The sequence below is a fragment of the Bradyrhizobium sp. HKCCYLRH1034 genome (genome assembly GCF_051168375.1).
Classification (GTDB): Bacteria; Pseudomonadota; Alphaproteobacteria; order Rhizobiales; family Xanthobacteraceae; genus Bradyrhizobium.
Genome location: NZ_JBNPUW010000009.1, coordinates 224,719 through 323,482, shown reverse-complemented (window position 1 = coordinate 323,482; position 98,764 = coordinate 224,719). Strand labels below are relative to the sequence as shown.

Below are 98,764 nucleotides of genomic sequence, written 5' to 3'. Positions count from 1 at the left end.
CGGCGTCTAGCGCCAAGGACCCAACGGCTTCCCGCCCACCATCATCATGGCAGACTTTCCAGACACAGGGACCCATAACCCCAGGGCGCAGGCGGGCATCCAGTAGGCCGCGGCGTCTCGGCGGATCATGGCCGCCGATGGCATACTGGTTCGCCCGCCTGCGCGGGCGATGACGGCGGTGATGGTCTGTCCCCGGGGGGGCGACGCTCGCACGGACGCGAGGTGCCGCAGCCCGCTGCAATATGTCGGCTGGCCCGTAGAAATTCGGAGTTGGATCGAAAGATCAATACTTATCAACGGCTTGTGACTGTCATCCGACTGTCATCGAACCTTTATAAAAGCCACACTGAGGCCCCGTAAAGCGGCCGGGGAAGCGCAATCGGGCGCAGATGGCGCTTCGCTTCCCAAGCATGGAGACCAGCTATGAATTTCGTCAAAGCTATCGTCGCTGCCGGCTTGGTCGCCGCATCGACGTCGGCCTTCGCTGCCGACATTACCGGTGCGGGCGCGACGTTCCCGTTCCCGATCTATTCCAAGTGGGCGGACGCCTACAAGAAGGAGACCGGCAACGGTCTGAACTACCAGTCGATCGGTTCCGGCGGCGGCATCAAGCAGATCCAGGCCAAGACCGTGACCTTCGGCGCCACCGACGCGCCGCTCAAGGCCGAGCAGCTCGAGAAGGACGGCCTGGTGCAGTGGCCGATGGTGATGGGCGGCATCGTGCCGGTCGTCAACCTCGAGGGCGTGAAGCCGGGCGAGATGGTGCTGGACGGCGAGACGCTTGCCAACATCTATCTCGGCAAGATCACCAAGTGGGATGACGCCGCGATCAAGAAGCTCAATCCCAGCGTCAAGCTGCCGTCCGATGCGATCGCCGTGGTCCGCCGCTCCGACGGCTCGGGCACGACCTTCAACTTCACCTACTACCTCTCCGAGGTGAGCGCCGACTGGAAGAGCAAGATCGGCTTCAACACCGCCGTCGAGTGGCCGGTCGGTGTCGGCGCCAAGGGCAACGAGGGTGTGTCCGGCAACATCGGCCAGACCAAGAACTCGATCGGCTATGTCGAGTACGCCTATGCCAAGCAGAACAAGCTCACCTACACCGGCATGATGAACAAAGCCGGCAAGACCGTGCAGCCGACCGTCGAGGCCTTCCAGGCCGCGGCCGCGAATGCCGACTGGGCCAAGGCCCCCGGCTACTACGTGATCCTCGCCAACCAGCCCGGCGACAAGTCCTGGCCGATGACGGCGGCGACCTTCATCCTGATGCACAAGGAGCCGGCCGACAAGGCGGCGTCCGGCGAAGCCATCAAGTTCTTCAAGTGGTCGTTCGAGAAGGGCGGCAAGATGGCTGAGGAGCTCGACTACATCCCGATGCCCGACAGCGTCGTGAAGCTGATCGAGAAGACCTGGTCGGCCGACATCAAGAGCTGAGCTGGACGTATCGAAAATCCCCTCTCCCGGCCTCCGGGGGAGGGGCACTACCGGGGTTGAGGCGTGTCCAAGGAACAGGGGGCAGAATTGGCAGAGATGGCGGTTCAGACCGAAGTCAGCGATATCGCGGCCGCTGCCGGACCCTATGACCGGGCACGCGCGCTCAACGCCTTCAAGCTCGGCGACGTGACCTTCTATTGGATCACGCGGCTGTCCGCGATCTCCGTCCTGTTGATCCTGGGCGGCATCATCCTGTCGCTCATCGTCGGCGCATGGCCGGCCATGAGAGAATATGGCTTCGAATTCCTGTGGACGCGGCGCTGGGCGCCGTCGGCCGATCCGCCGGTGCTCGGCGCGCTCGGCCCGATCTACGGCACCTTGGTCACGTCCTTCATCGCGATGCTGATCGCCATTCCGGTCGGTCTGGGCATTGCGATCTTCCTCACCGAGCTGTGCCCGCAATGGCTGCGCCGTCCGATCGGACTTGCCATCGAGCTGCTCGCCGGCATTCCTTCGATCATCTACGGCATGTGGGGCTTCTTCGTGCTGGGGCCGTTCCTGGCCTATACGTTCCAGCCGTTCATGATCAATCTCTGCGCCGGCATCCCCGTGCTGCAGGACATCTTCGCCGGTCCGCCGTCCTATCTCAGCCTGTTCAACGCCTCGCTGATCCTGGCGATCATGGTGCTGCCGTTCATCACCTCGATCTCGGTCGACGTGTTCAAGACGGTCCCGCCGGTGCTGAAGGAAGCCGCCTACGGGGTCGGCTGCACCACCTGGGAGGTCGTGCGCAGCGTCGTCATTCCCTACACCCGTGTCGGCGTGATCGGCGGCGTCATGCTGGCGCTGGGGCGTGCGCTCGGCGAAACGATGGCGGTGACCTTCATCATCGGCAACTCGTTCCGTATCTCATCCTCGATCTTCGCACCGGGCACCACGATCTCGGCCGCCATCGCCTCCGAATTCCAGGAGAGCGACGGGCTGCACCAGTCGAGCCTGATCCTGCTCGGCCTGCTGCTGTTCGTGCTCACGTTTTTCGTGCTGGCGAGCGCGCGGCTGATGCTCATGCGGCTCGAAGCCAAGGCGGGAAAATAAGCCATGTCCAGCGCTGACACGCTTACACTCGATGCGCCGGTCAATCCGATCTATGCGCGCCGGCGCCGCAGAGACATCGTGATCCGCGGCCTCTGCGTTGCCGCCGCGATGTTCGGCGTCACCTGGCTGGCGCTGATCCTGTTCACGCTGTTCTATAACGGACTCGCCGGCCTCAGCCTGCAGGTTTTTGCCGCCGACACGCCACCGCCCGGCTCCAGCGAAGGCGGCCTGCGCAACGCCATCGTCGGCTCCTTGATCATGACGATCATCGGCGTCGGCATCGGCGCGCCGCTCGGCCTGTTCGCCGGCACCTATCTCGCCGAATACGGCCGCAACGACCGCCTGACCTCGGTGATCCGCTTCATCAACGACATCCTGCTGTCGGCGCCCTCGATCATCATCGGCCTGTTCATCTATGGTGCGGTCGTGGTGCCGATGGGCGGCTTCTCGGCACTCGCGGGTTCCCTTGCATTGGCGGTCATCGTGATCCCGGTGGTGCTGCGCACCACCGAGGACATGCTGCTGCTCGTGCCCAACCCGCTGCGCGAGGCGGCGTCTGCGCTCGGCCTGCCGCGCTCGCTGGTGATCCGCCGCATCGCCTATCGGGCGGCGCGCTCGGGCCTCATCACCGGCGTGCTGCTGGCGACCGCCCGCGTCGCCGGCGAGACCGCGCCTCTGCTGTTCACCGCGCTGTCGAACCAGTTCTGGAGCCTCAACCTTTCCAAGACGATGGCGAACCTGCCCGTCACCATCAACAATTTCGTCCAGAGCCCTTATGCCTACTGGAAACAACTGGCCTGGAGCGGAGCCCTTCTCATCACTCTGGCCGTGCTCGCCCTGAACATCGGTGCACGCATTCTCGGCGCCGAGAGGAACACCAAATGACCGAACTGTCCGTCTCCGTCAGTCAGCCCAATCACGCTCTTCACGGCAAGGCGCTTCCGGATGCGCCGGCCAAGGTGACCGCGCGCAACCTCAACTTCTACTACGGCGACCATCATGCGCTGAAGAACATCAACCTGTCGCTGGGCACCAACCGCGTCACCGCGTTCATCGGCCCGTCCGGCTGCGGCAAGTCCACGCTGCTGCGCATCTTCAACCGGATGTACGATCTCTATCCGGGGCAGCGGGCGACCGGGCAGCTGATGCTCGACAACACCAACATCCTCGATCCCAAGCTCGATCTGAACCTGCTGCGTGCCCGGGTCGGCATGGTGTTCCAGAAGCCGACGCCGTTCCCGATGACAATCTACGAGAACATCGCCTTCGGCATCCGGCTCTATGAGAAGATCTCCAAGTCGGAGATGGACGACCGGGTCGAGAAGGCGCTGCGCGGCGGCGCGCTGTGGAACGAGGTCAAGGACAAGCTCAACGCTTCGGGCCTGTCGCTGTCAGGCGGCCAGCAGCAGCGGCTGTGCATCGCGCGTACCGTGGCGGTCCGGCCGGAGGTGATCCTGTTCGACGAGCCGTGCTCGGCGCTCGATCCGATCTCGACCGCCAAGGTCGAGGAGCTGATCCAGGAACTCGCCGAAAACTATACGATCGCCATCGTGACGCATAACATGCAGCAGGCGGCGCGCGTCTCCGACAAGACCGCCTTCATGTATCTCGGCGAGCTGATCGAGTTCGACGACACCAGCAAGATCTTCACCTCGCCGAGTGATCGGCGGACCCAGGATTACATCACCGGCCGGTTCGGCTGACGCCGACGACATTGTCTTCAGGAGATCATCATGGCCAGTGAACATACCGCCAAGGCGTTCGACAGCGATCTGCAGGACCTCACCCGTCTGGTATCGGAGATGGGCGGCCTCGCCGAGCGGCTGATCGTCGATTCCGTCGATGCGCTGGTGCGGCGCGACATCGCGCTCGGCCAGAAGGTGGTCGCCACCGACGCCGAGGTCGACAAGCTGCAACGCATCATCGAGGAGCGCGCCGTTCTTACCATCGCCCGGCGACAGCCGATGGCGGTCGACCTGCGTGAGATCGTCGGCGCGATGCGCGTGGCGACCGATCTGGAGCGCATCGGCGACCTCGCCAAGAACATCGGCAAGCGCGTCGCGGCGCTGGAGAGCGACTTCCATCCGCTGAAGCTGATCCGCGGGCTCGAGCACATGACCGATCTCGTGCAGTCGCAGGTCAAGACGGTGCTGGACGCCTATGCCGCGCACGATTTGCCGGCGGCGATGACGGTGTGGAAGGGCGATGAGGAAGTCGATGCCATCTGCACCTCGCTGTTCCGCGAGCTCCTGACCTACATGATGGAGGATCCGCGCAACATTTCGTTCTGCATCCACCTGATGTTCTGCGCCAAGAACATCGAGCGCATCGGCGATCATGCGACCAACATCGCCGAGACGGTGTTCTATATGATCGAAGGCCAGCAGATCATGGACAAGCGCCCGAAGGGCGACATGACGAGCTTCGCATCGACGATCCCCGGCAACTGAGAGAGACGGTTCAGACATGGGCGCCCGAATTCTGGTGGTGGAGGACGAGGAGGCGCTGACGACGCTGCTGCGCTACAACCTCGAGGCCGAAGGCTACGAGGTCGAGACCGTGGCGCGCGGCGACGAAGCCGACACGCGCTTGAAGGAGCGTGTTCCCGATCTCGTCGTGCTCGACTGGATGCTGCCGGGCCTGTCCGGCATCGAGCTGTGCCGCCGCCTGCGGGCGCGGACCGAGACCCGGCAGTTGCCGATCATCATGCTCACCGCACGCGGCGAGGAGAGCGAGCGCGTGCGCGGCCTCGCGACCGGCGCCGACGACTACATCGTCAAGCCGTTCTCGGTGCCGGAGCTTCTGGCGCGGGTGAAAGGCCTGCTGCGGCGGGCGAGTCCGGAGCGGCTGGCGACCGTGCTGTCCTATGGCGACATCGAGCTCGACCGCGAGAAGCGCCGCGTGGCGCGCTCTGGTAGGCCGATCGATCTCGGCCCGACCGAATACCGCCTGCTCGAGTTCTTCCTGGAGCATCCCGGCCGCGTGTTCAGCCGCGAGCAGCTGCTCGACAGTGTCTGGGGCCGCGACATCTACATCGACGAGCGCACCGTCGACGTCCATATCGGCCGCCTGCGCAAGCTGCTCAATCCCGGCCGCGAGCAGGACCCGATCCGCACCGTGCGCGGCGCCGGTTATGCGCTCGATGATCGCTTCGCCAAGAGCGAGCAGGTGTAAGGGGCGATCGGGCGTGAGGACGCAGCAGGTGTGAGACGCGAGGCGGCCCGATTGAGGAGATCGCGGTCCGCTTTCCGCCACGCCGCCGCCGTCTTGATCGTGTCTGCTTCGTGGCCCGTCACGATGTTTCGGTCCCAGCGGACGCCCTTGATCAAGACCATCATCATATCTCTTGCCGTGCTGCTCGGCGGCGCGGCGGGCGCCACGGCCGCCGAGCTCGAAGACGCGGTCGCGGCGGCAGGCAACGGGCAGCATGCGGCGGCGATGCGACGGCTGCTGCCGCTGGCCGCCAAGGGCGATGCGCGGGCGCAGTTCGACGTCGGCTTCATGCACGCCTTCGGCTGGGGCCAACCGCGCAACCCCGCCGAGGCGCTGGCGTGGTACCGCAAGGCCGCCGATCAGGGGCTCGCCGTCGCGCAGCACTATCTCGGCATCGCCTACGTCAATGGCGAAGGTGTTGCGAGCAATTACGGCGAAGCCGGCCGCTGGTTCAGCCGCGCCGCGGCGCAGGGCTTCGCCCAGTCCCAATACATGCTCGGCCTGATGCTGCTCGACGGCCGCGGTGTGAAACAGGACGTCGTGCAGGGCTATGCCTGGCTGGTGATGGCGGGCCGTAGCGGCGTGCGATCGGCCGGCCGCGACGTGCAGCGGGTCAAGTTGACCGAGCCGCAGCGCGTCCAGGCTCAGAGTGCCATTGCGGCCTGGCGGCCGAAGCCGGAATCGGCGGAGGCCGGCATCGCCGCTCCGCGTCCGGAGCAACTGCTCGGGCTCGACCGCCACATCGGCGAGGTCGTCGATCCCACCTCGTGGCCGGCGTCGTCGATCGGCGTCGTCACCGTCGCGCAATACTCGACCGGCGGCTGGTGCACCGGCACGCTGGTCGCGCCGCGCGTCGTGCTCACCGCGGCGCATTGCGTGTTCAACGGCGTGGCGCAGGTCAGCCCCGGCAACGTCCGCTTCCTGGCCGGCATGAACAGGGGCACGCCGGCGGCATCGTCGGTCGCCGACAAGCTGATCGTGGCGCCTGATTTCGTCCCGACCCGGCACGACAGGTGGTCGCTCGACCGCTCGCCCGCCGATTGGGCGCTGATCGTGCTGAAGGACGCGCTGCCGTCGAAGCCGGTTGAGGTCAGGGCGCTGACGCGCGAGGAATTGCAGGCTGCGACCACGGCCGGAACCATCTCCGAGATCGGCTATGGCCAGGAGCGGCGCTATTCGCCGACCGGCCAGCGCAATTGCAGCGCCGGCATGACCAAGGACGGGATGCTGCTGACGGTGCATTGCCTCGCCAATTTCGGCTATTCGGGCTCCCCCATCATGGCCGAAGTCGGCGGACAGCCGGCCGTGGTCGGCATCTTCTCGGCGTTCCACGAGGAGACCCGGCTGATGTTCGCCGCCCCCGCGAGCCAGTTCGAGGCGGTCGTGCGGCGCGAGATCGCGGCACAGAGTGCCTCGGCGCGGTGAGCGAAGGAGGGGCGAGAGAAGAAGATGTCCCGCCGCTGGTCATGATCTGTGCGTGACTGGATAGCGGGTTGCCAAGCGAGAGGGCAATCCGGGAAGGGCCGCCCACGTTTTCCTGCAGCTTTTGCCTGCAGCGGGGGGCTTTACCGAACTGGCCTGGCTCTTGCTATAGTCCGAGTATGACGATTGTTCAAATTGATCATCCTCGTGCCCCTCGGCTGCTGTGGTGGCGATCGCAGCCCGGCCGCAACGTTGCGCTCGTCGGCGGGCTGGTCGCCGCCAACGCGCTCGCCTGGGCCTGGGCGTTCGCGCTCTACGCCGACCGGCCCGCCATCGTCGGCACCGCGATGCTGGCCTGGCTGCTCGGACTGCGCCATGCGGTCGATGCGGATCACATCGCGGCGATCGACAACGTCGTGCGGAAGCTGGTGCAGGACGGTAGCGCCCCGCGCGCCGCCGGCCTGTATTTTGCGCTCGGCCATTCCAGCGTCGTCGTCATCGCCACCATCGTCGTGAGCCTCATCGCCGGCGCCGACCTCCTGGATGAAGAGAGCGCGATCAGGGCGATCGGCGGCGTCATCGGCACGTCGGTGTCGGCCGGCTTCCTGCTGCTGATCGCGTTGGCGAACCTCATTCTGTTCGTGAACCTCTGGCGCCGCGCCGCACAGCCGCAGTCCGAGATGGAAACCGCCGGAAGCCCCGGACGGGGCATCCTCATCCGCCTGCTGCGCCCCGTGCTCCGCCTGGTGGGACGCGCCTGGCACATGTATCCGCTCGGTTTCCTGTTCGGTCTCGGCTTCGACACTGCGAGCGAGATCGGGCTTCTCAGCCTGTCGGCGACCGAGGCCGCGCGCGGCGCGAGTCTTGCGCACGTGCTGGTGTTTCCGGCGCTGTTCGCGGCGGCGATGGCCACCGTCGACACCGCCGACAGCATGCTGATGGTCGGCGCCTATCGCTGGGCGCTGACCGATCCCGCACGCAAGCTGCGCTATAACCTCGTGATCACCGGCGCCTCTGTCGCGATCGCGCTGGTGATCGGCGGCTTCGAGGCGATCACGCTGTTGGCGCCGCGGCTTGGCCTGACCGGGGGATGGACGAGGGTCGCCACCGCGCTGGGCGACGATGTCGCCAATCTCGGGATCGTCGCGATTGGCCTGTTCGGACTGATCTGGGCGATCGCCATGCTGCTCGGTCGCAGCCAGCGCGGTTCCGAGGCTATGCCCGGGGAAGCGCTTGCCAGTGTTCATGCGGGGGCGCTAAACCCGCCGGTGATACGAAGCGGAACGCTTAAGACGGGCTAGGAGCGGGGCCTTATGATGGTCGGCTCTGAGGGAACGATCAGGATGCTATGGCTGCAGGGTGCGAGCTGCGGCGGCTGCACCATGTCGATCCTGGAAAGCGGCGCGTCCGGCTGGTTCGACGAATTGCGCCAATCCGGCATCGATCTGGTGTGGCATCCCTCCGTCAGCGAGCAGACAGGGGACGAGGTCCTGGAGCTGTTGGAGGCGATCCGCGACGGTCGCGAGCGGCTCGATCTGCTGGTGCTCGAAGGCTCGGTGGCGCGCGGACCTGGCCTGACCGGCCGCTTCAACATGCTCGCCGGCACCAACCGCTCGATCTATCACTGGCTGCTCGATCTGGCGCCGCTGGCCGACTACGTCGTTGCCGTCGGCAGTTGCGCCGCCTATGGCGGCATTCCTGCTGCCGGCATCAACCCGACCGATGCGGTCGGATTGCAGTTCGAGGGCAGCGACATCGGCGGCGCGCTCGGCGCGGGCTTCCGCTCGAAACGCGGGCTGCCGGTGATCAACGTCGCAGGCTGTGCGCCGCATCCGGGTTGGATGATGGAAAGCCTGCTGGCGCTCACCTCGGGCGATCTGTCGGCAGACGGCCTCGACGCAGTCGGCCGTCCGACCTTCATCGCCAATCACCTGGCGCATCACGGCTGCTCGCGCAACGAGTTCTACGAGTTCAAGGCGAGCGCGGAGACGATGTCGGAGCGCGGCTGCCTGATGGAGCATCTCGGCTGCCGCGCGACGCAAGCGGTCGGCGACTGCAATCAGCGCTCGTGGAACGGCGGCGGCTCCTGCACCAAGGGCGGCTACGCCTGCATCGCCTGCACCTCGCCGGGCTTCGAGAGCGCGCAGAACTATCTGCAGACGGCCAAGCTCGCCGGCATTCCCGTGGGGCTTCCGACCGACATGCCCAAGGCCTGGTTCGTCGCGCTCGCAGCGCTGTCGAAATCGGCCACGCCGCGTCGCGTCCGAGTCAATGCGACGGCGGATCATGTCGTGGTGCCGCCGGGCCGTGCCGGCGACAAGCGCCGTCCATGACGCGGATCACGGTCGGACCGTTCAATCGTGTCGAAGGCGATCTCGAGGTCAGGCTCGATATCGAGAGCGGTCGCGTCACGAGGGCGGAGGTGACGGCGCCGCTCTATCGCGGCTTCGAGCAGATCCTGGAGGGGCGGCCGTCGCTGGACGCCCTGGTGATCGCACCGCGAATCTGCGGCATCTGCTCGGTGTCGCAATCGATCGCCGCCGCCGCGGCGTTGCGCCAGGCCATGGGTATTGCGGCAGCGCCAAACGGCGTCCTCGCGGCCAACATCGCGCACGCGGCCGAGAACGCAGCCGACCATCTGACGCATTTCTACATCTTCTTCATGCCGGACTTCGCCCGCGACGTCTACGCCTCGCATGCCTGGCATTCGGCTACGGCCGAGCGCTTCGCGGCCACGAAGGGCAGCGCGGCCCGCGATGCGTTGCCTGCCCGCGCGCGGCTGCTCGAGATCATGGGCCTGATCGCCGGCAAATGGCCGCACAGTCTCGCCTTCCAGCCAGGCGGGACGACGCGCGCGATCGAGCTCGGCGAGCGCGTGCGGCTCAACGCGATCGCGGCGTCGTTTCGCGGTTTCCTTGAACGCGTCGTGTTTGCCGACAAGCTGGAGAACGTGCTCGCCTTGTCGACATCGGACGAGCTCGACCGTTGGCGGGAGGGCCGCGCCGGCGACTTCGCGCATTTCCTTCGGCTGGCCGATGCGCTCGCGCTGGCCGACCTCGGCAGCGGACCCGGTCTCTTGATGAGCTTCGGCGCGTATCACGATTTCAATGGGGCTCGTTTTCGCGCTGGTGTCCGCACGAGCAGCGGCGAGGTCCACGCTTTGCCGTCGGACGGCATCACCGAGGACGTCTCGCACGCCTGGATGCACGATACGTCGCTCGATCCGGCCGAGAGCCGCACCGTGCCCGATGCCGACAAAGCCGACGCCTATAGCTGGTGCAAGGCGCCGCGTCTTGCGGGAGAACCGGTCGAGGTCGGCGCTCTCGCAAGGCAGGCCATCGACGGTCAGCCGTTGATCACCGCGCTGCTCGCGAGCGGTCGCAGCAATGTCCGCAATCGTGTCATCGCCCGGCTGATCGAAACTGCGCGGCTCGCGCTGTCGATCGAGCACTGGATCAAGGGGCTGCGTCTCAACGAGCCGTTCTGCGACAGCAGCGCCAGCGCGGCCGACGGCAATTTCGTCGGGCTCGTGGAAGCTGCGCGCGGCAGCCTCGGCCACTGGCTCGCGGTGCGCTCCGGCCGGATCGAGCGTTATCAGATCATCGCGCCGACGAGCTGGAATTTCTCTCCGCGCGACGCGGATGGGGTAGCGGGCCCGCTCGAACAGGCGCTGGTCGGCACCGAGGTCGGCACTGCCGGCGCGCGTGCGGTCGGCATTCAGCACGTCGTGCGGTCGTTCGATCCCTGCATGGTCTGCACGGCCCATTGAGCGCGCTGCACACAGGCAGGCAGCAAGCGGAAACAAGCTTGTCGGTGCAAAGCGCGTGATTTCCGATTATCGCGCGCGATCCGCCTTCCAAGGATCCACGATCGCGGCCTCGCTGCTGCAAGCATCTGGAATCATTATGATTCAAATCCAGCAATGATGCTGGCCCGCATCTTGCTGTCCTTCTCGCCAGAACGCGATCAGATGATCGCCAACGCGATGTCAGGGGAGGACTCATGGGCGCGGCAACGGAAACTTTTTACAGCGTCATCAGGCGTCAGGGCATCACGCGGCGCAGCTTTCACAAGTTCTGCAGTCTCACCGCAACGAGCCTCGGCCTCGGGCCGCTCGCGGCCAGCCGCATCGCCAACGCGCTCGAAACCAAGCCGCGCACGCCGGTGATCTGGATGCACGGGCTCGAATGCACGTGTTGCTCGGAGAGCTTCATCCGCTCGGCGCATCCGCTGGTGAAGGATGCCGTGCTGTCGATGATCTCGCTCGACTATGACGACACCATCATGGCGGCGGCCGGCCACCAGGCGGAGGCCATCCTCGAAGAGACGCGTGCGAAGTACAAGGGACAGTACATTCTTGCAGTCGAGGGCAATCCGCCGCTGAACGAGGGCGGCATGTTCTGCATCGACGGCGGCAAGCCGTTCGTCGAGAAGCTCAAGATGATGGCCGAGGACGCCATGGCGATCATCGCCTGGGGCGCCTGCGCGTCCTGGGGCTGCGTGCAGGCGGCGAAGCCGAATCCGACGCAGGCGACGCCGATCGACAAGGTCATCACCAACAAGCCGATCATCAAGGTGCCGGGCTGCCCGCCGATCGCCGAGGTCATGACCGGCGTCGTCACCTTCATCACCACGTTCGGCAAGCTGCCCGAGCTCGACCGCCAGGGTCGGCCGAAGATGTTCTACTCACAGCGTATCCACGACAAGTGCTATCGCCGACCGCATTTCGACGCCGGCCAGTTCGTCGAGGAGTGGGACGACGAGGCCGCGCGCAAGGGCTACTGCCTCTACAAGATGGGCTGCAAGGGCCCGACCACCTACAACGCCTGCTCCACGGTGCGCTGGAACGGCGGCGTGTCGTTCCCGATCCAGTCCGGTCACGGCTGCATCGGCTGCTCGGAGGACGGCTTCTGGGACAAGGGCTCGTTCTACGACCGCCTCACCAACATCAAGCAGTTCGGCATCGAGCACAACGCCGACCAGGTCGGCATGGTGGCCGCGGGCACGGTGGGCGCAGCGGTTGCGGCGCACGCGGCGGTGACGGCCGTGAAGCGGCTCGCCGGCAAGCGCGACGACGCCAAGCAAGATCATTAATCGAATTCAGGGCAGGCAACGATGGGCATCCAGACTCCCAACGGCTTCAATCTCGACAATTCCGGCAAGCGTGTCGTCGTCGATCCGCTGACGCGCATCGAGGGCCATCTGCGCGTCGAGGTGAATGTCGATTCCAATAACGTGATCCGCAACGCGGTCTCGACCGGCACCATGTGGCGCGGCATCGAGACCATCCTGCGGAACCGCGATCCGCGCGACGCCTGGGCCTTCACCGAGCGGATCTGCGGCGTCTGCACCGGCACGCACGCGCTGACCTCGGTCCGCGCGGTCGAGAACGCGCTGGGGATCATGATCCCCGATAATGCCAACTCGATCCGCAACATCATGCAGCTCTGCCTGCAGGTGCACGATCACCTCGTGCACTTCTATCATCTGCATGCGCTCGACTGGGTCGACGTGGTCTCGGCGCTCAAGGCCGATCCAAAGGCGACCTCGGCGCTGGCGCAGTCGGTCTCGGACTGGCCGCTGTCCTCGCCGGGCTATTTCAAGGACCTGCAGATCCGGCTGACCAAGTTCGTCGAGTCCGGTCAGCTCGGTCCGTTCAAGAACGCCTATTGGGGTCATGCGGCCTACAAGCTGCCGCCGGAGGCGAACCTGATGGCGGTGGCGCACTATCTGGAAGCGCTCGACTTCCAGAAGGAGATCGTCAAGATCCACACCATCTACGGCGGCAAGAATCCGCATCCGAACTGGCTGGTCGGCGGCGTGCCGTGTGCGATCAATGTCGACGGCACCGGCGCGGTCGGTGCGATCAACATGGAGCGGCTGAACCTCGTCTCCTCGATCATCGATCGCTCGATCGAGTTCGTGCAGAAGGTCTATCTGCCCGACGTGGCGGCGATCGGCTCCTTCTACAAGGACTGGCTCTATGGCGGCGGTCTCTCCGGCAAGAACGTGATGTCCTACGGCGACATTCCGGAGAATGCGAACGATTATTCAGGGAAGAATCTCAAGCTGCCGCGTGGCGTGATCCTCAACGGGAATCTGAACGAGATCCTGCCGATCGATCACGGCGACCCCGAGCAGATCCAGGAGTTCGTCACCCACTCCTGGTACAAATATCCCGACGAGAGCAAGGGGCTGCATCCCTGGGACGGCGTCACTGAGCCGAACTACCAGCTCGGCCCCAACGCCAAGGGCACCAAGACGGACATCAAGGAGCTCGACGAGGGCGGAAAATATTCCTGGATCAAGGCGCCGCGCTGGCGCGGCAACGCGGTCGAGGTCGGACCGCTGGCGCGCTACATCATTGGTTATGCGCAAGGGCGGCCGGAGTTCAAGGAGCCGACCGACCGGCTTCTGAAGACGCTGAACCTGCCGGTCACAGCGCTGTTCTCCACGCTTGGCCGCACCGCGGCACGGGCGCTGGAATGCGAATGGGCGGCGAACCAGATGCGCTACTTCCAGGACAAGTTGGTGGCACGCATCAAGGCCGGCGATTCTTCGACCGCGAACATCGAGAAGTGGAAGCCGGAGAGCTGGCCGAAGGAGGCTAAGGGCTACGGCTTCACCGAGGCGCCGCGCGGTGCGCTGGCGCACTGGATCAAGATCAAGGACACCAAGATCGACAACTATCAGTGTGTCGTGCCGACGACCTGGAACGGCTCGCCGCGCGATCCCAAGGGCAATATCGGCGCCTTCGAGGCCTCCCTGATGGATACGCCGATGGCGGATCCGGAGAAGCCGCTGGAGATCCTGCGCACGATCCATTCGTTCGATCCGTGCCTCGCGTGCTCGACCCACGTGATGAGCCCGGACGGCCAGCAAATGGCGACGGTCACGGTCAGGTAGTGGGAGACGCACCATGATGGATGCCATTGCACGTCCCGCCGAGGCAGAGCCCAACCTTGCGGCGATCGCGGCCGACGCCGCCGGTGAACACGCGGTCGGCCGGCCCACGGTCTATGTGTACGAAGCACCGGTGCGCATCTGCCATTGGGTGAATGCGTTCGCGATCGTCGTGCTGATGATCACCGGCTATCTGATCGGGACTCCGCTGCCCAGCGTCGAAGGCGAGGCGTCGGCGAATTTCGTGATGGGCTACATCCGCTTTGCACATTTCGCGGCCGGACAGGTGCTGGCGGTGTTCTTCCTTGCCCGCATCTTCTGGGCCTTCGTCGGCAACCACCATTCCCGGCAGATCTTCTACATTCCGGTGCACCGCAAGCAGTTCTGGAAGGAGGTGCTGCACGAGATTCGCTGGTACGCTTTCCTCGAGCGTGAGCCGAAGATGTATGTCGGCCATAATCCCCTGGCGCAGACAGCCATGTTTACCGGCTTCACGCTGTTCGTGACCTTCATGATCATCACCGGCTTTGCGCTCTATTCGGAAGGCACCGGCATCGACAGCTGGCAGCACAAATTGTTCGGTTGGGTGTTCGCGATCTGGCCGAACAGCCAGGACGTCCACACCTGGCATCATCTCGGGATGTGGGCGCTGGTCACCTTCGTGATGGTGCACGTCTATGCCGCCATTCGCGAAGACATCATGTCACGTCAGAGCATCATCTCCTCGATGATCTCGGGCGAGCGGCAGTTCCGCGAGTAGCAGGGGGGGCCGGCATGGTCGATGAGCGCGGGCGCGATCGCATTCTGGTGCTCGGGATCGGCAACATTCTCTGGGCGGACGAAGGCTTTGGCGTGCGGGTGGTGGAGGAATTCCACCGCCGCTTCACCGTGCCCGACAACGTCACGATCCTCGATGGCGGCACGCAGGGGCTTTACCTCGTCAACTATGTCGAGGAAGCTGACGGCCTGATCGTGTTCGACGCCATCGACTATGGCCTGGTGCCGGGCGAGCTCAAGCTCGTCCGCGACGACGAGGTGCCGCGCTTCACCGGCGCCAAGAAGATGAGCCTGCACCAGACGGGCTTTCAGGAAGTACTGAGCGCGGCTGACCTGCTCGGCCGCTATCCGCAGCGGCTTGCGCTGATCGGCTGCCAGCCGCTCGACCTCGAGGATTGGGGCGGTCCGCTGACGGCGCCGGTTCGTGCGCAGATCGCGCCGGCGATCGAGCTGGCCTGCACCCTCCTGGCGGAATGGGGCTCGCCGGCCGTGTCGCGGCGTGAACCGCTCGCCGGCGACGAACGCCTGCTCGCGAACGACATCGACCATCATAGCTACGAGCTGCGGGCGCGCCCGGCCGATTGACCGCGCCGCGAGGGAATCCGCCATGTGTCTTGGCCTGCCGATGACAATCCTTGAGACCGATGGCGTCTCGGCGCTGTGCAGCTTCGACGGCGAGGAGCGCCGCGTCTCGGTGTTGCTGCTGTCGAACCCGCCGGTGGGGGCCAAGGTGCTCGTCTATATCGACAACGCCGTTCGCTTGCTCGATGACGAAGAGGCGCGGCTGATCGGCGAGGCGCTGCGCGGCCTGCAGGCGGCCGTGAACGGCGAGAATTGCGACGACTTCTTCGCGGATCTGATCGGGCGCGAGCCGGAGCTTCCGGAGCATTTGCGGTAGCGGCGTCATGCCCTCAGGCGTCGCCAAATTGCTGATAATGAGATTTCCATCTACGAAGTAAGTTTGCAGGCTTTCCCTGGAAAGCATCTTTCCGATTTCTTACGCATCTCTTAGTTGCAATAAAAATTGAATGTATTTCAATGTCTTGAGCATTCCTGGCCCGGCGTGGGTGTCTGGCACGTCGATTGCTGATCATGGGGAATATGGCAACGATAACTGGTCAGGGAGAAACACCGATGGAAATGCAGCAGCGTGACCCCGCGCGCGCGCGAGGCGGGTTGCCGGAGGTCGATACCGGCACCGTCGATGCCTTTCTCTCCGAGGCTGATTGCGCCGGGCTTGTCGCCGTGCTGCTGTCGGCCGGGGATCCCGCGCGGTTTCCAGAGGCACTGGACGTGGCCATCGTGCTGCCGGAACTGATCACGGCGTTTCAGGGCCGGTTGCGCGGCGCGATCATCGCGCGCGACGCCGAGGCCGAACTCGGGGCGCGATTCGGCGTGCGTGTGCAGCCGAGCCTGATCCTGTGCCGCGGGGCGGAGACGCTCGGCCTGATCGCCAAGATCCAGGACTGGTCTGTTTATGTCGATCGCATCTCGCGGCTGATCGACCGGCCGCGGGGCGCGACGGCGGCGGTCGTCGCCAGCATCGTCCCCGTCCATCAGCCTGCGGGAGTCGAGCGATGAAGCCGGGATTCTGGATCGCGCCTGAAGGAGCCGAGGAGCCGGTCAACATCTTTCCGATCGGCGAAGAGGCGCTCGATACCTCCCACAAGGGGCTGACCGCTTCCGGAGCGCTGGCCAAGCTGGCCTCGCTCGACTCGGAGGCGCTGGCGCGCAGCTGTCCGCGCGCGGTCGAATTGCTGTCGACGATTGCATCCGCCATCGCGGCGCAGACGGCCGGCGCACAGACGCAATTATTCCGTCTCGAAGGCCTCAACGATCTCGAGCGGCGGCTGATCGACGACGTGCTGGGCGAAGGCGAGGTCGCGGGCGTCGTGGCTCTTCCCGACGGGACGCTGGCCCAGATCCAGGAATCGGTGCTCGCCGGCATCTGGCGGGTGCGGCTGGAAGCGGACGAGCGCCACGACTACATCGAGGTCGGCGCCGTGCCGGAGATCGTGTCGCGCGCGGCCGCCGACCTGACCGCAAATGACATCGCGATCGGACCGGTGCCCGAGGGCACGATGAACGCGCTGCCGGTGCTCGCCGAGATCCGCGAGCGCGCGTTGTCCTGGCGACCGGGCCAGCGTTCGCAGACCATCAACTTCACGCTGCTGCCGATGAGCCCGGCCGACATGAGCTTCCTGCAGCAGACGCTCGGCAACGGCCCGATCCAGTTGATGTCGCGCGGCTACGGCACCTGCCGCGTGCTCGCGACCGGCATCCGCCATGTCTGGTCGGTGCAGTTCTTCAACGCCATGGATACGATCATTCTCGACACCCTCGAAGTCGGCGGCGTGCCGGTGGTCGCGCTCGCTGCAGCCGAGGATTTCGAGGATTCGGCCGAGCGCCTGACCCAAATCATCGAGGCCTATTTCACATGAGCGGTGGCTTCGAGAATTACGGTGTCCGCAGCGATCTCGCTGATGACGCGCTGTTGGAGTGCGGCATCTGCTGGACGCGCTACGACCCGGCCGAAGGTGACGGCGTCGCGCAGATTCCGCCGGGCACGCCGTTCGCGGCGCTGCCGGACGACTGGCATTGCCCGAACTGCGACGCGCCGAAGACCAAGTTCATGGTGGTCGAGCAATGAGCGCGGACGCGCAGGGCACGTCTGACGTCACGCCGGTCGCGTGGGGCGAGCGTCTCGCCGGCGTCTATCGTGGGATCGGCGCGCGTGCGATGCGCGAGCTGCCGATCTATCACGACGCGCTCGACGTCGAGGCGATCGGATTTTCGGTGGTTGAGGGCCGCATCCTCGGCATCGTCGTCACGCCCTGGTTCATGAACGTGGTCACTCCGGCCGCCCAGGACTCCGCGGGATCCGTCGTCAAGATCGTGCTTCCGGCCGGCTCGTTCGAGTTCACGATCGGCGATATCGCCGGGATCGGGCGGATCGCGAGCTGCTCGCTGTTCTCGCCGATGTTCGAGTTCGCGGACATGGCCGCGGCGCGTGCGGCGGCGGAGGCCGCGCTCGCCGCGCTGACGGCGGCACCTGAGGACGAGGCGTTGTCCGAGCGCGCCGCGAAGGCGTCGAGCACGATCGATCGCCGCGCGTTCCTGCGCGGCACGCTCTCCGAGGGCCGCGCATGACCCTCGGCTTTCGCAACCGCATCGACGTGACGCTGTCGGTCACCGATCGGCGGATCACAGGCGTCGACATTCAGCCGCGCACGCGACCGCCGCTGGGACGGCTGTTCGCCGGCAAGCCGGCCGAAATGCTGCTTGCGGCCCTGCCGCGGCTGTTCTCGCTGTGCGCCGGTGCGCATCAGGTCGCGCTGCTCTCGGCGCTGGAAGCGGCGCGCGGCGAGCAGGCGAAGCCGTCGACGCGTCATCGTCGGATCGAGGCCGTGCTGACGGAACGCTTCGCCGAACTCATGCGCGGTCTGCTGATCGCTTCAATGGCGGACAATCGTAGTGCTGCGCAGCCGGTTCAACGGCTCTTGCAGGCGATCGCGGCGCTACAGACGCATTCCGGCGTCTCGCAGCAATCTCGCGCTGCAACCTTGTCTCAGATCAAGACGGGCATGGTGGCTCTGGGCATAGGCTTGCCAGGGGAACCGGTTCTGCCGGGAACTCCGCTTGCATCGATGATGGACGCGGCCCGGAAGGCCGCCGATGATGGAGGATGGAGGCACATGCCGGCCGAGCACGACATCCTGTCGGCCGCCGATGATGGCGCCATCGTCACGCAATTGATCGACGTGGGATCTGCCTTTGCTGAGGCTCCCGAGCTCGACGGCCGCGTTCCGGAGACCGGAGTCTGGGCCCGCTATGCGGAGCGCCATCAATTGGCATCGGCTGGTCCCGTCGAACGCCTCTCAGCCAAGATCGCTGAGATTGCTGAGCTGTTCCGCTGGATCGAGACCGGCGAGGCGGAGGACCAGGCGGCCGACCCGCATGCCGTCGCAAGCTACGCGCTCGGGTCGCGGCGCGGCGCCGCCGCAGTCGAATGCGCGCGCGGCCGGCTGCATCACGCGATCGAGCTGGATGCGCACGGCGCGGTCTCGCGTTTCGAGTATCTGGCGCCGACGGAATGGAATTTTCACCCGCGCGGTCCTGTCGTGAGGAGCCTCACGGGGGTTGCGCTGCGCGGCACCGTCGATCGCCAGGCCATCCATACGATGGTCGGATCGTTCGATCCCTGCGTCGGCTATCACCTGGCGTTCCGGGGGATGGCCGATGCATGAGATGGCGTTGTGCGAAGGCATCGTCGAGATCGTCGAGCAGGAGGCACGTAAGGGCGCCTTCTCCACGGTGAAGACCGTGTGGTTGGAGATCGGTGCGCTCAGCCATGTCGCGCCGGAGGCGCTGCGATTCTGTTTCGAGGCGGTGACAGCGAAGACCCTGTTGCAGGGGGCAGCGCTCGAGATCATCGAACAGCCGGGCACGGCATGGTGCCTGGGCTGCTCGCGCGGCGTCGAGATCAGTCAACGCTATCAGTCTTGTCCGGCCTGCGGCAGTCATCAGCTGCAGGTCACGGGCGGTGAGGACATGCGGGTCAAGGAGCTGGAGGTCGAGTAATGTGCACGGTGTGTGGCTGCAGCGACGGCAAGCCCTCTGTCGAATCCGGTGATCATCATCACGATCACGGTAAGCATCATCAGGCTCATGGACACGATCACAGCCATGATCAGTCCGGACATCATCACCATCACGGCCATTATCATGATCACGAGCACGAGCATGGTCACCATCACGATGATGACCCGCATGATCACGGTCGCGCGCACGATCATCAACATGATCATGCTGCCGACCACGTCGACTGTTCGGTCAATCCGGCCGGGCAGGAGGTTGCCGGCCTCTCCAGCGGGCGCATCATCCAGATCGAACGCGACATTCTCGGCAAGAACAACCGGCTCGCGGCAGAAAACCGCGCGCGCTTCGCCGCGCATGACGTGCTGGCATTCAACTTCGTTTCCAGCCCGGGCGCCGGCAAGACCTCGCTGCTGGTCCGCGCCGTCTCCGATCTCAAGCAGAGTCGGCCCGTCGCGGTGATCGAGGGCGACCAGCAGACCTCCAACGATGCCGAGCGCATCCGCGCCACCGGCGTGCCGGCGATCCAGATCAACACCGGCAAGGGCTGTCATCTCGACGCGGCCATGGTCGGCGAAGCCTTTGGCCGGCTGCCGTCACTGCGCGGCGGGCTGCTGTTCATCGAGAATGTCGGCAACCTCGTATGTCCGGCCGCCTTCGATCTCGGCGAGGCCTGCAAGATCGTCGTGTTCTCGACCACCGAGGGCGAGGACAAACCGCTCAAATATCCCGACATGTTTGCAGCGTCATCGCTGATGCTCATCAACAAGATCGATCTGGCGCCGGTGCTCGATTTCGATCTTGCGCAGACGATCGAATATGCCCGCCGAGTCAATCCGAAGATCGAGGTACTGACGATCTCCGCGAAGACAGGCGAGGGCCTTTCGGCGTTCTACGCCTGGATCAGGAAGCAGTCTGAGCGGATGCGGGCCGGCGCAGCGAACGCGGTGCGGGGATGAGCACGCCCGGCCGGACATCGGCGGCGAACCATACGTGCCTCCGGCTCCGCGTCCGCGGGGCCGTGCAGGGCGTCGGCTTTCGTCCCTATGTCCATGGTCTGGCAACCCGCCATCGGCTCGGCGGCTTCGTCGCCAACGATGCTGATGGCGTGCTGATCGAGGTCGAGGGCGACGAGGTCGCCGAATTCGTCGAGGCTCTGCCGCGGCAGACACCGCCGCTGGCGCGCATCGACGACATCGCCGTCGAGCCGATCGCGGCCGGTATCGGCACGGGCTTCCGGATCGCCGGGAGCGTGGGCGGGCGCGTCACGACGCGGATCGTGCCGGACGCCGCCACCTGTGCCGCATGCCTGGCCGAGCTGTTCGATCCCGGCAGCCGCTTCCATCTCTATCCTTTTGTCAACTGCACCCATTGCGGCCCCCGTTTCACCATCGCCGAGCGCCTGCCTTACGATCGCGTGTCCACGGCGATGAAGCACTTTCCGATGTGTGAGGCGTGCCGGTCCGACTACGAAGATCCTGCAGGGCGCCGCTTTCATGCCGAGGCGATCTCGTGTCCGCGCTGCGGTCCGCGGCTCAGCCATGGCATCGATGATATCGCAGCCGCGCTCGCGAGTGGCAGGATCGTCGCCGTCAAGGGTCTCGGCGGCTATCAGCTGCTCTGTGACGCACAGGATGAGCAGGCGGTCCGGCGGCTGCGCGCGCGTAAGCAGCGCGACGGCAAGCCGTTTGCCGTGATGTTGGCCACGGCCGACGCCGCAACTGAGATTGCCGAGATCGATGCGCCTGAGCGCGCGCTGCTGGAGCGGGTGGCGCGGCCGATCGTGCTGTTGCGCTCACGCCAGCGTGTTGCGTCCTCGGTCGCACCAGGCCTCGCAAAGATCGGGGTGATGCTGCCGGTTGCTCCGCTGCATCATCTGATCTTCCATGTGCTGGAGGCGGGCCGCCGCGCGGCTGCCGACAGACTATGGGCGCTGGTCTGCACCAGCGCCAATCCGAGCGGGGAGCCGCTGCTGACCGGCAATGCCGAGGCGCTCGCGGATCTTGCCGGCATTGCGGACCTGATCGTCACCCACGACCGGGACATCGTCATCCGCGCCGACGATTCCGTGCTTGCCGTCGTGGCCGGCGTTCCCCGCTTCGTCAGGCGTGCGCGCGGCTATGTTCCGGAGCCGATCCGGCTCGCGCGCACCATGCCGCCGGTGCTCGCGGTCGGCACTCACCTGAAGGCGACGGTCACGGTGACGCGCGGCAACGAGGCGTTCGTGTCGCAGCATCTCGGTGATCTCGACACGGTGGCCGCGATCCGCTTCTTCGAGGAGACGATTGCGCATCTCACCGCCATCCTCGATGTCCAGCCGGTCGCGATCGCGCATGACCTGCATCCGGACATGGCGTCGACGCGGTTCGCGCAGGCACGAGGTCTGCCGACGCTGCCGGTGCAGCATCACCAGGCGCATGCGGCCTCCGTCATGGCCGAGCATGGCGTGACCAGTCCCGCTCTCGCGCTGGTGCTGGATGGCTACGGCTATGGCAGCGACGGCGGAGCCTGGGGCGGTGAGTTGCTGTCGTGCGACGGCGCGGGCTTCCGGCGCCTCGGCCATCTCGCTCCGTTGAAGATGCCGGGCGGGGACCGGGCCGCACGGGAGCCGTGGCGGATGGCGGCTTCCGTGCTGCACGACATCGGTCGCGGTGACGAGATCGGGCATCGTTTCTCGGCCCAGCCACAGTCGCGCAACATCTCCATGCTGCTGGATCGTGCCGATGCTCCAGTCACCACCAGCGCCGGCCGGCTGTTCGATGCCGTGGCCGGACTGCTCGGTGTCAGCGCGGTGCAGAGCTACGAAGGCGAGGCGGCCATGAAGCTGGAAGCGCTGGTGCGCGAACCCGCGGCGCTGGAGCGCGGCTGGACCATTGCCGATGGCGTGCTGTCGCTGCGGCCGCTGCTCGCGCATCTGATCGCGCGTGATCTCGACGCCGTCGAAGCGGCGGGGCTGTTTCACGGCACGTTGGCCGCGGCCTGCGTCGACTGGATCGTGAGAGCTTCGCGCGCGACCGGCATCGGTACGATCGCGCTGAGCGGCGGCTGTTTTCTCAATGCGCATCTGGCCGAACAGATCGTGCGCGGCTGCCATTCCGCGGGCCTCGATCCGCTGCTGCCGCGCCGGCTGCCGCCCAATGACGGCGGCCTCAGCCTCGGACAGGCCTGGGTGGCCGGTCTGCATCTCACAAACAACATGATGTCTGGAGGGACCGTCTGATGTGCCTGGCCATTCCCGCCGAGGTGATCAAGCTTCTACCTGACGACATGGCGATCGTCTCGATCGACGGCGTCAGCAAGGAGGTCTCGGTCGCGCTGATCGAGGAGATCGCCGTCGGCGACTACGTCATCCTTCATGTCGGCCACGCGCTGGCCAAGATCGATCCGGAGGAGGCGCGCGAGACGCTCGACCTGCTCCGGCAGATGGGTGAGGCTGTGGCGGAGGTCAGACCATGAAATATGCCGACGAGTTTCGCGACAAGGAGCTGGCGACGGGTCTTGCGCGCGCCATCCGCGCCAAGGCGGATCCGGCGCGCGCCTATCGCTTCATGGAATTCTGCGGCGGCCATACCCATGCGATCGCGCGCTATGGCCTCGAGGACATGCTGCCCGACAATGTGCGCATGATCCATGGCCCCGGCTGTCCGGTCTGCGTGCTGCCGGCCGGGCGCATTGATATGGCGATCGCGCTGGCCGAACGGCCCGAGGTCATCCTCTGCGTTTATGGCGACCTGATGCGCGTGCCGGGCTCGCGCGGGTCCTCGCTGCTCAAGGCGAAAGCGCGCGGCGCCGACATCCGCATGGTGTATTCGACGCTGGATGCGATCGCGCTGGCCGAGCAGAATCCTGGTCGCGAGGTGGTGTTCTTCGCCATCGGCTTCGAGACCACGACGCCCCCGACCGCCGTGATGATCCGGGCCGCCGAGAAGAAGCAGCTGTCGAACTTCACCGTGTTCTGCAACCACGTGCTGACACCGCCGGCGATGCGCGCGATCCTCGACAGCGACGACACGGTCGAGATCGACGGCTTCGTCGGGCCGGCGCATGTCTCGACCGTGATCGGCACCGAGCCCTACGCGCCGTTCGCGCGCGATGACGGCAAGCCCGTCGTGATCGCAGGCTTCGAGCCGCTCGACATGATGCAGGCGATCCTGATGCTGATCGAGCAGGTCAATGACGGCCGCCACGAGGTGGAGAACCAGTACCGTCGCGCCGTCACCGCCAGCGGCAACCAGCGCGCCATCCGCGAGGTCGCCGAGATCTTCGAACTGCGCGACCAGTTCGAATGGCGCGGCCTCGGCAGCATTCCGGCGAGCGCATTGAAACTGCGGCCCGCCTTCGCGCATCTCGACGCCGAGCTGCGCTTTGCCATGTCCGAGCTGGTGGTGGCCGACAATCCGGCCTGCGAATGTCCGGCCATTCTGCGCGGCCTGAAGAAGCCGGTGGACTGCCGGCTGTTCGGCACCGCCTGCACGCCGGAGACGCCGATCGGCTCCTGCATGGTGTCGTCGGAAGGCGCCTGCGCGGCGCATTGGACCTATGGCCGCTTCCGCGACCATCAGCGGAGGCTTGCATCATGAGCATGCATCAGCGCCGGCTCGACATGAAGAACGGCTGCGTCGATCTCTCGCATGGCGCCGGCGGTCGCGCGATGGCGCAACTGATTGCCGGCCTGTTCCACGAGGCGTTCGGCAACGAATGGCTGGCGCGCGGCAACGACCAGTCGGCGTTCGACGTCGCCGCCGGCCGCATGGTGATGACGACCGACGGCTATGTGGTCTCGCCGCTGTTCTTCCCCGGCGGCAATATCGGCTCGCTGGCGGTGCACGGCACGGTCAACGACATCGCCATGGCCGGCGCCAGGCCGCTGTATCTGTCGGCGAGCTTCATCATCGAGGAGGGGTTTGCGTTTTCCGACCTGAAACGGATCGCCGATGCGATGGGCGAGGCGGCGCGCGAGGCGGGCATTGCGATCATCACCGGCGACACCAAGGTGGTCGAGCGCGGCAAGGCGGATGGCGTGTTCATTTCCACCGCCGGCGTCGGCGTGCTGCCGGACGGCCTCGATCTCTCGGCCGACAAGGCCAGGCCCGGCGACCGCGTGCTGTTGTCCGGCAGCCTCGGTGATCACGGCGTGGCGATCATGTCGCGGCGGCAGAACCTCACCTTCGACACCGAGATCATCTCCGACTCGGCCTCGCTGCACGGGCTCGTCGCCGACATGGTTGCAGCCGGCGGCGCCGGCATCCGGCTGATGCGCGATCCCACGCGCGGCGGGGTTGCGGCCACGATGAACGAGATCGCGCAGCAGTCCAATCTCGGCTTCCGTCTGCAGGAGGAAGCGATTCCGGTGAAGCCTGCGGTCGCTGCCGCCTGCGAGCTGCTCGGGCTCGATCCGCTCCACGTCGCCAATGAGGGCAAGCTCGTCGCGATCGTCGCGCCGGAGCTGGCCGGCGCCGTGCTCGCCGCCATGAGGGCGCATCCGCTCGGCCGCGATGCGGCTGACGTCGGCGAAGCGGTGGCCGATGATCACCGCTTCGTCCAGATGGCGACGAGCTTCGGCGGCGGCCGTATCGTCGACTGGCTGTCCGGCGAGCAGTTGCCGCGGATCTGCTGAGACGCGCGATGGGGATCCAGGGAACGATACTGGTCGTGGATGACGAGGTCCGGTCGCAGGAGGCGCTGCGCCGCGTCCTCAACCAGGACTTCGAGGTCTTGTGTGCCGGCAACACGAACGACGCGGAGAAGCTGCTCGAAGGCGAGATCGTGCACGCCGTGATCTGCGACCAGCGCATGCCGCAGGAATCCGGCGTCAGCTTCCTGAAGCGCGTGCGCGAGATGTGGCCCGACCCTGTCAGGATGATCATCTCCGGCTATTCGGACTCCGAGGACGTCATCGCCGGCCTCAACGAGGCCGGCATCTATCAGTACATCACAAAGCCCTGGCAGCCGGATCGCCTGATCGAGATCGTCCGCGAGGCCGTGCAGTTGTACCGGCTGCAGAAGGAGACGGAGACCGCCGGCGTCGACGTGAAGGCCACGCCGGCCCACATCAAGAAGGTGGTGTCGGTCAAGCGCGGCGCCGCCAAGCAGCTCTATGATTTCGACCGCATCGTGCATTCGGCGGCGAGCCCGATGCGCAACGTGATCGAGCTCGGCCGGCGCGCCGCCGACTACGACATCTCGGTCTTGATCACCGGCGAATCCGGCACCGGCAAGGAGCTCCTGGCGCGTGCGATTCACTATGGCTCTGCGCGCGCCACCAAGGCCTTCGTGGTCGAGAATTGCGGCGCGCTACCCGATGAGCTGCTCGAGAGCGAGCTGTTCGGCTGCAAGAAGGGCGCGTTCACCGGCGCCTATCAGGACCGCATCGGCCTGTTCGAGGTCGCCGACGGCGGCACCATCTTTCTCGACGAGATCGGCGAGACATCCCCCGCCTTTCAGGTCAAGTTGCTGCGTGTGCTGCAGGAGAGCGAGATCCGGCCGCTCGGCGCGCAGCGCGTGCGCCAGGTCGACGTGCGCGTGGTCGCTGCCACCAACCGGGATCTCGAGGCCGAAGTCGAAGCCGGCCGCTTCCGCCGCGATCTGTACTACCGGCTCGCCGCGTTTCCGGTGCACATGCCGTCCTTGCGCGAGCGTCCGATGGACATTCCGCTGATCGCCGAGGGCGTGCTGTCGGCGGTGAAGACATCGTTCAACCGGCCGCATCTGCGGTTCGCACCGGCGGCGCTGGAGGAATTCTCCCGCTATCACTGGCCCGGCAATGTTCGCGAGTTGCAGAACGAGATCCAGCGCATGGCCGTGCTGGCCGATGCCGACGAACTGCGCTGTCCGCCGTTCGCCGGCCGGCGCAACGGCCGCCGCGCCGCGCCCGCGATCGCCAATGGCAAGCTCAACGGTTCCGGGAGCCTGAAGGACAGGGTCGAGGATCTTGAAAAGACCATCATCGTTCACTGTCTGGAGAAATATGATGGTAACATCAGTCGCGTCGCCAGCGAGCTCGGCCTGTCAAGGGTGGGGCTCCGGAACAAATTGTCGAGATATGATCTGAAGAAACATGGCAAAGGCCACTCACTCTCCTGAGTCCGGGGCTGACACGCTGCTCAAGCTTATCGCGAGCAGCAGCACGCTCGAACTCGACAGCGAGCGCGAAGGCGTGTGGATCGAAGTGATCCGCAAGATGGACGAGGTCTATTCCGACCTGCTGCGCTACGAGGTCGATCTCGAGCACAAGAACGCCGAGCTCGAGGAAGCCCAGGCCTTCGTCACCAACGTCATCGAGTCCGTCTCCGACATCCTGGTCGTCTGCGACGCCAGGGGCACGGTACAGCAGGCCAACTCCGCATTCCTGCAGACATCGGGACGGGCCTTGGCCGACATCGCCGGTCGCGATATCGCCGAGATGATCGATCCCGATCATCGGCCCAAGCTCGCCTCGCTGCTGAAGCCGCGCAGCAGCGCCGATGTGGTCGACGGTGAATTGCGCTTTGCCGCGGCAGCCGGCGTCAGCTCCGATCTGTTCGCGATCAACAGCTCGCCGCGGCATGACCATCGCGGCCGCTTCATCGGCGTCGTGCTGACGGGCCGTCCGATCGGCGAGCTGCGCCGCGCCTATGAGGCCCTGCACAAGGCGCATCAGGAGTTGCAGCGGGCGCAGCGGCAATTGGTCGAGCAGGAGAAGATGGCGAGCCTCGGCCGGCTCGTCGCCGGCGTGGCCCACGAGCTGAACAATCCGATCAGCTTCGTCTATGGCAACATCCACACCCTGATGCGCTACCGCACCTCGCTGGTCGGCTATCTCGATGCCATCCATGAGCAGCCGGTCAGCGAGGACATCGCCGCGCTTCGCTCGGATCTGAGGATCGACGCCATCCTCGAGGATTTCGGGCCGCTGATCGACGGCACGCTGGAAGGCGCGGTGCGCATCAGCGAGATCGTCAAGAACCTGCGCCGCCTGTCGTTCTCGAAGCTCGGCGAGGTCGAGCGCGTCAACATCGAGCGACTGATCAATACCGCCGTGCTGTGGGCAGGGCGCACCAAGCAGCATCGTGTCGACATCCAGATCGAGGTCGAGCCGGATCTGTGGATCTTGGGCAACGAAGGCCAGCTGCATCAGGTGATCGTCAACCTCGTGGAGAACGCGATCGACGCGATGCGATCGACCGACCTGCCGCGCCTTCTGGTCGCGGTGGCGCGCCAGGGCAGCGAGATCGCCTTTCGCATCACCGATAACGGCCCGGGCATCGACAAGGATCATCTGACCCACATCTTCGAGCCGTTCTTCACGACCAAGCGCGTCGGGGAGGGGACGGGGCTCGGGCTGTGGATCAGCTACGGCATCGTCCGCGAGCACGGCGGCGAGCTGTTGGCCAGCAACGAGCCGCAGGGCGGCGCCACGTTCTCTTTCAGCTTGCCGGCGGCTTGACCATAGCGGCGGCGCTGCTGCCGACGCTGAAGTGGGATGCTGGGTATCCCTTCGAAACGATGCTGGGGTTCCTGACGGCGGTGCCGTCGGATGTTGCGGGCAGAAGCCAAGCCCGAGGTGATCAGGACGCCGTTGCGACCGGCACGCGCTCGCGCTGATTGGTCAACCGCGCCAGCAGCACGGTTGCGGTTCGCGTGATGTGCTGCCTGGCAAGATCCTCGGCTGTCTGCGCATCGCCCGCGATCACCGCCCGCAGGATGTCCTCATGCTGATCCCAGATCCGCCGCGGCGTCTCGTCGCGCATCAGCACCTCGCCCATCAGCCGGCGCAGATGCAGCCAATGCGGCAGGGTGGTGTCCTGGATGACGGAGTTGCCGGAGATCTCGTAGAGGAATTCATGAAACCTGACGTCGGCCTCGATCAGCTTCTCGACCGAATGCTCGCGCTCGGCGCGCCGGCCCTGCTCGATCAAATTCGGGCCTTCCTCGGCCGCTCGCTTGGCGCCGCGGGTCGCCGCGAGCCGGCAGGCGAGGCCCTCGGCGACCGCGCGTATTTCATAGAGGTTGCGGATGAAGTCGGTGTCGATCGGCGCGACTTCCAGGCCGCGGCCCGGCGCCTCGCGCACAAAGCCCTGATTGCGCAGCAGCAGCAGGGCCTGCTGCACCGGCTGGCGCGAGACGCCGAGGTCGCGGGCCAGATCGTCCTGGATGAGGCGGGCAGATTCCGGCAACTCCCCGCCGACGATGTCGGAGAGAATGCGCTCGTAGACGCGTTCGGTCAGGCTCGGCTGGGTCTTCAGCGGCGGCACACGGCCTCCACGGGATCAGGTGTGATGTCCGGTCGCGAATGCGAGGCTGCCGTGCCGGAGCCCAGCGCTCGCATTGCGGCCGCTGTCGGTTTGAACGGAGTCATAGCGGGAATTTCCGCGCAGTGAGCGTCCGCCGCTGCTTGGACTTGCTGTCCTGCTGGATTTCGAGGTGATGGATGAACACGCTGGCCGCGCGCGAAATGTGCTCCCGGCTCAGCCGTTCGGCCTCGGCGCTGCGGCCCTCGATGACGGCTGCAAGAATGTCCTCATGCTCGTCCCAGACCATCCGTGACATGCTCTGCTCCTTCTGCAGCACGTCGGACATCACCCGCTTCAGGCACGGCCAATGCGGTGCCATCGTCTCGCCGATCAGCGCGTTGCCGGAGAGGTCGCCGAGGAAGCGATGGAAGGCGATGTCGGTCTCGATCTTGCGGTTGACGAGCTCGCTCTTCACCGCCTCGTAGCCGGCCGCGATGTAGGCCGGACCTTCGCGCGCAGCGCGATCGCTCGCCCGCTCGGCGGCCAGTCGCGCCGCGAGGCCTTCGAGCACTGCCCGCATCTCATAGAGGTCCCGGACGAAGCCGGGGTCGAGCGGCGCCACGATCAACCCGCGGCCCGGCGCGCTCTGCACCAGCCCGCAGCCGCGCAGCAGGATCAGCGCCTGCTGAACCGGCTGGCGCGACACTCCGTAAGCCTGGGCCAGATCGTCCTGGATCAGCCGCGAGCCCGGCGCGAGAACGCCGCTGACGATCTCGTCAGTGATGGCTTCGACGACCTGGTCGACCAGAGAGGGAGCGGCGGGCACGATTCGCATGGGTCATCACATTTTGCCGGACATTAGCATGTCAAGACAGAAAATCCATTTGCGACGTATTCGAATTCAGAGTACGAATTCAAAAAAGGGCGCCGCCCTAGGGCAAGTTAAAGAGGCGGCCATATAGGGGAGGGACTCCGTTGTCGGAAGATCCGACCAGTCTGGAGCGCGATCAGGTTTGGTCCGCGCGCTCGGAGGGCAGCGTGCGCGCCGGCGTGATGCCGGCGGTCTCGCGCGCATTGCTGGCGGCCTCTGTGGCGTCGGTTGCAGCGATGGCGCCTGCGCTCGGGGTGGCCGGAGAAGGCCTGACCCTGTCGGATGCGTGGGTGCCGGCGGCGCCCGAGGTGGGACGCGACATCCCGTTGCTGATCACGATCAAGAATGACACGAGCGCGCCGGAAGCGTTGATGCGCGTGCGTTGTCCGATCGCCAATTTTTCGGAGCGGCACACCGTCGACCGCGGCGAAGGCGCGCCGGCGATGCGCTCCATTCCCAACATTCCAATTGCCGCGGGCAGCACGCTGGTGCTGCTGCCGACCGCCTATCACGTGATGCTGCTGCAGACGCGGGAGCCGCTCGAGCCAGGCCAGCGCTTCACCTGCACGATCGTGTTCCAGAAAGCAGGATCCATCGAAACGGAGGTCGAGGTTCGCAAGTCCCCTTGAAGCGTGTTTGTCGCCTGCTGCCCTCCGCCGTCGCGCTTGGCGGAGCGGTATTCGCTCCAACTCATAATCAATATAATGGGAGAAGGAAACGATGAGGACTAACGTCAGGTCGACCCTGCGGGCGGTGCTGCTGGCCAGCGCAGCCTTCGCCTGTTTCCAGCTTGCATCGCCGGCGCAGGCCGCCGACGAGATGACCCCCGAACGGCTTCTCAACGCCGACAACGAAGCCGGCAACTGGCTGCACCATCATAAGAACTACTCGGGCACACGGTTCTCGGCGCTGAAGGAGATCAACAAGGATAACGTCAAGAACCTGAAGGTCGCCTGGACGATGCATCTCGGCGGCGTCGAGGGCGGCGGCATCTGGAGCCACGGCGGTCTCGAAGGCACGCCGATCGTCGAGAACGGCATGATCTACGTCACCGACGGCTGGGGCTCGGTCTACAAGATCGACGCGCGCGGTGGCAAAGGCCAACTGGTCTGGAAGATGGATCCGAAGACGGATCACGACTGGGCCGGTGCGATCGCCTGCTGCGGCGTCGACAATCGCGGCGTCGCGCTGTGGGGCAATCTCGTCATTTCGCACACGCTCGACGGCCGCCTGATCGCGACCAACAAGGAGACCGGACAGGTCGCCTGGCAGCGCCAGGTCGCCGATCCCGACAAGGGCGAGGTGATCACCGGTGCGCCGCTGATCGTGAAGAACATGGCGATCTCGGGCGTGGCCGGCGCCGAATACGGCATCCGCGGCTGGATCGCGGCGACCGATCTCGGCACGCAGAAGGAGGTCTGGCGCACCCACACCATTCCGGGGAAGGGCGAGCCGGGCAGCGAGACCTGGAAGGACAGCAACGACGCGGCCGCGGCCGGCGGCGGCTCGACCTGGGTGACCGGGACCTACGACCCGGCGACCGACACCATCATCTGGGGCGTCGGCAATCCCGGTCCGGACTGGGACAACGCCTATCGTCCGGGCGACAACCTCTACACCGACAGTTCGCTGGCGCTCGATGCCAACACCGGCAAGATCAAGTGGCACTATCAGCACACGCCGAACGATCCCTTCGACTATGACAGCGTCGCCGAGAATGTCCTGGTCGATGTGCCCGCGCCGAACGGCTCCACCCTGAAGCTCGCGCTCGAGGCCGACCGCAACGGCTTTGCCTATGCGATCGACCGCACCAGCGGCAAGTTCATCTGGGGCCTGCCCTTCGTCAAGAAGGTGACCTGGACCAAGGGGCTCGATGCCGAGACCGGCAAGCCGATCGAGTATGATCCGAAGAACCCGGTGCAGCGCTACAATGCGTCGGTGTCGCCGCATCGTGAGAACAAGGTCGCGGACATCTGCCCAGGCAACATGGGCGGCAAGAACTGGCCGCCGACCTCGTACAATCCGGACCTGAAGCTCTGGTACATCCCGGTGATCGAGAGCTGCAACCGGATCACCGTGGAAGAAGCGACCAAGGACAAGCTGAAGCCGCGCGAGTTCTGGACCGGCGGCGGACCGAGCCAGCCGTTCAAGATCACGGGCAGCGTGACCGCGATCGACGTCACCACCGGCAAGATCGCCGGCAAGATGGAGACGCCGTTCCCGAATCTCGGCGGCATGCTGTCGACGCCTGACCTCGTCTTCACCGGTCAGCCCTCGGGCGAGGTGATGGCGCTCGATGCCAAGACCCTGCAGAAGCTGTGGGAGTTCAACACCGGTGGCGGCGTCAATGCGCCTCCCGTGACGTTCTCGGTCGACGGCAAGCAGTATGTCGCGATCCTGGTCGGTCTCGGCGGCGCCTGGGACAAGTGGTTCATCGAATCCACGCCCGAGCTGAAGAAGATCCAGCCCGGCTCGATGCTCTACGTCTTCTCGCTGTGAAGTCGGCTGCGGAGCGGAGGCATGGCCTCCGCTCCGCCTCCTATCCCCTGTTCGACAAGAAGATCAGATGAAACTCAGTGCGATCACGTTCGCCGTGACGTCGGCTCTCGTCCTCGGCTCCGCTTCGCTCGCGTCGGCGCAGTCCGCGGCGCCGGCGGATCCGACCGAGGCCGGCAAGGCCGTGTTCAAGCGCGCGAACTGCGTCGGCTGCCACAAATGGCACGGCAATGGCGGTGGTGGCTATGGCGGCGACGCGCTGTCGCTGCGCAGGACGCAGCTCACTCGTGACCAGATCATCGAGACCGTGACCTGCGGCCGGCCCGGGACGGGCATGCCGTACTTCGCGCGCGGCTCCTATGACACGGCGAAGTGCTACGGCATGAGCCGCCAGGATGTCGGCGAGCGCATGCCGCCGGAAGGCGGCGTGTTCCTGCGGCCGAACGACATCGAGGCGGTCGCGGACTACGTGCTCGCGCACATCAAGGGGCGCGGCGAGCCGACCTACGACGAGTGCACCGCCTTCTTCGGCAACACGTCGCGGGTCTGCGATATCTACAAGGCGAATGCCACCAAGCCTGCAAGCGAGCCATCGAAATGAAGCGGTCGACCTGCGCTGCGATCTTCGCCACGTTCGTGCTGTCGTTCGTGATGCACGCGGCCTCCGCGCAGGCGGTGCCGAACTACGATCTGCGTGACATCACCGTCGGCATGCCGGTCGGCGACCTGCCCGATCAGGGCTATGTCAATCTGACTTGCGCCAAGGATCCGAATCGCAAGCTCAATGCGTGGTCGGCATGGCGCGACTGTCCCGCGGACGAGCAGGCGCGGCACGCGGTGCGCTTCGATTTCGATCCGGAGACCAGCCAGGACGGCACAAAGGTGGCCGGTCATCCCGTGCTGCTGACGGTCCTGGTCGACGACAAGGGCACCGTCACCGGCCTGACGATCGAGACCGATCCGAAGGCGCGGCTCTATATTCGCAAGAAGGCGTTCCTGCTCGGCAACCAGGTGAAGTCGCGCTATGGCGCCGAGGGCTGGGAGTGCAAGGAGCAGCAGCCGACCGCAGGCGAGCAGCCCGTCGGGGGCGTGTTCCTGCGCGAGGTCTGCAAGAAGACGGTGCCAGGCCGGACGCTGACGGTCGAGCGCGAGCTGTTCCGCAAGCCGGATCAGGACGCCAAGAGCTTCGTCGATCAGACGCTGGTGCGGATCACCAAGGATATCAACTAATCCGCCGCCGACCTTCATCGCGCTCCGCTGGAGGCGCGCGCCAGTCGGCGTCGTGAACCCGGTTGCCGGGAGGAAACGACGATGAGGGATCTCTTGAATTTCGGGCAGATGCTGTCGGCCCATGCGCGCATGTCGCCGGAGCGCACCGGTGCCCGAGATCTCGAACGTGCGATGAGCTTTGCGCTGTGGAACGAGCGCGCGTGCCGGCTCGCAAACGCGCTGCTCGGGCTCGGCCTTGCCAAGGGCGATCGGGTTGCGATCCTTGCCTACAATTGTGTCGAATGGTGCGAGATCTATGCAGCCACGGCCAAGGCCGGCCTGGTGGCGCTGCCGATCAATTTCCGCCTCACCGCGCCCGAGATGCAGTTCATCGTGCAGAATGCCGAAGCGGCCGCTGTCATCGTGCAGGACGAACTCGTGGGCCTGGTCGAGGAGACGCGCAAGGATCTTGGCATCGCCGACGACCGCTTCATCCACTTTGGCACCAGGCCGCGCCCGGCCGGCTATCGCGGCTACGAGGACATCATCGCGCAGGCGTCGTCCCGCGAGCCGGAGCAGCAGGTCGCGCTGTCCGATCCCTGGACGTTGATGTACACCTCGGGCACGACCGGCAAGCCCAAGGGCGTGCTGCGCAGTCATCGCAGCGCCGTGCTGCTGTCGATGGTCACCGAGATCGAGCTGAAGCTGAACCGCAACGACGGCGCGCTGTTGGTGATGCCGATGTGCCATGCCAATTCGCTGAACTTCTTCGGCGCGTTCGGCTATATCGGCGGCGTCAACTCGATCTATTCGCGCAAGAGCTTCGATCCCGAGCACGCCGTGACGACGCTTGCCGATGGCGGCTCCACGTTCACGTCGCTGGTGCCGACTCACTACATCATGATGCTGGATCTGCCGCGCGCGGTGCGCGCGCAGCATGATTTCAGCGCCGTCACCAAGCTGATGATCTCCTCGGCGCCGGCGCGCCCGGAGACCAAGCGCGAGGTGATGGAGATGTTTCCGAAGTCCGGGCTCTACGAGCTGTATGGCGCGACCGAGACTGGCTGGGTCACCATGCTGCATCCGCATGAGCAGTTCACCAAGCCCGGCTCGGTCGGGCGCGAGTGTGTCGGCGCCGCACCGATCCGCATCCTCGACGAGGCCGGCCACGAGGTGCCGGACGGCGAGGCGGGCGAGCTCTATTCGTCGAACGCGCACACCTTCGACTGCTATTGGCGCCTGCCGGAGAAGACCGCGGAGGCGTTCCGCGGTGACTATTGCTCGGTCGGCGACATGGCGCGCCGCGATGCCGACGGCTACATCCATCTCGCCGACCGCAAGAGCAACATGATCATCTCGGGCGGCGAGAACATCTATCCCTCCGAGGTCGAAGCGCAGGTCGGGGCCCATCCGGCCGTCAAGGACATCGCCGTGATCGGCCTGCCCGACGACAAATGGGGCGAGCGGGTCCATGCCGTGATCGTGGCGCGCGACGGCATGGCGGTGAAGGAGAGCGACCTGGTCGAATGGGCGAAAGAACGACTCGCCGGCTTCAAGCGACCGCGCTCCTACGCCTTCATCACCGACGCCGAGATGCCGCGCAACGCGACGGGCAAGATCCTGCATCGCGAGCTGAAGAAGAGATTCTCGCAGTGAGTCGCTGCAATGGCTTACGGTCTGATATGTAGTTGCGATGCAGGCCGTCCTCAATTCCGCCCTTCCGATCTTCGCGCTGATCCTGACCGGATTCCTGTGTGGCTGGTTCGGCGTGTTCGATCGCACCGCGACCGACAATCTCAACCGTTTTGCCGTCTATCTGGCGCTGCCGGCGCTGATCTTCACCGCGATGTCCAAGATCGGCGTCGAGCAGGTCAGCCAGTTCGGCTTCATCGGCGCGTTCTGCGGCGGCATCGCCGCGACGTTCGCGACGGGCTTCGTGATCAGCCGTCTGCGCGGCCGGCGCGTTGCGAACGCCAGCATCGAGGGGCTGGACGCCGGCTACAGCAATGTCGGCTTCATGGGCATTCCGATGTGCCTCCTGGTGTTCGGTCCGGACAGCGCGCCGGCCTCGATCATCGCCACCCTGTTCACGGCCTGCGTGCTGTTCCTGTTCGCGATCGTGGTCGTCGAGATGGATCTGCAGAAGGGCGCCACGCTGGGCGCGACGGTCGCCAAGGTGGCGCGTTCGCTGCTGACCAGCCCGCTGTTCATCGCGCCCGTCGCCGGACTCGCGGTCGGCCTCAGCGGATTCTCACTGCCGGCGCCATTCCTCAGCTTCACGACCTTGCTCGGCGGCGCAGCCTCGCCGGCCGCGCTGGTCTGCATCGGGCTGTTCCTGGCACAGGAGCGCGTCGCGACGCGCGATGCGACCTCGATCGTCATCCTCGTCTCGCTGAAGCTCGTGATGCAGCCGGCGGTGACCGCGCTGCTCGCCTTTCACGTGTTCTCGATGCCGCCGCTGTGGTCGCATTCGGCCGTGATCCTGAGCGCGCTGCCGATCGGCTCGGGACCATTCACGATCGCCAAGCTCTACGGCCTGGAGGCCGGCGTCACCTCCGGCTCGATTCTCGTTTCACACATCTTCGCCGTCCTCACTGTCTCGCTGCTCGTGGCCTGGCTCGCGCCGGGCTGATCACGTCACCATCCGCAGGAGTCGTCAGATGAAGATCTCTCCCGACAGTGCCGCCGATCTGATCGCCCGCCTGCTCAAGCGCCGCGGCGTCAGCCGCGTGTTCGCGCTGTGCGGCGGCCACATCATGCCGATCTGGATGCGGCTGGACGCGGAAGGCATCGGCATCATCGACGTGCGCGACGAGCGCGCCGCCGTGCACATGGCGCAGGCGCATGCGGAGCTCACCGGCGAGCTCGGCGTCGCGCTGGTCACCGCCGGGCCGGGCATGACCAACGCGATCACCGGCATCGCCAATGCCCATGTCTCGCGCGCGCCGGTGCTGGTGATCTCGGGCGGCAATCCGCGGCCGCAGGAGAACCGCGGCGGCCTGCAGGACATGGATCACACCCAGCTGGTGCGCTCGATCACGCGCTATGCGCGCACCGTGCGGGAACCGTCGCTGGTGCTGCAGGAGCTCGACGAGGCGATCTCCCGCGCCTTCGGCGACGGCGGCGAGCCCGGGCCCGTTTTCATCGATTTCCCGGTGGATACTTTGCGCGGCATCGTGCCCAAGGCGCTGCAACTGGAGGAGCATCTCGCGCCGAAGCCGCGCGCGGCAGCGCGGCCTGATCCGGCCGAGGTCGAGAAGGCGGTCGAGCTGTTGTGGTCGGCGCGCCGCGTGCTCGTCATCTCCGGCCGCGGCGCGCGCGGCGCCGGCCCTGAGCTGATCGCGCTGCTCGACCGGCTCGGCGCCGTCTATCTCGACACCGGCGAGAGCAGGGGGCTCGTGCCCGACGATCACCCCTCGGTGGTCGGCGCCATGCGCGGCGCCGTGATGGGCGATGCCGATGTCGTGCTGACGGTCGGCCGCCGGCTCGACTTCCAGCTCGCCTACGGCTCCCCGGCTGTGTTCAAGGACGCCAAATTCGTCCGCATCAGCGACACCGCCAGCGAGCTGCGCGACAACCGTCGCGGTGCGGCCGAGATCCTGGCGACACCAGCGGAGACCTTGCACGCGATGGTGTCGCTGGCGGGCAATCGCGAGTCGGCCGTCGATCGGCAATGGGCTGCAAGACTGCGGGCGGCGCATCAGGAGCGCGCGACCAAGCTGAAGCAGAGCATGGCGACGGCGCTGGCCGGCTCCGACGGCCGGTTGCATCCGAATCGCGTGCTCTCGGCCATTCAGGACGCGATCGGCAATGACGCCGTGGTCATCACCGACGGCGGTGATTTCCTGTCCTTCGCCCGCGTCGGCCTGAGCGCGCCCCTGATGCTCGATCCCGGCCCGTTCGGCTGTATCGGCATCGGCGTGCCCTATGGCATTGCCGCGAGCCTGGCCTATCCAGACAAGCCGGTGGTGGTCGCGACCGGCGACGGCGCGTTCGGCTTCAACGCGATCGAGGTCGACACCGCGGTGCGCCACAAGGCGCCGGTGCTGATCGTTGTCGCCAACAATGGCGCTTGGCAGATCGAGGTCCACGACCAGACCGTCACCCATGGCAAGGTCGTGGGCACCAGGCTGCAATTTGCCGATCACGCCGCGATGGCGCGCGCCTTCGGCATGCATGCCGAGCGCGTCGAGACCGAGGAGCAACTCGGCCCTGCGATCCAGCGCGCGCTCGCCAACTGCCCGGCGCTACTCGACATGGTGGTGACGCCGGAGGCGGTCTCGTCCGACGCCAAGACCGGACTCGCCTGGGTGCCGGACCTGCAGCCGCTCGCGGCGTGGGACGAGGCCGAACGCAAGTGGCGGGGCTCGTAGCGCCCTACACCTGCTGCATCTGCCGCGGCGCGCTGAGCCAAAGCGCGAGCAGGGTGCAGACGGCGCCGGACAAGAGATAACCGCCGGCCGAAATCAGGCCGAGATTGGCGGCGAGCACCAATGCCGCCAGCGGCGCGAAGCCGGCGCCGAACAGCCAGGCGAGGTCGGCGGTCAGGGCCGAGGCCGTGTAGCGATAGGTGCGCGCGAAGTTGGCGGCGATCGCGCCCGAGGACTGGCCGAACGACAGGCCGAGCAGGATGAAGCCGAGCACCATGTAGATGGTCTCGCCGACCGGGCCGGCGTCGAGCAGTTGCGGCGCGAAGCCGGAGAACACCGCGATCGCGATCGCCGAGCCGATCAGGAGCGACTTGCGCCCGATGCGGTCGGCCAGCATGCCGGACACCACGATCGCGACGACGCCGAACACCGCGCCGACGGCCTCGATGATCAGGAAGCGCGCCGGGGTCTCCTTGGTGAACAGGAATACCCAGGACAGCGGAAACACCGTCACCATGTGGAACAGCGCGAAGCTCGCCAGCGGCGCGAAGGCGCCGATCACGATGTTGCGACCCTCGTGCCGAATCGTGGTGGCGACGCGTGCCGGCTGCAATTCGCGCGACTGGAACAGCTCGTCATATTCCGGCGTCACCACCATGCGCAACCGCGCGAACAGCGCCACGACGTTGATGGCAAACGCCACGAAGAACGGGTAACGCCAGCCCCAGTCGAAGAAGTCGGCCGCGGAGAGATAACCGACGAAGAACGCGAACAGCACACTGGCGACGATCAGCCCGAGCGGCGCGCCGAGCTGCGGGATCATCGCATACCAGCCGCGCCGGTGCTCCGGCGCATTCATGGCGAGCAGCGAGGCGAGGCCGTCCCAGGCGCCGCCCCAGGCGAGGCCCTGGCCGATTCGCGCCAGCGCCAGCAGCCAGATCGCCGCGGCGCCGACGGTGTGGTAGCTCGGCAGGAACGCGATCGCGACGGTCGAGGTGCCGAGCAGGAACAATGCGGTGATCAGCTTGGCGCTCTTGCCGTAGCGGCGGTCGATCGCCATGAAGATCACGCTGCCGAACGGGCGTGCGATGAAGGCGAGCGCGAACAGCGCGAACGAATACAGGGTCTGCGTCAGCTCGTCGGCGAACGGAAACACGAGGCGCGGAAATACGATCACCGAGGCGATGGCATAGACGAAGAAGTCGAAGAACTCCGACGTGCGCCCGATGATCACGCCGATCGCGATCTCGCCCGGATGCGCCTCATGCGTGCGGGAGAGATGGGTTTCGCCGTCGGCGGTCGCCGCTGCCTGTGTCATCGCGCTGCCTGCAGTCCTCTCATACTCTATTGTCGCCCCGTAATTGTCGTCCTCGGCGCCGCTCCGGTATTGGACAAATTGTCCAATGTCGGCCGTGTCGTCCGGTCGCTACGTGAGGCCTCGTTCAGAGATCCGCCGTGCGACGAGGTTGAGCGTGCGTTACTGGAAATTCTTGGCACTGCTGCCGCTGGGGCTCGCGCTCGGAGGCTGCAATCTGGTCGTGCTCTCGCCCTCCGGTGACGTGGCCGCCCAGCAACGCGATCTCGTGATCATCGCAACCGTGCTGATGCTGCTGATCGTGGTGCCGGTGATGGCGGCAACCGCCATCGTGGCCTGGCGCTACCGCCAGTCGAACCAGGCGGCGGCCTACACGCCGGATTGGGATCACTCCACCCAGCTCGAGCTTCTGATCTGGGCGGCGCCGCTGCTCATCATCATCTGCCTGGGCGCGGTGACGTGGATGGGCACGCATCTGCTCGATCCCTATCGCACGCTCGGGCGCATCTCCGCCGAGCGCGCGGTGACGCCGCAGGACAAGCCGCTCGAGGTCAACGTCGTCGCGCTCGATTGGAAGTGGCTGTTCATCTATCCCGAATATGGCATCGCCAGCCTCAACGAGCTTGCGGCGCCGGTGAACCGGCCGCTCGATTTCAGGATCACCTCGTCGTCGGTGATGAACTCGTTCTACATCCCCGCGCTCGCCGGCCAGATCTATGCGATGCCGGGCATGCAGAGCCGGCTGCACGCCATCATCAACAAGCCCGGCGTCTATCGCGGCTTCTCGGCGAACTACAGCGGCGCCGGTTTCTCCGGCATGCGCTTTGCCTTTCATGGCCTGTCTGATGTCGAATTCGCCGGTTGGATCGAGAAGGCCAAGGCCAGCGGTGCCGGGCTTGGCAAGCCGGACTATCTCAAGCTGGAGCGTCCCAGCGCGAACGAGCCGGTCCGCTACTACGCATCGGTGGATAGCGACCTGTTTCGCGCCATCCTCAACATGTGCGTCGAGCCCGGCAAGATGTGCATGAGTGAGATGATGGCGATCGACGCGAGAGGCGGCATGGGCATGGCCGGCGTCCGCAACACGCTGCCGCTCGCCTACGACAAGTTCGCCGGCCGCGGCGCCGTGTTCGGCGCCGAGCCGAGCTTCGTTGCCGGCGGCGTCTGCCTACCGGGCGATCAGGTCACGCGGATGGCCGACGATTCCTCGCCGACGGTCCTGGCGCCGCTCGACTGGACGCCGCTGCAGGGCCGTGGATTGGAGCGGCCCGGCCTGCTGCGGCCGTCCAAGGCCACCTTCATCACGGGGACAACCTCCAAATCGGATTCGTGACGTCGGATTCGTGAGGGTCACATCATGTTCGACACTGCCAATCTCACCAGGTTCATCTTCGGCCGGCTGACGCTGGAGTCGCTGCCGTTGCACGAGCCGATCATCGTCGGCACCTTCGCGATGGTCGCGCTCGGCGGCCTCACGCTGTTCGGCGCCGTCACCTATTTCCGGTTGTGGGGCTATCTCTGGAAGGAGTGGTTCACGACCGTCGACCACAAGCGCATCGGAATCATGTACATGGTGCTCGGCATCGTCATGCTGCTGCGCGGCTTCGCCGATGCGCTGATGATGCGCCTTCAGCAGGCGATCGCGTTCAACGGCTCCGAAGGTTATCTCAACTCGCACCACTATGATCAGGTGTTCACGGCGCACGGCGTGATCATGATCTTCTTCGTGGCGATGCCTTTGGTCACCGGCCTGATGAACTACGTTGTGCCGCTGCAGATCGGCGCCCGCGACGTGTCGTTCCCGTTCCTCAACAATTTCAGCTTCTGGATGACCACGTCGGGCGCCGTTCTGGTGATGTGCTCGCTGTTCGTCGGCGAGTTCGCGCGCACCGGCTGGCTGGCCTATCCGCCGCTGTCGAATCTCTCCTACAGTCCGGATGTCGGCGTCGACTATTACATCTGGGCGCTGCAGGTCGCCGGCGTTGGCACGCTGTTGTCCGGCGTCAACCTGATCTGCACGATCGTGAAAATGCGTGCGCCCGGCATGACCATGATGAAGATGCCAGTCTTCACCTGGACCTCGCTGTGCACCAACGTGCTGATCGTCGCCTCCTTCCCGGTGCTGACGGCGGTGCTGGCGCTGCTGTCGCTCGATCGTTACGTCGGAACCAACTTCTTCACCAATGATTTCGGCGGCGATCCGATGATGTATGTCAACCTCATCTGGATCTGGGGCCATCCGGAGGTCTACATCCTCATCCTGCCGGCCTTCGGCATCTTCTCCGAGGTGACCTCGACCTTCTCGGGCAAGCGGCTGTTCGGCTACACCTCGATGGTCTACGCCACCGTCGTCATCACCATCCTGTCCTACCTGGTCTGGCTGCACCACTTCTTCACGATGGGCTCCGGCGCCAGCGTGAACTCGTTCTTCGGCATCACCACGATGATCATCTCGATCCCGACCGGCGCGAAGATGTTCAACTGGTTGTTCACGATGTATCGCGGCCGCATCCGCTTCGAGCTGCCGATGATGTGGACGGTCGCCTTCATGCTGACCTTCGTGATCGGTGGCATGACCGGCGTGCTGCTTGCGGTGCCGCCGGCCGACTTCGTCTTGCACAACAGCCTGTTCCTGGTCGCGCATTTCCACAACGTCATCATCGGCGGCGTGCTGTTCGGCCTGTTCGCCGGCATCGCCTACTGGTTCCCCAAAGCGTTCGGCTTCAGGCTCGATCCGTTCTGGGGCAAGATGTCGTTCTGGTTCTGGACGGTGGGCTTCTACTTCGCCTTCATGCCGCTCTACGTGCTCGGCCTGATGGGCGTGACCCGTCGGCTGCGCACCTTCGACGATCCGAGCCTGCAGATATGGTTCATCATCGCCGGCATCGGCGCGTTCCTGATCCTGCTGGGCATCGCGAGCTTCCTGATCCAGATCGCGGTCAGCATCCTCCGCCGCGAGCAGCTCGCCGACGTCTCCGGCGATCCCTGGAATGCGCGCACCCTGGAATGGGCGACGTCGTCGCCGCCGCCGGCCTACAACTTCGCCTTCACGCCCGTCGTCCACGACAACGACGCCTGGTGGGACATGAAGCGCCGCGGCTACGCGCGTCCGCTCGCCGGCTTCAAGGCGATCCACATGCCGAGCAACACCGGTACCGGCGTGATTCTGGCGGGCCTCAGCACCACCATGGCATTCGGACTGATCTGGTACATGTGGTGGATGGCGGCAGGCAGCTTCGTCGCGCTGCTCGCGGTCGCGATCGGCCACACCTTCAACTATCACCGCAGCTTCCACATCCCGGCCGATGAGGTCATAAGCGTCGAGCGTGCGCGCACCAAGCTGCTCGTGGCAGGAGCCAAGTCATGACCGTTGCGATGGGCACGATGAAGGCCGGGGAGCCGGTCTTCTATGTCGTCGACGAGCACGAGCATCCCGAAGGCAGCAGCACGATGCTCGGCTTCTGGATCTATCTGATGAGCGACTGTCTCATCTTTGCGATCCTGTTTGCCGTCTATGGCGTGCTCGGCGCCAAGTACGCCGCCGGGCCGGCGCCGAAGGATCTGTTCGACCTGTCGCTGGTCGCGGTCAACACCTCGTTCCTGCTGCTGTCGTCGCTCACCTATGGCTTCGCGATGCTGTCGATGCAGCGGAACCGCGTTGGCGCGATGCAGGCCTGGCTCGTGGTGACCGGGCTGTTCGGCCTCGCCTTTCTCGGTATCGAGCTGACCGAGTTCGCGCACATGATCCATGAGGGCGCGACGCCGCAGCGCAGCGCCTTCCTGTCGTCGTTCTTCACGCTGGTAGGAACCCACGGCCTGCATGTGACGTTCGGTCTGGTCTGGCTGGTCACCCTGATGGTGCAGGTCAGGACCCACGGCCTGATCGAGGCCAACCGCCGCCGGCTGGTCTGCCTCAGCATGTTCTGGCACTTCCTCGACGTGATCTGGATTGGTGTCTTCACCTTCGTCTATCTGATGGGGATGCTTCGATGAGCTCTGATGCACATGCGCACGGTTCGGCGGACGACCATGCCGGCACGCGCTCGGGCCAACTGATCGGCTTCGGCGCCTCCGTCGTCCTGACGGCGATTCCGTTTCTGCTGGTCATGAACGGCTCGCTCGACAAGCAGGCCACGGCGCTGATCATCATGGCATTCGCGGCCGTGCAGGTCGTCGTCCACATGATCTTCTTCCTGCACATGAACACCAAGGCCGAGGGCGGCTGGACCATGATGGCGCTGATCTTCACCATCATCATGGTGGTGATCGCGCTCAGCGGCTCGCTCTGGGTCATGCATCACCTGACCACCAACATGATGCCGGTGCACGAGATGGGCCAGACGCCGTGATGTCAGCTCCTGCCGACGGGGCAGGGGAACGCGACGAGGCCGGCCGCGGGCGATCCGGCGCGCTGCGGCTCGCGATCGGTGCGGCGTGGGTTGCCTGCGTCGCGATGCTGCTCGCGCTGGGCGTCTGGCAGATCGAGCGGCGGGCCTGGAAGCTCGACCTGATCGATCGCGTCGAGCGCCGCGTTCATGCCGCGCCCGTGCCGGCGCCGAGCCCGGCGGATTGGCCGGCCATCGATCGCAGCAGCGACGAGTACAAGCTGATAACGTTGAGCGGCCGCTTCCTCAACGACCGCGAGACGCTGGTCCAGGCGCTGACGGTCGAGGGCTCCGGCTATTGGGTGGTGACGCCGCTGCAGACCGCCGGCGGCGCCGTGCTCGTCAATCGTGGCTTCGTGCCCGCGGATCGCCGCGCGCCCGCAAGCCGCAGCGCCGGGAACCCGAATGGCACGGTCAGCGTGACCGGATTGCTGCGGATCTCCGAGCCTGGCGGCGGCTTCCTGCGCCACAACGATCCCGCGGGGAATCGCTGGTATTCACGTGACGTCGCGGCGATCGCGGCGGCGCGCAGTCTGTCCGACGTCGCACCATTCTTCGTCGATGCCGATGCGACCCCGAATCCTGGCGGACTTCCAATCGGCGGACTCACCGTGATCTCGTTTCCGAACAACCATCTGGTTTACGCGCTGACCTGGTTTACATTGGCCCTCATGCTGGCCGGCGCCGGGCTGCAGCGGCTCCGCCGCGCGCAGCGTGAGCCCGGCGCGCCGGCAGCGCAGGATGTGGAATGGGATCAGCAGCGGCAGGACATGGGTGGATGCGGGACGGCGTCTTGAGCGATCGACGCTTGCCGTTCTGCCGGCGGAGATCGGACGGGCCCTCATGAGCAGCGAGGCCCCCAATTTGCCGTTCGGAGTCGTGGCCGCGATCGCCACACCCGAGATCAACGCGCCGCTGCCGACCAAGGACGCGACCAACCGCAAGAACATGGTGCTGCTGATCCAGCTGCGCTGGATCGCCGTGGTCGGCCAGATCGTCACCATCGGCTTCGTGACCACCTGGTTCGGCATTGCGCTGCCGGTGCTGCCGATGGCGGCGATCATCTGCGCGCTGGTGGTGCTCAACATCGCCAGCCATATCTGGCTGCGCAGGCGCGACGACGTCGGCAATCGCCATTTGCTGATCGCGCTGATGCTCGACGTGGTGGCGTTGACATCGGAACTCTATCTCACCGGCGGCGCGTCGAACCCGTTCACGTGTCTCTATCTGCTGCAGGTGACGCTGGGGGCCGTGCTGCTCGACGCGCGTTCGTCCTGGTCGCTGGTCGCGCTGACGGTGCTCAGCTTCATCTGGCTCACCATCGAGTACCGCCCGCTGCAACTGCCGCAGCATCATGTCAGCGATGCCTTCACCCTGCACATCACCGGCATGTTCGTCGGCTTCATGCTCGACGCCGTGCTGCTCGTCGTCTTCGTCACCCGCATCAACCGGAACCTGCGCGAGCGCGACGCCAAACTCGCCGATCTGCGCCAGCACGCCGTCGAGCAGGATCACATCATCCGCATGGGCCTGCTCGCCTCAGGCGCCGCGCATGAGCTTGGTACGCCGCTGGCGTCGATCTCGGTCATCCTGAACGATTGGCGCCGCATGACCGTGATCTCTGCCGATCCGACGCTCGCGGAGGATTTCACCGAAATGGAAGCGGCGGTGCAGCGCTGCAAGTCGATCGTGACTGACATCCTGGTCTCGGCCGGTCAGGCGCGCGGCGAAGGCTCGGCGCCGACGACGTTGAAGGCGTTCCTGACGACGTTGGTCGCCGAATGGAGCGCGGCGCGCTCGGCGCGCAATCTGATGTTCCGCAACGAGTTCGGCTCGGATCCGGCGATCGTCTCCGACGTCGCCCTGAAGCAGGCGATCGTCAACGTGCTCGACAACGCGTTCGAAGTCTCGCGCGAGTGGGTGGAGTTCGTGGTCGAACGAGATGGTGATCAGCTGCTGCTCAGCGTCAGCGATCGCGGGCCGGGTTTTGATCCGGCGATGCTGGGGCAACTCGGACGTCCCTATCAGTCGAGCAAGGGCCGCCCGGGCCGCGGCCTGGGCCTTTTCCTGGTGGTCAACGTGATCCGCAAGCTGGGCGGCAGCGTTTCCGCCTGGAACCACCGGGGACGTGGAGCGACCGTCCGGCTGTCACTGCCGTTGTCGACGCTTGTCATTGGAGAGCGCGATGGCGAATGACCTGTCCCTCCTGATCGTCGAGGACGATGACGGTTTTGCACGCACCCTGAAGCGCTCGTTCGAACGGCGCGGCTACGAGGCCGTCGTCGCCGGCTCGCTCGAGGACGTCGACGAGATCCTCAAGGAGAAGACGTTCGGTTATGCCGTCGTCGATCTCAAGCTCGGCGGGGCTTCCGGCCTCGTCTGCGTCGAGAAGCTGCATGCGCACGATCCGGAGATGCTGATCGTGGTGCTGACCGGCTTTGCCAGCATCGCCACTGCTGTCGAGGCGATCAAGCTCGGCGCCTGCCACTATCTGGCCAAGCCGTCGAACACCGACGACATCGAGGAGGCGTTCCGCAAGGCGCAGGGCAACGCGCAAGTGGCGCTGGCCGAGCGCTCCACTTCGATCAAGACCCTGGAATGGGAGCGCATCCACCAGACCCTGATCGAGACCGACTTCAACATCTCCGAAGCTGCGAGACGGCTCGGCATGCATCGCCGGACGCTGGCGCGCAAGCTGGAGAAGCGCCCGGTGAAGTAGATCTGCTATCGCTCGTCCGACCTACTCCCTTGCCAGAGCCGTTGCCGGATCGAGCCGTGAGGCGCTGCGGGCGGGCATGTAGCCGAAGCCGATGCCGATCGCCATCGACGTGACGGCGGCGCCGACCATGGCGAGCGGCGAATAGATCAGCTGGAAGCCGACGCCGAGCGCGTTGAAGACCGTGCCGAAGCCGACCGCGAGCGCAAGGCCCAGCGCACCGCCCAGCAGGCAGACCAGCACCGCCTCGATCAGGAACTGCATCAGGATGTCGCTGCGGCGGGCGCCGACCGCCATGCGCACCCCGATCTCGCCGACGCGCTCCGACACCGACACCAGCATGATGTTCATGACGCCGATGCCGCCGACCAAGAGCGAGATCACGGCGATGGCCGCCACCAGCAGTGTCAGCACCTGCGTCGTGCTTTCGACGGTCTTGCGGATGTCATCGGTGTTGAGGACGAAGAAATCCTTGGCATTGTGCCGCGCCGTCAGCAGCGCCGTTGCGGCACGCTCGGCCGCCGCCATCGGCGTCGCCTCGTCGACGCGGACGCTGATGCTGCGCAGCACCTGGTTGCCGAGGAAGCGCGCCTGCACGGTCGTGTAGGGCAGGTAGACGATCGGCGTGGAGCTGGAGCCGAAGCCGGCCTGCTGCTGCTTGGTGATGCCGACGACGCGGCAGGGCACCTTGCCGATCAGGACCACGCTGCCGAGCGGACTGACGTCGGGATCGGGAAACAGCGCCTTGCGCGCATTGTCGTCGATCACGGCGTCCTGGGCGTAGGAGCGCACGGTATCGGCATCGAGATAGCTACCTTCGGCAAGCTCGGTGTTCTTGACCCGGAAATACTGCTCGCCGACGCCGGAGATCTGGGCGCTGACCTCGATCGCGCCGAACCGCAGCGTGCTGGTGGTCGAGACCGTCGGCGAGATCGCATCGACATAAGGCTGCTGCGCCATGACCTTGGCATCAGCGAGCACCAGCGTCCTGATCTTGCTGGAGCGCGTATCGCCGAAATCCTTGCCGGGAAAGAATTCCAGCGTGTTGGTGCCGAGCCGGTTGATGTCCTTCAGCACCTTGGCCTGCGAGCCCTTGCCGAGCGCCAGCACCAGCACGACCGAGGCGACGCCGATGATGATGCCGAGCATGGTGAGGAATGCGCGCATCCGGTGCGCATTCATGGCGAGCAGCGCCATCCGCGCGGCCTCGCGGAAACGGTCGAGCTGGCTGCGCCACCACGACGCCGCCTGCGCTGCGTGGTCTTCGGTCGCTGCGGCTGGCGCGGGTTCCGAAGTCCGCGGATTGAGCCGGTCTGAAATGACGCGGCCGTCCTCGATCTCGATGATGCGCCGGGCGCGCTGCGCGACGCTCGGATCGTGCGTGACGATGATGACGGTGCGCCCGGAGGCGCTGATCTCGTCGAGGATGCGCAGCACCTCCTCGCCGCTGGCGCGGTCGAGCGCGCCGGTCGGCTCGTCGGCCAGGATCACGTCGGGATCGTTGACCAGCGCGCGGGCGATCGAGACCCGCTGCTGCTGGCCGCCCGAGAGCTGACCCGGCTTGTGGTCGGTACGGCTGCCCATGCCGAGCCGCTGCAGCAGCGCCTCGGCCTTGCGGTGGCGTGCCGCCGGGCCGAGCCCGGCATAGACCGCAGGCACCTCGGCATTGTCGGCGGCGCTGAGTTCGCCCAGCAGATGGTAGCGCTGGAAGATGAAGCCGAAATGCTCGCGCCGCAACGCCGCCAGTTCGTCCGGATCGAGCGAGCCCATCTCGCGGCCGGCGATCCGGTAGCTGCCGGATGTCGGGCGGTCGAGGCAGCCCAGAATGTTCATCAGCGTCGACTTGCCGGAGCCCGACTGGCCGATGATCGCCACCATCTCCCCGCGCGCGATCTGGAGGTCGACGCCACGCAAAGCATGGACCGTGCCTTCGCCGGACGCGTAGCGCCTCCCGACATTCTGCAGGTCGATCAGGACCTCCGTCATCACGCGCCTCCGGGCGGGGGCATCACGGTTCGCTTCGTGCCCTCCTCGGGCGCCGAGATCACGACCCGCTCGCCCTCGCGCAGGCCGGACTGCACCTCGGCCCGGATCTTGTTGTTGAGGCCGACGCGAATGGTGCGCTTCTCCAGCGTTCCTGCGCCGGTCAGCACGCGCACCGTGTAGCTGCCATCGGGATTGGCGTTGCCAAGCGCGGACGACGGAATGGTCGGGACCTTGCGGGCCTCGCCGAGCAGGATGTGGACCTCGGCCGTCATGTAGGTCATCAGCCGCCCGTCCGGATTGGCGATATCGAACACGCCATTGTAGTAGATCGCGGAGGACGTGGTGGACGAGGAGGAGCTGCTGCTCGACGTGGTCGTCGTGCTCGACGAGAAGCTCGAATCGCTCTTGATCGATTCGGGCGCCGGCTCGATCGACCCGAGCGTGCCTTCGTAGCGATGATCGGGCTCGCCCAGCACGGTGAAGTAGACGTTCTGTCCGGGCCTGACCTTGACGACATCGGCCTCGGAAATCTCCACCCGCACGGTCATCGTCTCGACCTGGCCGAGCACGACGATGGTCGGCGCCGACTGCACCGCATTCACGGTCTGGCCCTGCTGGGTGACGATCGACAGCACGGTGCCGTCGATCGGGGCCGTGATCTTGGTGTAGCCGAGGTTGACGCGCGCGGTCTCGATCGCGACCTCGGCCTCGACGATTTGCGCGTCGAGTTGCGCGATCTGGGCCTGGGTCTGTTTGACGGTCGCCTCGGCACTGTCGTAGTCGGCGCGCGACGAGGCCTTCTGCGCCAGCGTGACCTGCTGCCGCGCCAGGTTCGCCTCGGCCAGCGCCAGGGTGGCGACCTTCTCGTCACGCTGTGCCCGCACGCTCCGCAGGCTCGCCTCGTTGGTGCGCAGCGTGTTCTGCTGCGTCAGCGAGTCGATCTCGGCGATCAGATCGCCGGCCCTGACCTTCTGTCCCAGCTTGACGTTGAGCGCGACCAGCCGTCCCGACGCCTGGGCGCCGACCGCCACAAGCTTGACCGGCTTCAGCGTGCCGGTGGCGAGCACGGTCTGCTCGATGTCGCCGGTCGTGACGGGCGCGGTGACGAGATTGGCGTTGGGATTGCTGGTCAGCCTCATGACCAGCACGATCGCGGCGGCCAGAACGACGAGCGCTCCGGCGATCAGCAGCGGCCAGCGGCGTGGCCGCTTCGGCTTCGGCGCCGGCGCGAGGCCGCCATCGACCGCGACCGGTCGGGGCATGTGGGATAAGGGTGCGTTCATCGGATCACTTCGGAGGCACTTTTTGAAGTTCAGATCGTAGATTATTTGGGCGCGACGGCCTGTGCGAGATGCGGGCCGGTGCCGCTGTCGACGACCTCGGGCAGCGAGCTGTCGATCGCTGCGGTCCAACCGCCGCCCAGCGCCTTGGCCAGCGCCACGTAGTTCTTCGCGAGCGTAGCGCGGCTCGCGAGCAGGCTGTCCTCGGCGGTGAATTGCGAGCGCTCGGCATCGAGCACGTCGAGGAACGTGCTGGAGCCGGTCTGGTAGAGCGAGCGCGACAGCCGCGCGGCCTCGCCGTAGCGCTGCGCCGACTCGCTCAGGCTGCGGATGCGAATGCGCTCCTGGCCGAGGCTCACGATGGCGTTCTCGACGTCTTCGAGCGCGCTCAGCACCGCGCTGCGCCAGGCGACGTGGTATTCGTCGCGCTGCGCTTCCGCGACCTCGACGGCGGCCTGCAGCTTGCCGCCGTTGAAGATCGGCACCGAGACGCTCGGGCCGATCGACCAGCCGATCGTCGAGCTCTTGCCGAGATCGCCGAGCTTCAGCGCCGTGGTCGAGACCGTGCCGGTCAGGCTGACATCCGGGTACAGCGCGGCGGTGGCTTGGCCGATCTTCGCGGTGAACTGCGCGAGCTGCCGTTCGGCCTTGCGCACGTCGGGCCGCATGACCAGCACGTCGGCCGGGATGCCCTTCGGCAGCGGCAGGCGCGGCGATGGGATCGGCGTCGCACGCGACAGGCGGAGATTCAGGGCCGTCGGGTCGCGGCCGAGCAGGACGCCGAGCCGATGCACGGCCTGCTGATAGCTGCTCTCATAGGTCGGGATGGTTGCTTCGGTGCTGGCGGCCAGCGCGCTCGCCTTGGCGGTGTCGACGGCCGAGGCAGAGCCGGCATTCTGCTTGCGCTCGGTCAGCGCCGCGGTCTCGCGCTGCGAGGCGGCAGTGCGCCGCGCCAGCGCCGCTCGCGCCTGGTAGGCGCGGGCATCGATGTAGTTGGAGGCGACGTCGCCGAGCAGCGTCAGCAAGGTCGCGCGCAGATCGTCCTCGGCGGCATCGACGCCGTAGGTCGCCGCCTCGACCGCACGGCGGTTGGCGCCGAACAGATCCAGCTCCCAGCTCGAATCGAAGCCGGCCTGGTACTGGCTGTAGGTGGTCGGAGCGATCGCGATGCCGCTCGTCGAGCTGCCGGCGCTGCGGGTCTCCGTTGCCGTGCCGGTGCCGCTCACTGTGGGAAACAGCGCGCCGATGGCCTGGCGCTGCGTCGCCCGCGCCTCGCGGATGCGCGCCTTGGCGGCGGCGACGTCGAGATTGCCGGCAACCGCCTCGCTGATCAGTTGATCGAGCAGGTCATCATTGAGGTTGCGCCACCAATGCGCGAGCTTCAGCGTCTGCGCCGGCCGATTGCGGTCGCTGCTCCAGCGCTTCGGCACGCCGAACTCAGGCGTCACGTAATCGGGGCCGACGGCGCAGCCGGCGAGCAGCGGCGTGGCGAGGCAGAGTGCGAGCAGGACGGGCTTCACGGCGGCTGATACTATCGCGGTTCGAAAGGAGGCCGCGCCGGCTGGTCGGCCACGCCGCAGGACTTCCCCGTGTTTGTTTGATGCGCGGAGCCTAGGCAGGTTAACGATTGCGCAGGATTAAGTCGCGTGAAGAAATGTTTCCGCCTTAACAATACAGCTTACTTTCGCCACGATCGGACCTCGCTTCGGGCTGTTCTTTTGGACTCAAATCGACCATGTTCCGCGCATGATGTCGTCACACGATACCGCCGTGTCCGCAGACGCGAACATACCGGCAGCCGCGCGCATTCTCTGCGTCGAAGATGACCGGGAGATTGCGGCGCTGCTCACCGAGCTGTTGCAGGAGCACGGCTTCGCGCCGCGCTTCGTGTCCTCCGCGGCCGCGATGAACGACCTCTTGCAGCGCGAGCAGGTCGACCTCATCATGCTCGACGTGATGCTGCCGGACGACGACGGCATGAGCATCTGCCGCCGCCTGCGCCAGATCTCGACCGTGCCGATCATCATGGTGACCGCAAAAGGCGAGGACATCGACCGCATCCTCGGCCTCGAGCTCGGCGCCGACGACTATGTCGTCAAGCCGTTCAATCCGCGCGAGCTGGTGGCGCGTATCCGAGCGCTGCTGCGCCGATCGCAATTGCATCCCGCCGTGATCGCGGCGCGGCAGGCGCCGATGACGTTCGACGGCTGGCGCATCGAGCCGGCGACGCGTACGCTGTTCGATCCCGACCGCGTCAAGATCACGCTGACCAGCGCCGAGTTCGACATCCTGCTGGCGTTCTGCCGCAATGCCGGCCGCGTGCTGTCGCGCGAGCAACTGATCGAGCTTGCGCACGGCGGGCAGGCCGGGCCGGTCGAGCGCAGCATCGACGTCCATATCAGCCGTATCCGGCAGAAGATCGAGCCGGGCGCGCGCAGTTGGTCCCTGATCAAGACCGTGCGCCTCGGCGGCTACGTGTTCACGCCAAGAGTCGAGACCATCGATGACGCCAGATAGCAAGCCGTGCCCGCGCCTCGGCCTCACCACGCAGATCGTGACCTTGGCGTCGCTGTCGGTGCTGTTCGGCATGGTGCTGATGATCGCGGCCGCGCTGCTGTTTCTCGATCCGCCCGACGAGCAGGAATCGCCGGCCTACGGCATCGCGCGCGTCGCCGAGGCGGTGCACTTCGTCCGCGCCGCGAACGACCCCGTGGCCGTCGAGAGCAGCCTGTCGAGCCTGCGCAGCTCCGGCATCCAGGTCGAGCTGGTGCCGCTGACCTCGCTGACGCTGCTCGCCAAGCCGGTCAGGGACGTGCCATGGACCTCGCGGCTGGCCCGCCGTCAGCTCAGCGTGCTGCGTGACGTCACCTTGCTCCACGGCGTCGGCTATGGTGCGGCGCCGCCGACCCAGATCATCGTCCAGGTCGACGGCGAGCGTGCGCTGGTGTTCGACGACGTGCCGCGCCTCGAATTCTGGTCGATGGTGCTGAAGCCGACGGCGGTGTTCCTGTTTCTCATCCTGATCCTGGGCGTGCTGCTTTCGATCTACGCGGCGCGGGCGATCATCCGGCCGCTGTCGGAGATGGCGCGCGCGGCGGCCGCATTCGGCCGCTCGCCGGGCGCGCAGGAGCCGCTGAGCCGGCGCGGGCCCAGGGAGATCGCCCAGGTCGCCGAGGCGCTGAACGAGATGCAGGCGCGCATCCGCGCGCTGCTCGACGACCGCACGCGGATGCTGGCGGCGATCAGCCACGACCTGCGCACGCCGCTGACGCGGCTCAGGCTGCGCTCGGAGCGCATCGGGCAGGGGGAGATGCGCAGCGCGATGCTGCGCGACATCGACCAGGTCAGCCGCATGCTCGACGAGACGCTCGACTACCTGCGCGACGACACCAAGGCCGAGCAGCCGGCGCGGATCGAGCTGGCGAGCCTGCTCGAGACGATCTGCTGCGACTTCGCCGATGTCGGCCACGCCGTCAGCTTCGATGGACCGTCGCGGCTGGTCTGCGAGGGCCGGGCGCGGGCGCTGTCGCGCGCCGTCACCAACGTGGTCGAGAACGCGGTCAAGCACGGCAGCGAGGTCGTGGTCAGCCTGTCGACCCTGGCCGACGGCATGATCGCGATCGAGGTCGCCGATGACGGCCCGGGCATTCCGCAGGCGCTGCAGGCGCGGGCGCTGGAGCCGTTCGTCAAGCTCGACCAGGCGCGCTCCGCCGGCGGCTTCGGCCTCGGCCTGTCGATCGCGCAGGAGATCATGAAGAAGCATGACGGCGGCATCGCGCTGATGCCCAACGCCCCGCGCGGCCTGCGGGTACGGCTGTCGCTGCCGCTGCGCCTCGCGATGCCCGCGGCGATCCCCGCCAAGGTGGCGTAGCAGACGCCACGAGGAGGAAACCCCGCCGGTGCTGATCCCGGCGGGGCCTTTGCGTTCGCCGATCTCGAGGGACGGCGATCAGCTCACGCGCTTCCAGGTCTGGCCGCCGCAGAACAGGCCGCCGAAGGCGCAGCCCTGGACCCGCAGCGTGTTCGGATTCTTGAGCACCACGGTGGAGTCGTAGTTGCCGCCGCCGTCCGGATCGTGGATGCGGCCGACCCATTTGCTGTCCTTCGGCTTCATGTTGATCAGGATCTTCTCCCGCGTCTTCTCGGCAAAGCCGCAGATGTTGGCGCCGCACGGCTCGATCACGACATTGCCCTTGCCGCCCTCGGTGGCCCACAGCCCGAGCGGCGAGTTCGGATCGGCTGCCGGCGCCGGCTGAACTGCGGCAGGCGCCGCGGCAACCGTGGCCGGCGCGGGTGCCGGGGCTGGCTGTGGAGCAGGCGCGGTCGCCGCGACCGGCGCCGGCGGCACCGGCATCTGCACGGTCGTGGATGGCGCAGCGGCAGTGGGCGATGCGGGGGCTGGCGCGGCCGCGGCTGGCGCGGTGGCGGCGGGCGCCGGCGCGTTGACGACCGGCGGAGCCGCCACGGGCGCCGCGACAGCGGGGGCCGGAGCGCCGGCCGCAGGCGCGCTGCCCGCCGGCGCATCGTCATCGTCGAGCTTGGATGATTTCAGCCCGCTGAGGTCGATGCCGGACACCTGCAGGCAGGACAGCGACTGGCAGTTGCGCGGCACGGTGACGCGGATCTTGTGTCCGTCGAAATTGAACGCGATCGAGCTGCCGGCCTGCGCGGCGCTGCTCGCGATCAGAACGGCTGCTGCGGCCAGATACACGGTCTTCATGAATGAGCTCCCTCGGACGGCGTCGTGAACCTGGAGGGCACTCTTAGACGCGGGTGACGGCGCGATCTGTGACAAGGGTCACAGCCGAAAGGCCAATGCGGCTGGGGCCGCACGCGGCCCACCGCGGCCCGTCCATCGATCGAGGTCGGATCGCAGCGATCAGATCATCCCGACGATGATCGCGCCGACGAATGCAAACACGACATACGTGACCACCATGCTCAGCCGATCGGCAACGCTCATGGGACCGCTCCCGTTTCGCATCTCGCGCACCTGGCGTGCGCTCGCGCTTGACGCCTGCTCCGCAAAGCGCGCGCCACACATATCCGATCGGCATCGGCAAAAAAGACAGCGCGGTTGTCGCTTCCCCGTAAATGGACTGCCTTTCACGTCACGATGGTTTGCGCGCCGTAAATGGACGGCATTGACAGGTCCTTAAGCAAATTGCCGCAAACCTCTGCATATGACGCGCGGAGTTCGTTTGTATCTCGTCGGCTCCATCGTCCTTGTCTCGCTTGCGGGTTGCGGCCGTGGATTCTTCCAGGAGCGCGAGCCGTGGCGGGCCGAGGCCGAGATCGCCTGCCTGAAATCGGGCGCGGTGAAGGAGAGCGCGGATATCGTCCGCATCAATCCGATCTCCGGCCCCGGCATGTGCGGCGCCGACTATCCGCTGAAGGTGGCAGCGCTCGGCGAAGCGACCACGAGCTATGGCTTCGCCGATGAAAGCCTGCGTCCACCGGCCGCGATCGGTGGCCAGCCGCGCTGGCCGATCAACCAGCCGCCGCAACGCTACGCCCCGCCCGCGACCTATCAGCCGCAGGCGGCGCCGCAGCCGGCCTATCCCGCGTCGGGTGCGGCCTATCCGAATTCGGCATCGCCGTCCTATGGCGCCCCTCCCGGCGCGCCACTGCAGCTCGAGCCGCCGGTCGGCGAGGACGACGTCAATCAGCCGGCCGACGCGGCCTATTCGCCCTCTGGCGGTCAGCCGGCCGCTCGCACCGCCTATCCGCAGCAGGAACCGCCGCCGCGGCTCGGACCGTCGCGCGATCCGGTCGGCACCGTCGGCCCGGTCGCGGTGAAGCCGACCGCGACGCTCGCCTGTCCGATCGTCTCGGCACTCGACCGCTGGATCGCGGAGTCGGTGCAGCCGGCAGCCCAGCGCTGGTTCGGCACCAAGGTCGTCGAGATCAAGCAGATCTCGGCCTATTCCTGCCGCGGCATGAACGGCAATCCGAGCGCGCACATTTCCGAGCATGCCTTCGGCAACGCGCTCGACATCGCCGCCTTCACGCTCGCCGACGGCCGCCGCATCAGCGTCAAGGACGGCTGGATCGGCCTGCCGGAGGAGCAGGGCTTTCTGCGCGACATCCAGGGCGGGGCGTGCCAGCAGTTCACCACCGTGCTGGCGCCCGGCTCCAACGTCTATCACTACGACCACATCCATGTGGACCTGATGCGCCGCGCCAGCCGCCGCATGATCTGCCAGCCAGCCGCGCAATCCGGCGAGGCGGTGGCGGCACGTGCGCAGCAGCGGCGCTATGGCTACGGCCAGCGCGAGCCCGACGTGACCAGCTCGATCCCGTCGCGCAAGCAGCCGCGCAGCATCGGCCAGCTGATCAACGAGGAAGACGAATTCCGGGACTATTGAGAGGGCGAATAGGGAACAGCGAGTAGCGAATCGGGATCGGGACGATCATCTGCTCGCCATTCGCCATTCCTGTGCGCGGCTGTGGATTTCTTTCGCCGTCAGCCGCGCCTGACCGCGCTCTGTCCCGCCCCGAAACGGAAACCCCGACGTCACGCGCTGCGGATTAGGAGTCCGTTGACCAGTTTTGCCGTCCGCCTTTGGCCGACACTAGACCTGCCACAGTCGCCAGGAACAAGGCGCGCGGGGTTCTGGTTGCTGCCGGATTGGGAGAGGCGGAGATGGCATCGTATCGCATCAAGGCGATTGGGGCGGGCTTCGAGGTCGGCACCGCCGAGCAGGCCGTGCTGGTCTGCCGCTCGCTGAAGACGGCACGCCGCGCCGTCGCCGATGCACAGCGTCTGGAGCGGATGCCGCCGAAGCCGATTCCCTGGCGCACGCCGCCGGAGAGCGAGACGTCGGCTGGTGGAGCGGAGGATGCCGCGCGCAGCGAGGATGCCGACACCGAGGTTCTCGTCGTGTCGGATGGCCCGCCTCTGTGCTGCTGACTAGATCATGATGCGATTCCACGGAATCGCATCATGATCTCATCTCCTTGTTTGAGCATGATCTTTTCGGAAAACCGGTTTCCACTTTTCCGGATCATGCTCTAACCGGCGCGGAAGCGGCAGAACTGGAACTGCTGCGTCGAGTCCCATGGCGTGCGATGCACCTCGGTGCAACTGTCCTCCAGCGTGAAAGCAGGACCCAGCGCAGCGGCCAGTCCGTGGGCGTCGTAGCGGACGACCGGCAGTCCGCTGCACCTCTCCGGACCATCGGGCGCGAACGTGCCGATGATGACGGCCCCGCCGGTCACCACGGCCGCGCGCAGGCGGTCGACATAGGCGGCGCGGTCTTCGGGCGCGGTGAGGAAATGGAAGGCGGCCCGGTCGTGCCAGACATCGTAGCGCGCGTCCGGCGACCAGGTGGTGACGTCGGAGGCGATCCACGTCACCCCGGCCGCCGCCGTGCCAAGCCTGCGGCGCGCCGTCGCCAGTGCCGCGTCGGAGATGTCGAGCACGGCGAGCGCGCCGTAGCCGGCCGCGAGCAGCGCATCGACCAGCCGCGAGGCGCCGCCACCGATGTCGATGATCCGCGATGTCGGTGTCGCACCGGCCTCGCGGATCATCCGCAGCGACGTCGCCGGGTCGTCCTGGTACCAGCTCACCTCGGTCTCGGCCTTGGTGGTGTAGACGTTCTGCCAATGGGTGGTGCGGTCGGACATGGTTTCGGTCCCGAGAAGAGGCACACATTATAGCACGCGACGGCTCGAACTCTTGCCCAGCCGGCGGTGAGTCCCCTCCCCCTTGCGGGCAGGGCTATCGCATATGACCGAGGAGCTCCAAAAGGAAGCTGTCGTCCCATCCCGCGCGCTTGATTTTGCGGCGTATCGAGGCCGGGTTTGGGGATGCCTGCAAGATGTTGAGGGCGATCCTGCGCATGATGGCGAGGTTTTCCGGGGCGTTGTCTTTTCGTGCCCGATTGCTGTCTTCGGCGAAGTGCACGTCGAGGACCCAATGAAGCTTGTTCTCGATGCCCCAGTGACCGCGCGTGATCTGCAGCAGCTTTTTCGGCGCCATGTATTTCGACAGAACGTAGTAGCGCACGAGCGGCGCGTCGGCGGGTTGTCCCCGCACGCGTCGGCGCGACGTAACCCGGCCGATGGCTGCGATCCCAGGAAAGTCGTGCAGCGCGGCCAGGCTGGTGTTGCGAATGACCGTGGCACGACGGGTCTCGCTGCGGTCGTGGCCCGAATGCTCGGCTTGCTGGATGCTGCTTCGCTTGCCGGAGCGCGTAAACTGCTGGATGATCGCCTCGTGCAAGGGCGCGCGATTGCCCTTGGCTGCCAAGACATAATCGCCGCCCCGTTCGAGCACCTTGGACGCAAAGGCCCTGGTACAATGCAGGGCATCGGCCGTGACGATGCAGCCCTGGAGATCGAGCAGCGCGAGCACCTCCAGAGCGCCGGCCGTCTCGTTGCGACCGGGTGCCTTCTTCTGCGCCAGCGCCATTCGGGCGTCCACCGCGAAGACGTTGACCAAATGCAGCGGCGTGGCTTTGGAGCCGCGCTCGTAGGCTCCTCGCAAGGCTTTGCCGTCGACCGCCAGCACGCCCGACAGTTCGATCTTGTTGGCCTTGGCAAACGCCGCCATGAACTTGCGGAATGCTCGTTCGAAGGCCATCGGATCCAGCTGCCGAAAGACCCGGCTGAACGTATCGTGGCTCGGGATGCCGTGGTCGAGATCGAGAACGAGCCGCAACAGCTCTTCCTTCGCCTCTCCGAACTCGGCCATGTCGGCGCAAGACTCTGCCCCGCACAACGTGGCGGCCAGAGCGATGAACACCACCTCCAGCAGCGTGTACCTCGCGTTCCCGGCACGCGGGTCCGGCACACGCCCAAAAATCCTCGCCAACTTCCCCATCCGACGACCTCCACGGCAATGGAGTCGTCTTCAGAATCTCTCTTGCGGAACAATGCAATAGAGGCCGAAAAATCATATGCGATTCCCCTGCCCTTGCGGGGAGGGGTCGGGGGTGGGGGTCCCCACGCGCTGAACGTTCCATGGGGCACACTTCACGCGTGAACGATTTCACGCGTTCGACTGCGGTCGTTCGACGCGCGCGATGATTCTCCAGTGTTCTTGATAGATCGACTCTCCATCACGAACAGCGGGACTCGTGGTCCCCCACCCCCAACCCCTCCCCGCAAGGGGGAGGGGAGTTCACCGTCCGCGAGGAGAGGGCGTGAGACCTAGCAAGCTCCGCCTCAAAACGTCCCCGCCACCGTCACCCGAAACGTCAGCGGCTCGATCGGGTGCAGCACGCGGTCCATCACGCCGGTCTGGCAGACCTGGGCCGGCGGCACCGGCGGGGGCGGCAACGGGGAGGTCGATGAGCCGTAGCACGCCTGGTAGAGCTGGTCAGTCGGCAGCAGCGAGCCGTAGCCGTAGGAGATCTGGCTGGCCTTGGTGTTGAGCAGGTTCAGCACGTCAAGCTGGATGCGCCAGCCATTGGCGTCGCGGAAGCCGATGCGGCCGTTGAACACGCTGGTCGGGGTGGAGCGGAAGTAGTTGTCCTCGGTCAGCGGCGTGGAGCCGAGATAGCGCCAGCGCAGACCGCCGAACCAGCCGGTCTTCTCGCCGAGCGTGATGCCGGCCGACGCGATCATCGCCGGCGCGTTGGGGATGTAGTTGCCGGGCGCATTGCCGAGCTGGGCCTGGGGGTAGCCTGCGAGCGAGGCGTAGACCGCCGCTTGGTCGGTGTTGTCGCCGACGAAGCGCGCATGCGTCATCGCCAGATCGGCATCGATGTCGATCCACGACGCCGGGCGGTAATGGTTGGTCAGCTCGAAGCCATAGCGCCGGCTCGGTCGGCTCGCCTCGGTGTTGCCGGCATCGCCCGAGAACAGGATCTCGGAATCCTGGTTGAGCAGGAAGAAGCTGAGCGACGAGTCGAGCCCCGGAATGATGCGCGTGCGCACGCCGACCTCGGCGCCCTTGGTGCGGACGAGCAGCGGCGAGGAGGCGAGCTTGTTGGTCGGATCGGCCGGATCCTCGGTCGTGGTCGCGCCGCGGGCATCGTTGCTGTGCATGCCATAGCCGGCGCCGACGAAGAACTCGGTCTTGTCGAACGGCCCGATCACCATCCGGAATTTCGGGCTGCCGAGGCCGGCTGCGGCATCGCCGGTGTTGTTGCCGTTGGTCAGCGAATACACGTGGGTCTGATAATAGTCGCCGCGATAGCCGACCGTGGTGCGCAGCCAGTCGGTCCAGCGCACGGTGTTCTCGACGTAGAGGCCGACGCTGCCTTCGCCGACCTTGTCGGCACGAACGACGCCGGTGCTCAAGGGATCGATGTCGGAGAGCAGCACCCGCTGACGGGTGTTCGTCAGCGCCAGCGCGATGTCGTCATAGCGCGTCTGGACGCCGAACGTCGTCTCCATCGGCCGTCCGGCGAAGCTGCCGTTCAAGGTGCGCGAGGCGTTGGCCCCGAGCATCAGCCGGTCGTCGTGCTGGTGAAACTGGTCGCCATAGGTTGGGTTGTTCAGCGCGTAGGTGAAATTGTTGTAGAGATCGAGCTGGCTTTTCACCAAATAGGCGTTGGCCTTCCACGAGCCGGCCTCGTCGGTGCCGGCGATGCGGCCCGACAGCGCGAAGCGGTTGGTCTTGCCGCCGTCCGTCGGATCGACCGCGTCGTAGCGGCCGAGATCGCCCGAGGTGATGGCACGCTCCGGCACCTGGTCGGTCGAGGTCCAGCGGTTCGCATAGGCCATGCCGGTGATGGTGAAGCCGTCGGTCGCGGTGCCCTGCGAGTAGCGCATCAGGCCGTTGATCTTCTTGGCGTCGTCCGGCGTGGTCCACGGGCCGTCGTAGCGGCCGGCTTCACCGGCAATCAACAGGTGGCCGTCACCGACATGCACCGAGTCCATGCCGAAGAAACGGCGATAGCCGAAGCTGCCGGCCGTCATCTGCGCGATCGCCTTGGGTACGCTGTCGATCAGGCCGATATGGACACTTCCCACCGAGGCGAAGTCGCCTTCGTCGGCGAAGTAGGGGCCCTTGCGGACGTCGACCCGGCCGATCGTTTCCGGCATCAGCCAATTCAGATCGGCATAGCCCTGGCCGTGCGCATGGGTGCGCATGTTGACCGGCACGCCGTCGACGAACAGCGCGAGGTCGGTGCCGTGGTCGAGATTGTAGCCCCGCAGAAAATACTGGTTGGCTTTGCCTTCGCCGGAGTGCTGCGTGACGATCAGGCCGGGCACCGCTTCCAGCACCTCGCCGGGGCGCGTCGCCGGGCGGGCGTTGATCTCCTCGCCGGATATCACGACCTCGCTCGCCATGCCTTGCGGCCGCGCCGGGCCGGAGCCGACACTGGGCGCGCCGGACGGTGCAGCCGCCGTCGTGGCGGTCGGCATCACATGCGCAGCCGCACCGGCCGCGCTCGGCTTCGGCGGCTGCGCCGCGCGCCGGACCTGCGGCTTGGGCTTGGCCGTGCGTCGGGGGGCGTCGACGTCGACCGTCGGCAACTCGGCAGGGGCCCGTTCCGGATGGGCGTTTGCCTGCTGCGCCAATGCCGCCATCAGCACGCCAACACTCGCCCCACGCCACCGCATCGTCACGCCCCTAGAGCTCGCCACAGGGCATGCATCGTCAACTGCCGCGCGCCTTCGTTGGTCCGCGACATGCTCGCTTGGATCGCCCCACTGTCGAATGTTAAAGAACGCTAAGGTGACACCGGTATGATGTCAACGTGAAAACATCATACTCATCTGGTGGATAGGCGCTTGCCGCGCAGATCGAGGAGACGGACATGCAGCGCCTGACGATCACGATCGACGACGATCTGCTCGCGGAGGTCGACGCCTTCATGGCCCGGCGCGGCTACGACAACCGCTCGGAGGCGTTTCGCGATCTGCTGCGCAGCGGCCTCGAAACGGCCGACGCCGGCGCCGCCGACAGCCGCCACTGCATCGCGACTCTCAGCTACGTCTACGACCATGCCGCGCGCGAATTGCCGAAGCGCCTGACGCAGGAGGCGCACGACCATTCCGGCCTCGCCCAGGCGACCCTGCACGTCCACATCGACCAGGAGAGCTGCCTCGAGGTCACCGTGCTCAAGGGCGAGCGTCGCGAGGTCAAGGCGTTCGCCGACCACGTCATCGCCGAACGCGGCGTCCGCCACGGCCACGTCGCGATGATGCCGGTCGATCCGGCGCAAGGCCATGGGCACGCGCATGGTCATAGCCATAGTCACAGCCATTCGCATTCCCACAGCACGAAGAGCGGGAAGAGGTAACACGGAAGACGATAGGGCACGCCGCCTGCCAAATTCTCCCTCCTCATAACCCGCGCAGCGGGATATCCAGTACGTTGCGGCCTCTCTATGGGATCATCGCCGTCTCGGCGTACTGGATCGCCCGGTCGAGGCCGGGCGATGACAGCCGGTGTGTGGCGCGATAGCTGCCCCGATCGTCATTGCGAGGAGCGCAGCGACGAAGCAATCCAGACCTTTCGTGCCGCCCCTGTGTCGCTTCGCTGACGCTCGCAATGACGACAGGGTAGGGTGGGCAAAGGCGCGCCCGCGATGTCAATGATCAGACGCGATGCGCCGCGCGCCGTGCCCACCATTCCGCAATCTCCTGCGCGGAGCGATGGCGGGCACGCGACCGTCCTGCAGGCGGCTGCTTTGCCTGCCCTACAACTCCTGCATTCGCGCCCGCGCCCGTTGACCCGGTCGAGCCTCAGAAGGGAAGCAGATCTTTTCCGAATCTGGCTATGAAATCCCGCACATCGCTGCGAGCTGAATGCCGATCGAGACCGGGAAAGCCTGCCCAACGGAATGCAAGGCGCAAATAGTCGAGGAACGGCAATCCATGTCGCTCGTCAGAGAACAACGGGTCGGCACCGAGAAATGGCACCAGGACGCAATATGGACTGCCTCCGCTGATGTTTGCCTTGTGCAGATAGTCCGGTGCCAAGACGATACTCAGCTGATGCTCGTGATCTCGTTCCGTGTCTGCCTTCTGATAAATCCATTCATCGAACAGATCCGTAACGATGGAGGGCGCATCTATGCATAGGGCGTCGTGTTCCTCAGACGGCAAATCGAACCCAAGATCCGGCGGACGATCCTCGGATCTGTAGTCCCACACAAAGTTGATTCCACCAACGACACGCCAGAATGCCAGAAGAGTCGGTGGAATCGGTGCTCCGGACATCTCGACAATGCGAGAGAAAACCGCCTCGTCGCTCGATTTCGGTGGTGTCCGAAGACTTTGATCTTGAGATGATAGGACCTGCCAGCCAATGGCCTGCAATCGCGAGGCGACGAGGTCGGCGTTTTGGACGACCCGTTGCATGGTCGCATCGGCGATCTCCATCACTTCCTCGCGGAACTCACCTTCAATACTTGGGTAGGTGCGAATTTCTCGCCAAACCTGATCGAACTCACCCGCCCGATATCGCTTCAACAGAGTCCCGTCGCGTCGCATGTTCCGGTAGCTCCTGCAGACTCTCACCCAAGTCAATCGTCACCGAATGATATGACAGCGTCGGCTGATTGTTGCACGGCTTGTCTTCCGCCTTTGGCCCATCTCGGGCTCGAGGCTCCGGCCGCAGATACGGCGCCGTTGCATCATCACCCGCGGCTGCGGCGGAGCAAGGCGTCCTTGCGCCGACGTGTCCGCCCCAGCCGATCGGGCTGAGGCAATCGAGAGTCTCGGCGCGGCCCCTGGATCGCGTCGCTTCGCTCGCGATGACGCCGTGCTACTGCGGTCGCGCGCCGTAGAATGCCGTTGCTCGTGCCGGTGATGACAATGGTACGAGCTGCCGCAGGTACTTTGGCAGCGGCGGGGAAGGTTTAATCCTGAAGCGCGTCAACTGGTGCATTCACGACAGAAGATATTCCGCCGCTGTTGCGACCAGAATCCCATTTTGTCCGATTCCGTTGAAAAAGTCGGCAGTAGTTTCGTCGTGAACGCCATCTGTTTCGAGGACGAATTGGCGCGTTGTGGTTCACGCGGGCGTCAGCGCGGGCATCGGGATCAGCTTGGCCATCTTACGAAGGTTCTGAGCGGCTGCAGCGAGGGTGAACTCGTCGCGTGCGCCGTTCGGCCCTCTTAGTCGCAGCCGATCTAGCTTGAGGATGCGCTTGAGATGCGCGAACAGCATCTCAATCTTCTTGCGGAGCCGGCGTGAAGTGCGGCCTTCCCATGAGCTTGCGATCTCGCGTGCCATGTCGCGAGCGCCCTCGTAGATCGAGCGCGGCACTTTTCGAGCCGGGGTGTTGGGGCAACACCTGCTTCTTAGAGAGCATGCTTGACAATCGCGCTTGCTCGCACGGTAGAGGACCGTCGTGTCGTTGTTCACCAGCGTCCCTGTAGTGGTGAGGGGTTTGCCAGCGGGACAGCGATAGACGTCCCTGGTATGGTCGTAGGTGAAGGCCTCACGCGAGAAGGTCCCGTCGGTGCGGGCCGACTTGTCGAAGACGGTCACGTGCGGCTCGATCCCGTGCTCGTAGACCAGCCACCCGAGCATCTCAGCGGAGCCATAGGCGCTGTCGCCGAGAAGCCGGCTTGGATAAAGATCGAACCTTTCGATTGAACGCTCAATCATGCGCTTGGCGGCCAATACTTCTGCCTGGCGGATCGCCGTGGTCGCTTCGACATCGACGATGATCGCATTCTCGACGTCGACCAGATAGTTCGTCGAGTAGGCGAAGAAGGCTTGGCCGCCGTGCGCTCCCGTCCAGCGCGCCGCCGGGTCGGAGGGCGATATAAACTTGGGCGTGACCTCCGTCGCGGCACTGAACGCGGCATCATCAAGAACGGCAAGATACTCGTCGATCGCTCGACCCGCAGCCTCCGGCGGAAGCCTCTTATCGCCTTCGATTCCCTTCTGCCGATTGGCATCCGCCTTGATCAGGCTCGCGTCGACTGCGAACCCTTCGCCGCCGATCAGGCGCTCCCGGATGCAGCGGCGCAAGACGGTCTCGAACACGCGACGGAAGAGATCGCTCTCACGGAAGCGGCCGTGCCTGTTCTTCGAGAACGTCGAGTGATCGGGGACAGCTCCATCTAGACCCAGCCGGCAAAACCAGCGGTATGCCAGATTGAGATGGACTTCATCGCAGAGGCGCCGTTCCGATCGGATGCCGAAGCAATAGCCGATCAAGAGCATCCTGATCATCAGCTCCGGATCGATCGAGGGCCGCCCGATGTTGCTGTAGAACGGCGCCAGCTCCCGCCGTAAGTCCTCAAGGTCGACGAACCTATCGATCGACCGCACGAGGTGGTCGGCTGGGATGTGCCTTTCCAGCGAGAACTCATAGAACAACGCAGCCTGTTCGACTTGCCGATGCCCCATCATGACCTTCAGTCCTGCCCACTAGACAGACTGAATCACCGATATCTCTGCGTCGCAACTGCTGACTTTTTCAACGAAATCGTCCCGAAGCGGACATTGTTCATCGCGGCCTTATCGAACGAAACGCAATCCATCTCGCCGCCGACGATCTTTCGAGCCAAACCTTCATACGCTCGCTTACCCAATGGAGCGTATGCTCACGAGCGATGTCCGTGCCCGGATGTCGATCTGCGCGGAAGGAATGTGTGCCCTGGACCTGCAATTCGGGCGTAGGCCGGACGGCGAGAGCCCACAACCGAGGCATCTGCGCCAGAAGAGTGGGGTCGTGGGGGCATCCCAAAATGTAGTCCTCTGGTTCGCCTGTCTCGGGATACGACATCGGCTCATTGGTGTCCGTGCTCCAAGTCTGCCAATCGAGGCGGACGACTTTCCCATACTGAGTCTGCTCGAAGTCAAAGCCAGTCAACTGGCTGCGTTCAAGGTCACGTCGAAATTCGTCGGTGACGATGATGAAGCCGAATGGCTGGGTCATCGGCGGCACATATGGGCCAGTGCGCAAGATGCGGACGATCGGCGGCCCGACGCACTCGGTCGCTTCAACGAGGCCGTTCAAAAGAATATCGCCGTAGTCACCCCAGGGAGATCCGACGGATTCCATAGCGAAGAACTTTGACATGGTAGGCCCAGGATGCGCGGCTGCCGAGCTTCGATTGCCCCAATCCGCAACCGCTTGCAAGGTCGGCTCGCGACCCTTCTCGGACGCTAGGCTCCTTCCGCGGATACGGCGCCGAGGTATCGTCGCCCGCTGCTGCTGCGGTCGCGCGCGGTTAAAGCCGGCTGCGCGCAGAATTCGATTTCGTTTGCCCGATCAAACTGATTTGCCCTGTCCAGTCCCTCGCGCAAAAATTTTGATCTTCCATTTTTCCGAATTTCATGGTTGTCTACCGCCATCCCGCCTCGATCGAAGAGGGACGTTTCGCGGTCGTCACGAGCGTTGGAGGCGGGGAGCGGTGGCCTGTCGGCGCGCAGCGCGCTGAAATCGCGAGCGGACGAACGCGACCGGCAGGACGATGAAGTCGTATGGTCCTGGCGCCCCGATGCTGGCGCCAAGTTGGCGACGATGCCCAGCGCATCGCGCTGATGACGGTGGCTACAAGCCCGGACACCGGGGAGACTACGTATAAGTCGTAAGCCCATCGCGCAGGGAGGGCCGGGTGATCTCGGCTGAACCTGTGGTACCTGCCGCCTGCATTTTTTTGAGCAGGCGGGCCACGGGCGCGGCCAGCGCCCGGCCTTCCCTGCACCCTCCGATCGATTCGAGGGTGATCCGGACGCCAAGCTCGGACGTCATCCGTCGCGAGAAGGAAAGCGCATGCCCGATGCTGGTGAGAACAGAGCCGCAGATGCCGCCATCCGCGGCCCGTCCTCAGTTCTTGACGCCATAGTGGGCGAGGAACATGCCTACGGCGCTGGCGATGACCTTGTGAACGCGGTCGGGCGAGGGGGCCGGCTCGGCCTGGAAGATGAAGGGCAGGAACAGCGTGGCCTGGCACATCTGCTGGAATTGCGAGGCCGCCAGATGGCAGTCGTCGATGGCGAGCTCGCCGGCGTCGACACGGGCCTGCAGATAGGCCGCCAGCCGGCTGATCGTGCCGTTGAGCACGCACTCGTAGTAACGGCGGCCGACGTCCGGCATCCGCTCGGCGATCGCCATTACGGTACGGATCGCCGATCCGCCGCCCGGCCGGCAGACCACCGCGATCCAGGCCTTGCCGAACTCGCTGAGCACGGTCGCGGCATCGCGATCCGGGTCGAAGCTGAAATTCGAGGCGCCCCGATGCACGCTCTCCTCTTCGACGATCGCCTCGAACAGGCGGAATTTGTCGGCGAAGTAGACGTACAGCGTGCCCTTGGAGACGCCGGCGACGCGCGCGATCTCGCCCATGCTGGCGCCGTCGAAGCCCATGTCCATGAACACCTTGCGGGCGCCCTCGAGGATTTGCCGACGCTTCGAGGAATCGTCGTCCGTCGTCGCCTGGGTGGTGTTTTGGTACGGCTCAATCATTGGTTTAGGCTGTTCCCGAAGATTTGGCCGGTGCCAACGTCACAAACGCATCTGCGCGGATATGTTGCGGTAGCGAAGATATAGATTGACCGAACGGTTCGGTCAATGGTAGATGTGGATTGACCGAACGGTTCGGTCGGGATTTTCGATTTTCGGGGCCTGAGCGGCCCCGCTGTCATGGGTGGGAGTCTCTGATGGCCGCTGCGAGAGATCAGGCTGTGCGGGCGCGCCGTCCGGACGCTGAGGAAACGCTGGAACAGACGAGGTCTGAGCCGGTCCGGCCGCAGGCCAGCGACGCGGCACAGCGCAGGCCGGTTGATGCCAAGCCGGCTGACCCGAAGGCCGACGTCAGCACCGAGGCGCCGCTTGAACGGCCGGCGCCGGCCGGCGCTCCCACGGGCGCGAAGCCGCAAGCCGCGCCCGCCGCCGCTCCGAAATCCGGCAAACGCAAGCGCGTGCTGGCGGGCATCGGCGTACTGCTCGCGCTCGCCGCCGCCGGCTATGCCACGCACTATTATCTGGTCGGCCGCTTCATGGTCTCGACCGACGATTCCTACGTCCGCGCCAACAACACCATGCTGGGCGCGCGCGTCTCCGGGCACATCCAGGAGATCGTGCCGCGGGACAATTCGGTGGTTCGCAAGGGCGACGTGATCTTCCGCATCGACGACGGCGACTACAAGATCGCGGTCGACGCCGCCCGCACCAAGATCGCCACGCAGGAGGCGACGATCGCGCGCATCGGTCGCCAGGTCGCCGCACAGCAGAGTGCCGCCGAGCAGGCGCAGGCCAATCTCACCTCATCCGAAGCCGCGATGAAGCGCGCCGGGCTCGACTATGAGCGCCAGCAGGCGCTGAGCAGCAAGGGTTTTGCCTCGCATGCGACCTTCGAGCAGTCGGAAGCCGCGCGCGACCAGGGCATGGCGGCGGTCCGCGCCGCCCGTGCCGCGTACGACGCCGCGCGCGACAATGTCGAGGTGACGAAGGCGCAGCAGGTCGAGGCCCAGGCGCAGCTCGCCGAGCTGAAGACATCGCTTGCAAAGGCCGAGCGCGATCTCGAATTCGCCACCGTGCGCGCGCCGGTCGACGGCACCTTCTCCAACCGTCTCGTCAACACCGGCGACTTCGTCGCGGTCGGCCAGCGGCTCGGCAACGTCGTGCCGCTCGACGACGTCTTCATCGACGCGAACTTCAAGGAAACCCAGCTCAGGCGCATCCGTCCGGGCCAGCTGGTCACGATCAAGGTCGACGCCTATGGCGCACGCGGCTTCAAGGGCGTGGTCGACAGCATCTCGCCGGCCGCGGGCTCGGTGTTCACCCTGCTGCCGCCGGACAACGCCACCGGGAACTTCACCAAGATCGTGCAGCGCCTGCCCGTGCGCATCCGCGTGCCGAAGGAGGTGGCGCGGCAAAACCTGCTGCGCGCCGGCATGTCGGTCTACGTCACCGTCGACACCACCGACGCCAAGGATGCCGACACCGAAGCCGACCTTGACGCATCGGCGACGGTGCAGGGGAAGTAGTTAGTGAATGATGCGATCGCGTTGGCTTTCGCGTCATCGGCAGTGAACTCCCTCCCCCCTTGTGGGGGAGGGTTGGGGTGGGGGGGCTCCGCGCGAGACCGCCGTTGGGGACCCCCACCCCCGACCCCTCCCTGCAAGGGGGAGGGGAGTGCACCGAAGATGCCGCGGCGGTCGTGCTCTCTCGACAGCGAACAACACCATGGCCACCGCAACGACAGCCAATCCCAGCATGAGCGCGCCGGCGGCGCCGGCCGATCGCATCGCGCCGCGGCGGCTGTTTGCTTTCCTGATCATGGTGTTCGGCATGTTCATGGCGATCCTGGACATCCAGATCGTCTCGGCGTCGCTGAGCGAGATCCAGGCCGGACTGTCGGCGAGCTCCAGCGAAGTGTCGTGGGTGCAGACGGCCTATCTGATCGCCGAGGTGATCGCGATTCCCTTGTCCGGCTTCCTGTCGCGCGCGCTCGGCACGCGGCTGTTGTTCGCGATTTCGGCGGCCGGCTTCACCATCTCGAGCTTCCTGTGCGGCTTCGCCTCGTCGATCGAGCAGATGATCGTGTGGCGCGCGCTGCAGGGCTTCCTCGGCGCCGGCATGATTCCGACCGTGTTCGCCTCGGCCTACACGGTGTTCCCGCGCACCAAATTCCACATCGTCGGTCCGATCATCGGCCTGGTCGCGACGCTGGCGCCGACGGTGGGTCCCACGGTCGGCGGCTACATCACCGACGCGATGTCGTGGCACTGGCTGTTCTTCGTCAACATCGTGCCGGGCATCATCATCACGACAGGCGTGCTGGCGCTGGTGGATTTCGACGAGCCGCATTTCGAGCTGCTCGACCGCTTCGACTGGTGGGGCCTGCTGTTCATGGCCGGCTTCCTCGGCTCGCTGGAATATGTGCTGGAGGAGGGGCCGCAATATGAGTGGCTGCAGGACACGTCGGTCGCGATCTTCGCCGCGATCTGCGCGGTGTCGGCGGTCGCCTTCTTCTGGCGGGTGCTGACGGCCGACGAGCCGATCGTCGACCTCTTCGCTTTCGGCAACCGCAACTTCGCGGTCGGCTGCCTCCTGCAGTTCTGCATCGGCATCGGCCTCTACGGCCTGACCTACATCTATCCGCGCTATCTCGCTGAAGTTCGCGGCTACAGCGCCCTGATGATCGGCGAGACGATGTTCGTCTCCGGCGTCACCATGTTCCTGATGGCGCCGGTGGTCGGCCGCCTGATGCTGAAGATCGACATGCGCCTGATGATCGCGTTCGGCCTCGTGATCTTCGCGATCGGCTCCTACCAGATGACCGGCATCACCCGCGACTACGACTTCTGGGAGCTTTTCCTGCCGCAGGTGCTGCGCGGCGTCGGCATGATGTTCGCGATGGTGCCGACCAACAACATCGCGCTCGGCACCCTAGCGCCGGACCGGGTCAAGAATGCATCCGGCCTGTTCAACCTGATGCGCAATCTCGGCGGCGCCGTCGGCCTCGCCGTCATCAACCAGGTGCTGAACGACCGCACCGACCTGCACATTTCCCGCCTCCACGAGCGCGTCAACTGGGGCAATGCCACCGCGGTCGAGACCCTCAACATGCTGCAGCAGAAGCTGCAGGGCATGGGCGACTCGGCGCTGATGGCGATGAAGCAGCTGTCGCAGATCGTGCATCGCCAGGCCGTCGTGATGGGCTATGGCGATGCGTTCTTCATGCTGACCTGCTTCTACATCGCGCTCAGCTTCATGGTGATGCTGCTCAACAAGCCGAGCTCGCCGATGGCGGGCGGCGGCGACGCACATTGACGTGAGCGGCTCCTGCGCGTGCCGCGGGTTGCCAAATCATACCGTCGATGGTATGGAACAAGAATTGTTGCTCGAACCGGGGAGATTTGCATGACCACATCGCATCTGCAGATCGCATGCACCCGCTCGATGCCTGTTCTGGTGTTCGGCCGCTCGCTTTGAGCACCATCGCTTAACTTCCCAACGCCTGAGTTACTCATCCGCAGACCGCGCGCCGCGTCGCGTCTGCACTATTTGGAGCCGGCTGGCGCTGCGAGCGCGGCCGGATGATGCCATGACCGTCGACGTCTCCGGCCTGAAGGCCGACAAGCGTCCCGCCGCGATCCGCGTCGTGATCCCGTTCGTGACCCGCCACTGGCTGAAGCAGCCACGCATGACGCTCGGCATTGCGTGCGCGCTGCTGGGCGCCACCGCTGCCGATCTGTTCATGCCGCTGTTCTCCGGCCGGCTGGTCGATGCGCTCACCCTGGGCCCAGGCAATGCCGATGCACGGCACAGCGCGCTGGTGGCGTTCGCCGCCATCGTAGCCCTTGGCTTCGCCTCGATCGTGCTGCGATTGTCGGGCCTGCAACTGATCGTGCCGTTCACCCTGCGTATCATGTCCGACGTGGCGCGCGACGCATTCGTACGCGTGCAGCGCTTCTCGACCGACTGGCACGCCAACAGCTTCGCCGGCTCCACGGTGCGCAAGATCACCCGGGGCATGTGGGCGCTCGACCTCTACAACGACACCATCCTGCTGGCGCTGCTGCCGTCGCTCTCGGTGCTGCTGGGCTCGATGGTGCTGCTCGGCCTGCACTGGGGCGCGCTGGGCGGCGTGATCGCCGTCGGGGCGGCGCTCTATGTCGCGATGACGGTCGTGTTCTCGACCCGCTACATCGCCCCGGCCGCACGGATCTCCAACGCCTGGGATACCAAGGTCGGCGGCACGCTGGCGGACGCGCTGAGCTGCAATGCGGTGGTCAAGTCGTTCGGGGCGGAAGCCCGCGAGGACGGCCGGCTGATGCGCGTCGTCAGCCGTTGGAGCCGTCGCGTCAACCGAACCTGGCTGCGCTACAATACGACGGCGGCCGTGCAGCTCGGCGTGCTGCTGTGCCTGCGGTCCTCGGTGATCGGCGGCGCCGTGCTGCTGTGGATGGCGGGCAAGGCCTCGCCAGGCGACGTCACCTATGTGCTGACGAGCTACTACGTCATCCATGCGTATCTGCGTGACGTCGGCATGCACATCAACAACCTGCAGCGCGCGGTCAACGACATGGACGAGCTGGTGGCGATCCACAGCGAGCCGATCGGCATCATCGATGCCAAGGACGCCAGGCCGATCGCGGTGACCGGTGGGCACATCGTGTTCGATGCGGTGACGTTCCATTATGGCGGCCATCGCACCCCGCTGTACGACCGGCTGTCGGTGGACATCCGGCCGGGCGAGCGGATCGGCCTCGTCGGGCGCTCCGGCTCCGGCAAGACGACCTTCGTCAAGCTGGTGCAGCGGCTCTACGACGTTGGCGGCGGCCGCATCCTCATCGACGGGCAGGATATCGCGCATGCCACGCAGGACTCGCTGCGCAGCCAGATCGCGATCGTGCAGCAGGAGCCGATCCTGTTCCACCGCTCGCTGGCCGAGAACATCGCCTATGGCCGTCCTGGCGCCAGCCAGGCCGAGATCGAGCAGGCGGCGCGGCTCGCCAACGCGCATGAGTTCATCACGCGCCTGCCGAAGGGCTACGGCACGCTGGTCGGCGAGCGCGGCGTCAAGCTGTCGGGCGGCGAGCGGCAGCGGGTCGCGCTGGCGCGGGCGTTCCTGGCGGACGCGCGGGTGCTGATCCTGGACGAGGCGACCTCGAGCCTCGATTCGGAATCCGAGGCGCTGATCCAGGAGGCGATGGAGCGGCTGATGAAGGGCAGGACGGCGATCGTGATCGCGCATCGGCTGGCGACCGTGCGCAGCCTCGATCGCATCCTGGTGTTCGACCGCGGCCGCATCGTCGAGCAGGGCAGCCACGCCACGCTGGTCGGCAGACCCGGCGGACTCTATCGCAGCCTGTTCGAGCGCCAGGCCACCGAGTTCGGTCAGCTCTCGGCCGCCGGTTGACAAAAATGGTGAGGGGCCCGGCGCTGGTGCGCCGAGCCCCTCATGAACATATCAGCCGGCCTGTAAGCCGGGTTCTGTAGGGCACCGTGATGCTTGCGCATGACGATACGTGACGGCCATTCCTCTGGGATCGCGCTTGCGCGCGACCTCGGGCAACCTACCCGGACGGCGAGCCTGACATCGCTCCCGCGGACGTCATCGCCTTGGCATCATCTGCCTTGGCGATTGTCTCCGCGTGGCCGTCCCTATTCGGTTTTGCTCCCGGTGGGGTTTACCATGCCGGTTCCGTTGCCGGCCCCGCGGTGCGCTCTTACCGCACCTTTTCACCCTTACTCGCCTCCCTCGCGGGAGGAAGCGGTTCGTTCTCTGTGGCACTATCCCTGGGGTCGCCCCCGCCGGACGTTATCCGGCACCGCATGTCGATGGAGCCCGGACTTTCCTCCCCGGCGGCCTTTCGGCGCCTGCCGGAGCGGCCGTCCGGCCGACTGACGCAGCTTGAATGGGGCTTCCCGGCCATCAGGTCAAGCCATCGCTGCGCCGGCAAAAATATTATCCTGGGCGTGTCGTTTCGTGAGCGCGCCGTTCGACTGGATGTCGGCGATCCGGCCGAAACAAGGGAGCAAGTTCGATGCAATATCTGTTGATGATCTACCAGAACGAAGTCGACTACGCGAAGATGGAGAAGGAGGCCGAGGGCAAGATGCTGGCGGAGTACCAGACCTTCACCCAGTCGATCATCTCGAGCGGCAATTACAAGGGCGGCGACCGGCTGCAGCCGACGACGACGTCGACGACCGTGCGGGTGCGCGACGGCAAGATCCTCACCACCGACGGTCCGTTCGCCGAGACCCGCGAGCAGCTCGGCGGCTACTACATGATCGAGGCCAAGAATCTCGACGAGGCGATCGGGATTGCCGCGCGGATTCCCGGCGCCCGTTTTGGCTCGATCGAGGTGCGGCCGGTCTGGCAATATAATCATTGAGACCGGTGCGGTTCGCGGCCGAGAAGGGTCACCGATGACGCTTGATGCGATCGACAAGGTGTTCCGCGATGAGGCCGGCCGCGCACTCGCGACCTTGATCCGGCTCGTCGGTGACTTCGATCTGGCCGAGGACGTGCTGCAGGATGCGTTCGCTGCGGCGCTGCTCAAATGGCGGGGGTCCGACGCCCCCGCCAACCCGCGGGCGTGGCTGGTCAATGTCGCCCGCAACAAGGCGATCGACCGGATCCGGCGGCGGAGCAATTTTCGCGACAAGGAGGCGGAGATCGTTCACGCCATCGAGCGTGATGCCGCCAACGACGACGCCGACGCGCCGGCCGATCTCGACGACGACATGCTGCGGCTGATCTTCACCTGCTGCCATCCGTCGTTCGCGCCGGAGGTCCAGGTGGCGCTGACGCTGCGCACGGTCTGCGGCCTCACCACCGCCGAGGTCGCCCGCGCACTTGTCACCGGCGAGGAGGCGATGGCGCAGCGCCTGGTGCGCGCCAAGCAGAAGATTCGCCTCGCCGGGATTCCCTACGAGGTGCCGGGACGCGATGCGCTCGAGGAGCGGCTGCGCGGCGTCCTGACCGTGATCTATCTGGTGTTCACCGAGGGCTATCTCGCGACCTCAGGCACCGAGCTGATTCGCGAGGATCTCGCGCGCGAGGCGATCCGGCTGTGTCGCCTGCTGCTTGGCTTGATGCCGGAGGCGCGCGACATCAAGGGCCTGCTCGCGTTGATGCTGCTGCACGATGCGCGGCGCGCCGGCCGTACCAATGCGGCGGGCGACATCGTCCTGCTGGAGGAGCAGGACCGCTCGCTGTGGAATCGTGAGCAGATCGCCGAAGGGCTTGGGCTGGTCGAACAGGCCCTGGGCATGAAGGGGCTCCCGCAGCCCTATACGGTCCAGGCCGCGATTGCCGCGCTTCATGCTCAGGCCGCCAGCTACGCTGAAACGGATTGGCGGCAGATCGTGGGGCTCTACGAGGTTCTGCTGCGGATCGCGCCATCGCCTGTGATCGAGCTCAATCATGCGGCCGCTGTCTCGATGGTCGACGGCCCGGCGCGGGCGCTGGCACTGGTCGATGCGCTGGCCGCGCGCGGCGGATTGAAGCAGTACGATCTGCTGCCGGCGGTGCGGGCAGACCTTCTGCGGCGGCTCGGTCGGCGCGATGAGGCGCGCGCCGCCTACCGCGAGGCGAGCGCAGCCACGCAGCTTGCGCCTCTCAAGCGTCTCTATGCACGGCGGCTCGGTGAGCTCGATGTGGAGCCCTGACGTGTCAGACGCGCGGCGCCTGATCCTCGGCCGGCAGGCTCGTCAGCAGCGCATGCAACGTCCACAAGGTCGAGCGGTCGGCGATACCGTCGATCTTTTCGGGGCGGAAGTGCCGCTGGAACGCGGTGACGACGTCCATGGTGATGCCGTCGAATTTACCCGTGATCGGCACGCCATAGCCGTATTTGGCGAGCGCCTTCTGCAAGCCCTTGACGTCGTCGCCGATGCTGCCGAGCTTCAGCGTCTCGCCCTTGGTGATCGCCGCCGGCTGCACCCAGTGGCCCACCCCCGAATTCGCCAGCGAATGCCATGGGAATTTCTCACCCGGATCCTTCTTGCGCGCGGGTGCCACGTCGGAATGCCCGAGCACGCGATGCGCCGGGACATTGCGGCGGAGCATGATGCCCCGGCACAGCGCGATGACCGCCGCGATCTGCCGCGGTGGGAAATCCGGATAGCCCCAATCGTGGCCGCGATTGACGATCTCTATGCCGATCGAGCAGGAATTGATGTCCTCCTCGCCGTCCCATGACGAGAGACCCGCGTGCCAAGCGCGCAAGGCCTCCGGCACGCACTGGACGATGCGTCCGTCCTCGAGCACGACGTAATGCGCAGAGACCTCGCTGCCGGCGGTGCACAGCTTGGTGATCGCCCCTTCGACATCCGGCATGCCGGTGTAATGAAGAATGATCATGTCCGGCTGGCGCCCACCCTTGCGCTCGCCGAAATTGGCCGACGGGATCACGTCGGAGGCAACCGACGAGTCCGGCGTGAAGACCGGCAGGTTGGAAACGCCTTTGGGGATCTGCAGCGCACGAGGACGCTTCGATTCCGGCTTGTCGGAGGGACTTGGCATGAACGACTCGAAGCGGACGGCGGCGGCGGTGGCTCAAACCGGATATGGGCAGGCACTACTCTTTTACATGACCCAGCCGCAATCGAAATCGCATGCGAGCCCTCGCTATTGAGCGGACCGTTGTATCGCGATCGCCGGTCCGCCGAACGGCACGGCGGCGAGCAGGACGAAAGGTCTACCGGGCAGCTCCGCCTCGCGGTCCAAGTGCCCAACATCCGCCACAGACCATCAACGGTTTGTTAACGCTAAACGCCGTTACTGAGTGGTGAAGAGCCAAGCCGGCTTTCGGGACGGCAAGCCGCCACGATGCAAGGTCCTGCACGGCAGATCACGATCGAAAGCGGTTCCGGGGCGCTCCGGCGCCGCGCGATCGCTGTCGGATCGAGGATCTCGACATGGCCGGATCGTGCTGCTGATGTCGTGACGGCGCGACGGATGACGGAGCGTCCCGGGAGATGGCTTGGCGAATTGACGGGGCGCGAGGATCGAGGGCGCGATGGGCTCGCTGCCAACCAAAGTCAGTCTGAAGCAACGGCGCGCGTGCGGAGCGGCCGGGTGAGCACGGCTGACCAGCGGCACATCCCGGTGCTCGGCCCCGAAGCGGTCGAGATGCTGGCGCCACGCGGCGGCGGAACCTACGTCGATGCGACCTTTGGTGCCGGTGGCTATACGCGCCTGATCCTGGCAACGGCGGGAACACACGTCATCGGGATCGATCGCGACAGCACCGCAATCGCCGGCGGCGCAGGTCTCCTCGCCGAAGCGGGCGGTCGACTGACACTGGTCGAGAACCGTTTCTCGGCATTGGCCGACATCTGTGCATCGCGAGGCCTTGCGCATGTCGATGGCATCGTGATGGATGTCGGCGTCTCTTCGATGCAGCTCGACTCCGCCGCGCGCGGCTTCTCGTTCAGGTTCGACGGCCCGCTCGACATGCGGATGGGCGGCACGGGACCGACGGCCGCCGATGTCGTCGCCAACGCTGCCGAGCGCGCTTTGGCCGACGTCATCTACATCTTTGGCGAAGAGCGGCACTCCCGCGCCGTGGCGCGGGCCATCGTCGCCGCGCGCAAGGAACAGCCGATCACGACGACGCGGCAACTCGCCGACATCGTCGCGCGCGTGGTGAGATCCAGGCCTGGCGACATCCATCCGGCGACGCGCACGTTCCAGGCGCTGCGGATTCTCGTCAACGAGGAGCTGGACGAGCTCGAACAGGCGCTGTCGGCAGCGGAGCGCGTGCTGGCGCCGGGCGGCCGGCTGGCGGTCGTCTCGTTCCATTCGCTCGAGGACCGCATCGTCAAGACGTTCCTCGCCGAGCGCAGCAGGACCGGCGGCGGCTCGCGCCATCTGCCCGAGATCGCGCAGGAGGCACCGAGCTTCCAGTTGCTCAACCGCAAGCCGGTCGTGGCCGCGGAGGCTGAGACCGAAGCCAATCCGCGGGCGCGGTCCGCCAAGCTGCGCGGTGCCGAGCGCACGGCGGCGCCGGCGCACGCTTCGGCATCCTCGTCGCCCTGGCCGCGGCTGGCCGATGTCCTGCGAGGAGGGTGACCGATGCGCCTCCTGCATCTCGTCGTGATCTGCTCGCTGATCTTCGCGGCGGCCTATGTCTATCGCATCAAGATGGACTCCACGGCGCGGGTCGAGCGCGTGCTGCAATTGCGCGCCGAGATCCGCGAGCAGCGCGAGGCCATCGCAGTGTTGCGCGCGGAATGGGCCAAGCTCGACGCGCCGCTGCGGCTGCAAGGGCTGGTCGAGCGGCATCTGCCGCTGAAGCCGCTCAACGCCACACAATACGACAGCCTGAAGAATCTGCCGGAGCGGCCGCCGCGATTTGCGCGACCGGACAATCCGGATCCGATCGGATCGATGATCGATGCGATCGACGCGATCAACGAAGAGCCCCCCGTGACCGGGTCGGTGCGTCGCCCGGAGGATCAGCAATGACCGATCAGCTTCGGCCCGACGTCAAGCCGCAGGAACCCTGGCGGCAACGTCTGGTGCGCACGCTGCTGTATGGGCGCGATGTCGATCGGACTGCCAAGGCGCGCGCGCGAGTCGGCCTCGCGATCATTGCCTTTGCTGCCGTCTACGCGGTCATCGGCGGCCGCCTCGTGATGTTCGCGATCGGCTCGGATGGTCCGAGCGCGCGGCGCGCCGCGCAGCAGGACGCCATCGCCACCGCGCGCCCCGATATCGTCGACCGCAATGGCGCCGTTCTCGCCACCGACGTGAAGACGCCGAGCCTGTTCGCCGAGCCGCGTCGTCTCATCGACAAGGACGAGGCAATCGAGCTTCTGACGGCGACCTTGCCGGATCTCGATACGGGCGAGGTCCGCGACCGACTGTTGTCGCGCAAGGGTTTCGTCTGGTTGAAGCGCGAGATGACACCGAAGCAGCAGCAGGACATTCATCGCCTCGGCCTGCCGGGCATCGGCTTCCTGCGCGAGAACAAGCGCGTCTATCCGACCGGAAACGAGGTGGCCCATCTGATCGGCCTGGTGAACATCGACAACCAGGGCATCGCCGGCATGGAGAAGTGGCTCGACAATCAGGGCCTTGCCGACCTGCATCGCGCGGGCTTCGCCACCGATCGCCTGCAGCGCCCAATCGAGCTCTCGGTCGATCTGCGCGTCGAGCACGCGCTGCGCGACGAACTGCTCAAGGCCAAGGACAAGTTCAAGGCCAAGGCAGCTTCCGGTCTCGTCGTCAATGTCAGGACAGGCGAGATCATCGCCATGGTGTCGCTGCCGGATTTCGATCCCAACAACCCGAAGGAAGCGCACGATCCCGACCGGATCAACCGCCTGACCACGGGCGTGTACGAGATGGGCTCGACCTTCAAGGCGTTCACCCTGGCAATGGCGCTCGACACCGGCAAATATGATCTCAATTCGCTGTGGGATGCACGCGGGCCGCTGCACTACGGCAAGTTCGCGATTCATGACGACGAGCCGAAGGGCCGCTTCCTCAACATGAAGGAAGTGTTCTACTTCTCGTCCAACGTCGGCGCCGCCAGGATCGCGTTGACGCAGGGCGTGGAAGCGCACAAGGCGTTCCTGCGCAAGATGGGCCAGTTCGACCGGTTGCGCACCGAGCTGCCTGAGAGCGCCTCGCCGATCCTGCCCAAGCGCTGGGGCGAATTGAACACGGTCACGATCGCGTTCGGTCACGGCATGGCGGTGGCGCCGCTGCAGGGGGTGATGGGCGTCAGTGCGCTGGTCAATGGCGGCTATCTGATCCCGCCGACTTTCATGAAGCGCACCGAGGCAGAGGCGATGCAGGTCGCCAAGCGCGTGATCAAGCCGGAGACCTCGGAGAAGATGCGGTATCTGATGCGTCTGAACGCCGAGGTCGGCACCGCGCGCAAGGCCGACGTGAAGGGCTACTACATCGGCGGCAAGACCGGCACCGCCGAGAAGGTGATCAACGGCCGCTACGCCAAGAAGAAGGTGCTGACCCTCTTCACCGCCGTGATCCCGGCGGACAAGCCAAAATACCAGCTCCTGATCATGCTGGACGAGCCGCAGCCGTTGAAGGAAACCTATGGCTTCATCACCTCGGGCTGGAACGCGGTGCCGACCGCTGGCAACGTGATCTCCCGGATCGGGCCGCTGCTGGGAATTGAGCCCCGTTTCGACCTCCCGCCGTCCGACCGCCAAATTCTTGCGGCATCGCGGCTGACACAGTAAGCCGTCGTCGAATCGCAGGCTTTGGAGCTGCCGCCATCCCGGGCGGGGCCAGGACTGGCACGGAACCAGGATGAAACTTCACGACCTCCTGGGCGATCAGGCGACGCTCGACGCTCCCATCGCCGCAGTCGAGATATCCGGCCTCGCCGTCGACAGCCGAGCCGTGCGGCCCGGCGACCTGTTTTTTGCACTCTCCGGCACCAAGACCGATGGCTCCCGCTTCATTGCGGCGGCAATCGCGGCCGGTGCGGTCGCCGTGGCCGGCGCGGCGGGCCCTGGAACAGGGCTGGCCGTTCCATTCATCGCGCTGCCGAACCCGCGGCGGGCACTCGCGCTCGCTTCGTCCCGGTTCTATCCGCGCCAGCCGGCGACGATTGCCGCCGTCACCGGCACCAGCGGCAAGACGTCGGTCGCGGCCTTCACGCGCCAGATCTGGCAGCGCCTGGGCCACAGCTCGGCCAGCATCGGCACCGTCGGGCTGGTGTCGGACAAGCGCACCGTCTACGGCTCGCTGACGACGCCAGATCCGATCGCGCTGCATCGGCAGATCGACGAGATCACGCAGGATGGCGTCACCCATCTAGCGTTCGAGGCTTCGTCGCACGGGCTCGATCAGTTCAGGCTCGACGGTGTCAGGGTCTCGGCCGGCGGGTTCACGAACCTGTCGCGCGACCACATGGACTATCATCCGGACATCGCGCACTACCTCAACGCCAAGCTGAGGCTGTTCCGCGATCTCGTGCCGCCGGGCGGGCCTGCGGTGATCTCGGCCGATCATGAGTGCTCGCCGGAAGTCATCGCTGCGGCGCAGACGCGCGGTCTTCGCCTGATGACGGTGGGGACGCATGGCGACGGTGCAGGCGAGGGCATTCGCCTCGTGGCCGTTGCAATCGACGGCTTTGCGCAGCAGCTCCAGATCCAGCATTGCGGCCGCATGCATGCGGTCCGCCTGCCGCTGGTCGGCGCGTTTCAGATCGAGAACGCGCTGGTCGCGGCGGGCCTCGCGATCGGCACCGGCAGCGATCCGCAAGCGGTGTTCGAATCGCTCGAGCAGCTCGAGGGCGCCAAGGGCCGGCTCGAGCTGGTCGGCGAGCACAATGGCGCACCCATTTTCATCGACTACGCGCACAAGCCGGATGCGCTCGCCAAGGCGCTGCATGCGCTGCGGCCCTATGCTCCGCGAAAGCTCGTCGTCGTGTTCGGCGCCGGCGGCGACCGTGACACCGGCAAGCGCCCCTTGATGGGCGCGATCGCCGCCGAAGAGGCCGACAGTGTCATCATCACCGATGACAATCCGCGCAGCGAGGATCCGGCTGCGATCCGCGCTGCAATCCTGGCCGCCGTACCCGGTGCGCGTGAGATCGGCGACCGAACGGAGGCAATCCGCGTCGCGATCGGCGAGCTGCAGCCCGGCGATGCGCTCGTGATCGCCGGCAAGGGCCATGAGACCGGACAGATCATCGGCAGCACTATTCTGCATTTCAGCGATCATGAAGCGGTCGCGGACGCGTTGGCAGCGAGGACATCATGACGAAGGCGCTGTGGACCGTGGCAGAGGCGGCGCGCGCGCTCGGCCTCGCCGGCGACTACCCAGAGACCCCGATCGACTTCGTCACGCAGGACAGTCGCGCGGTGAAGCCCGGCAGCCTGTTCGTGGCACTGAGTGGCACGCCGAGTGGCGGCTTCGTATCGAGCTTCGCCTCCAGCCGCGACGGCTGGGAGTTCGCGGCGAATGCCGAAGCGGCCGGCGCGGTGGCGATGATCGTTCCCCACAGGATCGATGGGATCACGGTGCCGCAGCTCGTGGTGCCGGACACGCTGATCGATGGGCTGTGGGCGCTGGCGCGCTCCGCGCGGGCGCGCTTCCATGGCCCGGTGATCGGGTTGACCGGCAGCGCCGGCAAGACCTCGACCAAGGAGTTCATCGCCGCCTATCTCGGTGCCTCTGCGAGTCCGTCGAGCTTCAACAATTTCTGGGGCGTACCGCTGACGCTGTGCAACGCCGATCCCTCCGCTTCGGTGTGGGTCGTCGAGATGGGCATGAATCAAAAAGGCGAGATCGCGCGGCTGACGGAGCTGTCGCAGCCGACGGTGGCGCTGGTCGTGAATGTGCAGCCGGTGCATCTGGAGAAGCTCGGCAGCCTGGAAGCGATCAGGAAAGAGAAGGTCTCGATCGCGCTTGGGCTGCCGGCCGACGGCGTCCTCGTGTTGCCGGCCGATCTCGCAGCACCGGAATGGACCGGCAAGGTGATCCGCTTCGGTGGCGGCGCTGACGTCCGCGAGCTCTCGCACGACTCGCGCGGCGAGACCTGGGATGTGAGCGCCGACATCGCCGGTCGCCGCGTCGCCTTCACGCTGACGCCGGGGGCGCCGCATCGCCTGCACAATGCGCTGGCGGCACTCGCCTCCATCGCAGCGGCCGGGCTCGATCCAGCGCTGCTCGCGCCGACGCTCGGCGATGTCGGCATCATGACCGGCCGTGGCGTCGAGCAGACCGTCGGCGACATTGTTCTGATCGACGACAGCTTCAATGGCAACCCGGCCAGCATGGCGGCGGCGCTCGACAGTCTGCAGGCGCGACCGGTGCGGGGACGGCGGATCGCCATCATCGGCGACATGCTCGAACTCGGCGACGAGGCGCCGGCCTATCATCAGGGGATGGTCGCTCATCTCGCGGGGGTCGACGGCGTCTATTGCGTCGGTCCGCTGATGCGTCACCTGTTCGATAGCCTGCCTCACGCGAAGCGGCTCGGCTGGCATGAGGATCCGGTGACTCTGGATCCCGGTCGGGTCGCGGCGCTGCTTGCGCCGGGCGACGTCGTCGTCATCAAGGGCAGCAAGAAGATCTTCTGGGTCAATAAGTTCGTGTCGAAGCTCGCCGCGGCGCTGCAGCGGCCCACTTGAAAATCGGGCGATATCGCGGCGCGGCAGAAGGATATTTTCCACTGGTGGTCGAAGCGGTCATGCCGGATGGGTCATTCCGCCGGGCTATGATTCGCACCCGGCCCCGATCATGGTTAAAAGAGGCTGGACCGGATTCGCGACCGAATTCGTGTTCGCGGTCTCGGTGAGGCGGCATAGGCGGGTTGGATGTTCTACTGGTTGATCGAGCTGACGAATACGTTTCCGAGCCTGTCCGTCTTTCGCGGATTGCTGAACGTGTTCCGCTACATCACGTTCCGTACGGGCGGCGCCGTCGTCACCGGGGCGCTGTTCGTGTTCCTGTTCGGGCCCTGGATCATTGATCATCTTCGCCTGCGCCAGGGCAAGGGCCAGCCGATCCGCACCGACGGCCCGCAATCGCACATCATCAGCAAGAAGGGCACGCCCACGATGGGCGGCTTGATGATCTTGTCGGGCCTCGTCGTCTCCACCGTGCTGTGGGCCAATCCGCTCAACCCCTATGTTTGGATCGTGCTCGCGGTGACACTCGGCTTCGGCTTCGTCGGCTTCTATGATGATTATCTGAAGGTGACCAAGCAGTCGCATTCCGGCTTTGCCGGCAGACTGCGGCTGCTGATCGAGGCTGCGATCGCTCTGGTCGCCTGTTACGCGCTGGTGCGGCTCGGGCGCGATCCGTCCTCGACCGGGCTTGCCATTCCGTTCTTCAAGGATCTGGTGATCAAGTTCGGCTGGCTCTATGTCATCTTCGGAGCGTTCGTCATCGTCGGCGCCGGCAATGCCGTGAACCTGACCGACGGGCTCGACGGCCTGGCAATCGTGCCGGTGATGATCGCCTCCGCCAGCTTCGGCCTGATCGCCTATCTCGCCGGCAATGCGGTGTTCTCGGACTACCTGCAGATCCACTACGTCGCGGGCACTGGTGAGCTTGCCGTGCTGTGCGGCGCGGTGCTCGGCGCGGGCCTTGGCTTTCTCTGGTTCAACGCCCCGCCGGCGTCGATCTTCATGGGCGACACCGGCTCGCTGGCGCTCGGCGGCATGCTCGGATCGATCGCGGTCGCGGTGAAGCACGAGATCGTGCTGGCTGTCATCGGCGGCCTGTTCGTGCTGGAGGCCGTGTCGGTGATCGTGCAGGTCGCCTCGTTCAAGCTGACCGGCAAGCGCATATTCAAGATGGCGCCGATCCACCACCATTTCGAGCAGCTCGGCTGGACCGAGCCGCAGATCGTGATCCGGTTCTGGATCATCTCGGTGATGCTGGCGCTGGTCGGTCTCTCGACGCTGAAGCTGCGCTGACATGATCCCCGTCACCGCATTTGCTGGAAAGACCGTCGCCGTGTTCGGGCTCGGCGGCTCGGGGCTGGCCTCGTGTCATGCCCTGCGGGCCGGCGGCGCCGAAGTGATCGCGGCCGACGACGGCGCCGATCGGATGACGGAAGCGGCGAAGGCGGGTTTCATCACCGCCGATTTGCGCACCGTCTCCTGGGCGAACTTCGCCGCGCTGGTGCTGGCGCCGGGCGTGCCGCTGACCCATCCCGTGCCGCATTGGACCGTATTGAAGGCGCGCGAGGCCGGGGTCGAGGTGATCGGCGACATCGAGCTGTTCTGCCGCGAGCGCAGGCGGCACGCGCCGGATGCGCCGTTCGTCGCGATCACCGGCACCAACGGCAAATCGACCACGACGGCGTTGATCGCGCATCTGATGCGCGTCGCCGGCTACGACACCCAGATGGGCGGCAATATCGGCACCGCGATCCTGTCCCTCGAGCCGCCGCGCATGGGCCGCGTCCACGTCATCGAGATGTCGTCCTACCAGATCGACCTGACACCATCGCTCGATCCGAGCGTCGGCATCCTGCTCAATGTCAGCGAGGACCACATCGACCGGCATGGCACGATCGAGAACTACGCGGCCGTAAAGGAGCGCTTGGTGGCGAATGTCCAGTCCAAGGGCTCCGCGATCGTCGGCGTCGACGACGGTTTTTCGCGCGCGATCGCCGACCGGCTCGACCGGGCCGGCAAGCGCGTCGCGCGCATCTCGGTGAAGAACCCGCTGGCGGACGGGCTGTATGTCGAGCACGAGACGATTGTGTGCAGTGCAGGCGGGGCCCGCAGCGAGGTCGCCCGGCTTGGCGGCATCGGCTCGCTGCGCGGCCAGCACAATGCTCAGAATGCGGCCTGCGCCGCCGCCGCGGCGCTCGCGATCGGTGTGAAGGAGGACGTGCTGCAGCAGGGGCTGCGCAGCTTCCCGGGCCTGGCGCATCGCATGGAGCAGGTCGGCCGTCGCGGCAACGTGCTGTTCGTGAACGACTCCAAGGGCACCAACGCAGACGCGACCGCGCACGCATTGTCGTCCTTCGCCGACATCTTCTGGATCGCCGGCGGCAAACCGAAGGCCGGCGGCATCACCAGCCTCGCGGGTTTCTTCCCGCGCATCCGCAAGGCCTATCTGATCGGCGAGGCGGCCGCGGAGTTCGCTGGCACGCTGGGCGACAAGGTGCCGCACGACATGTCCGGCACGCTGGAGGTCGCGGTCTCCCAGGCGGCCGCCGATGCGGAGGCCTCGGGATTGAAGGATGTCGTGGTGCTGCTGTCGCCGGCCTGCGCCTCCTTCGACCAGTTCCGCAACTTCGAAATCCGCGGCACGCATTTCCGCGACCTGGTGCAAGCGCTACCGGGCGTGGAGCGGGTGGCCTGAGGCAGCGTTGCCAGCGATTTTCTTAACCCTTCGATAACCATCCTGGGTGCCAATGGGCTGACACTCGGCTCAGGTGGACGCCCGATGCTCTCCCGTGAAGAACGCAATCCGCTGTCCGACTGGTGGTGGACGGTCGACAAGCCGCTGCTCGGCTCCATCCTCGCGCTGATGCTGTGCGGGGTGATCCTGTCGCTCGCGGCCAGCCCGCCGGTGGCGACTCGGATCGGGCTCGATCCGTTCCACTTCTTCAACCGCCACGTCCTGTTCCTGCTGCCGTCGTTCATCGTGCTGATCGGCGTTTCCTTCCTGTCGCCGCGCCAGATCCGGCGCAGCGCGCTGGTGGTGTTCACGATCGCCATCGTGCTGATCGTGCTGACGCTCGCGATCGGCCCGGAGGTGAAGGGCTCGCGGCGCTGGATCACGCTGATCGGCGTCAACATCCAGGCGTCCGAGGCGGCGAAGCCGGCCTTCGTCGTCGTTTCCGCCTGGCTGTTCTCGGAATCCGCGCGGCGGCCCGACATGCCGGCGACCACGATGGCGTTGGTGCTGCTGCTGATGCTGGTGTCGCTCCTGGTGATGGAGCCGGATTTCGGCCAGACCATGCTGATCCTGATGGTCTGGGGCTCGCTGTTCTTCATCGCCGGCATGCGCATGATCTGGGTTGCGGGCCTCGCGGGCGCCGCCGCCACCGGCCTGTTCGGCGCCTATCTCTTGGTCCCGCACGTCGCCGGCCGCATCAAGCGCTTCATGAACCCGGCCTCCGGCGACACCTTCCAGGTCGACACCGCGATGGAGGCGTTCTCCAACGGCGGCTGGTTCGGGCTGGGGCCGGGCGAGGGCATCGCCAAGCGCAGCCTGCCGGACAGCCACACCGATTTCGTGTTCGCGGTCGCTGCCGAGGAGTTCGGCATCATCCTGTGCCTGGCGCTGGTCGCGCTGTTTGCGTTCATCGTGATCCGCACGCTGTCGCGCGCCTATGCGACCGAGGATAGCTTTGCGCGCTTCGCGGCCTCGGGCCTCGCGATCCTGTTCGGTATCCAGGCGGCCATCAACATCTCGGTCAATCTGCAGTTGATCCCGGCCAAGGGCATGACCTTGCCCTTCATCTCCTACGGTGGCTCCTCGATCGTGTCGCTGGCCTATGGCGTCGGCATGATGCTGGCGCTGACCCGACAGCGGCCGCGGATGGAGCTCGAGGCCGGCGACGCAGCCGGCGCGCTGCGCAATTACGCTTAGGCTGCTGGCTCGCAATGACGAGACATTGCCTGTAAACAAGCGCGCATGACCTCAACCGCGCCTCTCATTCTGCTCGCGGCCGGCGGCACCGGCGGCCATCTGTTTCCGGCTGAAGCGCTCGGCGTCGAGCTGATCAGGCGCGGCTATCGCGTCCGTCTCGTCACCGACGCGCGCGCGCTGCGCTACAGCGGCCTGTTCACCAAGGACATGATCGACGTGGTGCCGAGCGAGACGGTGCGCAGCCGCTCGCCGGTCGCGCTCGCGCGCACCGCGCTGCTGCTCGGCACCGGCACCATCGCGGCCTTCAACCTGATGCGGCGGCTCAAGCCCGCGGCCGTGATCGGCTTCGGCGGCTATCCGACCGTGCCGCCGCTGCTGGCGGCGCGCCTCGCCGGCGTGCCCAGCCTGATCCACGACGCCAATGCCGTGCTCGGCCGCGCCAATCGTTTCCTGTCCGCGCATGTGAAGGCGATTGCAACCTCGTTGCCGGGCGTGCTCGACCGCGATCCCGCGCTGGCCGGCAAGACGACCACGGTCGGCACCCCGATGCGACCTGCAATCCTCGAAGCCGCGGACGTGCCCTATGTCCCGCCGGAGACCGCCGGGCCGCTGCGGTTGCTCGTCGTCGGCGGCAGCCAGGGCGCGCGCATCATGAGCGACATCGTGCCCGGCGCGATCGAGCGGCTGGAGCCGGCGCTGTGGGGCCGTCTGGTGCTGACCCAGCAGGTGCGCCAGGAGGACATGGCGCGGGTGCGCGCGGTCTATGACCGGCTCAAGATCAATGCCGATCTGCAACCCTTCTTCACCGACCTGCCGGCGCGGCTCGCCGCCAATCACCTCGTGATCTCGCGTTCCGGCGCCGGCACCGTGGCCGAGCTCGCCGCGATCGGCCGGCCCTCGATCCTGGTGCCGCTGCCGGGCGCCATCGACCAGGACCAGTTCGCGAATGCCGGCGTGCTGTCGGACGCGAGCGCCGCGATCCGGATCGTGCAGAGCGAATTCACCTCCGACAGGCTGGCCTCCGAGATCTCGGCGCTCGCCGCCGAGCCGACGCGTCTCGCTGCGATGGCCCAGGCTGCGCGCACAGCCGGGCGGCTCGATGCCGCGGAACGGTTGGCCGATCTCGTGATCAGGACGGCGGCGCTCTAGTCGCGCAAGCGCACGGTGATCCCATGATGAACCGGAGCTCCGACGATGGCGCTGTCCTGCTTGACGATCATCCGATGCACTTGCGGCGCCATCCGTCCTTTGTGCCTGTGCTCGTCGGATTTTGCGACCAGCTGATTGCGCCGCTGCGCGGTCAACGCCTGACGATCAAGCTGTTCGGTCAGCGCGCTCCGACGGAAATCGCTGCGCACATCGTGATGATGCACATGTCGGCGCGCAAGCCGGTCGAGCGGCCAACCCTGACACGCCTGCAGAGGCGGCTGCCGGGTCCGCGGCAGACGGCGGCGTTCGTCGCGGTGTTGCGCGGTCTGTCGCTGGTGACCGTCGAGCGCGATCCCGAGGATGCCCGTATCCGCTACCTGGTGCCCGGCCCCGTCATCCTCGAGGGGCTGCGAGGCTGGCTTGCCATGCATCTGGATTGCCACGCCCGATTGACGCAGTCCGACGGACCGAGCCTTCGTCTGAAGGACGACGCCGTGTTCTATGCGGAGACGATCCGGCAATGTGCGAGCTGGCTGTGCCGCGACAATCGGCCCCTGACGGGATTTCCCGATCTCGCCTGGACCGACGAGCACGACAGCGGCATCCATCTGGCGCTGACGCTCGTCGCCCGGTCCGCCGTTGGGCGCGAGGCCGTCGCGATTTCGACGGCGGAGCTTGCGACCTCGCTCGGCGTCTCGCGCTCCCATATCCGCAATCTGCTGACGACCATGGAGGGGCGCGGTCTGCTGCGCTTCGCCGACGGGCGCCGGCATCTGATGCTGACGCCGGGTTTCGTGGCCTCCGTGGAGGCCTGGTTCTGCCACCAGGTGTGTTGGCTCGCGGCCGCAGCCGCGCGTGCGGATCGCGCGCTGCGGCCAGCTTGAGGCGTCAGATCATCGTGACCCGGCCGGTGCCGATGTCATAGATGCCGCCCACGATCTTCACCTTGCCCTCGGCGACCATGCGGCCGAGAATCGGCTTGGCGGTCGACAGGCGCCGGACGTTGCTGCGCACGTTCTCTGCGGTGGCTTCGGCCAGCAGATCCTGCGGCTTCTTCGCGATCGCAGCCTCGACGCCGGGTTTGAGTGCATTGATCAGTGCGGGCAGGTGGCCTGGCAGCTTGGTGCCGTCCTTGAGTACCTTGATCGTCGCATCGATGGCCCCGCAGCCGCTGTGACCGAGCACCAGGACGAGAGGCGTGCCGAGGAACTTGACGCCATATTCGAGGCTGGCGAGACCGTCGTCGTTGACGAAATTGCCGGCGACCCGGACCACGAACAGCTCACCGGGCGCTTGATCGAACACCAGCTCGGGGGCGACCCGGGCATCGGCGCAGCTCACGATCGCGGCGATCGGGTATTGGGCCGCGGCGCGCGCCGCCCGGCCGGCCGAGAAATCCTTGTTGTCGAGGTTGCCGGCGACGTAGCGCGCGTTGCCATCGACGATGCGCTTCATCGCGTCGTCCGGAGCGATGGCGTTGGGGGGCATCGCGCTGTCGCTCGCCTGCTTGGCTTCCTTGGCAAACGCCGGAAGTGCGCCGACCGCCGCGGCAGCCAGCACTGCGCCGCCGCCAAGCAGCCGGCGCCGGGACAATACGGGAGGGTGCGTTTCACACAGCGAGCACATCGGCGAGGGTTCTCCATCAAAGATTGAAATATGCGTGCCCGGCACGCCGGCCGCCCGCTACTCATGCCACGCGAACTGACGCGGTGAGCGCGCAAAAATTGCAGGTATCCTGTTGGGAGGGGGCAGCGTGTGATCGCGCTTAACAATTTGTGAAGGTGGGGATCGAGCGGGAACTCCTGGCCGATCGCGCCGGCTGGGTTGCCAAAATCGGCCAAAATCGGGCGAACGCCTGCGAATTTGGCAATTCTTACGGCCTGGCCGGACTTGTCCAGGTCGGTCATGTCTTGCAAGAAGGGCTGATGATTCGCGGCCGCTCCCTCCCGCCGGGCGCCCGGAACCCTTGAGACGAGATGCCCCCATGAGACTGCCGCGCGAGATCGGACCCATCCACTTCGTCGGGATCGGCGGCATCGGCATGAGCGGTATCGCCGAGGTGCTGTGCAATCTCGGCTATACGGTGCAGGGCTCGGACGCCTCGGACAATGCGAACGTCGCACGCCTGCGCGAGAAGGGCATCACCGTCAGCGTCGGGCACAAGGCCGAGAACATCGCGGGTGCCGACGTCGTCGTCGTCTCGACCGCCATCAAGCGCGACAATCCCGAGCTGATGGCGGCGCGCGCCCAGCGCATTCCCGTCGTCCGGCGTGCCGAGATGCTGGCCGAGCTGATGCGGCTGAAGAGCTGCGTCGCCATCGCCGGCACCCATGGCAAGACCACGACCACCTCGATGGTCGCGGCGCTGCTCGATGCCGGCGGTCTCGATCCGACCGTCATCAATGGCGGCATCATCAATGCCTATGGCACCAACGCGCGGCTTGGCGCCGGCGAATGGATGGTGGTCGAGGCCGACGAGAGCGACGGCACCTTCCTGAAGCTGCCGGCGGATGTCGCGATCGTCACCAATGTCGATCCCGAGCATCTCGATCACTTCAAGACCTTCGAGGCCGTGCAGGACGCCTTCCGCGCCTTCGTCGAGAACGTGCCGTTCTACGGCTTCGCCGTGATGTGCATCGATCATCCGGTGGTGCAAACGCTGGTCGGAAAGATCGAGGACCGCCGCATCATCACCTACGGTGTCAACCCGCAAGCCGATGTCCGCCTTGTCGACCTCGCGCCGATGGGCGGCGGCTCGTCGTTCAAGGTCGTGTTCCGCGACCGCAAGAGCGGTGAGACGCACGAGATTGCCGACATCGCGCTGCCGATGCCAGGCCGGCACAATGCCTCGAACGCAACGGCGGCGATCGCGGTCGCGCGCGAGCTCGGCCTGTCCGACGAGGCCATCCGCAAGGCGATTGCCGGCTTCGGCGGCGTCAAGCGCCGCTTCACCCGCACCGGCGAGTGGAATGGCGTCACCGTGATCGATGACTACGGTCACCATCCGGTCGAGATCGCGGCGGTACTGAAGGCGGCGCGCGAATCCACCAATGGCAAGGTCTTCGCCGTGGTGCAGCCGCATCGCTACACCCGGCTGCAATCGCTGTTCGAGGAGTTCTGCACCTGCTTCAACGACGCCGATGCGGTCGTCGTTGCCGACGTCTATCCGGCCGGCGAGGCGCCGATCGAGGGCATCGATCGCGATCACTTCGTTCTGGGCCTGCGCGCCCACGGCCATCGCGACGTGGTGCCGCTGCCGAAGGCCGCCGATCTCGCCGGCATCGTCAAGGGTCTCGCCAAGCCCGGTGACCTGGTCGTGTGCCTCGGTGCCGGCAACATCACGCAATGGGCCTACGCGCTGCCCGGTGAGTTGAAGGCGCTGGGATGAGGGCTGTGTCGTTGGGCGAGCTGGCAGCTACGCGGCATACTCTGCTCTCTCCCCCCTTGTGGGGGAGAGGTGGAGAGGGGGGGACCACGAGCGCCGGCGCCTGGGGCTCACCCCCCTCCCTGACCCTCCCCCACAAGGGGGGAGGGAACGGAGAGTGCGTGCCGACCCTGACGATGTCGGCGCACGATGTGAGAGCAGCCGCGTGAGTTTCCCCGACATTACGCCCGAGCTCAAAGCCGCAATGCCGGAGCTGCGCGGGCGGCTCCTCGCCAACGAGAGTCTCGCGCCTCTCACCTGGTTTCGCGTCGGCGGACCGGCGCAGGTGCTGTTCACGCCGGCGGATGCTGACGACCTCGCCTACTTCCTCAAGAACCTGTCCAGTGATCTGCCGCTCTACGTCATCGGCGTCGGCTCCAACCTGATCGTGCGCGACGGCGGCGTGCCGGGCGTCGTGATCCGGCTGGCGCCGCGCGCGTTCGGCGAGGTCAAGGCGGAGGGCGACATCGTGACCGCCGGCACTGCCGCGCTCGACAAGCGCGTCGCCGAGATCGCGGCGTCGGCCAATCTCGCGGGCCTGGAATTCCTGTTCGGTATTCCCGGCACGATCGGCGGCGCGCTGCGGATGAATGCCGGCGCCAATGGCGGCGAGACAAAGGACATCCTGGTCGAGGTGATCGCGATTGACCGCCATGGCAAGACGCACCGCTTCGACAATGCCGAGATGAAGTTCACCTATCGCGCGAGCGGCGTCGATCCGTCGCTGATCTTCACGGCAGCGCGCTTCCGCGGCATGCCGTCGGCGCCGGAGGCGATCCGGGCGCGCATGGCCGAGGTGCAGGCGCATCGTGAGACGGCGCAGCCGATCCGCGAGAAGACCGGCGGCTCGACCTTCAAGAATCCGCCGGGACATTCCGCCTGGAAGCTGGTCGATGCCGCAGGCTGCCGCGGTCTCAAGGTCGGCGGCGCCCAGGTTTCAGAAATGCACTGCAACTTCCTGATCAACACCGGCAACGCCACCGCTGACGACATCGAGACTCTCGGCGAGACCGTGCGCGAGCGGGTCAAGGCGAGTTCGGGCATCGAGTTGCAGTGGGAGATCAAGCGGATCGGAGTCAAGGCGAGCTGATCGCCCCCCTGCTCAAGTGACGTCAGCGCAATCGCGACTGCGGTTGTGAGATCAACCGAGAAGACATTGATGCGCACCACGATTTTGTTCGGCGGCTCCAACAAGGAGCGCCTCGTCTCGGTCGCCAGCGCCAAAGCGCTGCATGCCGCGCTGCCCGAGGCTGACCTCTGGTTCTGGGAGGCCGACGACACGGTGCATCAGGCGAGCGGCCCGGCGCTCACGGCTCATGCCAAGCCGTTCGAGGAGCCGTTCACCGCCGATGGTGAGAGTATCGGCACGCTCGCCGAGGCGCTCGATCGCGCCAGGGCCGAGGATCGGGTTCTGGTGCTCGGTCTCCACGGCGGCCGGGCGGAGAATGGCGAGCTTCAACTGATGTGCGAGCTTCGCGGCGTGCCGTTCACCGGCTCGAGCTCGGCCGCCTCGCACCTCGCCTTCGACAAGGTTGCCGCCAAGCGCTTCGCCGTGCTCGGCGGGGTCACAGCGGCCGAGGGCGTCGCGTTCGATGACGCCGAAGCGGCGCTGGCGCGCTACGGCCGGCTGATCGCCAAGCCGGTGAAGGACGGATCGAGTTTTGGGCTGATCTTCGTCAACGCCAGCCAGGACCTCGTTGCCGTCAAAGCGGCGGCCGCGACCGAGGAGTATCTGATCGAGCCGTTCGTCACCGGGACGGAAGCGACCTGCGGCGTGCTCGAACAGGTAGACGGCTCGCTGATCGCGCTGCCGCCGATCGAGATCCTCCCCGCCGACAGCGTCTTCAACTATTTCGCGAAGTACCTCGCCGCGGCGACGAAGGAGATCTGTCCCGGCCGCTTCAGTCCGGAGGTGACGGCCGCGCTGCAGACGGAGGCGATCAAGGCGCATCGCGCGCTGTCCTGCGGCGGCTATTCGCGGACCGACTTCATCGTCTCGGCCAATGGTCCCGTTTATCTCGAGACCAATACGCTGCCCGGGCTGACCGCGGCCTCGCTGTATCCCAAGGCGCTCGCGGCGCAGGGGATCGCTTTTGTCGATTTCCTCAATCAGCAGATCGCCTTGGCGGAGGGGCGCAGCCGTCGATCCGGCGTTCGGTAGACGCCCCGCAGGAACCCGGCCCGGCGTCTCCCGGTGGTTCCTGTAACCCGTAAAATGCTTAAGAATTCCGGGCAAGGTCCTCATAAATCGGAGAAAAAATTCGTCTCTCCGGACCGATTTTACTTTTTGTTTACCAGGACGTCCGAAGGTTAACGCTGGCGCCTCAGTGGTGCTCGGCTGCCGGGTCGTGACGTCACGCATCGCGACGTCACCAGCCTCCGGCCGGCCGGGAGCGCAGGCGTGGGTCCGCGATTATCTGCGGGCGCAACAGTTTGATGAGCTCGTGCAATGGATGGTGCAGGACGCCTCGCTCGATCGCAGAGGCCTCAAGCGAACCTGAAAGCCGCTGCCCTTGGCGCGGCAATCCTGCTGCGCGAGTATGTCTCGGCCCGCCTTCCGCGTATCCGCTTCGCGCACGGCGGAACGAAGCAAGGCAGGCGGTCGAGCCGAAGAGATCTGGCGTCGATGCAGGCCGCGCGCGCGCCGATGGTCGAGCGCGAGGCGCCGCCGCGCGTGGTCGAACTCGTCGAGCGCTATTTGCCGCGCCGGCTCGGCACCGTGGCGACCGTGGTGCTCTTGTTCGGCAGCGTCTGGCTCGGCATCGTCAAGGGCGGCCACGCCCAGGACGTCAGCGCGGCCCTGTCCGACACCCGCAATGCCCTGGCCAATGCGGCCGGCTTCCGCATCACGGCCGTGGCGATCAATGGCCGCAAGCAGCTCACCCAGGACGAGATCCTCGCCGTCGGCGGCGTCACCGGCCGCTCCTCGTTGCTGTTCCTCGATGCCGCCGCCGTGCGCGACAGGCTCAAGGCCAACCCCTGGATCGCCGACGCCACGGTGCAGAAGTTCTTTCCGAACCAGCTCCAGATCGACGTCGTCGAGCGCAAGGCGTTCGCGCTCTGGCAGCAGGAGGGCCGCCTCTCGGTCATCGCCGATGACGGCGCCGTGCTCGAGCAATATGTCTCGCGCCGTTTCCTGACCCTGCCGCTCGTGGTCGGCAAGGGAGCCGAAAGCCGGGCGCGTGATTTCCTGGCGCTGCTCGCCCGCTACCCGCAGGTGCGCGCGGTTACCAAGGCCGCCGTGTTCGTCGGCGAGCGTCGCTGGAACCTGCGGACCAAGGACGGCCTCGATATTCGCCTGCCCGAGCACGATGTCGGTAATGCGCTCGCGACCCTGACCCAGCTCGACCAGGACGACAAGCTGTTCTCGCGCGACATCGTCGCCATCGACTTGCGGCTGTCGGACCGGCTGACGGTGCAACTGTCCGAGGACGCAGCGAAGGCGCACGACGAGCTGTTCAAGGACAAGAAGTCCAAGAAGAAGGCCGGTGACGCATGACCGGCTTCGATCGCCAGACTCCGAAGACGCGCCCGATGGGCCAGAAGCGCACCGCGCTTGTGGCCTCTCTCGATGTCGGCACCAGCAAGATCGCCTGCATGATCGCGCGGCTGAAGCCGGCGCCGCCCAGCGACGCGCTGCGCGGCCGCACCCACACGGTCGAGCTGATCGGCTACAGCCAGATCCAGTCGCGCGGCGTCAAGGCGGGCGCCGTCGTCGATCCCGTCGAATGCGAGCAGGCCGTGCGGCAGGCGGTCGCGCTTGCCGAGCGCATGGCCAAGGTGCGGGTCGAGTCCGTGCTGCTGCCGGTCGCCGGCGGCCGCGTCATGGGCCATCTGATCGAGGCCACTTCGGACATTCGCGGCGGCGCTGTGACCCAGGCCGATGTCAGCCGCGTGACCTCAACCGGCATGCACCACGCCACCGGCGACGGGCGCGCGGTGCTGCATGCCTTGCCCGTCGGCTACACGCTCGATGGCGTGAAGGGCATCCGCGACCCCCGCGGCATGCTGGCGCGGCAGTTCGGCGTCGACATGAACGTGGTCACGACCGACGCCACCGTGGCCAAGAACCTGATGCTCGTGGTGGAGCGTTGCCATCTCAACGTCGAGGCCATGGCGGCAAGCCCGTATGTTGCCGGGTTGTCGGTGCTGACCGACGACGAGGCCGATCTCGGCGCGGCGGTGGTCGAAATGGGGGCCGGCACCACGACGATCGCGATCTATTCCGGCGGCCGCTTCGTCCATGCCTCCGGTTTTGCGCTCGGCGGGCATCACGTGACCATGGATCTTGCGCGCGGACTATCAGCGTGCATTGCAGATGCCGAGCGAATCAAGACGTTATATGGCACGGTGCTGACTGGCGGGTCCGACGCGCGTGAGTTGATGTCTGTTCCGACGGCCGGTGACAACGAGCGGGATGTTCCGCAGATCGTGTCCCGCGCCACCATCGCGAACATCGTCAGGCACCGCGCAGAGGAGATTTTTGAAATGGTCCGCGACCGGCTGAAGGATTCGCCCTTTGCGGCAGAACCCAAGGCGCGCGTCGTCCTTAGCGGAGGCGCCTCCCAGCTGACGGGGCTGGTCGAGCTTGCGACCCGGATCCTCGACCGCCCGGTGCGCGTCGGCCGTCCGCTCGGTTTCGGCCGTCTCCCCAACGAGGCCAAGAACGCCGCCTTCGCGGTGCCCACCGGGCTTCTGGTCTATCCGCAGTACGCGCACCTGGAACACGTCGAACCGCGGCATACGCGGCAGGTCGGGACAGGAACCGACGGCTACTTCGGAAAGGTCGGACGATGGCTACGCGAGGGCTTCTGATGACCGGTTTCCACCCCATGCGATTTTCAACAACACCAACCGCGGCCGGCGGCCGGGGCGAACCCACCCGCGCGTGATCGAGAGGCAATCATGGCACTCACTATTACCCCTCCTGATATCCACGAGCTGAAGCCCCGGATCACCGTGTTCGGTGTCGGCGGCGCGGGCGGCAACGCCGTCAACAACATGATCACGGCCGGCCTGCAGGGGGTGGACTTCGTGGTCGCCAATACCGACGCGCAGGCGCTGACCATGTCCAAGGCTCAGCGCATCATCCAGATGGGCACGCAGGTGACCCAAGGCCTCGGCGCCGGCTCGCAGCCGGACGTCGGCGCCGCCGCCGCGCAGGAGGTGATCGACGAGATCCGCGATCATCTCTCGGGCGCCAACATGGTGTTCGTGACCGCCGGCATGGGTGGCGGAACGGGCACCGGTGCAGCTCCGGTCATTGCCAAGACCGCGCGCGAGATGAACATTCTCACCGTGGGCGTCGTCACCAAGCCGTTCCACTTCGAGGGCGCGCGCCGCATGCGCACCGCGGAGTCGGGCATCTCCGAGCTGCACAAGGTCGTCGACACGCTGCTGATCATCCCGAACCAGAACCTGTTCCGGGTCGCCAACGAGAAGACCACCTTCGCCGACGCCTTCGCGATGGCCGACCAGGTGCTCTATTCCGGCGTCGCCTGCATCACCGACCTGATGGTCAAGGAAGGCCTGATCAACCTCGACTTCGCCGACGTCCGCGCCGTTATGCGTGAGATGGGCAAGGCGATGATGGGCACCGGCGAAGCCTCCGGCGACAAGCGCGCGCTCACTGCCGCCGAAGCCGCCATCGCCAACCCGCTGATCGACGATTCGTCGATGAAGGGCGCGCGCGGCCTCCTGATCTCGATCACCGGCGGCAAGGATCTCACGCTGTTCGAGGTCGACGAAGCTGCGACCCGTATCCGCGAGGAGGTCGACCAGGACGCCAACATCATCGTCGGCGCCACCTTCGACGAATCGCTCGACGGGCTGATTCGGGTCTCGGTGGTCGCGACCGGCATCGAGCAGGCGCAGTTCAACCGGAACGTCACGACCTCACAGCCGGCGGCGGCTGTCGCTCCGATTGCCGCCGCCCCGACCGCTGCCGCGGGTCTCCCTGAAAGCCGCCTCGCCGATCTGACTGCGCGCCTGCGCGCCGACAATCAGCGCCTGGCTGAACGCGCCGCCAAGCTCGAGCAGCAGGCGTCGCAGGCTCCGGCCGTCGCCGCCGCGGCGCCCGCGCCGATGGCGCCTGCGCCGCGTCCGGCGCCGAATCTCGAGCGCGACACGCTGGCCGCCGTTGCCGCCGCAATGGCAAGCGAGCCCGCGCCCTCGGCTGCCCCGGCGCCGGCAGCCTCTTATGGCGACGTGACGGTCCGCCCGATTGCGCAGAAGCCGTCCCTGTTCCCGGAGCCCGAGGCGCAGCGCGCGGCTCCTATCGAGCCGGCGGCCCCGCCCGAGACCTTCATTCCCCAGGCCGCTGAGCGGGTTCCGGTCCGCGCGCCGCGCATGCCCAAGTTCGAGGACCTGCCGATGCCGGCCCAGGCCGAGATCCGTCAGGCGAGGGGCGACGAGGGCGACGAGCATCCGCAGAAGACCCGAATGTCGCTGCTGCAGCGTCTCGCCAATGTCGGTCTCGGCCGCCGGGACGAGGACGCCGAGCCGCCGCTGCCGGTGCGGACCGCGGGTCCTGCCATGCCGCAGATGCCGCCCCTGCCGGAACGTAAGCCGCAGCGGAACGTTGCTCAGCAGGTTGCGAGCCACGAATCGCCTGTCTCGGAATATGCCCGCCGTCCCGCGCCGCAGGGGCTGGACGTCCATGGCCGTCCTGCGCCTGTGTCCCCGGCGCCACAGGGAGACGACCATTTGGATATCCCGGCCTTCCTCCGCCGGCAGGCAACCTGAGAATTGTTACAGCCCTGATGGTGCTGAACAGGCCCGGCTCGCGAGAGCCGGGCCTTTTCCATGGGCCGCCGGGGCTCCGTGGTTGCCGTTCAACTAACTGATTTTAAATGATTAATTATTCTTTCGGTGTTTAGATCGGGAACCGGGAGGGTTAAGGCCTCGTTCCAGTTTGGTTAAGGGTTGGCGCGAATACGGCAGAGATGGGGTAACAATCCGTAAAGAAGCGTGAGTTGGCGCTCTTTGGGGCTCTCGTTAAGTTCTGCCGTGACTTGGGGATGCCTGAAAGTGAGTCGGTTCGCGAGGGGCGGGCTGACGAGGGATCAGGCGGGGTCTTGGGCGATCGTCGATGAAATTCAGCCGGCAAACAACGCTTCGTTCGCAAGCCACCGTCACCGGTGTAGGCGTCCACTCTGGCGCGCCTGTCAGCCTGACGATCGGGCCTGCGCCGATCGATGCGGGGATCGTGTTCCTCCGCACCGGCCTCGATGGCGCCGACCGCGAGGTCCAGGCGTCCTTCGGCTCGGTGATCGCCACCGAGTTGGCGACGGTGCTCGGTGACCGCAACGGTCCGCTGGTGTCCACCGCCGAGCATGTTCTCGCCGCGCTGCGCGGCATGGGTGTCGACAATGCGCTGATCGAGGTCGATGGTCCCGAGGTTCCGATCATGGATGGCAGTGCGGCACCGTTCGTCGCTGCCATCGACCAGGCCGGGATCGTCAATCAGTCGGCTCCGCGGCGCTACATTCAGGTGCTCAAGCCGGTCCAGGTGACCATCGGCGCCTCCACGGGCGAGCTGCGTCCCAACAGCTCCGGCTTCTGGGTCGAAGCCGAAATCGATTTCACCAACCCCGTGATCGGCCGCCAAGCCTATCATTTCGAGCTCAGCCCCGAGCGCTTCCGCCGCGAGATCGCCCGCGCCCGCACCTTCGGCTGCATGAGCGACGTGTCGCGACTGTGGAGCGCCGGCTTCGCGCTCGGTTCGTCCTTCGACAACACGCTTGTGTTCGACGAGGACCGCCTGCTCAATCCCGAAGGTCTGCGCTACGCCGATGAATGCGCCCGCCACAAGGTGCTGGATGCGATCGGCGATCTGGCGCTGGCCGGCCTGCCGATGCTCGGAACCTATCGTTCGGTTCGTGGCGGTCACAGGCTCAACCATGCGGTGCTGACTGCTCTGATGGCGGATCGCACGGCTTGGCGGATCGTCGAAGGCGAGACCGTGCGGCGTCCCCGCGTGGCCGCGGAGGTCGTTGGCGGTATGGTCGGTGGCATGGTCGCGCCGGCCTACGGCCCGGACGTGTCCTGAGCGCCGTCCTGCCGCTCGGCTGATCCGTCGACGGGGTTGCGCGACGCGCGACATTGCCGGGAGCTTTGCTTTCGACTTCGTTCGGTTTTTTCCGGCTGCTTTTTTGTCAATGTTTGTTACTGGCCACGTCTTCTCCGTGGCTGGATCATCGGCATTTCGATGTTTTCCAACGGCTTCTTCAGCGGTAACCATGATGCGTGGCGGCAGCCTCGGTGTTGCCTTAATCCGGGCGGATTGGCTTCCTATGCGGTTGGTTGATGAAGTGTTTTCGGCTAGAGAGGCCGGGGCCGCGTGATGCGTGCCACTGGCGGGGCTCTTCCTTCGCGGTCATGAAGCGACCTTCATGGTGCACGGCGTAGATCAGATCACAGGCATCGGGTTCCAAAGAAGCATGTCGATACAGCGTCTCACGCGCGACCTCCGTCATCCCGCAGCAAGCATCGGCCGGCTCCGGCTCGCCGCGTCGCTGATCCTGCT

The 98,764-nt window shown here is 66.1% G+C and carries 87 protein-coding genes and 1 other RNA gene (1 of these 88 cut by a window edge); 70 read left to right on the top strand and 18 right to left on the bottom strand.

The window, feature by feature from the left end; all coding sequences use genetic code 11:
* Positions 1 to 423 precede the first annotated feature (423 nt).
* From pstS to ACQR0W_RS22875, 28 genes are all read left to right on the top strand, one after another.
* On the top strand, positions 424 to 1,434 hold the full coding sequence (gene pstS / locus ACQR0W_RS23010) for a phosphate ABC transporter substrate-binding protein PstS (protein WP_315736698.1): 1,011 nt from the start codon (positions 424 to 426) through the stop codon (positions 1,432 to 1,434).
* Between the two features lie 96 nt (positions 1,435 to 1,530).
* Positions 1,531 to 2,529 carry a phosphate ABC transporter permease subunit PstC gene (pstC, locus tag ACQR0W_RS23005; protein ID WP_315736700.1) on the top strand — a complete coding sequence of 333 codons (999 nt, stop codon included), beginning with the start codon at positions 1,531 to 1,533 and terminating at the stop codon, positions 2,527 to 2,529.
* A gap of 3 nt (positions 2,530 to 2,532) precedes the next feature.
* A complete protein-coding gene (pstA, locus tag ACQR0W_RS23000) occupies positions 2,533 to 3,414 on the top strand; it encodes a phosphate ABC transporter permease PstA (protein ID WP_315713506.1) in 882 nt (293 codons plus the stop codon).
* Positions 3,411 to 4,232 (top strand): phosphate ABC transporter ATP-binding protein PstB, encoded by an 822-nt coding sequence (gene pstB, locus ACQR0W_RS22995; RefSeq protein ID WP_315713505.1) that lies wholly within the window; start codon positions 3,411 to 3,413, stop codon positions 4,230 to 4,232. Before pstA ends, pstB begins: the two co-directional genes overlap by 4 nt.
* Before the next feature lie 30 nt (positions 4,233 to 4,262).
* Complete coding sequence (gene phoU, locus ACQR0W_RS22990) at positions 4,263 to 4,979, top strand: phosphate signaling complex protein PhoU (protein WP_315713504.1); 717 nt, start codon at positions 4,263 to 4,265, stop codon at positions 4,977 to 4,979.
* Positions 4,980 to 4,995: 16 nt separating this feature from the next.
* A complete protein-coding gene (gene phoB / locus ACQR0W_RS22985) occupies positions 4,996 to 5,703 on the top strand; it encodes a phosphate regulon transcriptional regulator PhoB (RefSeq protein ID WP_315713503.1) in 708 nt (235 codons plus the stop codon).
* 147 nt (positions 5,704 to 5,850) lie between these two features.
* Complete coding sequence (locus ACQR0W_RS22980) at positions 5,851 to 7,167, top strand: trypsin-like serine protease (RefSeq protein ID WP_316169844.1); 1,317 nt, start codon at positions 5,851 to 5,853, stop codon at positions 7,165 to 7,167.
* Between the two features lie 176 nt (positions 7,168 to 7,343).
* Positions 7,344 to 8,465 (top strand): HoxN/HupN/NixA family nickel/cobalt transporter, encoded by a 1,122-nt coding sequence (locus ACQR0W_RS22975; RefSeq protein WP_315825316.1) that lies wholly within the window; start codon positions 7,344 to 7,346, stop codon positions 8,463 to 8,465.
* Positions 8,466 to 8,480: 15 nt separating this feature from the next.
* Entirely contained in the window at positions 8,481 to 9,497 is a 1,017-nt protein-coding gene (locus ACQR0W_RS22970) for a HupU protein (protein WP_315825469.1), read from the top strand.
* Entirely contained in the window at positions 9,494 to 10,933 is a 1,440-nt protein-coding gene (locus ACQR0W_RS22965) for a nickel-dependent hydrogenase large subunit (RefSeq protein ID WP_315825315.1), read from the top strand. Before ACQR0W_RS22970 ends, ACQR0W_RS22965 begins: the two co-directional genes overlap by 4 nt.
* Before the next feature lie 233 nt (positions 10,934 to 11,166).
* Positions 11,167 to 12,258, top strand: coding sequence for a hydrogenase small subunit (locus ACQR0W_RS22960; protein WP_315713499.1), 1,092 nt, complete (start codon positions 11,167 to 11,169; stop codon positions 12,256 to 12,258).
* Positions 12,259 to 12,279: 21 nt separating this feature from the next.
* Positions 12,280 to 14,070, top strand: a complete 1,791-nt coding sequence (locus ACQR0W_RS22955; RefSeq protein WP_315713498.1) for a nickel-dependent hydrogenase large subunit — start codon at positions 12,280 to 12,282, stop codon at positions 14,068 to 14,070.
* A 13-nt stretch (positions 14,071 to 14,083) separates the two neighbouring features.
* Positions 14,084 to 14,827 (top strand): Ni/Fe-hydrogenase, b-type cytochrome subunit, encoded by a 744-nt coding sequence (gene cybH, locus ACQR0W_RS22950; RefSeq protein ID WP_315752369.1) that lies wholly within the window; start codon positions 14,084 to 14,086, stop codon positions 14,825 to 14,827.
* A gap of 14 nt (positions 14,828 to 14,841) precedes the next feature.
* Positions 14,842 to 15,429, top strand: coding sequence for a HyaD/HybD family hydrogenase maturation endopeptidase (locus ACQR0W_RS22945; protein ID WP_315752370.1), 588 nt, complete (start codon positions 14,842 to 14,844; stop codon positions 15,427 to 15,429).
* 22 nt (positions 15,430 to 15,451) lie between these two features.
* Positions 15,452 to 15,742 (top strand): HypC/HybG/HupF family hydrogenase formation chaperone, encoded by a 291-nt coding sequence (locus ACQR0W_RS22940; protein WP_315736711.1) that lies wholly within the window; start codon positions 15,452 to 15,454, stop codon positions 15,740 to 15,742.
* A 236-nt stretch (positions 15,743 to 15,978) separates the two neighbouring features.
* Entirely contained in the window at positions 15,979 to 16,425 is a 447-nt protein-coding gene (locus ACQR0W_RS22935; protein WP_434840886.1) for a hydrogenase accessory protein, read from the top strand.
* On the top strand, positions 16,422 to 17,285 hold the full coding sequence (locus ACQR0W_RS22930) for a hydrogenase expression/formation protein (RefSeq protein ID WP_315754980.1): 864 nt from the start codon (positions 16,422 to 16,424) through the stop codon (positions 17,283 to 17,285). Before ACQR0W_RS22935 ends, ACQR0W_RS22930 begins: the two co-directional genes overlap by 4 nt.
* Positions 17,282 to 17,494, top strand: coding sequence for a rubredoxin (locus ACQR0W_RS22925; RefSeq protein WP_315754982.1), 213 nt, complete (start codon positions 17,282 to 17,284; stop codon positions 17,492 to 17,494). The genes ACQR0W_RS22930 and ACQR0W_RS22925 overlap by 4 nt, the downstream gene beginning before the upstream one ends.
* Positions 17,491 to 17,994: a [NiFe]-hydrogenase assembly chaperone HybE gene (hybE, locus tag ACQR0W_RS22920; protein ID WP_316165917.1), complete on the top strand. Its 504-nt coding sequence runs from the start codon at positions 17,491 to 17,493 to the stop codon at positions 17,992 to 17,994. Before ACQR0W_RS22925 ends, hybE begins: the two co-directional genes overlap by 4 nt.
* Entirely contained in the window at positions 17,991 to 19,091 is a 1,101-nt protein-coding gene (locus tag ACQR0W_RS22915; protein ID WP_316165918.1) for a nickel-dependent hydrogenase large subunit, read from the top strand. Before hybE ends, ACQR0W_RS22915 begins: the two co-directional genes overlap by 4 nt.
* Positions 19,084 to 19,425: a hydrogenase maturation nickel metallochaperone HypA gene (gene hypA, locus ACQR0W_RS22910; RefSeq protein WP_315713490.1), complete on the top strand. Its 342-nt coding sequence runs from the start codon at positions 19,084 to 19,086 to the stop codon at positions 19,423 to 19,425. The genes ACQR0W_RS22915 and hypA overlap by 8 nt, the downstream gene beginning before the upstream one ends.
* On the top strand, positions 19,425 to 20,399 hold the full coding sequence (gene hypB / locus ACQR0W_RS22905) for a hydrogenase nickel incorporation protein HypB (RefSeq protein ID WP_316165920.1): 975 nt from the start codon (positions 19,425 to 19,427) through the stop codon (positions 20,397 to 20,399). Before hypA ends, hypB begins: the two co-directional genes overlap by 1 nt.
* A complete protein-coding gene (gene hypF, locus ACQR0W_RS22900) occupies positions 20,396 to 22,660 on the top strand; it encodes a carbamoyltransferase HypF (RefSeq protein WP_316165921.1) in 2,265 nt (754 codons plus the stop codon). The genes hypB and hypF overlap by 4 nt, the downstream gene beginning before the upstream one ends.
* Positions 22,660 to 22,896, top strand: a complete 237-nt coding sequence (locus tag ACQR0W_RS22895; RefSeq protein WP_315713487.1) for a HypC/HybG/HupF family hydrogenase formation chaperone — start codon at positions 22,660 to 22,662, stop codon at positions 22,894 to 22,896. The genes hypF and ACQR0W_RS22895 overlap by 1 nt, the downstream gene beginning before the upstream one ends.
* Positions 22,893 to 24,020, top strand: coding sequence for a hydrogenase formation protein HypD (gene hypD, locus ACQR0W_RS22890; protein WP_316165923.1), 1,128 nt, complete (start codon positions 22,893 to 22,895; stop codon positions 24,018 to 24,020). Before ACQR0W_RS22895 ends, hypD begins: the two co-directional genes overlap by 4 nt.
* A complete protein-coding gene (hypE, locus tag ACQR0W_RS22885; protein WP_315769224.1) occupies positions 24,017 to 25,057 on the top strand; it encodes a hydrogenase expression/formation protein HypE in 1,041 nt (346 codons plus the stop codon). The genes hypD and hypE overlap by 4 nt, the downstream gene beginning before the upstream one ends.
* A gap of 8 nt (positions 25,058 to 25,065) precedes the next feature.
* The gene (locus tag ACQR0W_RS22880) at positions 25,066 to 26,523 is read left to right on the top strand and encodes a sigma-54-dependent transcriptional regulator (RefSeq protein ID WP_316187327.1); all 1,458 of its coding nucleotides are present in this window, start codon (positions 25,066 to 25,068) and stop codon (positions 26,521 to 26,523) included.
* Positions 26,498 to 27,865, top strand: a complete 1,368-nt coding sequence (locus tag ACQR0W_RS22875) for a sensor histidine kinase (RefSeq protein WP_315752381.1) — start codon at positions 26,498 to 26,500, stop codon at positions 27,863 to 27,865. The genes ACQR0W_RS22880 and ACQR0W_RS22875 overlap by 26 nt, the downstream gene beginning before the upstream one ends.
* 121 nt (positions 27,866 to 27,986) lie before the next feature.
* Here ACQR0W_RS22875 and ACQR0W_RS22870 read toward each other — a convergent pair whose 3' ends face one another.
* Both ACQR0W_RS22870 and ACQR0W_RS22865 read right to left on the bottom strand, forming a co-directional pair.
* Positions 27,987 to 28,673 (bottom strand): GntR family transcriptional regulator, encoded by a 687-nt coding sequence (locus ACQR0W_RS22870; protein ID WP_315825303.1) that lies wholly within the window; start codon positions 28,671 to 28,673, stop codon positions 27,987 to 27,989.
* A 100-nt stretch (positions 28,674 to 28,773) separates the two neighbouring features.
* A complete protein-coding gene (locus ACQR0W_RS22865; protein ID WP_315752384.1) occupies positions 28,774 to 29,487 on the bottom strand; it encodes a GntR family transcriptional regulator in 714 nt (237 codons plus the stop codon).
* Positions 29,488 to 29,627: 140 nt separating this feature from the next.
* Here ACQR0W_RS22865 and ACQR0W_RS22860 point away from each other — a divergent pair, with 140 nt between their 5' ends.
* The 7 genes from ACQR0W_RS22860 (at position 29,628) to ACQR0W_RS22830 (ending at position 37,601) form a co-directional block, all read left to right on the top strand.
* Positions 29,628 to 30,152 carry a copper chaperone PCu(A)C gene (locus ACQR0W_RS22860; protein ID WP_315825301.1) on the top strand — a complete coding sequence of 175 codons (525 nt, stop codon included), beginning with the start codon at positions 29,628 to 29,630 and terminating at the stop codon, positions 30,150 to 30,152.
* A 91-nt stretch (positions 30,153 to 30,243) separates the two neighbouring features.
* Positions 30,244 to 32,022, top strand: coding sequence for a PQQ-dependent dehydrogenase, methanol/ethanol family (locus ACQR0W_RS22855; protein WP_315825300.1), 1,779 nt, complete (start codon positions 30,244 to 30,246; stop codon positions 32,020 to 32,022).
* 67 nt (positions 32,023 to 32,089) lie between these two features.
* Positions 32,090 to 32,620: a c-type cytochrome gene (locus tag ACQR0W_RS22850; protein WP_316187328.1), complete on the top strand. Its 531-nt coding sequence runs from the start codon at positions 32,090 to 32,092 to the stop codon at positions 32,618 to 32,620.
* Entirely contained in the window at positions 32,617 to 33,249 is a 633-nt protein-coding gene (locus ACQR0W_RS22845) for a hypothetical protein (protein WP_315825299.1), read from the top strand. Before ACQR0W_RS22850 ends, ACQR0W_RS22845 begins: the two co-directional genes overlap by 4 nt.
* A gap of 81 nt (positions 33,250 to 33,330) precedes the next feature.
* On the top strand, positions 33,331 to 34,884 hold the full coding sequence (locus ACQR0W_RS22840) for an AMP-binding protein (protein ID WP_316187329.1): 1,554 nt from the start codon (positions 33,331 to 33,333) through the stop codon (positions 34,882 to 34,884).
* A gap of 37 nt (positions 34,885 to 34,921) precedes the next feature.
* A complete protein-coding gene (locus ACQR0W_RS22835) occupies positions 34,922 to 35,860 on the top strand; it encodes an AEC family transporter (RefSeq protein ID WP_315752391.1) in 939 nt (312 codons plus the stop codon).
* A gap of 28 nt (positions 35,861 to 35,888) precedes the next feature.
* The gene (locus ACQR0W_RS22830) at positions 35,889 to 37,601 is read left to right on the top strand and encodes a thiamine pyrophosphate-binding protein (RefSeq protein ID WP_316169831.1); all 1,713 of its coding nucleotides are present in this window, start codon (positions 35,889 to 35,891) and stop codon (positions 37,599 to 37,601) included.
* A gap of 4 nt (positions 37,602 to 37,605) precedes the next feature.
* On the opposite strand, the gene ACQR0W_RS22825 is transcribed toward ACQR0W_RS22830, so the two are convergent.
* Entirely contained in the window at positions 37,606 to 38,916 is a 1,311-nt protein-coding gene (locus ACQR0W_RS22825) for an MFS transporter (protein WP_316169830.1), read from the bottom strand.
* A gap of 154 nt (positions 38,917 to 39,070) precedes the next feature.
* Here ACQR0W_RS22825 and cyoA point away from each other — a divergent pair, with 154 nt between their 5' ends.
* Genes cyoA through ACQR0W_RS22790 form a run of 7 tightly spaced genes read left to right on the top strand, consistent with a single transcriptional unit; the run spans position 39,071 to position 46,017 of the window.
* Positions 39,071 to 40,246 carry a ubiquinol oxidase subunit II gene (gene cyoA / locus ACQR0W_RS22820; protein ID WP_316169829.1) on the top strand — a complete coding sequence of 392 codons (1,176 nt, stop codon included), beginning with the start codon at positions 39,071 to 39,073 and terminating at the stop codon, positions 40,244 to 40,246.
* Between the two features lie 24 nt (positions 40,247 to 40,270).
* Positions 40,271 to 42,280 carry a cytochrome o ubiquinol oxidase subunit I gene (gene cyoB, locus ACQR0W_RS22815; RefSeq protein ID WP_316169828.1) on the top strand — a complete coding sequence of 670 codons (2,010 nt, stop codon included), beginning with the start codon at positions 40,271 to 40,273 and terminating at the stop codon, positions 42,278 to 42,280.
* Complete coding sequence (gene cyoC, locus ACQR0W_RS22810) at positions 42,277 to 42,906, top strand: cytochrome o ubiquinol oxidase subunit III (protein ID WP_316169827.1); 630 nt, start codon at positions 42,277 to 42,279, stop codon at positions 42,904 to 42,906. Before cyoB ends, cyoC begins: the two co-directional genes overlap by 4 nt.
* A complete protein-coding gene (gene cyoD / locus ACQR0W_RS22805) occupies positions 42,903 to 43,262 on the top strand; it encodes a cytochrome o ubiquinol oxidase subunit IV (protein WP_315752397.1) in 360 nt (119 codons plus the stop codon). The genes cyoC and cyoD overlap by 4 nt, the downstream gene beginning before the upstream one ends.
* On the top strand, positions 43,262 to 44,095 hold the full coding sequence (locus tag ACQR0W_RS22800; protein WP_316169826.1) for an SURF1 family protein: 834 nt from the start codon (positions 43,262 to 43,264) through the stop codon (positions 44,093 to 44,095). Before cyoD ends, ACQR0W_RS22800 begins: the two co-directional genes overlap by 1 nt.
* 46 nt (positions 44,096 to 44,141) lie before the next feature.
* Positions 44,142 to 45,494 carry an ATP-binding protein gene (locus ACQR0W_RS22795; RefSeq protein ID WP_316169825.1) on the top strand — a complete coding sequence of 451 codons (1,353 nt, stop codon included), beginning with the start codon at positions 44,142 to 44,144 and terminating at the stop codon, positions 45,492 to 45,494.
* Positions 45,484 to 46,017: a response regulator transcription factor gene (locus ACQR0W_RS22790; RefSeq protein WP_315713466.1), complete on the top strand. Its 534-nt coding sequence runs from the start codon at positions 45,484 to 45,486 to the stop codon at positions 46,015 to 46,017. Before ACQR0W_RS22795 ends, ACQR0W_RS22790 begins: the two co-directional genes overlap by 11 nt.
* A gap of 21 nt (positions 46,018 to 46,038) precedes the next feature.
* Here ACQR0W_RS22790 and ACQR0W_RS22785 read toward each other — a convergent pair whose 3' ends face one another.
* Genes ACQR0W_RS22785 through ACQR0W_RS22775 form a run of 3 tightly spaced genes read right to left on the bottom strand, consistent with a single transcriptional unit; the run spans position 46,039 to position 50,800 of the window.
* On the bottom strand, positions 46,039 to 48,000 hold the full coding sequence (locus tag ACQR0W_RS22785; RefSeq protein ID WP_316187330.1) for a MacB family efflux pump subunit: 1,962 nt from the start codon (positions 47,998 to 48,000) through the stop codon (positions 46,039 to 46,041).
* Complete coding sequence (locus tag ACQR0W_RS22780) at positions 48,000 to 49,283, bottom strand: efflux RND transporter periplasmic adaptor subunit (protein ID WP_315713464.1); 1,284 nt, start codon at positions 49,281 to 49,283, stop codon at positions 48,000 to 48,002. Before ACQR0W_RS22780 ends, ACQR0W_RS22785 begins: the two co-directional genes overlap by 1 nt.
* A gap of 41 nt (positions 49,284 to 49,324) precedes the next feature.
* Positions 49,325 to 50,800 (bottom strand): efflux transporter outer membrane subunit, encoded by a 1,476-nt coding sequence (locus tag ACQR0W_RS22775; protein WP_315713463.1) that lies wholly within the window; start codon positions 50,798 to 50,800, stop codon positions 49,325 to 49,327.
* 226 nt (positions 50,801 to 51,026) lie between these two features.
* On the opposite strand from ACQR0W_RS22775, the gene ACQR0W_RS22770 reads away from it, so the two are divergent.
* The gene (locus tag ACQR0W_RS22770; protein WP_315713462.1) at positions 51,027 to 51,797 is read left to right on the top strand and encodes a response regulator; all 771 of its coding nucleotides are present in this window, start codon (positions 51,027 to 51,029) and stop codon (positions 51,795 to 51,797) included.
* On the top strand, positions 51,784 to 53,151 hold the full coding sequence (locus ACQR0W_RS22765) for an ATP-binding protein (RefSeq protein WP_315769198.1): 1,368 nt from the start codon (positions 51,784 to 51,786) through the stop codon (positions 53,149 to 53,151). The genes ACQR0W_RS22770 and ACQR0W_RS22765 overlap by 14 nt, the downstream gene beginning before the upstream one ends.
* Before the next feature lie 78 nt (positions 53,152 to 53,229).
* On the opposite strand, the gene ACQR0W_RS22760 is transcribed toward ACQR0W_RS22765, so the two are convergent.
* On the bottom strand, positions 53,230 to 54,000 hold the full coding sequence (locus ACQR0W_RS22760; RefSeq protein WP_316187331.1) for a DUF2147 domain-containing protein: 771 nt from the start codon (positions 53,998 to 54,000) through the stop codon (positions 53,230 to 53,232).
* 463 nt (positions 54,001 to 54,463) lie between these two features.
* On the opposite strand from ACQR0W_RS22760, the gene ACQR0W_RS22755 reads away from it, so the two are divergent.
* Positions 54,464 to 55,648: an extensin-like domain-containing protein gene (locus tag ACQR0W_RS22755; RefSeq protein WP_316174271.1), complete on the top strand. Its 1,185-nt coding sequence runs from the start codon at positions 54,464 to 54,466 to the stop codon at positions 55,646 to 55,648.
* Between the two features lie 278 nt (positions 55,649 to 55,926).
* Positions 55,927 to 56,193 carry a hypothetical protein gene (locus tag ACQR0W_RS22750; RefSeq protein ID WP_315713457.1) on the top strand — a complete coding sequence of 89 codons (267 nt, stop codon included), beginning with the start codon at positions 55,927 to 55,929 and terminating at the stop codon, positions 56,191 to 56,193.
* A 101-nt stretch (positions 56,194 to 56,294) separates the two neighbouring features.
* Here the strand turns inward: ACQR0W_RS22750 and ACQR0W_RS22745 are convergent, their stop codons facing one another.
* The 3 genes from ACQR0W_RS22745 to ACQR0W_RS22735 all read right to left on the bottom strand — a co-directional run bounded on the left by ACQR0W_RS22745 (position 56,295) and on the right by ACQR0W_RS22735 (position 60,800).
* On the bottom strand, positions 56,295 to 56,909 hold the full coding sequence (locus ACQR0W_RS22745) for a class I SAM-dependent methyltransferase (protein WP_316187332.1): 615 nt from the start codon (positions 56,907 to 56,909) through the stop codon (positions 56,295 to 56,297).
* 94 nt (positions 56,910 to 57,003) lie between these two features.
* Positions 57,004 to 58,107 carry an ISAs1 family transposase gene (locus ACQR0W_RS22740; protein ID WP_316169166.1) on the bottom strand — a complete coding sequence of 368 codons (1,104 nt, stop codon included), beginning with the start codon at positions 58,105 to 58,107 and terminating at the stop codon, positions 57,004 to 57,006.
* A 344-nt stretch (positions 58,108 to 58,451) separates the two neighbouring features.
* Complete coding sequence (locus ACQR0W_RS22735) at positions 58,452 to 60,800, bottom strand: TonB-dependent receptor (RefSeq protein WP_316169822.1); 2,349 nt, start codon at positions 60,798 to 60,800, stop codon at positions 58,452 to 58,454.
* Positions 60,801 to 60,997: 197 nt separating this feature from the next.
* Between ACQR0W_RS22735 and nikR the strand changes: the two genes are divergently transcribed.
* Positions 60,998 to 61,483, top strand: coding sequence for a nickel-responsive transcriptional regulator NikR (gene nikR / locus ACQR0W_RS22730; protein WP_316169821.1), 486 nt, complete (start codon positions 60,998 to 61,000; stop codon positions 61,481 to 61,483).
* Positions 61,484 to 61,928: 445 nt separating this feature from the next.
* Here the strand turns inward: nikR and ACQR0W_RS22725 are convergent, their stop codons facing one another.
* From ACQR0W_RS22725 to ACQR0W_RS22710, 4 genes are all read right to left on the bottom strand, one after another.
* The gene (locus ACQR0W_RS22725) at positions 61,929 to 62,678 is read right to left on the bottom strand and encodes a hypothetical protein (RefSeq protein WP_316169820.1); all 750 of its coding nucleotides are present in this window, start codon (positions 62,676 to 62,678) and stop codon (positions 61,929 to 61,931) included.
* 523 nt (positions 62,679 to 63,201) lie between these two features.
* Positions 63,202 to 64,554, bottom strand: coding sequence for a transposase (locus tag ACQR0W_RS22720; protein WP_434888673.1), 1,353 nt, complete (start codon positions 64,552 to 64,554; stop codon positions 63,202 to 63,204).
* Positions 64,555 to 64,651: 97 nt separating this feature from the next.
* Complete coding sequence (locus tag ACQR0W_RS22715) at positions 64,652 to 65,227, bottom strand: hypothetical protein (RefSeq protein ID WP_316169819.1); 576 nt, start codon at positions 65,225 to 65,227, stop codon at positions 64,652 to 64,654.
* A gap of 750 nt (positions 65,228 to 65,977) precedes the next feature.
* Positions 65,978 to 66,616, bottom strand: coding sequence for a TetR/AcrR family transcriptional regulator (locus tag ACQR0W_RS22710; protein ID WP_315752415.1), 639 nt, complete (start codon positions 66,614 to 66,616; stop codon positions 65,978 to 65,980).
* A 194-nt stretch (positions 66,617 to 66,810) separates the two neighbouring features.
* Between ACQR0W_RS22710 and ACQR0W_RS22705 the strand changes: the two genes are divergently transcribed.
* The 3 genes from ACQR0W_RS22705 to ACQR0W_RS22695 all read left to right on the top strand — a co-directional run bounded on the left by ACQR0W_RS22705 (position 66,811) and on the right by ACQR0W_RS22695 (position 72,020).
* Entirely contained in the window at positions 66,811 to 68,139 is a 1,329-nt protein-coding gene (locus ACQR0W_RS22705; protein ID WP_316169818.1) for an HlyD family secretion protein, read from the top strand.
* A gap of 199 nt (positions 68,140 to 68,338) precedes the next feature.
* Complete coding sequence (locus ACQR0W_RS22700; protein WP_434840768.1) at positions 68,339 to 69,928, top strand: DHA2 family efflux MFS transporter permease subunit; 1,590 nt, start codon at positions 68,339 to 68,341, stop codon at positions 69,926 to 69,928.
* A 274-nt stretch (positions 69,929 to 70,202) separates the two neighbouring features.
* A complete protein-coding gene (locus ACQR0W_RS22695; RefSeq protein ID WP_315752418.1) occupies positions 70,203 to 72,020 on the top strand; it encodes an ABC transporter ATP-binding protein in 1,818 nt (605 codons plus the stop codon).
* Positions 72,021 to 72,067: 47 nt separating this feature from the next.
* Here ACQR0W_RS22695 and rnpB read toward each other — a convergent pair.
* Positions 72,068 to 72,509: RNase P RNA component class A (gene rnpB, locus ACQR0W_RS22690), an RNA gene on the bottom strand.
* A gap of 139 nt (positions 72,510 to 72,648) precedes the next feature.
* Between rnpB and ACQR0W_RS22685 the strand changes: the two genes are divergently transcribed.
* The gene (locus ACQR0W_RS22685) at positions 72,649 to 73,002 is read left to right on the top strand and encodes a YciI family protein (protein WP_315713448.1); all 354 of its coding nucleotides are present in this window, start codon (positions 72,649 to 72,651) and stop codon (positions 73,000 to 73,002) included.
* Between the two features lie 34 nt (positions 73,003 to 73,036).
* Entirely contained in the window at positions 73,037 to 74,281 is a 1,245-nt protein-coding gene (locus ACQR0W_RS22680; RefSeq protein ID WP_316169817.1) for an RNA polymerase sigma factor, read from the top strand.
* 4 nt (positions 74,282 to 74,285) lie between these two features.
* On the opposite strand, the gene ACQR0W_RS22675 is transcribed toward ACQR0W_RS22680, so the two are convergent.
* Positions 74,286 to 75,137 (bottom strand): peptidoglycan recognition protein family protein, encoded by an 852-nt coding sequence (locus tag ACQR0W_RS22675; RefSeq protein WP_315713446.1) that lies wholly within the window; start codon positions 75,135 to 75,137, stop codon positions 74,286 to 74,288.
* A 555-nt stretch (positions 75,138 to 75,692) separates the two neighbouring features.
* Between ACQR0W_RS22675 and rsmH the strand changes: the two genes are divergently transcribed.
* From rsmH to murG, 9 genes are all read left to right on the top strand, one after another.
* Positions 75,693 to 76,688 carry a 16S rRNA (cytosine(1402)-N(4))-methyltransferase RsmH gene (gene rsmH / locus ACQR0W_RS22670; RefSeq protein WP_316169816.1) on the top strand — a complete coding sequence of 332 codons (996 nt, stop codon included), beginning with the start codon at positions 75,693 to 75,695 and terminating at the stop codon, positions 76,686 to 76,688.
* 3 nt (positions 76,689 to 76,691) lie between these two features.
* Positions 76,692 to 77,084, top strand: coding sequence for a cell division protein FtsL (gene ftsL, locus ACQR0W_RS22665; protein ID WP_315713444.1), 393 nt, complete (start codon positions 76,692 to 76,694; stop codon positions 77,082 to 77,084).
* A complete protein-coding gene (locus ACQR0W_RS22660; protein WP_315752422.1) occupies positions 77,081 to 78,829 on the top strand; it encodes a peptidoglycan D,D-transpeptidase FtsI family protein in 1,749 nt (582 codons plus the stop codon). The genes ftsL and ACQR0W_RS22660 overlap by 4 nt, the downstream gene beginning before the upstream one ends.
* Before the next feature lie 70 nt (positions 78,830 to 78,899).
* Positions 78,900 to 80,360 carry a UDP-N-acetylmuramoyl-L-alanyl-D-glutamate--2,6-diaminopimelate ligase gene (locus ACQR0W_RS22655; RefSeq protein ID WP_315769170.1) on the top strand — a complete coding sequence of 487 codons (1,461 nt, stop codon included), beginning with the start codon at positions 78,900 to 78,902 and terminating at the stop codon, positions 80,358 to 80,360.
* Entirely contained in the window at positions 80,357 to 81,733 is a 1,377-nt protein-coding gene (locus ACQR0W_RS22650) for a UDP-N-acetylmuramoyl-tripeptide--D-alanyl-D-alanine ligase (protein ID WP_316169815.1), read from the top strand. Before ACQR0W_RS22655 ends, ACQR0W_RS22650 begins: the two co-directional genes overlap by 4 nt.
* 186 nt (positions 81,734 to 81,919) lie before the next feature.
* On the top strand, positions 81,920 to 83,026 hold the full coding sequence (gene mraY / locus ACQR0W_RS22645; protein ID WP_315713440.1) for a phospho-N-acetylmuramoyl-pentapeptide-transferase: 1,107 nt from the start codon (positions 81,920 to 81,922) through the stop codon (positions 83,024 to 83,026).
* Position 83,027: 1 nt separating this feature from the next.
* Complete coding sequence (murD, locus tag ACQR0W_RS22640) at positions 83,028 to 84,428, top strand: UDP-N-acetylmuramoyl-L-alanine--D-glutamate ligase (protein ID WP_434840767.1); 1,401 nt, start codon at positions 83,028 to 83,030, stop codon at positions 84,426 to 84,428.
* Between the two features lie 84 nt (positions 84,429 to 84,512).
* Entirely contained in the window at positions 84,513 to 85,664 is a 1,152-nt protein-coding gene (gene ftsW, locus ACQR0W_RS22635; protein WP_315752427.1) for a putative lipid II flippase FtsW, read from the top strand.
* Between the two features lie 45 nt (positions 85,665 to 85,709).
* Entirely contained in the window at positions 85,710 to 86,813 is a 1,104-nt protein-coding gene (murG, locus tag ACQR0W_RS22630) for an undecaprenyldiphospho-muramoylpentapeptide beta-N-acetylglucosaminyltransferase (protein ID WP_315825276.1), read from the top strand.
* On the opposite strand, the gene ACQR0W_RS22625 is transcribed toward murG, so the two are convergent.
* Complete coding sequence (locus ACQR0W_RS22625; RefSeq protein WP_316187333.1) at positions 86,810 to 87,022, bottom strand: hypothetical protein; 213 nt, start codon at positions 87,020 to 87,022, stop codon at positions 86,810 to 86,812. The two genes, murG and ACQR0W_RS22625, sit on opposite strands and share 4 nt — an antisense overlap.
* 15 nt (positions 87,023 to 87,037) lie before the next feature.
* On the opposite strand from ACQR0W_RS22625, the gene ACQR0W_RS22620 reads away from it, so the two are divergent.
* Complete coding sequence (locus tag ACQR0W_RS22620) at positions 87,038 to 87,697, top strand: hypothetical protein (RefSeq protein WP_316187334.1); 660 nt, start codon at positions 87,038 to 87,040, stop codon at positions 87,695 to 87,697.
* Positions 87,698 to 87,701: 4 nt separating this feature from the next.
* Here ACQR0W_RS22620 and ACQR0W_RS22615 read toward each other — a convergent pair whose 3' ends face one another.
* On the bottom strand, positions 87,702 to 88,439 hold the full coding sequence (locus ACQR0W_RS22615) for a carbonic anhydrase (protein WP_316187335.1): 738 nt from the start codon (positions 88,437 to 88,439) through the stop codon (positions 87,702 to 87,704).
* Between the two features lie 358 nt (positions 88,440 to 88,797).
* Here ACQR0W_RS22615 and murC point away from each other — a divergent pair, with 358 nt between their 5' ends.
* The 8 genes from murC to ACQR0W_RS22575 form a co-directional block, all read left to right on the top strand.
* Positions 88,798 to 90,201 (top strand): UDP-N-acetylmuramate--L-alanine ligase, encoded by a 1,404-nt coding sequence (gene murC, locus ACQR0W_RS22610; RefSeq protein WP_316169812.1) that lies wholly within the window; start codon positions 88,798 to 88,800, stop codon positions 90,199 to 90,201.
* 202 nt (positions 90,202 to 90,403) lie between these two features.
* Positions 90,404 to 91,327, top strand: coding sequence for a UDP-N-acetylmuramate dehydrogenase (gene murB / locus ACQR0W_RS22605; RefSeq protein ID WP_316174263.1), 924 nt, complete (start codon positions 90,404 to 90,406; stop codon positions 91,325 to 91,327).
* Between the two features lie 69 nt (positions 91,328 to 91,396).
* Positions 91,397 to 92,398 carry a D-alanine--D-alanine ligase family protein gene (locus ACQR0W_RS22600; protein ID WP_434840766.1) on the top strand — a complete coding sequence of 334 codons (1,002 nt, stop codon included), beginning with the start codon at positions 91,397 to 91,399 and terminating at the stop codon, positions 92,396 to 92,398.
* A gap of 288 nt (positions 92,399 to 92,686) precedes the next feature.
* Positions 92,687 to 93,736: a cell division protein FtsQ/DivIB gene (locus tag ACQR0W_RS22595; protein WP_315713430.1), complete on the top strand. Its 1,050-nt coding sequence runs from the start codon at positions 92,687 to 92,689 to the stop codon at positions 93,734 to 93,736.
* The gene (gene ftsA / locus ACQR0W_RS22590) at positions 93,733 to 95,052 is read left to right on the top strand and encodes a cell division protein FtsA (RefSeq protein ID WP_315713429.1); all 1,320 of its coding nucleotides are present in this window, start codon (positions 93,733 to 93,735) and stop codon (positions 95,050 to 95,052) included. Before ACQR0W_RS22595 ends, ftsA begins: the two co-directional genes overlap by 4 nt.
* 90 nt (positions 95,053 to 95,142) lie before the next feature.
* Positions 95,143 to 96,981: a cell division protein FtsZ gene (gene ftsZ, locus ACQR0W_RS22585; RefSeq protein WP_315713428.1), complete on the top strand. Its 1,839-nt coding sequence runs from the start codon at positions 95,143 to 95,145 to the stop codon at positions 96,979 to 96,981.
* Positions 96,982 to 97,327: 346 nt separating this feature from the next.
* On the top strand, positions 97,328 to 98,287 hold the full coding sequence (gene lpxC / locus ACQR0W_RS22580) for a UDP-3-O-acyl-N-acetylglucosamine deacetylase (protein ID WP_316187337.1): 960 nt from the start codon (positions 97,328 to 97,330) through the stop codon (positions 98,285 to 98,287).
* Positions 98,288 to 98,678: 391 nt separating this feature from the next.
* Positions 98,679 to 98,764, top strand: partial view of an outer membrane protein assembly factor BamD gene (locus tag ACQR0W_RS22575; protein ID WP_315713426.1) — the 5' portion only. Its footprint extends 805 nt past the window's final position; the window shows 86 of its 891 coding nt (coding positions 1-86); it begins with the start codon at positions 98,679 to 98,681; its stop codon lies off the right edge, out of view.

Excerpts from the sequence above, each read along its gene's own strand:
- pstS (WP_315736698.1), top strand. The coding sequence starts at position 424 with ATGAATTTCGTCAAAGCTATCGTCGCTGCCGGCTTGGTCGCCGCATCG.
- pstC (WP_315736700.1), top strand. The coding sequence starts at position 1,531 with ATGGCGGTTCAGACCGAAGTCAGCGATATCGCGGCCGCTGCCGGACCC.
- pstA (WP_315713506.1), top strand. The coding sequence starts at position 2,533 with ATGTCCAGCGCTGACACGCTTACACTCGATGCGCCGGTCAATCCGATC.
- pstB (WP_315713505.1), top strand. The coding sequence starts at position 3,411 with ATGACCGAACTGTCCGTCTCCGTCAGTCAGCCCAATCACGCTCTTCAC.
- phoU (WP_315713504.1), top strand. The coding sequence starts at position 4,263 with ATGGCCAGTGAACATACCGCCAAGGCGTTCGACAGCGATCTGCAGGAC.
- phoB (WP_315713503.1), top strand. The coding sequence starts at position 4,996 with ATGGGCGCCCGAATTCTGGTGGTGGAGGACGAGGAGGCGCTGACGACG.
- ACQR0W_RS22975 (WP_315825316.1), top strand. The coding sequence starts at position 7,344 with ATGACGATTGTTCAAATTGATCATCCTCGTGCCCCTCGGCTGCTGTGG.
- ACQR0W_RS22970 (WP_315825469.1), top strand. The coding sequence starts at position 8,481 with ATGGTCGGCTCTGAGGGAACGATCAGGATGCTATGGCTGCAGGGTGCG.
- ACQR0W_RS22965 (WP_315825315.1), top strand. The coding sequence starts at position 9,494 with ATGACGCGGATCACGGTCGGACCGTTCAATCGTGTCGAAGGCGATCTC.
- ACQR0W_RS22960 (WP_315713499.1), top strand. The coding sequence starts at position 11,167 with ATGGGCGCGGCAACGGAAACTTTTTACAGCGTCATCAGGCGTCAGGGC.
- ACQR0W_RS22955 (WP_315713498.1), top strand. The coding sequence starts at position 12,280 with ATGGGCATCCAGACTCCCAACGGCTTCAATCTCGACAATTCCGGCAAG.
- cybH (WP_315752369.1), top strand. The coding sequence starts at position 14,084 with ATGATGGATGCCATTGCACGTCCCGCCGAGGCAGAGCCCAACCTTGCG.
- ACQR0W_RS22945 (WP_315752370.1), top strand. The coding sequence starts at position 14,842 with ATGGTCGATGAGCGCGGGCGCGATCGCATTCTGGTGCTCGGGATCGGC.
- ACQR0W_RS22940 (WP_315736711.1), top strand. The coding sequence starts at position 15,452 with ATGTGTCTTGGCCTGCCGATGACAATCCTTGAGACCGATGGCGTCTCG.
- ACQR0W_RS22935 (WP_434840886.1), top strand. The coding sequence starts at position 15,979 with ATGGAAATGCAGCAGCGTGACCCCGCGCGCGCGCGAGGCGGGTTGCCG.
- ACQR0W_RS22930 (WP_315754980.1), top strand. The coding sequence starts at position 16,422 with ATGAAGCCGGGATTCTGGATCGCGCCTGAAGGAGCCGAGGAGCCGGTC.
- ACQR0W_RS22925 (WP_315754982.1), top strand. The coding sequence starts at position 17,282 with ATGAGCGGTGGCTTCGAGAATTACGGTGTCCGCAGCGATCTCGCTGAT.
- hybE (WP_316165917.1), top strand. The coding sequence starts at position 17,491 with ATGAGCGCGGACGCGCAGGGCACGTCTGACGTCACGCCGGTCGCGTGG.
- ACQR0W_RS22915 (WP_316165918.1), top strand. The coding sequence starts at position 17,991 with ATGACCCTCGGCTTTCGCAACCGCATCGACGTGACGCTGTCGGTCACC.
- hypA (WP_315713490.1), top strand. The coding sequence starts at position 19,084 with ATGCATGAGATGGCGTTGTGCGAAGGCATCGTCGAGATCGTCGAGCAG.
- hypB (WP_316165920.1), top strand. The coding sequence starts at position 19,425 with ATGTGCACGGTGTGTGGCTGCAGCGACGGCAAGCCCTCTGTCGAATCC.
- hypF (WP_316165921.1), top strand. The coding sequence starts at position 20,396 with ATGAGCACGCCCGGCCGGACATCGGCGGCGAACCATACGTGCCTCCGG.
- ACQR0W_RS22895 (WP_315713487.1), top strand. The coding sequence starts at position 22,660 with ATGTGCCTGGCCATTCCCGCCGAGGTGATCAAGCTTCTACCTGACGAC.
- hypD (WP_316165923.1), top strand. The coding sequence starts at position 22,893 with ATGAAATATGCCGACGAGTTTCGCGACAAGGAGCTGGCGACGGGTCTT.
- hypE (WP_315769224.1), top strand. The coding sequence starts at position 24,017 with ATGAGCATGCATCAGCGCCGGCTCGACATGAAGAACGGCTGCGTCGAT.
- ACQR0W_RS22880 (WP_316187327.1), top strand. The coding sequence starts at position 25,066 with ATGGGGATCCAGGGAACGATACTGGTCGTGGATGACGAGGTCCGGTCG.
- ACQR0W_RS22875 (WP_315752381.1), top strand. The coding sequence starts at position 26,498 with ATGGCAAAGGCCACTCACTCTCCTGAGTCCGGGGCTGACACGCTGCTC.
- ACQR0W_RS22865 (WP_315752384.1), bottom strand. The coding sequence starts at position 29,487 with ATGCGAATCGTGCCCGCCGCTCCCTCTCTGGTCGACCAGGTCGTCGAA.
- ACQR0W_RS22855 (WP_315825300.1), top strand. The coding sequence starts at position 30,244 with ATGAGGACTAACGTCAGGTCGACCCTGCGGGCGGTGCTGCTGGCCAGC.
- ACQR0W_RS22850 (WP_316187328.1), top strand. The coding sequence starts at position 32,090 with ATGAAACTCAGTGCGATCACGTTCGCCGTGACGTCGGCTCTCGTCCTC.
- ACQR0W_RS22845 (WP_315825299.1), top strand. The coding sequence starts at position 32,617 with ATGAAGCGGTCGACCTGCGCTGCGATCTTCGCCACGTTCGTGCTGTCG.
- ACQR0W_RS22840 (WP_316187329.1), top strand. The coding sequence starts at position 33,331 with ATGAGGGATCTCTTGAATTTCGGGCAGATGCTGTCGGCCCATGCGCGC.
- ACQR0W_RS22835 (WP_315752391.1), top strand. The coding sequence starts at position 34,922 with ATGCAGGCCGTCCTCAATTCCGCCCTTCCGATCTTCGCGCTGATCCTG.
- ACQR0W_RS22830 (WP_316169831.1), top strand. The coding sequence starts at position 35,889 with ATGAAGATCTCTCCCGACAGTGCCGCCGATCTGATCGCCCGCCTGCTC.
- ACQR0W_RS22825 (WP_316169830.1), bottom strand. The coding sequence starts at position 38,916 with ATGACACAGGCAGCGGCGACCGCCGACGGCGAAACCCATCTCTCCCGC.
- cyoB (WP_316169828.1), top strand. The coding sequence starts at position 40,271 with ATGTTCGACACTGCCAATCTCACCAGGTTCATCTTCGGCCGGCTGACG.
- cyoC (WP_316169827.1), top strand. The coding sequence starts at position 42,277 with ATGACCGTTGCGATGGGCACGATGAAGGCCGGGGAGCCGGTCTTCTAT.
- cyoD (WP_315752397.1), top strand. The coding sequence starts at position 42,903 with ATGAGCTCTGATGCACATGCGCACGGTTCGGCGGACGACCATGCCGGC.
- ACQR0W_RS22800 (WP_316169826.1), top strand. The coding sequence starts at position 43,262 with ATGTCAGCTCCTGCCGACGGGGCAGGGGAACGCGACGAGGCCGGCCGC.
- ACQR0W_RS22795 (WP_316169825.1), top strand. The coding sequence starts at position 44,142 with ATGAGCAGCGAGGCCCCCAATTTGCCGTTCGGAGTCGTGGCCGCGATC.
- ACQR0W_RS22790 (WP_315713466.1), top strand. The coding sequence starts at position 45,484 with ATGGCGAATGACCTGTCCCTCCTGATCGTCGAGGACGATGACGGTTTT.
- ACQR0W_RS22785 (WP_316187330.1), bottom strand. The coding sequence starts at position 48,000 with ATGACGGAGGTCCTGATCGACCTGCAGAATGTCGGGAGGCGCTACGCG.
- ACQR0W_RS22780 (WP_315713464.1), bottom strand. The coding sequence starts at position 49,283 with ATGAACGCACCCTTATCCCACATGCCCCGACCGGTCGCGGTCGATGGC.
- ACQR0W_RS22770 (WP_315713462.1), top strand. The coding sequence starts at position 51,027 with ATGATGTCGTCACACGATACCGCCGTGTCCGCAGACGCGAACATACCG.
- ACQR0W_RS22765 (WP_315769198.1), top strand. The coding sequence starts at position 51,784 with ATGACGCCAGATAGCAAGCCGTGCCCGCGCCTCGGCCTCACCACGCAG.
- ACQR0W_RS22760 (WP_316187331.1), bottom strand. The coding sequence starts at position 54,000 with ATGAAGACCGTGTATCTGGCCGCAGCAGCCGTTCTGATCGCGAGCAGC.
- ACQR0W_RS22755 (WP_316174271.1), top strand. The coding sequence starts at position 54,464 with ATGACGCGCGGAGTTCGTTTGTATCTCGTCGGCTCCATCGTCCTTGTC.
- ACQR0W_RS22750 (WP_315713457.1), top strand. The coding sequence starts at position 55,927 with ATGGCATCGTATCGCATCAAGGCGATTGGGGCGGGCTTCGAGGTCGGC.
- ACQR0W_RS22745 (WP_316187332.1), bottom strand. The coding sequence starts at position 56,909 with ATGTCCGACCGCACCACCCATTGGCAGAACGTCTACACCACCAAGGCC.
- ACQR0W_RS22740 (WP_316169166.1), bottom strand. The coding sequence starts at position 58,107 with ATGGGGAAGTTGGCGAGGATTTTTGGGCGTGTGCCGGACCCGCGTGCC.
- ACQR0W_RS22735 (WP_316169822.1), bottom strand. The coding sequence starts at position 60,800 with ATGCGGTGGCGTGGGGCGAGTGTTGGCGTGCTGATGGCGGCATTGGCG.
- nikR (WP_316169821.1), top strand. The coding sequence starts at position 60,998 with ATGCAGCGCCTGACGATCACGATCGACGACGATCTGCTCGCGGAGGTC.
- ACQR0W_RS22725 (WP_316169820.1), bottom strand. The coding sequence starts at position 62,678 with ATGCGACGCGACGGGACTCTGTTGAAGCGATATCGGGCGGGTGAGTTC.
- ACQR0W_RS22720 (WP_434888673.1), bottom strand. The coding sequence starts at position 64,554 with ATGATGGGGCATCGGCAAGTCGAACAGGCTGCGTTGTTCTATGAGTTC.
- ACQR0W_RS22715 (WP_316169819.1), bottom strand. The coding sequence starts at position 65,227 with ATGTCAAAGTTCTTCGCTATGGAATCCGTCGGATCTCCCTGGGGTGAC.
- ACQR0W_RS22710 (WP_315752415.1), bottom strand. The coding sequence starts at position 66,616 with ATGATTGAGCCGTACCAAAACACCACCCAGGCGACGACGGACGACGAT.
- ACQR0W_RS22705 (WP_316169818.1), top strand. The coding sequence starts at position 66,811 with ATGGCCGCTGCGAGAGATCAGGCTGTGCGGGCGCGCCGTCCGGACGCT.
- ACQR0W_RS22700 (WP_434840768.1), top strand. The coding sequence starts at position 68,339 with ATGGCCACCGCAACGACAGCCAATCCCAGCATGAGCGCGCCGGCGGCG.
- ACQR0W_RS22695 (WP_315752418.1), top strand. The coding sequence starts at position 70,203 with ATGACCGTCGACGTCTCCGGCCTGAAGGCCGACAAGCGTCCCGCCGCG.
- ACQR0W_RS22685 (WP_315713448.1), top strand. The coding sequence starts at position 72,649 with ATGCAATATCTGTTGATGATCTACCAGAACGAAGTCGACTACGCGAAG.
- ACQR0W_RS22680 (WP_316169817.1), top strand. The coding sequence starts at position 73,037 with ATGACGCTTGATGCGATCGACAAGGTGTTCCGCGATGAGGCCGGCCGC.
- ACQR0W_RS22675 (WP_315713446.1), bottom strand. The coding sequence starts at position 75,137 with ATGCCAAGTCCCTCCGACAAGCCGGAATCGAAGCGTCCTCGTGCGCTG.
- ftsL (WP_315713444.1), top strand. The coding sequence starts at position 76,692 with ATGCGCCTCCTGCATCTCGTCGTGATCTGCTCGCTGATCTTCGCGGCG.
- ACQR0W_RS22660 (WP_315752422.1), top strand. The coding sequence starts at position 77,081 with ATGACCGATCAGCTTCGGCCCGACGTCAAGCCGCAGGAACCCTGGCGG.
- ACQR0W_RS22655 (WP_315769170.1), top strand. The coding sequence starts at position 78,900 with ATGAAACTTCACGACCTCCTGGGCGATCAGGCGACGCTCGACGCTCCC.
- ACQR0W_RS22650 (WP_316169815.1), top strand. The coding sequence starts at position 80,357 with ATGACGAAGGCGCTGTGGACCGTGGCAGAGGCGGCGCGCGCGCTCGGC.
- mraY (WP_315713440.1), top strand. The coding sequence starts at position 81,920 with ATGTTCTACTGGTTGATCGAGCTGACGAATACGTTTCCGAGCCTGTCC.
- murD (WP_434840767.1), top strand. The coding sequence starts at position 83,028 with ATGATCCCCGTCACCGCATTTGCTGGAAAGACCGTCGCCGTGTTCGGG.
- ftsW (WP_315752427.1), top strand. The coding sequence starts at position 84,513 with ATGCTCTCCCGTGAAGAACGCAATCCGCTGTCCGACTGGTGGTGGACG.
- murG (WP_315825276.1), top strand. The coding sequence starts at position 85,710 with ATGACCTCAACCGCGCCTCTCATTCTGCTCGCGGCCGGCGGCACCGGC.
- ACQR0W_RS22620 (WP_316187334.1), top strand. The coding sequence starts at position 87,038 with ATGTCGGCGCGCAAGCCGGTCGAGCGGCCAACCCTGACACGCCTGCAG.
- ACQR0W_RS22615 (WP_316187335.1), bottom strand. The coding sequence starts at position 88,439 with ATGTGCTCGCTGTGTGAAACGCACCCTCCCGTATTGTCCCGGCGCCGG.
- murC (WP_316169812.1), top strand. The coding sequence starts at position 88,798 with ATGAGACTGCCGCGCGAGATCGGACCCATCCACTTCGTCGGGATCGGC.
- ACQR0W_RS22600 (WP_434840766.1), top strand. The coding sequence starts at position 91,397 with ATGCGCACCACGATTTTGTTCGGCGGCTCCAACAAGGAGCGCCTCGTC.
- ACQR0W_RS22595 (WP_315713430.1), top strand. The coding sequence starts at position 92,687 with ATGGATGGTGCAGGACGCCTCGCTCGATCGCAGAGGCCTCAAGCGAAC.
- ftsA (WP_315713429.1), top strand. The coding sequence starts at position 93,733 with ATGACCGGCTTCGATCGCCAGACTCCGAAGACGCGCCCGATGGGCCAG.
- ftsZ (WP_315713428.1), top strand. The coding sequence starts at position 95,143 with ATGGCACTCACTATTACCCCTCCTGATATCCACGAGCTGAAGCCCCGG.
- lpxC (WP_316187337.1), top strand. The coding sequence starts at position 97,328 with ATGAAATTCAGCCGGCAAACAACGCTTCGTTCGCAAGCCACCGTCACC.